Annotated in this window: 105 protein-coding genes, 1 pseudogene and 1 CRISPR repeat array (2 of these 107 running past the window's edge); of the genes and pseudogenes, 58 read left to right on the forward strand and 48 right to left on the reverse strand. The window is 34.8% G+C overall.

From position 1 onward, the window contains the following. Positions 1–604: the end of an aminomethyl-transferring glycine dehydrogenase subunit GcvPB gene (gene gcvPB, locus HCJ45_RS01045; protein WP_185348185.1), read on the forward strand. It extends 857 nt beyond the left edge of the window; 604 of the gene's 1461 nt are visible here — the last part of the coding sequence; its start codon lies beyond the left edge, outside the window; its stop codon occupies positions 602–604. Between the two features lie 44 nt (positions 605–648). Here gcvPB and HCJ45_RS01050 read toward each other — a convergent pair whose 3' ends face one another. The 3 genes from HCJ45_RS01050 to HCJ45_RS01060 all read right to left on the reverse strand — a co-directional run bounded on the left by HCJ45_RS01050 (position 649) and on the right by HCJ45_RS01060 (position 2341). Further along, a complete protein-coding gene (locus HCJ45_RS01050) occupies positions 649–1029 on the reverse strand; it encodes a rhodanese-like domain-containing protein (protein ID WP_185348187.1) in 381 nt (126 codons plus the stop codon). Positions 1030–1090: 61 nt separating this feature from the next. Next, positions 1091–1363, reverse strand: coding sequence for a hypothetical protein (locus HCJ45_RS01055; protein WP_185348189.1), 273 nt, complete (start codon positions 1361–1363; stop codon positions 1091–1093). A 12-nt stretch (positions 1364–1375) separates the two neighbouring features. Continuing rightward, positions 1376–2341 (reverse strand): DUF1385 domain-containing protein, encoded by a 966-nt coding sequence (locus HCJ45_RS01060; RefSeq protein ID WP_187123765.1) that lies wholly within the window; start codon positions 2339–2341, stop codon positions 1376–1378. Between the two features lie 179 nt (positions 2342–2520). On the opposite strand from HCJ45_RS01060, the gene HCJ45_RS01065 reads away from it, so the two are divergent. The 21 genes from HCJ45_RS01065 to HCJ45_RS01165 all read left to right on the forward strand — a co-directional run bounded on the left by HCJ45_RS01065 (position 2521) and on the right by HCJ45_RS01165 (position 23069). Continuing rightward, positions 2521–3582, forward strand: a complete 1062-nt coding sequence (locus tag HCJ45_RS01065; RefSeq protein WP_185348193.1) for a M24 family metallopeptidase — start codon at positions 2521–2523, stop codon at positions 3580–3582. 103 nt (positions 3583–3685) lie between these two features. Further along, the gene (efp, locus tag HCJ45_RS01070) at positions 3686–4243 is read left to right on the forward strand and encodes an elongation factor P (protein WP_187123766.1); all 558 of its coding nucleotides are present in this window, start codon (positions 3686–3688) and stop codon (positions 4241–4243) included. A gap of 161 nt (positions 4244–4404) precedes the next feature. After that, on the forward strand, positions 4405–4875 hold the full coding sequence (gene accB, locus HCJ45_RS01075) for an acetyl-CoA carboxylase biotin carboxyl carrier protein (RefSeq protein WP_187123767.1): 471 nt from the start codon (positions 4405–4407) through the stop codon (positions 4873–4875). Positions 4876–4888: 13 nt separating this feature from the next. Next, complete coding sequence (gene accC / locus HCJ45_RS01080; RefSeq protein WP_185348199.1) at positions 4889–6253, forward strand: acetyl-CoA carboxylase biotin carboxylase subunit; 1365 nt, start codon at positions 4889–4891, stop codon at positions 6251–6253. A 2-nt stretch (positions 6254–6255) separates the two neighbouring features. Further along, positions 6256–6663 (forward strand): Asp23/Gls24 family envelope stress response protein, encoded by a 408-nt coding sequence (locus HCJ45_RS01085; RefSeq protein ID WP_185348201.1) that lies wholly within the window; start codon positions 6256–6258, stop codon positions 6661–6663. A gap of 30 nt (positions 6664–6693) precedes the next feature. After that, entirely contained in the window at positions 6694–7080 is a 387-nt protein-coding gene (gene nusB, locus HCJ45_RS01090; protein WP_185348203.1) for a transcription antitermination factor NusB, read from the forward strand. A 93-nt stretch (positions 7081–7173) separates the two neighbouring features. Beyond that, positions 7174–8028 carry a bifunctional methylenetetrahydrofolate dehydrogenase/methenyltetrahydrofolate cyclohydrolase FolD gene (folD, locus tag HCJ45_RS01095; protein ID WP_185380891.1) on the forward strand — a complete coding sequence of 285 codons (855 nt, stop codon included), beginning with the start codon at positions 7174–7176 and terminating at the stop codon, positions 8026–8028. 18 nt (positions 8029–8046) lie between these two features. Further along, a complete protein-coding gene (xseA, locus tag HCJ45_RS01100) occupies positions 8047–9399 on the forward strand; it encodes an exodeoxyribonuclease VII large subunit (RefSeq protein ID WP_187123768.1) in 1353 nt (450 codons plus the stop codon). Beyond that, a complete protein-coding gene (locus HCJ45_RS01105) occupies positions 9389–9616 on the forward strand; it encodes an exodeoxyribonuclease VII small subunit (protein ID WP_187123769.1) in 228 nt (75 codons plus the stop codon). Before xseA ends, HCJ45_RS01105 begins: the two co-directional genes overlap by 11 nt. A gap of 2 nt (positions 9617–9618) precedes the next feature. After that, a complete protein-coding gene (locus HCJ45_RS01110) occupies positions 9619–10500 on the forward strand; it encodes a polyprenyl synthetase family protein (RefSeq protein WP_187123770.1) in 882 nt (293 codons plus the stop codon). A 198-nt stretch (positions 10501–10698) separates the two neighbouring features. Beyond that, positions 10699–10899, forward strand: a complete 201-nt coding sequence (locus HCJ45_RS01115; RefSeq protein WP_003719639.1) for a cold-shock protein — start codon at positions 10699–10701, stop codon at positions 10897–10899. A 170-nt stretch (positions 10900–11069) separates the two neighbouring features. Then, the gene (gene dxs, locus HCJ45_RS01120) at positions 11070–12947 is read left to right on the forward strand and encodes a 1-deoxy-D-xylulose-5-phosphate synthase (protein WP_187123771.1); all 1878 of its coding nucleotides are present in this window, start codon (positions 11070–11072) and stop codon (positions 12945–12947) included. Further along, positions 12944–13768, forward strand: coding sequence for a TlyA family RNA methyltransferase (locus HCJ45_RS01125; protein ID WP_187123772.1), 825 nt, complete (start codon positions 12944–12946; stop codon positions 13766–13768). Before dxs ends, HCJ45_RS01125 begins: the two co-directional genes overlap by 4 nt. A gap of 189 nt (positions 13769–13957) precedes the next feature. Next, positions 13958–14407 carry a transcriptional regulator AhrC/ArgR gene (gene ahrC, locus HCJ45_RS01130; RefSeq protein WP_187123773.1) on the forward strand — a complete coding sequence of 150 codons (450 nt, stop codon included), beginning with the start codon at positions 13958–13960 and terminating at the stop codon, positions 14405–14407. 22 nt (positions 14408–14429) lie between these two features. Continuing rightward, positions 14430–16121 carry a DNA repair protein RecN gene (recN, locus tag HCJ45_RS01135; protein ID WP_187123774.1) on the forward strand — a complete coding sequence of 564 codons (1692 nt, stop codon included), beginning with the start codon at positions 14430–14432 and terminating at the stop codon, positions 16119–16121. A 130-nt stretch (positions 16122–16251) separates the two neighbouring features. Beyond that, positions 16252–17118 (forward strand): phosphate acyltransferase, encoded by an 867-nt coding sequence (locus HCJ45_RS01140; protein ID WP_187123775.1) that lies wholly within the window; start codon positions 16252–16254, stop codon positions 17116–17118. A 136-nt stretch (positions 17119–17254) separates the two neighbouring features. Continuing rightward, on the forward strand, positions 17255–18322 hold the full coding sequence (gene buk / locus HCJ45_RS01145) for a butyrate kinase (RefSeq protein WP_187123776.1): 1068 nt from the start codon (positions 17255–17257) through the stop codon (positions 18320–18322). Positions 18323–18337: 15 nt separating this feature from the next. After that, positions 18338–19765: a dihydrolipoyl dehydrogenase gene (lpdA, locus tag HCJ45_RS01150; protein ID WP_187123777.1), complete on the forward strand. Its 1428-nt coding sequence runs from the start codon at positions 18338–18340 to the stop codon at positions 19763–19765. A 24-nt stretch (positions 19766–19789) separates the two neighbouring features. Next, positions 19790–20785, forward strand: coding sequence for a thiamine pyrophosphate-dependent dehydrogenase E1 component subunit alpha (locus HCJ45_RS01155; protein WP_185348225.1), 996 nt, complete (start codon positions 19790–19792; stop codon positions 20783–20785). Between the two features lie 16 nt (positions 20786–20801). Continuing rightward, positions 20802–21785: an alpha-ketoacid dehydrogenase subunit beta gene (locus HCJ45_RS01160; RefSeq protein WP_185348227.1), complete on the forward strand. Its 984-nt coding sequence runs from the start codon at positions 20802–20804 to the stop codon at positions 21783–21785. A gap of 30 nt (positions 21786–21815) precedes the next feature. After that, positions 21816–23069, forward strand: a complete 1254-nt coding sequence (locus tag HCJ45_RS01165; protein ID WP_187123778.1) for a 2-oxo acid dehydrogenase subunit E2 — start codon at positions 21816–21818, stop codon at positions 23067–23069. 158 nt (positions 23070–23227) lie between these two features. Here HCJ45_RS01165 and prli42 read toward each other — a convergent pair whose 3' ends face one another. Then, positions 23228–23323, reverse strand: coding sequence for a stressosome-associated protein Prli42 (gene prli42 / locus HCJ45_RS01170; protein WP_185348238.1), 96 nt, complete (start codon positions 23321–23323; stop codon positions 23228–23230). 115 nt (positions 23324–23438) lie between these two features. Here prli42 and HCJ45_RS01175 point away from each other — a divergent pair, with 115 nt between their 5' ends. Continuing rightward, positions 23439–24533 (forward strand): M20/M25/M40 family metallo-hydrolase, encoded by a 1095-nt coding sequence (locus HCJ45_RS01175; protein ID WP_187123779.1) that lies wholly within the window; start codon positions 23439–23441, stop codon positions 24531–24533. Between the two features lie 144 nt (positions 24534–24677). After that, positions 24678–26096 (forward strand): NADP-dependent phosphogluconate dehydrogenase, encoded by a 1419-nt coding sequence (gndA, locus tag HCJ45_RS01180; RefSeq protein ID WP_185348242.1) that lies wholly within the window; start codon positions 24678–24680, stop codon positions 26094–26096. Between the two features lie 61 nt (positions 26097–26157). On the opposite strand, the gene HCJ45_RS01185 is transcribed toward gndA, so the two are convergent. After that, entirely contained in the window at positions 26158–26790 is a 633-nt protein-coding gene (locus HCJ45_RS01185) for an NAD(P)-dependent oxidoreductase (protein ID WP_187123780.1), read from the reverse strand. 117 nt (positions 26791–26907) lie between these two features. On the opposite strand from HCJ45_RS01185, the pseudogene HCJ45_RS01190 reads away from it, so the two are divergent. From HCJ45_RS01190 to HCJ45_RS01200, 3 genes and pseudogenes are all read left to right on the forward strand, one after another. Beyond that, a pseudogene (locus HCJ45_RS01190) lies at positions 26908–27251 on the forward strand (winged helix-turn-helix transcriptional regulator). A gap of 198 nt (positions 27252–27449) precedes the next feature. Continuing rightward, positions 27450–28130: a response regulator transcription factor gene (locus HCJ45_RS01195; protein WP_003719652.1), complete on the forward strand. Its 681-nt coding sequence runs from the start codon at positions 27450–27452 to the stop codon at positions 28128–28130. Continuing rightward, positions 28127–29578, forward strand: coding sequence for a HAMP domain-containing sensor histidine kinase (locus tag HCJ45_RS01200; protein ID WP_187123781.1), 1452 nt, complete (start codon positions 28127–28129; stop codon positions 29576–29578). The genes HCJ45_RS01195 and HCJ45_RS01200 overlap by 4 nt, the downstream gene beginning before the upstream one ends. A gap of 116 nt (positions 29579–29694) precedes the next feature. On the opposite strand, the gene HCJ45_RS01205 is transcribed toward HCJ45_RS01200, so the two are convergent. From HCJ45_RS01205 to HCJ45_RS01215, 3 genes are all read right to left on the reverse strand, one after another. Continuing rightward, positions 29695–30522, reverse strand: coding sequence for a membrane protein insertase YidC (locus tag HCJ45_RS01205; RefSeq protein ID WP_185348252.1), 828 nt, complete (start codon positions 30520–30522; stop codon positions 29695–29697). Positions 30523–30558: 36 nt separating this feature from the next. Continuing rightward, positions 30559–30840, reverse strand: a complete 282-nt coding sequence (locus tag HCJ45_RS01210; RefSeq protein ID WP_185348254.1) for a hypothetical protein — start codon at positions 30838–30840, stop codon at positions 30559–30561. 84 nt (positions 30841–30924) lie between these two features. Further along, a complete protein-coding gene (locus HCJ45_RS01215) occupies positions 30925–31206 on the reverse strand; it encodes an acylphosphatase (RefSeq protein ID WP_185348256.1) in 282 nt (93 codons plus the stop codon). A 139-nt stretch (positions 31207–31345) separates the two neighbouring features. Here HCJ45_RS01215 and HCJ45_RS01220 point away from each other — a divergent pair, with 139 nt between their 5' ends. After that, complete coding sequence (locus tag HCJ45_RS01220; protein ID WP_187123782.1) at positions 31346–31693, forward strand: DUF1033 family protein; 348 nt, start codon at positions 31346–31348, stop codon at positions 31691–31693. 61 nt (positions 31694–31754) lie between these two features. Then, positions 31755–32831, forward strand: a complete 1077-nt coding sequence (gene fni / locus HCJ45_RS01225; RefSeq protein WP_187123783.1) for a type 2 isopentenyl-diphosphate Delta-isomerase — start codon at positions 31755–31757, stop codon at positions 32829–32831. Positions 32832–32920: 89 nt separating this feature from the next. On the opposite strand, the gene trhO is transcribed toward fni, so the two are convergent. Further along, positions 32921–33868: an oxygen-dependent tRNA uridine(34) hydroxylase TrhO gene (trhO, locus tag HCJ45_RS01230; protein WP_185380912.1), complete on the reverse strand. Its 948-nt coding sequence runs from the start codon at positions 33866–33868 to the stop codon at positions 32921–32923. Positions 33869–34116: 248 nt separating this feature from the next. Here trhO and HCJ45_RS01235 point away from each other — a divergent pair, with 248 nt between their 5' ends. After that, positions 34117–35043, forward strand: coding sequence for a YitT family protein (locus HCJ45_RS01235; RefSeq protein ID WP_187123784.1), 927 nt, complete (start codon positions 34117–34119; stop codon positions 35041–35043). A 146-nt stretch (positions 35044–35189) separates the two neighbouring features. Beyond that, positions 35190–37469, forward strand: coding sequence for a DNA translocase FtsK (locus HCJ45_RS01240; protein WP_187123785.1), 2280 nt, complete (start codon positions 35190–35192; stop codon positions 37467–37469). 77 nt (positions 37470–37546) lie between these two features. Here the strand turns inward: HCJ45_RS01240 and proG are convergent, their stop codons facing one another. Next, positions 37547–38386 carry a pyrroline-5-carboxylate reductase ProG gene (gene proG / locus HCJ45_RS01245; protein WP_187123786.1) on the reverse strand — a complete coding sequence of 280 codons (840 nt, stop codon included), beginning with the start codon at positions 38384–38386 and terminating at the stop codon, positions 37547–37549. Positions 38387–38738: 352 nt separating this feature from the next. On the opposite strand from proG, the gene HCJ45_RS01250 reads away from it, so the two are divergent. From HCJ45_RS01250 to pflA, 20 genes are all read left to right on the forward strand, one after another. Beyond that, a complete protein-coding gene (locus HCJ45_RS01250; RefSeq protein ID WP_185348268.1) occupies positions 38739–39812 on the forward strand; it encodes a BMP family lipoprotein in 1074 nt (357 codons plus the stop codon). A 427-nt stretch (positions 39813–40239) separates the two neighbouring features. After that, positions 40240–41781, forward strand: a complete 1542-nt coding sequence (locus HCJ45_RS01255; RefSeq protein ID WP_185348270.1) for an ABC transporter ATP-binding protein — start codon at positions 40240–40242, stop codon at positions 41779–41781. Then, on the forward strand, positions 41774–42826 hold the full coding sequence (locus HCJ45_RS01260; protein WP_187123787.1) for an ABC transporter permease: 1053 nt from the start codon (positions 41774–41776) through the stop codon (positions 42824–42826). The genes HCJ45_RS01255 and HCJ45_RS01260 overlap by 8 nt, the downstream gene beginning before the upstream one ends. Continuing rightward, entirely contained in the window at positions 42823–43773 is a 951-nt protein-coding gene (locus HCJ45_RS01265; RefSeq protein WP_185348274.1) for an ABC transporter permease, read from the forward strand. Before HCJ45_RS01260 ends, HCJ45_RS01265 begins: the two co-directional genes overlap by 4 nt. A 116-nt stretch (positions 43774–43889) precedes the next feature. Beyond that, the gene (gene yfmF, locus HCJ45_RS01270; protein ID WP_187123788.1) at positions 43890–45182 is read left to right on the forward strand and encodes an EF-P 5-aminopentanol modification-associated protein YfmF; all 1293 of its coding nucleotides are present in this window, start codon (positions 43890–43892) and stop codon (positions 45180–45182) included. Continuing rightward, the gene (gene yfmH / locus HCJ45_RS01275) at positions 45163–46446 is read left to right on the forward strand and encodes an EF-P 5-aminopentanol modification-associated protein YfmH (protein WP_187123789.1); all 1284 of its coding nucleotides are present in this window, start codon (positions 45163–45165) and stop codon (positions 46444–46446) included. Before yfmF ends, yfmH begins: the two co-directional genes overlap by 20 nt. A gap of 80 nt (positions 46447–46526) precedes the next feature. Next, positions 46527–47258, forward strand: a complete 732-nt coding sequence (gene ymfI / locus HCJ45_RS01280; protein WP_187123790.1) for an elongation factor P 5-aminopentanone reductase — start codon at positions 46527–46529, stop codon at positions 47256–47258. A gap of 49 nt (positions 47259–47307) precedes the next feature. Beyond that, positions 47308–48246: a helix-turn-helix domain-containing protein gene (locus HCJ45_RS01285; RefSeq protein WP_187123950.1), complete on the forward strand. Its 939-nt coding sequence runs from the start codon at positions 47308–47310 to the stop codon at positions 48244–48246. An 86-nt stretch (positions 48247–48332) separates the two neighbouring features. Then, entirely contained in the window at positions 48333–48911 is a 579-nt protein-coding gene (gene pgsA, locus HCJ45_RS01290; RefSeq protein WP_185380904.1) for a CDP-diacylglycerol--glycerol-3-phosphate 3-phosphatidyltransferase, read from the forward strand. Positions 48912–48976: 65 nt separating this feature from the next. After that, positions 48977–50224 (forward strand): competence/damage-inducible protein A, encoded by a 1248-nt coding sequence (locus HCJ45_RS01295; protein ID WP_185349147.1) that lies wholly within the window; start codon positions 48977–48979, stop codon positions 50222–50224. A 264-nt stretch (positions 50225–50488) separates the two neighbouring features. After that, positions 50489–51535, forward strand: coding sequence for a recombinase RecA (gene recA, locus HCJ45_RS01300; protein ID WP_185349148.1), 1047 nt, complete (start codon positions 50489–50491; stop codon positions 51533–51535). Between the two features lie 300 nt (positions 51536–51835). Continuing rightward, positions 51836–53398 (forward strand): ribonuclease Y, encoded by a 1563-nt coding sequence (rny, locus tag HCJ45_RS01305; RefSeq protein WP_185349149.1) that lies wholly within the window; start codon positions 51836–51838, stop codon positions 53396–53398. Positions 53399–53514: 116 nt separating this feature from the next. Beyond that, positions 53515–54012 carry a GNAT family N-acetyltransferase gene (locus HCJ45_RS01310; protein ID WP_187123791.1) on the forward strand — a complete coding sequence of 166 codons (498 nt, stop codon included), beginning with the start codon at positions 53515–53517 and terminating at the stop codon, positions 54010–54012. Between the two features lie 4 nt (positions 54013–54016). Further along, complete coding sequence (locus tag HCJ45_RS01315) at positions 54017–54820, forward strand: TIGR00282 family metallophosphoesterase (RefSeq protein ID WP_185380906.1); 804 nt, start codon at positions 54017–54019, stop codon at positions 54818–54820. Positions 54821–54836: 16 nt separating this feature from the next. After that, a complete protein-coding gene (locus HCJ45_RS01320; protein WP_185397667.1) occupies positions 54837–55199 on the forward strand; it encodes a YlbF/YmcA family competence regulator in 363 nt (120 codons plus the stop codon). 109 nt (positions 55200–55308) lie between these two features. Continuing rightward, complete coding sequence (gene mutS, locus HCJ45_RS01325; RefSeq protein WP_187123792.1) at positions 55309–57891, forward strand: DNA mismatch repair protein MutS; 2583 nt, start codon at positions 55309–55311, stop codon at positions 57889–57891. Positions 57892–57913: 22 nt separating this feature from the next. Further along, positions 57914–59725: a DNA mismatch repair endonuclease MutL gene (mutL, locus tag HCJ45_RS01330; RefSeq protein ID WP_187123793.1), complete on the forward strand. Its 1812-nt coding sequence runs from the start codon at positions 57914–57916 to the stop codon at positions 59723–59725. A gap of 17 nt (positions 59726–59742) precedes the next feature. After that, positions 59743–60291 (forward strand): glycerol-3-phosphate responsive antiterminator, encoded by a 549-nt coding sequence (locus HCJ45_RS01335; protein WP_187123794.1) that lies wholly within the window; start codon positions 59743–59745, stop codon positions 60289–60291. Positions 60292–60716: 425 nt separating this feature from the next. After that, positions 60717–62948: a formate C-acetyltransferase gene (gene pflB, locus HCJ45_RS01340; RefSeq protein ID WP_187123795.1), complete on the forward strand. Its 2232-nt coding sequence runs from the start codon at positions 60717–60719 to the stop codon at positions 62946–62948. A 78-nt stretch (positions 62949–63026) separates the two neighbouring features. Further along, a complete protein-coding gene (pflA, locus tag HCJ45_RS01345) occupies positions 63027–63773 on the forward strand; it encodes a pyruvate formate-lyase-activating protein (protein ID WP_003730627.1) in 747 nt (248 codons plus the stop codon). Between the two features lie 37 nt (positions 63774–63810). Here pflA and HCJ45_RS01350 read toward each other — a convergent pair whose 3' ends face one another. Continuing rightward, positions 63811–64341, reverse strand: coding sequence for a PadR family transcriptional regulator (locus HCJ45_RS01350; protein ID WP_187123796.1), 531 nt, complete (start codon positions 64339–64341; stop codon positions 63811–63813). 168 nt (positions 64342–64509) lie between these two features. Here HCJ45_RS01350 and mdrL point away from each other — a divergent pair, with 168 nt between their 5' ends. From mdrL to HCJ45_RS01365, 3 genes are all read left to right on the forward strand, one after another. Next, entirely contained in the window at positions 64510–65703 is a 1194-nt protein-coding gene (gene mdrL, locus HCJ45_RS01355; protein WP_187123797.1) for a multidrug efflux MFS transporter MdrL, read from the forward strand. Positions 65704–65837: 134 nt separating this feature from the next. Further along, on the forward strand, positions 65838–66398 hold the full coding sequence (locus HCJ45_RS01360) for a DUF2975 domain-containing protein (protein ID WP_187123951.1): 561 nt from the start codon (positions 65838–65840) through the stop codon (positions 66396–66398). Positions 66399–66414: 16 nt separating this feature from the next. Further along, positions 66415–66630 carry a helix-turn-helix domain-containing protein gene (locus tag HCJ45_RS01365; protein ID WP_003719691.1) on the forward strand — a complete coding sequence of 72 codons (216 nt, stop codon included), beginning with the start codon at positions 66415–66417 and terminating at the stop codon, positions 66628–66630. Between the two features lie 269 nt (positions 66631–66899). On the opposite strand, the gene HCJ45_RS01370 is transcribed toward HCJ45_RS01365, so the two are convergent. The 28 genes from HCJ45_RS01370 to HCJ45_RS01500 all read right to left on the reverse strand — a co-directional run bounded on the left by HCJ45_RS01370 (position 66900) and on the right by HCJ45_RS01500 (position 100640). After that, positions 66900–67160 (reverse strand): DNA-binding protein, encoded by a 261-nt coding sequence (locus tag HCJ45_RS01370; RefSeq protein ID WP_185397304.1) that lies wholly within the window; start codon positions 67158–67160, stop codon positions 66900–66902. Positions 67161–67212: 52 nt separating this feature from the next. Beyond that, the gene (locus HCJ45_RS01375; RefSeq protein ID WP_185397305.1) at positions 67213–68097 is read right to left on the reverse strand and encodes a tyrosine-type recombinase/integrase; all 885 of its coding nucleotides are present in this window, start codon (positions 68095–68097) and stop codon (positions 67213–67215) included. A gap of 293 nt (positions 68098–68390) precedes the next feature. Then, positions 68391–69269 carry a helix-turn-helix transcriptional regulator gene (locus tag HCJ45_RS01380; RefSeq protein WP_185397306.1) on the reverse strand — a complete coding sequence of 293 codons (879 nt, stop codon included), beginning with the start codon at positions 69267–69269 and terminating at the stop codon, positions 68391–68393. Positions 69270–69628: 359 nt separating this feature from the next. Continuing rightward, positions 69629–70018 carry a cystatin-like fold lipoprotein gene (locus HCJ45_RS01385; protein WP_222717873.1) on the reverse strand — a complete coding sequence of 130 codons (390 nt, stop codon included), beginning with the start codon at positions 70016–70018 and terminating at the stop codon, positions 69629–69631. Positions 70019–70068: 50 nt separating this feature from the next. After that, positions 70069–70545, reverse strand: coding sequence for a hypothetical protein (locus tag HCJ45_RS01390; protein ID WP_187123799.1), 477 nt, complete (start codon positions 70543–70545; stop codon positions 70069–70071). A 5-nt stretch (positions 70546–70550) separates the two neighbouring features. Continuing rightward, positions 70551–71513 carry a bifunctional lytic transglycosylase/C40 family peptidase gene (locus tag HCJ45_RS01395; RefSeq protein WP_425489869.1) on the reverse strand — a complete coding sequence of 321 codons (963 nt, stop codon included), beginning with the start codon at positions 71511–71513 and terminating at the stop codon, positions 70551–70553. Next, complete coding sequence (locus HCJ45_RS01400) at positions 71491–73476, reverse strand: CD3337/EF1877 family mobilome membrane protein (protein WP_187123800.1); 1986 nt, start codon at positions 73474–73476, stop codon at positions 71491–71493. The genes HCJ45_RS01395 and HCJ45_RS01400 overlap by 23 nt, the downstream gene beginning before the upstream one ends. 12 nt (positions 73477–73488) lie before the next feature. Next, complete coding sequence (locus HCJ45_RS01405) at positions 73489–75990, reverse strand: ATP-binding protein (RefSeq protein ID WP_187123801.1); 2502 nt, start codon at positions 75988–75990, stop codon at positions 73489–73491. Between the two features lie 4 nt (positions 75991–75994). Then, positions 75995–76390 (reverse strand): TcpE family conjugal transfer membrane protein, encoded by a 396-nt coding sequence (locus tag HCJ45_RS01410; protein ID WP_187123802.1) that lies wholly within the window; start codon positions 76388–76390, stop codon positions 75995–75997. Further along, positions 76390–76638 carry a hypothetical protein gene (locus HCJ45_RS01415; RefSeq protein ID WP_187123803.1) on the reverse strand — a complete coding sequence of 83 codons (249 nt, stop codon included), beginning with the start codon at positions 76636–76638 and terminating at the stop codon, positions 76390–76392. The genes HCJ45_RS01410 and HCJ45_RS01415 overlap by 1 nt, the downstream gene beginning before the upstream one ends. 13 nt (positions 76639–76651) lie before the next feature. Further along, a complete protein-coding gene (locus HCJ45_RS01420) occupies positions 76652–77704 on the reverse strand; it encodes a conjugal transfer protein (RefSeq protein WP_187123804.1) in 1053 nt (350 codons plus the stop codon). A 28-nt stretch (positions 77705–77732) separates the two neighbouring features. Further along, positions 77733–78032, reverse strand: coding sequence for a hypothetical protein (locus HCJ45_RS01425; RefSeq protein ID WP_187123805.1), 300 nt, complete (start codon positions 78030–78032; stop codon positions 77733–77735). Between the two features lie 181 nt (positions 78033–78213). Next, a complete protein-coding gene (locus HCJ45_RS01430; protein ID WP_185397311.1) occupies positions 78214–79296 on the reverse strand; it encodes a replication initiation factor domain-containing protein in 1083 nt (360 codons plus the stop codon). Continuing rightward, positions 79293–80708: an FtsK/SpoIIIE domain-containing protein gene (locus tag HCJ45_RS01435; RefSeq protein ID WP_185458973.1), complete on the reverse strand. Its 1416-nt coding sequence runs from the start codon at positions 80706–80708 to the stop codon at positions 79293–79295. The genes HCJ45_RS01430 and HCJ45_RS01435 overlap by 4 nt, the downstream gene beginning before the upstream one ends. Beyond that, positions 80705–80908, reverse strand: coding sequence for a hypothetical protein (locus HCJ45_RS01440; RefSeq protein WP_185397313.1), 204 nt, complete (start codon positions 80906–80908; stop codon positions 80705–80707). The genes HCJ45_RS01435 and HCJ45_RS01440 overlap by 4 nt, the downstream gene beginning before the upstream one ends. A 72-nt stretch (positions 80909–80980) precedes the next feature. After that, complete coding sequence (locus tag HCJ45_RS01445) at positions 80981–81370, reverse strand: hypothetical protein (protein WP_185397314.1); 390 nt, start codon at positions 81368–81370, stop codon at positions 80981–80983. Positions 81371–81393: 23 nt separating this feature from the next. Next, the gene (locus HCJ45_RS01450) at positions 81394–81669 is read right to left on the reverse strand and encodes a hypothetical protein (RefSeq protein WP_185458974.1); all 276 of its coding nucleotides are present in this window, start codon (positions 81667–81669) and stop codon (positions 81394–81396) included. Between the two features lie 36 nt (positions 81670–81705). Continuing rightward, a complete protein-coding gene (locus HCJ45_RS01455; RefSeq protein WP_185397316.1) occupies positions 81706–83610 on the reverse strand; it encodes an LPXTG cell wall anchor domain-containing protein in 1905 nt (634 codons plus the stop codon). Between the two features lie 135 nt (positions 83611–83745). Further along, positions 83746–85125 (reverse strand): toxin Cry1Ac domain D-VI-related protein, encoded by a 1380-nt coding sequence (locus tag HCJ45_RS01460; RefSeq protein WP_187123806.1) that lies wholly within the window; start codon positions 85123–85125, stop codon positions 83746–83748. 651 nt (positions 85126–85776) lie between these two features. Continuing rightward, entirely contained in the window at positions 85777–86241 is a 465-nt protein-coding gene (locus HCJ45_RS14860) for a hypothetical protein (protein WP_222717874.1), read from the reverse strand. 20 nt (positions 86242–86261) lie between these two features. After that, positions 86262–89117 carry a type VI-A CRISPR-associated RNA-guided ribonuclease Cas13a gene (gene cas13a, locus HCJ45_RS01465; protein ID WP_222717875.1) on the reverse strand — a complete coding sequence of 952 codons (2856 nt, stop codon included), beginning with the start codon at positions 89115–89117 and terminating at the stop codon, positions 86262–86264. Between the two features lie 109 nt (positions 89118–89226). Beyond that, a CRISPR array of direct repeats spans positions 89227–89589; the repeat unit is 36 nt; unit sequence GTTTTAGTCCTCTTTCATATAGAGGTAGTCTTTTAC. Positions 89590–89998: 409 nt separating this feature from the next. Then, positions 89999–90565 (reverse strand): LOG family protein, encoded by a 567-nt coding sequence (locus tag HCJ45_RS01470; protein ID WP_187123807.1) that lies wholly within the window; start codon positions 90563–90565, stop codon positions 89999–90001. Between the two features lie 6 nt (positions 90566–90571). After that, positions 90572–91300 carry an SMUG2 DNA glycosylase family protein gene (locus HCJ45_RS01475; RefSeq protein ID WP_187123808.1) on the reverse strand — a complete coding sequence of 243 codons (729 nt, stop codon included), beginning with the start codon at positions 91298–91300 and terminating at the stop codon, positions 90572–90574. A gap of 114 nt (positions 91301–91414) precedes the next feature. Further along, a complete protein-coding gene (locus HCJ45_RS01480; RefSeq protein WP_187123809.1) occupies positions 91415–93139 on the reverse strand; it encodes a class I mannose-6-phosphate isomerase in 1725 nt (574 codons plus the stop codon). A gap of 6 nt (positions 93140–93145) precedes the next feature. Then, positions 93146–94285, reverse strand: coding sequence for a glycerate kinase family protein (locus tag HCJ45_RS01485; RefSeq protein WP_187123810.1), 1140 nt, complete (start codon positions 94283–94285; stop codon positions 93146–93148). Then, on the reverse strand, positions 94282–95964 hold the full coding sequence (locus HCJ45_RS01490) for a sugar phosphorylase (protein ID WP_187123811.1): 1683 nt from the start codon (positions 95962–95964) through the stop codon (positions 94282–94284). Before HCJ45_RS01490 ends, HCJ45_RS01485 begins: the two co-directional genes overlap by 4 nt. 1 nt (position 95965) lies before the next feature. After that, on the reverse strand, positions 95966–98611 hold the full coding sequence (locus HCJ45_RS01495; protein ID WP_187123812.1) for a glycoside hydrolase family 38 N-terminal domain-containing protein: 2646 nt from the start codon (positions 98609–98611) through the stop codon (positions 95966–95968). 70 nt (positions 98612–98681) lie between these two features. Next, positions 98682–100640, reverse strand: a complete 1959-nt coding sequence (locus HCJ45_RS01500) for a fructose-specific PTS transporter subunit EIIC (protein WP_187123813.1) — start codon at positions 100638–100640, stop codon at positions 98682–98684. 154 nt (positions 100641–100794) lie between these two features. Between HCJ45_RS01500 and HCJ45_RS01505 the strand changes: the two genes are divergently transcribed. Next, positions 100795–101538, forward strand: coding sequence for a MurR/RpiR family transcriptional regulator (locus HCJ45_RS01505; RefSeq protein ID WP_187123814.1), 744 nt, complete (start codon positions 100795–100797; stop codon positions 101536–101538). 84 nt (positions 101539–101622) lie between these two features. Here the strand turns inward: HCJ45_RS01505 and HCJ45_RS01510 are convergent, their stop codons facing one another. Together HCJ45_RS01510 and HCJ45_RS01515 are read right to left on the reverse strand one after the other, a co-directional pair. Further along, complete coding sequence (locus tag HCJ45_RS01510) at positions 101623–102966, reverse strand: MucBP domain-containing protein (protein WP_187123815.1); 1344 nt, start codon at positions 102964–102966, stop codon at positions 101623–101625. A 235-nt stretch (positions 102967–103201) separates the two neighbouring features. Then, the gene (locus HCJ45_RS01515; protein WP_187123816.1) at positions 103202–104371 is read right to left on the reverse strand and encodes a thiolase family protein; all 1170 of its coding nucleotides are present in this window, start codon (positions 104369–104371) and stop codon (positions 103202–103204) included. Positions 104372–104525: 154 nt separating this feature from the next. On the opposite strand from HCJ45_RS01515, the gene HCJ45_RS01520 reads away from it, so the two are divergent. After that, on the forward strand, positions 104526–105692 hold the full coding sequence (locus tag HCJ45_RS01520; protein ID WP_187123817.1) for a hydroxymethylglutaryl-CoA synthase: 1167 nt from the start codon (positions 104526–104528) through the stop codon (positions 105690–105692). Positions 105693–105714: 22 nt separating this feature from the next. On the opposite strand, the gene HCJ45_RS01525 is transcribed toward HCJ45_RS01520, so the two are convergent. The 5 genes from HCJ45_RS01525 to murB all read right to left on the reverse strand — a co-directional run bounded on the left by HCJ45_RS01525 (position 105715) and on the right by murB (position 110937). Next, complete coding sequence (locus HCJ45_RS01525; protein ID WP_187123818.1) at positions 105715–106308, reverse strand: VanZ family protein; 594 nt, start codon at positions 106306–106308, stop codon at positions 105715–105717. A 69-nt stretch (positions 106309–106377) separates the two neighbouring features. Then, positions 106378–107622: an MFS transporter gene (locus HCJ45_RS01530; protein WP_187123819.1), complete on the reverse strand. Its 1245-nt coding sequence runs from the start codon at positions 107620–107622 to the stop codon at positions 106378–106380. A gap of 18 nt (positions 107623–107640) precedes the next feature. Beyond that, entirely contained in the window at positions 107641–108909 is a 1269-nt protein-coding gene (locus HCJ45_RS01535; protein ID WP_187123820.1) for an alkaline phosphatase family protein, read from the reverse strand. Positions 108910–108973: 64 nt separating this feature from the next. Continuing rightward, the gene (locus tag HCJ45_RS01540) at positions 108974–110011 is read right to left on the reverse strand and encodes an AI-2E family transporter (protein ID WP_187123821.1); all 1038 of its coding nucleotides are present in this window, start codon (positions 110009–110011) and stop codon (positions 108974–108976) included. Positions 110012–110040: 29 nt separating this feature from the next. Continuing rightward, entirely contained in the window at positions 110041–110937 is an 897-nt protein-coding gene (gene murB / locus HCJ45_RS01545) for a UDP-N-acetylmuramate dehydrogenase (RefSeq protein WP_187123822.1), read from the reverse strand. Between the two features lie 215 nt (positions 110938–111152). On the opposite strand from murB, the gene HCJ45_RS01550 reads away from it, so the two are divergent. Further along, complete coding sequence (locus HCJ45_RS01550; protein WP_185381157.1) at positions 111153–112139, forward strand: ABC transporter ATP-binding protein; 987 nt, start codon at positions 111153–111155, stop codon at positions 112137–112139. Beyond that, positions 112136–113650, forward strand: a complete 1515-nt coding sequence (locus HCJ45_RS01555) for an ABC transporter permease/substrate-binding protein (RefSeq protein ID WP_187123823.1) — start codon at positions 112136–112138, stop codon at positions 113648–113650. The genes HCJ45_RS01550 and HCJ45_RS01555 overlap by 4 nt, the downstream gene beginning before the upstream one ends. A gap of 46 nt (positions 113651–113696) precedes the next feature. On the opposite strand, the gene HCJ45_RS01560 is transcribed toward HCJ45_RS01555, so the two are convergent. Both HCJ45_RS01560 and HCJ45_RS01565 read right to left on the reverse strand, forming a co-directional pair. Next, on the reverse strand, positions 113697–114527 hold the full coding sequence (locus HCJ45_RS01560) for a hypothetical protein (protein WP_187123824.1): 831 nt from the start codon (positions 114525–114527) through the stop codon (positions 113697–113699). A 137-nt stretch (positions 114528–114664) separates the two neighbouring features. Then, a protein-coding gene (locus HCJ45_RS01565) for an Nramp family divalent metal transporter (RefSeq protein ID WP_187123825.1) crosses the window boundary here: on the reverse strand, positions 114665–115343 show its 3' portion. Its footprint extends 668 nt past the window's final position; 679 of the gene's 1347 nt are visible here — the last part of the coding sequence; its start codon lies beyond the right edge, outside the window; its stop codon occupies positions 114665–114667.

The raw sequence follows: 115343 nt of genomic DNA on the forward strand, positions 1-115343 counted from the left end.
ATCAGGACCAATTGGTGTGAAAAAGGATTTAATACCATTTTTACCAACGCCAGTACTTACTAAAAAAGAAGATATTTACACATTTGACTACAATTATCCGGAATCTATCGGTCGAGTGAAGCCTTATTATGGCAACTTTGGCATTAATGTTCGTGCTTATACTTACATTCGGACGATGGGACCAGATGGTTTAAAACAAGTTACAGAATATGCTGTGCTAAATGCTAATTATATGATGCGGAAATTACAACAGGCTTATGATTTGCCATTTGATCAAATTTGTAAGCATGAATTTGTTTTAAGTGGAAATAGACAGAAAAAGCTTGGGGTTCGTACAATTGATATTGCTAAACGTTTGTTAGATCATAATTTCCATCCGCCGACAGTTTACTTCCCACTGATTGTAGGAGAAGCAATTATGATTGAACCTACTGAAACGGAATCTAAAGAAACACTTGACTCATTTATTGATACAATGCTAAAAATAGCAAAAGAAGCAGAAGAAAATCCAGAAATCGTTCAAGAAGCACCACATAGCACCTATGTAAAACGTCTAGATGAAACGCGCGCTGCTAGAAAACCTGTGCTACGCTATCAAAAATAAGCAGAAAAAAGTCTTGCTGCAGTTATTGCGGCAAGACTTTTCTTTTATTTAGCTTTTGTTTTACCTTTCCATTTACGGTAGCCGCCTTTAAGCTGATAAACATCACGATAACCACGTTTGTAAAGCATGATTGCTGCGCGGTTGCTACGTTGAGCAGTTTGGCAATATAAGTAAACTGGTAAATCTTGGCGAATCTCCGTTGTACGATTTTTCATTTGTGTAACTGGAATATTTCTAGCGCCAAGAATATGGCCAGCATCGAATTCATTTGGCTCGCGAACATCAATTAATTGTGCTTTACGATAACCTTGTTTAAATTCTTCCTCTGTTAAAACTTTTACTGCTTTGCGGCGCATTACAAACTGGTAAATTTCATATGCTAAAAGAATAACCAGAATAATAATTGCTATAATCCAACTAATCAATTGTGTAAACCCCTTTCATCCTGAAAACTGCTTTTTATAAAGCATCCTTTTCTATTATAACTTATTTTTTGCCACCATCAATCACTTTAAAAGAAGATTTTCGTTTTTTCTTTGTTTTTTTCTTATTGTCATGTAAATTTTTGGATTGTTTTACTGCTTTTTGATAATTACTGTCAGTTTTTTTGTTGGATAGTAGTCGAAAAATCAAGGTGAAAATGATTGTTCCGATTAATATGGAGATGGCGAGGGCGAAAAAAGATTTAAATCCACCCATCAAAAGACCAATTCCAACTAGAATAAGTAAAAAAATCACTATTAGTGGATATTTTTTCAATCGAACCAACTCCTATTCTAAAAGTTCCAGATTATCAGGCTCCTCATTGTTTACTGGCGCTCCTTCTTTTTCAATACGTAATAATTCATTAAAAGAAGCAATTGCTACTTCTACTTGATCGTCAGCTGGTTCTTTAGTCGTTAGGAGTTGTAGCCATAAGCCAGGAACACCTAAATATTTTAACACTGGAATGTTTCGGCATTTATTGGTTAACTGCAAAACTTCAAATGCAACTCCGAGTACAACTGGAATCAATAAAATCCGGTCAACCACACGAAGCCAAAGTGGGTCGGTAGGAACCAGCAAATAAATAAACATCCCTACAATAACTGTAAATAAAATAAAACTACTACCACAACGATAATGTAATCTCGACTGCTTTTGCACATTTTCGACAGTTAAAGGTAAATTTTCTTCATAACAATTAATGACTTTATGCTCAGAACCATGATATTGAAAAACTCGCTTTATTATTGGAGTCTGAGAAACAGCAAAAATATAAGTCAATAGAAGAATTAATTTAAAAAAGCTTTCTAAAAAGACTTGTGCCGTATCACCAGGAACTATCGGACGAAATAATTCTGCTAAAAATACAGGGATAAGTGTCATAACGAATTTGGCGAATACAAATGATAAAATACCAATCACTGCAACACCTAGCCACATAGCAACTTTAGATTCTTTTTTTTCGATTTTTTCCTCTTCTTCTGGATTGTTTGGATCTTCATCATAGCGGTCGGTTGCAAATGCTAAATGTTTAGAGCCAATTGCGCTAGATTCAATTAAAGCAACGATACCACGTAAAAAAGGAATTTTCTTGAGACGTGTCACCCAAACCGGGCTATTTTTTTGCAAATAAAAATATTCTAATGAACCATCTAGGCGTCTAACAGCCGTTACTGTTTGTTTTTTACCACCAAACATTACCCCTTCAACAACTGCTTGTCCTCCATAAGATGGCATGTTTTGTTTACTCAAATTTTTCACCAGCCTATTCTTGTGTACTAATAAGTTATTTTACGCTAAAAACTGTTTTTCGTATAGCGGCAAACGCCTAAAAAAAGTTATTTTTTGTAAATTATGATAAAATAGTTTCAAACGTGTTGAAAAATACTTATTTTGCGCGCCTAAAATTTGAAAAAAGTGGAGGAATTATAATGTCTAAATTAACTAAAATTCAAGAAACACTTGGAAAAGAAAAAATGGAAGCGGTTCTTGTTACAAGTGAATATAATAGAAGGTACGTATCAGCTTTTACAGGAACGAGTGGTGTTGCTTTAATTTTACCTGAAAAAGCTTATTTTGTGACTGATTTCCGATATACAGAACAAGCGGCGAAACAAGCAGAAGGATATGAAATCGTGAAACACGAGGGACCGATTTTTGATACAGTGGAAGCATTATTATCCCAAAATGCAACTAAAACATTGCATTTTGAAGCTGATTATGTGACGGTTTCTGAATTTAAGCAAATGGAACGAACTTTTAATCGGGAATTAATTCCACTTACAGGTTTATTTGAAGAAATGCGTAAAGTGAAAACCGCGAGCGAATTAAAAGCAATTCGTACAGCTTGTGATATTGCGGATGCAGCTTTTGCTCATATTATTAAATTTATTAAACCAGGCATGGCAGAAATTGAAGTATCTAATGAGTTAGAATTCTTTATGAGACGTGCTGGTGCAACTTCCTCTTCTTTTGATACTATTGTCGCTTCTGGGGTTCGTTCGGCACTTCCACATGGTGTTGCTTCTGATAAAAAAATCGAAGTAGGCGATTTTGTCACAATGGATTATGGTTGTTATTATGATGGCTATTGTTCTGATATGACGAGAACAATTGCGGTTGGAGAACCCGCTGAAAAATTAAAAGAAATTTACCAAATTACACTGGATGCTCAATTAAAAGTAATTGATAGCTTGAAACCTGGTATGACGGGGATTGAAGCAGACGCAATTGCACGTGATTATATTAGTTCATTTGGTTATGGTGATGCATTTGGTCATTCATTAGGTCACGGTATCGGTTTAGAAATCCATGAAGGGCCTAATTTATCATTTAAAAGTCCTCAAAGACTAGAAGTAGGACATGTAGTGACAGATGAACCAGGTATTTATTTACCAGGAATTGGTGGCGTAAGAATTGAAGATGATTTATTAATTACTGCAACAGGTAACGAGATTTTAATCCATTCACCAAAAGAATTAATTATTTTATAAAAATTCCTTTGTAACTTTGTGTGTTTTGTGGTTAAATAAGGAAGAATGAGCAGGAATAGATGCTCCCCAAAAAAGATATTTTGCAAATTACAGGAGGAAAAACATGATTTCAGTAAATGACTTTAAAACAGGCTTAACAATAGAAGTAGATAATGGGATTTGGCGCGTGCTAGACTTCCAACACGTAAAACCTGGAAAAGGAGCAGCATTCGTACGTTCTAAATTACGTAATCTGCGTACTGGTGCGATTCAAGAAAAAACATTCCGCGGTGGAGAAAAAGTGGCTAAAGCACAAATTGATAACCGTAAAATGGCTTATTTATATGCAGACGGCTCTAATCACGTTTTTATGGATAATGAGTCTTATGAACAAATTGAACTTCCAGAAGAGCAAATTGCGCACGAACTTAAATTTTTAAAAGAGAATATGGAAATTAATATTATTATGTACCAAGGAGAAACAATTGGGATTGATTTACCAAACACAGTAGAATTAGTTGTTACTGCAACCGACCCTGGAATTAAAGGAGATACTTCTTCAGGTGGTTCTAAACCAGCTACACTGGAAACTGGACTTGTTGTGCAAGTACCATTTTTCGTGAATGAAGGAGACAAACTAGTTATTAATACAACCGAAGCAGCATATGTTTCTCGGGCGTAAGTAAAGATACATTTATTACAGCTGGAGTTAATTCTTCGGCTGTTTTTTCTGTTTGCCAGCGCTTCCTGTACCCCCATTAAATAAAAAGTATGGTACAATAAAAACAATGCGTGATTCATGCAATTTTATATTTTTAGTTATTATTAAGGAGTGTAAAAGAGATGTTATCAATAGATGAAATTAAACAGCTAATTGAGCTGATTGACGAATCAACCTTAGATGAATTTGAATTAGAAACAAAGGATAGTAAGATTATGCTTAAAAAGAACAAAGTAGTGGCAACTGCTGCAATTAGTGAAGCACCAGTCGCTCTTCCAACAGTTCAAGCTGCACCGGCTGTCGAGCAACAAGCAGCACCACAACAAGTAGAAACAAGCGTAACTGATACGAACCTAGAAGTAATTACTTCCCCAATGGTTGGGACTTTCTATGCGTCAGCGTCACCAGAAGATAGCAATTTTGTTAATGTTGGATCGAGAGTTTCCGCACAATCTGTTGTATGTATTGTAGAAGCAATGAAACTATTTAACGAAATCACTGCGGATGTTGATGGTGAAATTGCAGAAATCTTAGTTTCTAGTGGCGAGTTAGTTGAATTTGGACAACCGCTTTTCAAAGTTAGAAAAAAATAAGGGGTCGGAAAATATGATTAAAAAAGTACTGGTAGCGAACCGTGGAGAAATCGCTGTCCGTATCATTCGCGCTGCTAAAGAGCTTGGAGTGGAGACAGTTGCGATATATTCGGAAGCAGATAAAGAAGCGCTACATATTCAGCTAGCGGATGAAGCTTATTGTGTAGGTCCCGCGGCAACAAAAGATAGCTATTTAAATATGTCAAACATTATTAGTGTGGCAGTTTTAACAAATTGTGATGCTATTCATCCAGGTTATGGATTTTTAGCTGAAAATGCAGATTTTGCTGAGCTATGTGAAGATTGCAATATTACATTTATTGGTCCGAGCGCTGCTGCAATATCTCAAATGGGAACAAAAGACGTAGCTCGTGAAACAATGCGTAAAGCTGGTGTTCCAATTGTTCCCGGTTCACAAGGAATTGTAGCTAATGTTGAAGAAGGTAAAAAAATTGCTAAAAAAATCGGTTACCCTGTCATCATTAAAGCAACAGCTGGTGGTGGCGGTAAAGGTATACGTGTAGCGGAAAACGAAGAAAAATTAGTCTCTGGAATTCATACAACACAACAAGAAGCTGAAGCCGCATTTGGAGATCCGGGTGTTTATTTAGAAAAATATATTCAAGATTTTCGCCATGTTGAAATTCAAGTGCTTGCAGATAACCATGGTAATGTTATTCATTTAGGAGAACGTGATTGTAGTATTCAACGTCGCTTACAAAAGCTAATCGAAGAATCTCCGTCACCAGCAATTGATGAAAAAACTCGCCAAAAAATGGGGAAAGCAGCTGTCAAAGCAGCCAAAGCAGTGAATTATTCAGGAGCTGGAACGATTGAATTTATCTTTGACCATCATGAAAATAATTTTTACTTTATGGAAATGAATACACGTATCCAGGTAGAGCATCCTGTCACAGAACTTGTAACAGGAATTGATTTAGTAAAACAACAATTTTTAGTAGCAGCTAATGAGGAATTAAAAATTAAACAAACAGATGTAAAACTAACTGGTTGGGCAATGGAATGTCGGATTAATGCTGAAAACCCAGAAAAAAACTTTATGCCTGCACCAGGTGAAATTAAATTTTATCTTCCACCAGGTGGTTTAGGAGTTCGAATTGATTCGGCAGCTTATCCAAATTATAAAATTCCACCATTCTATGATTCGATGATTGCAAAAGTAATTTGTTATGCAGAAACTCGCGAAGAAGTAATTCAAAAGATGAAACGAGCATTGTCAGAATTTGCCATTGATGGTATTCCTTCAACAATCCCATTTCATTTACGTGTATTAGATAATGATGTATTTTTGTCAGGTGATTTTAATACAAAATTCTTGGAGCAAAATGATGTAATGAATCTTTCTAAGGAGGGCTAAAAATGGCTTATACAAAAGATTTACGTAAACAAAATGATGCACCACTTGGTAAAATCGAAATAGCACCTGAAGTGATTGGTGTCATTGCTGGGCTTGCCGCAAGTGAAATCGAAAATGTTGCTTATATGCAAGGTGGTTTTGCGACAGAAATGCGCGAAAAATTTAGTGGCGCTGTTAACTACCGAAAAGGCGTAAAAGTTGAATTAACCGAAGAAGGTATTCTCATTGAACTTTATTGTTCTGTTTTATTTGGCGCGACAATTCCACTCGTTGCTCAAAATATTCAAGATGTTGTTAGAGATACCATTTTCAATATGACTGGCTTAAATGTACTTGAAATCAACGTGCATATCGTTGGAGTGCAATTTGAAAAAACAGAAACACTTTCCTTCGATGATTTTGAACTATAAAATTCAAGGAAAAAAAGGAGCAGCTTTAACATGAAAAGAAGAGAAGCGCGCGAGAAAGCACTTCAAGCATTATTCCAAATTGAACTAAATGAAATGTCACTTGATCAAGCCATTAAAAATATCATGGAAGATGAGCAAGACGACTATATGGAGAAACTAGTCGAAGGAGTAATGGCGAATAAAGCTGAAATTGATGCTGTTATTGAGCCTAACCTAGACAATTGGCGTATGGATCGTTTAAGCAAAGTAGATTTATCTTTGCTTAGGCTTAGTGTCTATGAAATAAAATACTTGAGTGATGTGCCAAACCGAGTTAGTTTGAATGAATCCATCGAAATTGCAAAAATTTACAGCGATGAAAAATCAAGTAAATTTATTAACGGGGTACTTGCAAACATTGCGCCAGAAGATAAATAAACTTGATAGAGTGCGAGGAATTTCCTTGCACTCCCTTATTTCGCAATTTTTTAAGCTAAAACTTGGAAATGTAATTATAAGGGGGCAATAAACATGGGACAAATGATTGATGGCAAAAAGTTAGCAAAAGAAATTCAAGAAAACGTAACAAGTGAAGTAGCTGAACTTGCAAAAATCGGCAAGAAACCAGGTCTTGCAGTTGTGCTTGTAGGCGATAATCAAGCATCACGTACATATGTTAGAAATAAACAAAAACGCACAGAAGAAGCAGGAATGAAATCAGTTTTGATTGAACTTCCTGAAACAGTGTCAGAAGAAAGATTACTTGAAGTAGTGGAAGAACTAAATACGGATGACACAATCCATGGTATTTTAGTGCAATTACCACTACCAAAACATATCTCAGAAGAAAAAGTAATTGATACGATTAGTTATGATAAAGATGTTGACGGTTTCCATCCAGTGAACGTAGGCAATTTATTCATTGGAAAAGATTCATTTGTTCCCTGTACACCAGCTGGAATAGTTGAATTAATTAAATCAACTGGTACTCCAATCGAAGGAAAACGTGCAGTTGTCATTGGTAGAAGTAATATCGTCGGTAAACCAGTAGCACAATTATTACTAAATGAAAATGCGACCGTTACAATTGCACATAGCCGTACAAAAGACTTGCCCGAAGTTGCCAAAGAAGCCGATATTCTTGTAGTTGCAACTGGACTTGCTAAATTTGTAAAGAAAAATTATATTAAACCTGGCGCAGTTGTCATTGATGTTGGTATGGACCGCGATGAAAATAATAAACTATGTGGCGATGTTGATTTTAATGATGTAGTAGATGTTGCAGGTTTTATTACACCAGTCCCAGGCGGTGTTGGGCCAATGACTATTACCATGTTACTTGCTAACACATTAAAAGCAGCAAAACGCATTTGGAAAATGAATTGATTAATTGGATGTGAAATAATGGAACAAGACAAATATTTGACGGTAGCAGCCATAACCAAATACATTGAAAAAAAATTCGAGGTAGACCCGTATCTGAAACAAGTTTTTGTGCGCGGAGAAATCTCAAATTTAAAACAACCTGCAAGTGGTCATCTTTATTTTACTGTGAAAGATGAATTTGCGATGCTTCGTTCTGTCATGTTTCAAAAAGCAGTTCAAAAGATTGGTTTTGTACCAGAAGATGGTATGAATGTCCTTATCACTGGTCGAATTGGTGTGTTTACAAAAGCTGGGCGTTACCAATTTTATGCAGAACATATGGAACCAGATGGTGTTGGTGCGCTTTATATTCAATTAGAACAATTAAAATCACAATTAGAAAAGGAAGGACTTTTTGCAGAGACGCATAAAAAAGTGCTTCCTTCTTTCCCGTCCAAAGTAGCAGTAGTAACCTCAAAAACGGGTGCAGCAGTGCGGGATATTTTGACAACGATTCACCGTAGAATGCCTTCTGTGGAAGTAATTGTTTATCCAACGATTGTTCAAGGTGAAAAAGCTGCCCAAAAAATCGTTGAGAATATCGGACGAATTAATCAGCGAAATGATATTGACGTCATGATTATTGGGCGTGGTGGAGGGTCATTAGAAGAACTTTGGGCATTTAACGAGGAGCCAGTAGTACGCGCTGTTTATGATTCGGATGTCCCAGTAATATCTGCAGTAGGTCATGAAACCGACTTTGCTTTAAGTGATTTTTCTGCGGATGTTCGTGCGGCAACCCCAACAGCAGCAGCAGAATTAGCAGTTCCTGATTATCGAGACCTAGAAGAACGGCTAGCAGAACGAAAATATCGATTGCTCGCTGTAACTCGGCAATTACTCGAACGAAAAGAACGAAAACTCGAACAGCTTAAACAACATTTAATTCTAAATGGTCCTAAACACCAACTAGAGCAACAAATGGAACGCACTGATTATTTCTCTGAACGTTTACAAAATGCGTTTGCGAAACAATTGCTAATAAAACAAACAATATTTAATCGGTTAAATGATCAACTACACTATTATCATCCCGAAAAAGAAATAGCTTTGCAAAAAGAACAATTAATCCGGTATAAAACTGCACTCGATAAAGCAATGAAACAACAACTAAAAGAGAAACAACAATCTTTTGTTAGACAAGTAGAAGCACTGGAATATTTAAGTCCACTTGCTTTATTAAAACGCGGATTTGGTGTAACCTATAAAGAAAAAAAGCTAGTTAAATCAATAACGCAATTAGAAGTCGGCGATAATATTCAAGTGAAAATGCAAGGTGGACAAATAGATGCTTTAATTACTGCAAAGGAGGAAGAGGCAAGTGGCAACTAAAAAAAAGACTTTTGAAGAAGCAATTGCAGAATTAGAAACAATTGTTGAAGCACTAGAAAATGGTAGTGCTTCCTTAGAAGATTCCCTCGATATGTATCAAAAGGGAATCGAGTTAACTAAATTGTGTCAAGATAAATTACAAGTAGCAGAGAAGCGAATGGCAAAAGTAGTCACAGATGCAGGAGAAGAAATTCCTTTTGAAGCGGATGGTGAATAAATTTGCAAGATTTGACTCTTTTTCTAGAACATTATAAAAAAGTGATAGATGCTTCACTTTTTACAGAAATAAATAAACGCAATATAGAATCTAAATTAAAAGAAGCGATGTTATATTCCGTGCAGGCTGGCGGGAAACGTATTCGACCGATGCTTGTTTTTGCAACCCTGCAAGCATTAAATGTAGATCCAATGCGCGGTGTGAAAACTGCTACTGCGCTTGAAATGATTCACACCTATAGTTTAATTCATGACGATCTACCAGCAATGGACAATGATGATTATCGGCGCGGGAAAATGACAAATCATAAGGTATATGGTGATGCGACTGCTATCTTAGCAGGAGATGCCTTATTAACACTTGCTTTTTCTATTTTAGCGGAAGATGTAGATTTGTCTTTTGAAACAAGAATTGCTTTAATTCAGCAAATTAGCTTTAGTAGCGGAGCGGAGGGCATGGTTGGTGGACAGCAAGCGGATATAGAAGCGGAAAATAAACAAATTTCATTAGATGAATTAGCTTCAATTCATGCTAGAAAAACGGGGGAATTATTAATTTTTGCCGTTACTTCTGCTGCCGAAATTGCCGAAGCGACACCAGAACAAACCAAACGATTACATATTTTTGCCGAAAATATCGGAATTGGTTTTCAAATTAGCGATGATATTTTGGATGTAATTGGTGATGAAACAAAAATGGGTAAAAAGACAGGGGGAGATGCTTTTCTGAATAAAAGTACCTATCCCGGATTACTCACTTTAGATGGTGCTAAAAGGGCATTAAATGAGCATGTTTCTATAGCAAAGTCAGCGCTTTCAGGACACGATTTTAATGATGTTATTCTGCTTAAACTTGCTGATTTAATCGCGTTTAGAGAAAATTAATCATAATTATCTAGTAATTTCAAAAATTTTTCACAAGTATATATCAAATTGATTTGCTTTTCCTAAAATACCGTGTTATACTAATGTAAGATTATTTTTGTGGGTGAAAGATACGATTGTGAACAACTTTCCATCTCGTGCCGTTAAGCAAGAATAGTAAATAATTAGTGTGCATAACACACGAGGAGGAACATGAACATGGAACAAGGTACAGTAAAATGGTTTAACGCAGAAAAAGGATTTGGTTTTATCGAACGCGAAAACGGTGACGATGTATTCGTACATTTCAGCGCTATCCAAGGTGACGGATTCAAATCTTTAGACGAAGGTCAAGCAGTAACTTTCGACGTTGAAGAAGGCCAACGCGGACCTCAAGCAGCTAACGTTCAAAAAGCGTAATTCTATTTTTTGAATAAGAAAAAGCAAATCATTTCGGTGGTTTGCTTTTTTATTTGTCTAAAATTACTTTTCCTTGTTTGGTATAACATAAATTATTTGCTATAATAAGAACAATTAATTCAGTAAAAAGATTCGGTTTGCACGTATAGTAGTAAGCGATTCTTTGGAAAGTGAGTTGTTTTTATTTGGATCTTTTAAAAATAAAGGATCCTTCCTTTATGAAACAATTGGATATAAAAGAATTAGAAGCACTCGCAGCGGATATTCGCGCGTTTTTAATTACTTCTACATCAAAATCTGGTGGGCATATCGGTCCAAATCTCGGTGTTGTAGAACTGACGATTGCGATGCATTATACTTTCTCTAGTCCAAAAGATAAATTTATCTGGGATGTTGGACATCAGTCATATGTGCATAAAATTCTCACGGGAAGGGCAAATAAGTTTGAAACATTGCGACAACCTAATGGATTAGACGGTTTTCCAAAAAGAAAGGAATCCGTACATGATGTGTTTGAAACTGGTCATAGCTCGACTTCACTGTCAGCGGCGACAGGTATGGTTATTGCGAGAGATATAAAGCAACAAGATTATTATGTTATTCCTGTAATTGGAGATGGTGCGTTGACAGGCGGAATGGCACTTGAAGCACTCAATCATATAGGTGACATGGGAAAAGATATTATTGTTATTTTAAATGATAATGATATGTCGATTGCGCCAAATGTAGGTGCACTTCAAAATATCCTTGGTAAGTTAAGAACCTCAAAACATATAAAAAAAGAGTTAGATAAAATAATTCGAAATATGCCAGCCGGTGATGATATTAGAAATCGCTTGTCTAGAGAAGATACTTTTTTTGGACAATTAGGATTTACGTATCTGGGACCAATAGATGGACATGATTTGCGAGATATTATCACTTATTTAGAATTTGCCAAAAGTGTAAAAGGGCCTGTGTTGCTCCATGTCGTCACAAAAAAAGGAAAAGGATACAAACCGGCTGAATTAGATGAACGTGGAACCTGGCACGGTACAGGACCGTATAAAGTCGAAACAGGAAACTTTATTAAGCCAGTAGTGTCGGCACCTTCATGGAGTTCTATTATTAGTCAGGAGTTAATGCGTCTAGCAGCAGAAGATGAAAGAATTGTTGCAATTACGCCTGCCATGCCAGTTGGCTCCAAATTGGAAAAATTTGCAGCAGCGTTTCCTGAGCGTTTTTTTGATGTTGGTATAGCAGAGCAACATGCGACAACTATGTCAGCTGGATTAGCTACGCAAGGTATGAAACCATTTTTAGCGATTTATTCTACCTTTTTACAAAGAGCATATGATCAGGTAGTACATGATGTTTGTCGACAAAAATTAAATGTCGTATTTGGAATTGATCGTGCAGGACTTGTTGGTGCTGATGGGGAGACTCATCAAGGCATTTTTGATATTTCATTTTTGAGTAGCATTCCGAATATGGTGATTACCATGCCAAAAGACGAAGCAGAGGCTAAGCAATTGATGGATACTGCTTTTGCTTATGATGATGGTCCAATCGCGATACGTTATCCAAGAGGAAATGGACCTGGAGTGGAGCCGTATTTATCAACAGAAACAATACCATTTGGGAAATGGGAGATACTAATTCCGCCTGTAGATGCGGTTATTTTAACTTTTGGTCCAACTGTTCAATTGGCGCTTAATGCAGCTAAACAATTGGCGGCAACTGGAAAACAAATTGGTGTTATTAATGCTCGTTTCATCAAACCGCTAGATGAGGAATTGTTACGTAAAATAATAAAGCAAAACATCCCCATTTTGACGGTAGAAGAATCGCTATTAAAAGGCGGATTTGGTGCTAGTGTGTTAGAATTTATAGAAATGAATAATTATACCAATTTTATGTTACATCGGATTGGTTTGCCAGATACATTTATTAGTCATGGTTCTGTACAATTAATTCTTGAATCATATGGCATATCTGAATCTGGTATTGTATTAAAAATAAATGAAATGCTCGCACAAAGCGAGAAGTTAAGGGCGAAGAGACTATGACAATAAAAAAAGAGCGGGCAGATATTCTGCTAGTAGATCAAGGATTATTTGAAACAAGGGAAAAAGCGAAACGTGCGATTATGGCGGGAATTGTCTACCGAAAAGAAGAACGTGTTGATAAACCTGGTGAAAAAATCCCAGTGGATAGTGAACTTCAGGTTAAAGGAAAACAAATGCCATATGTCAGCCGTGGTGGACTTAAATTAGAAAAAGCATTAGATGTGTTTGATTTTGATGTAAAAGCTAAATTAATGCTTGATATTGGTGCCTCTACAGGTGGTTTTACTGATTGTGCACTCCAAAACGGTGCAAAACACTCGTATGCATTAGATGTTGGTTATAATCAGCTTGCATGGAAATTACGAAATAATGAACGCGTTACAGTCATGGAGCGCACTAATTTTCGACATGTTACCCCAGCAGATTTTACAGAAGGATTGGCAGATTTTGCAACGATTGATGTCTCGTTTATTTCTTTAAAATTGATTTTACCTGTACTTAGGACGGTTCTTGTAACTGGTGGTGACGTCATGACATTAATTAAACCGCAATTTGAAGCTGGCCGAGAACAAGTAGGAAAAAAGGGAATCATTCGTGATCCGGCAGTTCATCAATCAGTCGTGGAACATATTGTGCAATTTGCGATAGATAATGGTTATGATTTAATGGGGCTTGATTATTCACCAATTACAGGTGGAGAAGGCAATATCGAATTTATTGCTCATCTTAAATGGACAGGGGAAGAAACCGGAACAAACCATTTACCTTCTGATGCAATAACTAAACTCGTTTCTAAAGCTCATACAAAATTAGATAAATAATGTATACCGGAAAGCAGAAATGTTTTCCGGTTTTTACTTTTATTATGCGATTGTCACCATTTCATTATGTATTTTCAATGTATAAAATATTAAATGAATATTTCTTGCATAATTTTGCACTAATTCCGTGACTTTATGCGTTTTTTCGGATAAGATGTAAGTAGAAAATTATCGTGAGGTGAAAAAGGAATGAATAAAGGTCATCGTCATATTATTATTCGAGAATTGATTACATCTAATGAGATTGACACGCAAGAAGATTTAGTAGAACTTCTTTTAGAACGCGATGTTAAAGTCACCCAAGCAACTGTTTCCCGTGATATTAAAGAACTACATCTAGTCAAAGTTCCAACACAAACTGGTGGTTATAAGTATAGTCTGCCAGCCGATAATAGCTTTAATCCACATCAAAAATTAAAACGCGCATTAATTGATTGTTTTATTGGTATTGATACAGTACAATTTATGATTATTTTAAAAGTCATGCCAGGAAATGGAAATTCAGTTGGTGCGCTAATAGATAACTTAGACTGGCCAGAGAAAGCAGGAACACTTTGCGGAGATGATACTTGCTTGATTATTTGTCGCTCGGAAGAAAATGCCAAAACATTAACAAATCGTTTTATTGATATGCTTTAAAAATGGTTGGAGGTGAATAAGATTGCTTCAAGAAATGACAATTAAAAACTTTGCTATCATTGAATCACTTTCTTTACGTTTTCAGGAAGGAATGACGGTACTGACAGGGGAGACCGGCGCGGGTAAATCAATTATTATTGATGCGCTTGGTCTTCTTGTTGGCGGACGCGGATCAACCGATTTTATTCGTCATGGAGAGGAACGCCTAGAATTGCAAGGACTTTTTGCTCTGGCAGAAGATAATGCCGCCTGCCGAAATGCGCTCTTAGAAAATGGAATAGATGCAACAGATGATATGGTTGTATTGGAACGTAGCCTATTCCGGTCAGGTAAAAATAGCTGTCGAATTAATGGTAAGTTAGTTACGACTGTGCTACTTCGCCAAGTTGGTTCGAAATTAATTGATATTCATAGTCAACATGAGCACCAAGAATTAATGAATGAGGAGTTTCACTTATCCTTATTAGACCGTTTTGCTGCTGATAAAATTAAACCAGTTTTGACAAAATATCAAACTTATTTTAAAGAATACCAAACCATTTCCAAAGAATGGGAGAATTGGACAAAAAATGAACGGGAACTTGCCCAAAGACTTGATATGCTTCGTTTTCAACAGCAAGAAATTGAAAATGCTAATTTACAAGTGGGAGAAGAAGACCGTTTATTAGAACAAAAGAATATCTTGGCAAACTTTGAAAAATTAAACGAAAATTTGCAGGGAGCCTATACAGCCATTCAAGGTGAACCAGGTGGACTTGAATTTGTCGGAGAAGCGATGCGCCAGATGGATACAGCTGCTAGTATTCATACAGATTATAAGGCGGTTAGTGAGGCGATTTCTTCCAGTTACTATATGTTAGAAGATAGCATGAGTCAAATTAGACAAGCACTTGATCAACTAGAATTTCAGCCGGAAGAACTAAATCTAATAGAATCACGATTAAATGACCTAAATCAATTGAAACGTAAATACGGTAAAACAATTGAAGATATTATTCAATATGAACAAGAAATTAGTAGTGAAATGGAGAAATTAACGGATAGTGAATCTCATGTTGGTCATTTAGAATCTAAATTAGCAAGCATGAAAACAGAACTTACTAAACAAGCAAACACACTAACAGATATCCGTAAAAAAGCAGCAACAATACTTGAAAAACAAATAAAACAAGAATTAAATCAACTTTATATGGAAAAAGCGATTTTTAGTGTTCGATTTGAAACGGACAAAATGGAATTAACCGAGAATGGTCAAGATAGTATCGTTTTCTATATGTCTACCAATCCAGGGGAACCATTAAAACCTCTAGCAAAAATCGCTTCAGGTGGAGAATTATCTCGTATGATGTTAGCGCTTAAAACGATTTTCTCTAGACATCAAGGAATAACATCTATTATTTTTGATGAAGTTGATACAGGTGTAAGTGGTCGAGTTGGTCAAGCGATTGCAGAGAAAATATACGCAGTTTCAGTAGGGTCACAAGTTCTTTGTATTAGCCATTTACCACAAGTTGCAGCAATGGCAAACCACCATTATTATATTACTAAAAAAGTACAAAATAAACGAACAACTACTTCTGTTACAATTCTTGAAGGAAATAACAAAGTAGAAGAAATTAGCCGAATGATAGCCGGAATAGAAGTAACAGAATTAACCAAACAACATGCAAAAGAAATGATGGAACAAGCCGAAAAAGTAAAACAAACTTATTAAAAAAACAAAATTGCTTGCATATCGAATAGTTTTTGCTTAAAATGGATAAGGTAGAAATTATTACCTGGTCATAAAAACAACTACTAATTCTGAAATGCGGCTTTTTTGTGCGAAAAAGGAGTTATTTTTTATGACAAGTAAACGATTTTTTTCAGATGATGCAGAAACTAGTTCCTTTGTTTTTGCAATAGCAGGCGCTGATGATGAAATAGTTTTAGAAACAATTCGTTTAGCACTTGCTCAAAAATTAGGCAAATTCCTTTTATTTGGGAAAAACGAAGAGAAAGCTTTAACTGCACATGAAAGTGTCACTTGGATTCAAGCCGATACAGCAGATCAGGCAGCTCAAGGCGCTATTTTAGCCGTGAAAAATAAAGAGGCAGATATTCTAGTGAAAGGTTTTATTCCAACAGCAACTTTAATGCGTCATGTATTAAAAAAAGAAAACGGACTTAGAACAGGCGCTTTATTAAGTCAAATAGCTATTTTTGATATTCCTAATTATCATAAGCCGTTATTATTAACAGATTGTGCTATGAATGTTGCACCAAATACAGAAGAAAAAATCGCTATAACTGAAAATGCAGTAAATGCCGCAATTAAAATTGGTATTTCAAAGCCAAAAGTAGCCTTGCTTAGCGCAGTTGAAGAAGTTACCAATAAAATGCCTTCTACAATCGAAGCAAAAGAAGTAGTCAATCATTTTGGAAGTGAGCTAGAAATTGCTGGGCCGCTTGCGCTAGATGTAGCGATTTCTAAAGAAGCTGCTATTCATAAAGGGATTAAAAGTAGTACGGCTGGTGAAGCGGATATTTTAATTGCTCCCAATATTGAAACTGGAAATGTGCTTTATAAATCGCTAGTTTATTTTGCAGGAGCTAAGGTAGGGAGTGCTATCGTTGGAGCAAAAGTACCTATTGTTATCTCTTCCAGAAACGATACGCCAGAAAATAAACTCGTTTCGTTTATTCTAACTGTCCGAATGGTTGGAAAATAATGAAATAATGTGAATAGACGGACTTTAATATTCTGAATGCAAAGGCTTTTATATGATTGCAGCCTACGTGTTACAATAGTCTTTGGGAAAATGATAACTTACTGCATTTTTCACAATTAAATTTGGAGGAAATTAAATGTCTTTTGATGTTTTGACAATAAATCCCGGTTCGACTTCCACAAAACTCGCTGTATACCAAGGCGACAAACTTCTTTTTGAAGAAACAATCAGACACGGAATGCAAGAACTAGCCAATTTTAATAATGTACAAGATCAATTTGATTTTAGATGGCAATTGCTACAAAGAGTGATTGATTCGTTTGGGTATGATATAAACAAATTAGATGCTGTCGTTGGTCGTGGCGGCTTACTTCGACCAGTTGCTGGCGGTACCTATAAAGTGACTGATAAAATGTTAGCAGATTTACAAGAAAATAAATACGGAGAACATGCTTCCAATTTAGGCGCAATGCTTGCTAAGAAGTTAGCTGATAATCTCCAAATTCCAAGTTTTATTGTGGACCCTGTCGTAGTTGATGAAATGCAGCCGGTTGCAAGATTTTCGGGGAATGAGCTTATCACTAGGAAGAGTATTTTTCATGCGTTAAATCATAAAGCTGCTGGACGGAAAATTGCCAAACAGCTTGGTTCTGATTACGAAAAGATGAATTTTGTTATTGCACATCTTGGTGGTGGTATTTCTGTTGCTGCACACAAACAAGGTAAAGCAGTAGATGTCAATAATGCCTTAGATGGAGACGGGCCATTTAGTCCTGAACGTTCAGGCTCACTACCAATGAATGATTTTCTAGAAGCTTGTTTTAGTGGGAATTGGACTAAACGAGAATTACACGATTTCATTGTTGGTCGTGGTGGAATGATTTCTTATCTAGGTACAAATAGCATGTTAGAGATTGAAGCCAAAGTACATACGGGTAATGAAAAAGCTATAGATGCATTCCAGGCAATGGCTTATCAAGTTAGTAAAGAAATTGGAGCATGTTCAGTAGTTTTAGAAGGTAAGATTGATGCCATTATCCTAACTGGCGGACTTGCTAGAAGTGAACTTTTTACAAAGGAAATTACCAAACAAATTAACTGGATAGCTAAAGTGATTATAGAGCCGGGAGAAGATGAGTTGGAAGCCCTAAATAGTGGCGTACAAAGAGTACTTGCGGGTCTAGAAAAAGAAAAAGTATATTAATAAGGAGGAGATAATGTGGCAACAGAATATGATGTAGTTATTCTTGGCGGGGGAACTGGCGGTTACGTTGCAGCAATACAAGCCGCAAAAAATGGTCAAAAAGTCGCTGTCGTTGAAAAAGGAAAGGTTGGCGGGACATGTCTTCACCGTGGTTGTATTCCAACTAAAGCTTTATTACGTTCTGCAGAAGTCCTACAAACAGTAAAAAAAGCGAGTGAATTTGGTATTACAGTCGAAGGAAATGCTAATATTAACTTTTTACAAGCGCAAACAAGAAAACAAGCAATTGTAGATCAATTAGAAAAAGGAATTCATCAATTATTTAAGCAAGGAAAAATTGATTTATTTGTTGGAACAGGAACTATATTAGGCCCATCTATCTTTTCACCAACAGCTGGAACGGTATCTGTTGAATTTGGGGATGGTTCAGAGAATGAAATGCTAATTCCTAAAAACCTTATTATAGCCACTGGTTCCAAGCCACGTAGTCTCAAAGGTCTTACAATTGATGAAGAAAATGTGTTATCTTCTGACGGTGCCCTTAATTTAGAAACATTGCCTAAATCGATCATTATTGTTGGTGGTGGCGTAATCGGGATGGAATGGGCTTCCATGATGCATGATTTTGGTGTAGAAGTCACTGTTCTGGAATACGCTGATAGAATTTTACCAACGGAAGATAAAGAAGTAGCAAAAGAATTAGCGAGACTTTACAAAAAGAAAAAATTAACTATGCATACAGCTGCTGAAGTTCAAGCAACTAGCTATAAAAAAACTGATACAGGTGTCCAAATAAATGCAGTAATTAAAGGTGAGGAACAAACATTTACAGCAGACAAGATTCTTGTTTCTGTAGGGCGTTCTGCTAATACGGAAAATATCGGCTTACAAAATACTGATGTTACAACTGAAAATGGCTTTATTCAAGTTAATGACGCTTATCAAACAAAAGAAAGCCATATTTATGCAATTGGTGACTGCATCCCAACAATTCAACTTGCACATGTTGCGATGGAAGAAGGAACAATCGCAGCTAACCATATTGCTGGAAAATCGATTGAAAAACTAGATTACGATTTAGTTCCACGTTGTATTTATACATCAACAGAAATTGCAAGCGTTGGTATTACCGAAGAACAAGCCAAAGAACGTGGCTATAACATAAAAAAAGGCAAGTTTTTCTTCCGAGGTATCGGAAAAGCACTCGTTTACGGGGAGTCAGACGGTTTTATTAAAATCATTGCAGATAAAGATACGGACGATATTCTTGGTGTTAGCATGATTGGACCTCATGTAACCGATATGATTAGTGAAGCCGCACTCGCGCAAGTATTAAACGCAACCCCATGGGAAGTGGGAAATACGATTCACCCACACCCAACTTTATCAGAAAGTTTTAGAGAAGCTGCCCTTGCTGTGGATGGTAATGCAATTCATGGTTAATACAGCTTTAAAGGAGGAACAAAAATGACTTTAAAAGAAGCCGGTTTAACAGAAGATAAATTAGTAAAAATGTATAAAACAATGTTAATGGCAAGGAGACTTGATGAACGTATGTGGCTACTCAATCGTTCTGGGAAAATCCCTTTTACGATTTCTGGGCAAGGACAAGAAACAGCTCAAATCGGTGCTGCATTCGCCTTTGATTTAGAAAAAGATTATGCCTTACCATATTATCGTGATTTAGCAGTAGTTTTAGCTTTTGGTATGACAGCAAAAGATATAATGCTCTCTGCTTTTGCGAAAGCTGAGGATCCAAACTCGGGCGGTCGTCAAATGCCTGCTCACTTTGGTCAAAAAGCTAATCGTATTGTGACACAAAGTTCACCAGTAACCACACAGTTTCCACATGCTGCTGGTATTGGATTAGCAGCAAAAATGGCTAATGATCCAGTTGCAATCTATGCTTCCACTGGTGAAGGCTCCTCTAACCAAGGAGATTTTCATGAAGGAATCAACTTTGCATCTGTACATAAGTTGCCAGTTGTATTCGTTATCCATAATAATAAGTATGCTATCTCTGTTCCAGCTTCTAAACAATATGCCGCAGAAAAACTTTCGGACCGAGCAATTGGTTACGGAATTCCTGGTGAGCGAGTAGATGGAACAAATATGGGAGAAGTTTATGCAGCTTTTAAACGTGCAGCTGATCGAGCAAGAAATGGGGAAGGTCCTACGTTAATTGAGACAGTTTCCTATCGTTTTACACCACACTCCTCTGATGATGATGATAGTAGCTATCGTTCCAAATCAGAAGTCGCAGAAGCAAAAGAAAAAGACCCATTAAAGATTTTTGAAAAAGAGCTAGTTGATGAAGGTTATTTAACAGAAGAAAAAATTGCTGAAATCGAAAAAAGTGTTGCTAAAGAAGTTAATGAAGCAACCGATTATGCGGAAAATGCAGCATACGCAGAACCAGAATCATCCTTACTATATGTATACGATGAAGATGCGAATAGCTGATTAGGAGGGAATTTTAATGCCAGTCATTTCATATATTGATGCAATAACAATGGCGCTTAAAGAAGAAATGGAGCGCGATGATAAAGTATTTATTTTAGGGGAAGATGTAGGGAAAAAAGGCGGTGTATTTAAAGCAACTGCCGGTTTGTATGATGAATTTGGTGAAGATCGTGTTTTAGATACACCACTTGCAGAGTCAGCGATTGCTGGAGTTGGAATTGGTGCTGCAATGTATGGATATCGTCCAGTTGCCGAAATGCAGTTTGCTGATTTTATCATGCCAGCTGTGAATCAAATTATTTCTGAAGCCTCGAGAATTCGCTATCGTTCGAATAATGATTGGTCTTGTCCAATGGTCATTCGCGCTCCGTTTGGTGGTGGCGTTCACGGAGCACTTTACCACTCTCAATCGGTCGAAAAAGTATTCTTTGGACAACCAGGACTGAAAATTGTGGTTCCATCTTCTCCATATGATGCTAAAGGACTTTTAAAAGCAGCGATTCGCGATAATGATCCAGTGCTTTTCTTTGAACATAAACGTGCATATCGCTTACTTAAAGGGGAAGTACCAGAAACAGATTATATCGTTCCAATCGGTAAAGCCAACGTGGTTCGTGAAGGCGATGATATTACGGTGATAACATATGGTCTAGCTGTTCAATTTGCTCAACAAGCTGCTGAAAGACTTGCAAGTGAAGGTGTAGAAGCACATATTCTTGATTTGCGTACTATTTATCCATTAGATCAAGAAGCAATTATCGAAGCAACAAAGAAAACTGGAAAAGTCCTTCTTGTAACAGAAGACAATAAACAAGGTAGCATTATTAGCGAAGTAGCAGCAATTATCTCAGAACATTGCTTATTCGACTTAGATGCACCGATTGCAAGACTTGCTGGACCAGATACCCCAGCAATGCCTTTTGCTCCAACAATGGAAAAACATTTTATGATTAATCCAGACAAAGTTGCAGATGCAATGAAAGAATTAGCGGAATTTTAGACCCGTTTTAAATAAAAGGAGTGAAGACCCGTGGCAGTTGAAAAAATAACCATGCCCAAGTTAGGGGAAAGTGTAACAGAAGGAACCATTAGTTCATGGTTAGTCAAACCCGGTGATAAAGTAGAAAAATATGATGCTATTGCTGAAGTGTTAACTGACAAAGTAACCGCTGAAATTCCATCTTCATTTAGCGGTACCATTAAAGAGCTTTTGGCGGAAGAAGATACAACATTAGAAGTCGGCGAAGTGATTTGTACAATTGAAACAGCTGAAACTAGTAACGTGGAAGTGGAGACAAAAGAACAGACGCCTGACGAGACACCTAAAGAAACAAATGAATCAGCAAAACAAGTAACATTAGCGGAGGCACCAGCAAGCGGAAGATTTTCTCCTGCTGTACTACGAATCGCTGGTGAAAATAATATCGATTTAAATACCATTCAAGGAACAGGAAAAGGCGGCCGGATTACAAGAAAAGATTTGCTGCAAAGAATAGAAACCGGTTCAGCAGCTCCTAAACAAGAACAGCTGGAACAACCAACACGTGAACAAACAAAGACTCCTGAACCAGTTAGAACAGTAGCAGGAGACAAGGAAATTCCAATTAACGGCGTAAGAAAAGCAATTGCTAAACATATGAGTATTAGCAAACAAGAAATTCCGCATGCGTGGATGATGGTTGAAGTCGATGCAACTGGTCTTGTTCGCTACCGTAATTCTGTGAAAGATAGCTTTAAAAAAGAAGAAGGCTATTCATTAACTTACTTTGCTTTTTTCATCAAAGCAGTAGCACAAGCATTAAAAGAATTCCCACAACTTAATAGCACGTGGGCAGGAGATAAAATTATTGAGCATGGGAATATCAATATTTCTATAGCAGTTGCAGCCGGAGATTTACTCTATGTGCCGGTAATTAAAAATGCAGATGAAAAATCAATTAAAGGTATTGCTCGTGAAATTAGCGAACTTGCTTTAAAAGCTCGAAATGGAAAACTTACACAAGCGGATATGGAAGGTGGCACATTTACAGTTAATAGTACTGGTTCTTTTGGTTCCATACAATCTATGGGAATTATTAACCATCCACAAGCAGCTATTCTTCAAGTAGAGTCAATTGTTAAACGTCCAGTAATTATTGATGATATGATTGCTGTTCGTGACATGGTAAATCTATGTTTGTCCATTGATCATCGTATACTAGATGGATTACTTGCAGGCAAATTCTTACAAGCTATAAAAGCCGCAGTAGAAAAAATTTCAAAAGATAATACAGCGTTATATTAAATATGTTTTAATCTAGCTTTAGCGGGTATTGTTTAGTACATCTAGATCCATACCCCTAAACTCCCTAGATGTCTTGGGTAGTACTTTCGGGTGCTGCTCTTTTTTTGTAGAAAAAAGCAAAAAAAAATCTGAACCAAATTGGCTCAGACAGTAATCTCTTATAGAAACATTAATACCCCAGTTAAAACACTAGATAATACAATCGCGATCAACATTAAAATAACGACAACGCGAACTATTTTTTTATTAGTCATTGTGGAAGAAAACTCCTCTCATAAAGCTTTACTTAAATATATCTTACTGATAAATGAGAAGAATTTCAAGTAATTTTTGTATTTTTTATCCAAAAAGACCAAAGGGGAATAATTTATGGAAACGAATGTGAAAAAATATTTTATGGAACTTATTCAAATTCCGTCTATTTCTAGAAAAGAAGCAGCTATTTTAAGTTATATAGAAAGTCATTTAACTAATTTAGGCGTTTCATTTAGTTTAGATGAAAGTTATGGTCTAATTGCTCGAATTCCAGCAACTGCTGAAAATTTTCCAATCATTCTTTTTGGTAGCCATGTAGACACTCATCCAAGCGCAGAAAAACCAATTGTTCAAATTGATGAGGGTAAAATTAGGACGGAAAACGATGCTTCATTAGGTGCAGATGATAAAGCAGCAGTGGCGGCTATGTTAGCTGCGATAGATTATTTTGTTGCTGAAAAAACAGTACATGGTCCAATTGAATTTATTTTTACGACTAGAGAAGAACTTGGAATGGTTGGAATGAAATTATTTCCAGAAGAAAAAATCACAGCTACTTACGGCTATTGCTTAGATGCTCCAGGAAAAGTTGGTAGCTATCAAGCTAAAGCAAATACGTTAGTAGCAGTTAACTTTACAATTGCGAGCTCTGATATTACACAAATGTCACCAATTTCTGTTGCTAGAATGGCGCTTCATGCAACAAAACCCGGCCGCATTGACAAGGAAAATAAGTGGGAAATTCAGTCGTTCTCTGGAGGAATTAATGATAATAATCAGCAAGATGCGCAACTAGAAATTATATTTGATTCAAGTGCTAATTATTCCAAAGCATTAGGGCATATTCAAACAATAAAAGAACGCTTTAGTCAGATATGTGAGAAATACGGTGCCACATTGGCTCATGAAACAGCGCTGATTTATGAAGGTTTTCAAATTCAAAAAAAACACCCATTAATCAATATTCTTCAAAAAGCTACACAAAAACAAGGATTAAAAATGCAAGAAATAAGTCTAGAAGGCGGAACTGATGCAAATATTTTGAACGAAAAAGGGATTCCAACGATATTACTTTCTGCGGGATACGAGCAAGCGCACACGGAAGAGGAGTATGTGTTTGTAGAGCAATTAGAAGAGCTTACACATTTAGTCATAAATCTAGCAGAATCCGCAAAAAATGAAAAAATTTTACTTAGAAAGTTAAATTAATGAAAAAAAGTCAAATAATTCGGATTGATTCATTGTCCAAGAGGCAATTCTTTGATATAGTAAATAATGTTGATACTTTTATGTGTCATGTTGAAGTAAGACAGATTTTTCTGCCTTAATAAACCGGAAAGGAAGAAGTGCAAAATGGCAAAACAAGAAATAGGCGTTATAGGAATGGGCGTTATGGGTCGTAATTTAGCCCTAAATATCGAAAGCCGCGGTCATACAGTATCTATCTTTAACCGTTCTTCTGAAAAAACAAAAGCGGTAATGGAAGAAAATGCGGACAAAAAATTAGTACCAACTTATAGTTTAGAGGATTTTGTCGAATCTCTTGAAGTACCACGCCGTATTCTTATTATGGTAAAAGCTGGCGATGCTACAGATATGATGATTGAAGCAGTTAAACCTTTCTTAAATGAAGGAGATATTTTAATTGATGGCGGGAATGCATTCTTTAAAGACACGATTCGTCGTAATAAAGAATTAAGTGAAGAAGGATTTAATTTCATCGGAACTGGTGTATCAGGCGGAGAAGAAGGCGCATTAAAAGGACCTTCTATTATGCCGGGTGGACAACGCAAAGCATATGACCTTGTAGCTCCAATTTTACGTGAAATTGCTGCAGTAGCAGATGGCGAACCTTGTGTAACTTATATTGGTCCAGATGGTGCAGGACATTACGTTAAAATGGTGCATAATGGTATCGAATACGGTGATATGCAATTAATCGCAGAAGCCTACACAATTTTAAAAGAAATTGGTGGACTTAACCATGAGGAACTTGCAACTGTATTTGAAGAATGGAATAATGGCGAACTGGATAGCTATTTAATCGAGATCACTAAAAATATTCTAAAAGTAAAAGACGAAGAAACTGGTAAACCAATAGTGGATGTTATTTTGGACAAAGCCGGTCAAAAAGGTACTGGTAAATGGACTAGCCAAAGTGCACTTGATTTAGGTGTACCGCTTTCCTTAATTACCGAATCTGTATTTGCACGCTACATTTCTGCATTGAAAGAAGAACGTGTTTATGCAAGTACTGTTTTAAATGGTCCTTCTAATTACCAATTTGAAGGGGACAAAAAAGCTTTTGTGGAATCTGTTCGTCGCGCACTTTATTTCAGTAAAATTGCTTCTTATGCACAAGGTTTTGCTCAAATGAGAGCTGCAAGCGAAGAGAATAATTGGGATTTACAATACGGGGAAATTGCAAAAATCTTCCGCGCTGGCTGTATTATCCGTGCTCGCTTCTTACAAAAAATTACAGATGCTTATAACCAAGATAAAAATCTTAAAAACTTACTACTTGATCCTTATTTCAAAGATATTGCCCACAATTACCAAGGCGATCTTCGTACAGTCGTAGCAGAAGCAGTAAAAGCTGGAATTCCAGTGCCAACATTTACTGCAGCAATTAGCTATTACGATAGTTATCGTTCTGAGGTATTACCTGCAAATCTTATTCAAGCGCAACGTGATTATTTTGGAGCGCATACGTATGAAAGAATTGATAAACCAGGAATTTTCCATACAGAATGGCCAGAAGTAGACGAATAAGTTTTCAAAAAGAGACACTCCTACATAATGTGAGTGTCTCTTTTTTATTGGTATAGAATAGTTAAGTTCCTATAATTGGCATAGAGTAAATATATTTTTTGCTAGTAACTTGGTCAAGCATAAATACAGCAATATCCTCACGAGAGATACTCCATTTTAGCTTACTATCACCATAGCTCGTTTTTATATTTCCTTTATATGGCGAATTTTTAGGAGCGATAAATCTAACTATTGTCCATTCGACAGTAGACGCAGTAATTAATTTTGCAATAGAGAGCATTTCTGTTTTCGCCTGTTTTAATGCTATCCCAGCAATCAAGGAGGGGAATATCGTAGTAAATGATTTTTTATCTTTTTTAAATGGAATACTTGGGGTTCCCCAATCAATTAATCGTTTTATTCCGCATTCAACCATAGCTTGAAGCAATATTTTGTGACCATCTAATGAAACAGTTCCTACATATTTTTTCATTGGAATACCAACACACCATATCACCACATCACATCCACTAAGTGCCGCCTTTATTTTTAGATAATTAGTTAATTCTCCTGTATGAATTTCCAAATTAGGATGATGTATTGTTACTTTATCTGCATTGCGAACATAAGCATTTACGATAAATCCACGTTCCAAAGCATGCTGGACAACAAATTTACCGATACCACCAGTAGCACCAAAAATGGCTATTTTCATAATCAACCTCCAAATGATCGTCTTTACTTTTCAAAGTATAAAGAGTAAAATTTGTTTTCACAAGTACCTTATTTTTTAATAGGTACTATTAAAAATGATAGTAATGGAGGCTATTGCATGACAAATAGTAAAGAAAACACAAATATAATCTCATGCCCTGTCGCAGATGTTCAAAAAATTATTAATGGGAAATGGACAATAGTAATTATTTATTTTCTAAGTCAAAAAACCTTTCGTTTCGGTGAGCTAAGTCGAGAAATACCACAAATTACACAAGCTAATTTAACAAAAGAGCTACGTTTATTAGAAAATACGGATTGATTCATCGAGAAGTTTATCGAGAAGTACCTCCGAAAGTCGAATATTCTTTGACCGATATTGGAACGAAATTTCTGCCAATCATTGAAGCGCTGGAGGTATGGGCAGTGGAGTATCAGGAATATAAAAATGAATATTTATAAGTAAATTTTAAAGTGTCAGACGTTTATTTTCATTGGTGAGTGCTTTTTTTATGAGATTTCTATGAATAAATCATGGTAAAGTAGTAAAAAATGCAGGAAATATCCATTTATAGGCTGTTATTAGTTGTTTTTGAGTCAAAGTTCGTTACAATAGTAATAGGAATATAGTGTAATGACCGAAAGAGAGGGTTAGGCCAAATGAATAGAATATTAATTGTTGAAGATGAAAAAAATTTAGCCCGTTTTATTGAGTTAGAATTACAACATGAAAATTATGAAACAGCAGTCGCGAATGATGGACGAGCTGGACTTGAACTCGCATTAAACGAAGAATGGGATGCAATTTTGCTTGATTTAATGTTGCCGCATTTGAATGGCGTAGAAGTATGTCGTCGTGTTCGCCAAGTAAAACAAACACCAATTATTATGATAACTGCACGTGACTCTGTCATTGATCGTGTATCAGGACTTGATCACGGGGCAGATGATTATATTGTTAAGCCATTTGCAATTGAAGAGTTACTTGCTCGGCTACGTTCTCTATTACGTCGAGTTGAGAATGCGGAACAATCAGCTAAACAAACGACGCTTCAATACCGAAATCTTATTGTTGAAAAAGAAAATCGGATTGTAAAACGAGATGAAGAAATTATTGATTTAACAAAACGTGAATATGAACTTTTACTCACTCTAATGGAAAATGTCAATATCGTGCTAACTCGAGAAGTGCTACTGAATAAAGTTTGGGGTTATGAAACAGAAGTAGAAACAAATGTAGTGGATGTATATGTTCGTTATTTGCGAAATAAAATTGATCATCCTGACGAAGAAAGTTATATTCAAACTGTTCGTGGGACTGGGTATGTGATGCGTACATGACAACCAGCCCATTCTCCTTAAAAAGTCGCTCTTTGAAATTTAAATGGACTTTTGGAGCTAGTGCAGCCATTTTTCTAACTTTTTTCTTGTTTTCCTATGCGATTTACCAAGGAATTGGGCAAATGTTGCTTAATGAAGAAGAACCAGAAGTGAAAGAACTGCTGCTAGCAACCACGAGTACGCTAACCAATCAAGATCTAACCGACAATGAGGAAATCAAATATCTATTTAATAATGACAAAACGGTGAACCGAAAATTACAAGATCAAGTAATTAACTTGTATGATGAAGATGGTCATTTTATTAATAAATACTATTTTTCAAGAAATCAAGATATTACAAGCATTGATTTTTCGCAGTATTTTGTGAGTGGAACTGATAAATTCATTATGAATAAACCCACGATAGATGGGCAGAAGATGATGACTGCACAAATGCCGATTGTTGCAGATGACAACACGACGGTTATTGGATATGCACAGGTTGTTAATCCACTTACTTCTTATAATCGAATGATGGATCGATTACTTGTGACGATGATTCTTCTTGGTGCTGTGGCGCTATTTATTAGTGGAATGCTAGGTTACTTACTTGCACAAAACTTCTTAAACCCGCTAACAAAACTCGCTCGCTCAATGAATGATATTCGCAAAAATGGTTTCCAAAAACGTATTGAAACAAAAACTAACTCTCGAGATGAAATTGGAGAGTTGACGGTTGTTTTTAATGATATGATGACAAGAATTGAAACTAGTTTTGAACAACAAAAACAATTTGTGGAAGATGCATCACATGAGTTACGGACGCCTGTACAAATCATGGAAGGACATTTGAAACTTCTTACTCGTTGGGGAAAAGACGATCCAGAAGTGTTAGATGAATCATTAAATGCATCGTTAACAGAATTAGAGCGAATGAAAAAATTAGTACAAGAAATGCTTGATTTATCAAGGGCTGAACAAATTTCACAAACCAAAGAATTGCAAATAACAGATGTAAATGCAACGGTTGAACAAGTAAGACGTAATTTTGAAGTTATGTATGAAACTTTTACATTCAAACTAATTGAAGATGACACAGATTTACGTGCTCTTATTCAACATAATCACCTAGAACAAATTTTGATTATCATTATGGATAATGCAGTTAAGTATTCTGGTAATGGAACAGAAGTCGATATGCATTTATATAAGGAAAAAAATCAAATTCATATTGATGTTCGCGATTATGGGGAAGGTATTTCTCAGGAAGAAATTGATAAAATTTTTAATAGATTTTACCGGGTAGATAAAGCGAGAAGCCGTGAAAAAGGCGGTAATGGTTTAGGTCTTGCAATCGCTAAACAACTAGTTGAAGGGTACCTTGGAACAATTGGCGCGATTAGTGAGCCTGATAAAGGTACTACTATCAAAATCACCTTGCCGTATATTGAACCAAAATCAAAATAACACATACACGCCCATCTAAATTTTAGGTAGGCGTGTATTTTTGTCCATAAGCATATATTATCAATAGAAAATCCCCTGGAAAATATAATTTTATTTTCCAGGGGATTTTTTAACTATTATTTTTCTTTCTTTTGTTCTTCAACGATTTGTTCAAACTCTTTTTCTTCTTGTTCCATTATTTTAATTTCTGGGTGTTTATTCATATATAATTTTTTCGTTAATAATGTTTGTCCTGCTAAGAAAATACCACCGACCGCCCAGTATAGAGCAAGTGCAGATGGAGCGGAGAATGAAACAAATAAAATCATGATAGGTGACATTAAGCCAATTATTTTCATTTGTTTCTTTTGTTCAGGTGAGTACCCAATCATTGAAACGAAATATTGAGCCAAATATACCAACCCAGCAATAATTGCTAAAATCATATCTGGTGAACCTAGATTAAACCATAAGAACGTATGGCTGGCAATTTCTGAGGAGCCACGAATTGCATAATAGAAAGCCATCAATATAGGCATTTGTATTAGTAAAGGTAAACAGCCCATTTGCATTGGGTTAATATTATATTTAGAATAAACGGCCATCATTTCTTTTTGAATGGTTGCTTGTTCTTCTTTTGATGTTGCTCGTTTAAGTCGTGCTTGAATTTCGTCAATTTCTGGTTTAGCTACGGCCATTTTTGATTGCATACCCATTTGTGCTTTTGCTGTACGCAAGTTGAGAGGCATAATAAGCGCACGGATTAATAAAGTAGTTATAATAATCGCAACACCATAATTATCGCCAACAAAGGATGCAACAAACATAATAAAGCTTGTAAATGGTTGGATTAAATAGGTGCTAAAGAAACCATCCGTATTTTGAGAAGGGTCCAAACTACAACCTGTAAGTAGTAGTAATGCACCAAATAGTACGCTAATTAGAATAATATTTTTCTTTTTCAATGTTTCATTTTCCTCCTAAATGATAAAATAATAAGTTTATACGTTGGAAAATGAAAAACTGTCTTCATCATCGGTAATAGCGCTACATTTCATTGTGACTGCCAACCAATTGATAATAAAATTGGGAGAAGCTCGGTAAAAATGAGCTTTTAATGAAAGCTTACTTCGCTTTAAATAAATAGCGTCAGCGGGTAGCACCATTTTCGGTTTTAATAATGTAATAGCCGACCAATAACTAAAAATCGTCAACATTAATAAAAACGTTACCGTAAGTGAAATGAATTCTGGTTCCAGTAAAATCTGCAAAATGGAAATCATGCCACGCATTCGCTCCTTTCAAGGTTTAAGTACTCATTAACTATAATGCAAAAAGAGCTATAGTACAACCACTATTTTTTAAAATTAATAAATAATATCAAACGTTTTTCGTTCTTCTACTGGAGCGCCTTTATAAATATAAACATGCTCAATTCGACAACCAGGAGAAGGCCCTTTTTTAATAGCATCAATAAATTTATCTAAATTTTCTTCTTCTGCAATGGCATGAATTTCAACAGATCCATCATCTAGGTTTTTAACAGTTCCACTAATGTCATATTTATATGCAACATGTTTTGTCGTGTAACGAAAACCAACTCCTTGAACAAATCCAGTCACTCTTAAAATCGCTGTATTCCGAGCCATTATGCAACCAATCCTTTCTATTTTTCCTTATACTTAGTGTATCTTTTTTTCGAGCTACTTTCAAAAATTTGCATTTCAGTATTTCAAGCAGGCTTATGCTATAATAATAGTATTCTAATTAGTGTTGGGAGTTTTTATGATGGCAAAGTGGAATGTCTATCTAACCAAAGGGGAATATGAACCTTGGTGGTTTTTCGAGGAATGGGAAACATCTATTCAAGCAGATTATTCTTTTTCAGAAAAAGAGGAAGCACTGGCTAAATATCAAGAACTAGCAGAAGTGTTATTGCGTAATTATCCTAATCATCAAACAAAAAAAGATTGTCTACTTGCTGCTTGGAATGAAGAAGAAGTGGAATATTGTGAAGACTGCGAAGATGACATTCAAACCTTCCATGGTCTAATTTTATTTTTAGACGGGGAAGTATATCAACCAACTCTCGAAGAAAAAGAAACTATTTTCAAAACCGTACTGACATTTACTTGAGATGTATGTATTATCTCGTTGAAAAATATAGGAGAAATTAGTGATTTGTGGAGGACTAGAAATGCAAAAGAACGAGGACTTATTAAGAGAAAGGCGCAAAGATGAGCATGTTGCCCTTGGAGTAAAACAAAACGAACAACTTGGCAAATCTAGTTTAGATGATATTCAGCTGCTAGGAACCTCTATCCCGCGCTACAATGTGCGTGATATTGATTTAACAACAACGATTTGCGGGATGGATGTGGCGTTTCCTTTTTACATTAATGCGATGACTGGTGGGAGTCGCCATACTAAGAAAATCAATGCGGATCTTGCAGAAATTGCAAAAGAAGTAGGGATTCCGATGGCAGTTGGTTCACAATCTGCCGCATTAAAAAATAGCACGCTTATTGATACATATCAAGTTGTTCGGGATAACAATCCAAATGGAGTAATACTAGCAAATATAAGCCCAGAAGTGAAAATAGAAGATGGATTACGCGCGGTAGAGATGTTAACTGCTGATGCTCTCCAAATTCATATTAATCCAGCCCAAGAGTTAGTTATGCAAGAAGGGGACCGTTCTTTTAGTCACTGGTTAACAAGAATAGAAGAATATGTTAAGTTGTCGCCAGTGCCTATAATTGTTAAAGAAGTTGGTTTTGGGTTAACGCGTGAGACAGTTACATCTTTAGCAAATATTGGTGTTCAAACGGTCGATTTAGCTGGGAAGGGCGGGACAAACTTCGCCCAAATTGAAAATGATCGTCGACGTGACCAAGCATATGATTTTTTGCTTGATTGGGGTATTACTACTGGCCAAGCATTATTAGATATGCAACATACGGATGCGCCAGATATAGCCTTTCTTTCATCTGGGGGCATTAGGACACCAATGGATATCGTGAAATCTTTAGCACTTGGAGCAGACAGCGTTGGGATGGCAGGACAAGTTATTTATTCATTGAAAAAAAATGGTGTCGAACAAACTATTGCTAAATTGGAGTTATGGAAAGAACAATTACGAGGATTATTTGTTCTGGCAGATGCCCAAAATATTACTGAACTTAAAAAAACTTCATTGGTCGTGACAGGAGAACTTGCTACATGGGGAAATTTACGAGGAATTGATTTAAAACAATTAGCTAATAGAAAATAAAAACCAGCTTGCTAAGATATTTGCCCTTAAAGTTAGATTGTTTGGTCTAACTTTAAGAGGGCAATACAGCATGCTGGTTTTTAGTTTTGTTATTGAACTGTTTCGTTTAAAGCTTCTAGTCTTTCAGTAAAACTTTCTTTGGATAAATTTTTAGTATATAAATTTGCTGGATGAACACGGCATTCATTGGAACAGCTGTGTAAATATTTTTCTTCATTTTCGACAGAGGCAAGAATTTGTTTATTGCAATACGGATTAGCACAATTAATGTAGCGTTCACAAGGGGTACCATCAAAGTAATCTTTACCAACAATTGTCGGATTTACTTGGTTGATTGGAACGGCGATTCGCTCATCAAAAACATACATTTGCCCGTCCCAAAGTTCTCCTTGTGTTTCTTCGTTTTTTCCATAGGTAGCAATACCACCGTGAAGTTGGCTTACATCATCAAAGCCAGCTGTTTTTAGCCAACCAGAAAATTTCTCACAACGAATACCACCAGTGCAATAAGTCACAATTTTTTTATCGGCCAATTGATCACGATTTTCTTCAATCCAACTAGGTAATTCACGGAAATTTTGGATATCTGGTCGAACAGCTCCACGAAAATGACCAAGATCAAATTCATAATCATTTCTTGCATCTAAAATAACAGTGTCTTCTGCTAGCAGAGCTTCGCGAAATTCAGCTGGTTCTAAATAAGTTCCAGTTATTTCAAGCGGATTTACATCATTTTCTAAACTTAAACTAACAATTTCTGCTCTTGGTCGAACATGCATTTTTTTAAAGGCATGAGCGTCTGTCTCGTCAATTTTAAATACCATATCACGAAAACGTTCATCCTTTGCCATATAAGCCATATAGTTATTTGTTGCTTCCACAGTGCCAGAAACGGTGCCGTTAATCCCCTCAGTAGCCACCAATATCCGACCTTTTAATTCCATTTCTTTGCAAGCAGCTAAATGCTCTTTTGCAAAAGATTCTGGATCATCAATCGTTGTGTATTTGTAATATAACAACACTTGATAGTCACTCATAATTTTATCACCCTTCAAAATGTATTTCATGTGCGAGATTTTCTCCACAAGTTTGCGCATTAATACTATACTATAGCAAGATGGAGCCTGGCAAGTAGACGAACTGAAAAAATACTTCTTATTATTAACTATGTGTACAAGGACAAAACAGCTATGGTATACTTATTAAATATGAAGCAAAAATTTTGTTAATGGAAGCAAGTGTTGTTTTCATTGCCTAAAAATAAAGAATAAAGTAAGGATTGGGCGTGAGCTATGTGCAAATAAATGAATCGTTTTTGGAGGAACTAGCCTTAAAAAAAGTAAAACAAGAACGACGAAGAAGATTGAAATGGTTTGTTTATAAGTTTTTGATGATAACTTTTGGGGCAATTTTAATGGGTGTTGGCCTAGAACTTTTTCTTGTAAACAATCAGATATTAGATGGCGGTGTAGTTGGGATTTCCATTATTATTTCACAACTAACGCCTTTACCACTAGGTGTTTTAACATTTGTACTTAATATTCCATTTTTTATTATGGGTTACCGAAAAATCGGAAAAGTATTTGCGCTGTTTACTTTGTATGGTATTGCAGTCATGTCAATTGTAACGCTCTTGTTGCATGATATGGAGCCTGTGACAGACGATTTGCTACTTGCTACAGTATTTGGTGGAATGACGCTTGGACTTGGTGTTGGACTCGTAATCCGCAATGGTGGAGCCCTTGATGGAACAGAAATTATTTCCATCATTATTAATGGTAGAACCCCATTTTCGACTGGGCAAATTATTATGTTTATCAATATTGTTATTTTTATTATCGCAGGACTTGTTTTTAACTGGGACCGAGCGATGTATTCACTAATTACATACTTTTTAGCGTATAAAGTTATTGATATTGTTATTCAAGGTGTAGATGAATCGAAAAGTGCTTTTATTATTAGCCGTTATTATGAAGAAATTGGTGCAGAAATTATGGATCAGCTTGGAAAAGGTGTGACTTATTTGGATGCAACAGGAGGATATTCTGGCGATGTAAGAAAAGTAGTTTTCGTTATTGTCTCAAGATTTGAAGAAGTGAAGGTGAAAGCAATTCTAGATGAGATTGATCCAGAAGCTTTCTTAGCAGTTGGTGGTAGCATGTCAGAAGTTCGTGGTGGTAAGCTTATGAACACGAAAACACCCCATTTATAACAAAAAGAAACCATATTTCTCTTCAAAGGAGATTTGTGGTTTTTTTAAGGAAACATTTGTTTGGATAATAGGGCTTTAGTATGAACTATGAAATGGTTTGATATGCTATAATAGAACAAGCGAAAAAAGGAATAGGTGGGACTTAAATGGCGACACAAAAGAAAAAAACGACTGGACGTAAAAAAACATCTAGCCGTTCGAAAAAGAAAAAATCAGCATCATTACGCTCAGAAATAGTTGGTGTTATTTTAGTAGCGTTTGGAATAGTAGGGATTTTACAATTAGGTTTTATTGGTAGAGTATTTTTTGCCCTTTCTGAGATGTGGGTAGGTTTGTTAAGCTATGTCCTTTTAGCAGGATTTGTTATTCTTGGGGGCTATTTAGTAATAAAAAGACAACGACCACGTTTTTTTAGCAAGCGCCTAGTTGGAATTTATTTAATTATTTTAGGCTTTTTAACATATATACATATGTATTTTATTGTGCACACACTGGGAGCAGATAGTTCCGTCCTATTAGGAACATGGAAACTCCTTCTTGAGAATTTATTTAATCCTAATCAAGTAGGATTTGTTGGAGCCGGCATGTTAGGTGCAGCAATTACTTCAGTTACTTATTTTTTAGTAGATCGTTTAGGAACGAATATTATCGCAGTATTATTAATCGTTTATGGTTTCTCACTAGTTTCCGGAATATCAATACGCCAATTTTTTGCTAAAATAGCTGATTTTGTTCGCTATTTATTTTCAAAAGGAAAGGCAGCTACAGAAAAAGGTAAAGAAGTAAAAGCGAAACGTGATCAAAAGAAAGCAGAAAAAGCAGCAGAAGACGAAATAGAAGCGGAAGTAGTTGAAATAGAACCGGAAAAAGAAGAAAAACTACCACCAATTATTTCTAATTTCAGTTCTAAAGTAGAGCTAGTAAAAGATCCGCCAGAAGAAAGTGAAGAAACAGATACGAAAGATCCGGATTTAGTCCTTTTTGAACAAGAATCTTTTGAAAACGAAATTTACCAATTACCACCTGTAGATATTTTGGCGCCTGCGAAAGTAACAGACCAAAGTAAAGAGTATGACCAAATAAAAGTAAACGCCAAAAAACTGGAAGACACCTTCAGCAGTTTTGGTGTAAAAGCAAAGATTACGCAAGTTCATTTAGGGCCAGCTGTTACTAAATATGAGGTACAGCCTTCTGTTGGTGTTAAAGTAAGCAAAATAGTTTCATTAAGTGATGATATTGCCCTTGCTTTAGCTGCAAAAGATATTCGAATTGAAGCACCAATACCAGGAAAATCTGCTATCGGAATAGAAGTGGCGAATCAAAATGTCGCAATGGTTTCGTTACGTGAGGTTCTTGAAAATAATCCAAAAAACAATCCAGAAGAAAAACTGCAAATTGCTCTTGGTCGAGATATTTCCGGAGAAGCAATGATGGCGAGTTTAGATAAAATGCCTCATTTACTGGTCGCAGGAGCAACAGGAAGCGGGAAGTCTGTCTGTATTAATGGAATTATCACAAGCATTTTACTTCGCGCTAAACCTCATGAAGTAAAAATGATGATGATAGATCCAAAAATGGTGGAATTAAATGTTTACAATGGTATTCCGCATCTTCTTGCACCTGTAGTAACAAATCCTAAAAAAGCCGCACAAGCTCTTCAAAAAGTTGTTGCAGAAATGGAGCGCCGTTATGATTTATTCTCTCATACTGGGACTCGTAATATGCAAGGCTATAATGACCATGTGAAAAAACACAATGAATTAAACGAAGAAAAACAAGCAGAACTGCCATTTATTGTTGTTATTGTGGATGAATTGGCTGATTTAATGATGGTTGCCTCTAACGATGTAGAAGATGCGATTACAAGACTTGCACAAATGGCACGTGCAGCAGGAATTCATTTAATTATCGCAACTCAAAGACCATCCGTAGACGTAATAACTGGTGTCATTAAAGCCAATATTCCTTCAAGAATTGCATTTGCAGTATCAAGTTCGATTGACTCTAGAACTATTCTTGATATGGGCGGTGCAGAAAAATTACTTGGTCGTGGTGATATGTTACTGCTTCCTGTTGGGTCAAGCAAACCAACACGAATTCAAGGAGCCTTTTTATCTGATGCAGAAGTAGAAGATGTTGTTAATTATGTTATTTCGCAACAAAAAGCGCAGTATAACGAAGAAATGATTCCTGATGATATTCCTGAAGTAGAAGGAGAAGTGACGGATGAACTTTATCATGAAGCTGTAGAACTTGTTGTTGAAATGCAAACCGCTTCCGTCTCAATGTTACAAAGAAAATTCCGCATCGGCTATAATCGCGCTGCTCGATTAATTGATGAAATGGAGCAAAGAGGGGTAGTTGGTCCTCATGAAGGAAGTAAACCAAGACGAGTTAATGTAGAATCAAACCCAGAAAACGAATAAAAAAGAGGTTGCGCAGTAAAGAGCAGACCCCAAAAAATCTGATTTTTGGGGGGGGAACTCCAATGCGCAACCTCTTTTTAAGAAAGCAACTCTCTTTTTTGTTGTTCAATTTCTTGTTTGGTATTTGTGTGTTTATCTTGAGTGCGGTTTAAAAGTTCATCAAAAAAAGCTGGTAAATTGTTTTGACTAAGCTCGACACTTTCAGCAGTGATACCGTCTTTTGTTGCTACTTGATTAATGAGCCCACTAAAAGTAACATCTTCTTCTATTAATAGCTTGGATGTTCCAGCTAGTGCAAAATTAATCATTTGAAATACTTCCACATCAGATAAGCTGGATTTTCGTAATGCGGCTTCCATAAACTGTTCAAAAATAGCTGCAATAATTCCTGGCGAAGCACTTGTTAAATTACTGGCGATTTCAATATTTTCCTCGCGAATCGTCATAACATGCCCAAATAAGTCAAAAGTATCTTCTAGCCATTTACGATTTTCATTTGATACCATATTTGAATGAGTGATAAGTGTCGTTCCAATATCAACACGCATAGTAAGCGAAGGAATTAATTTGCTAATTTGTAAATCTGATGAAATAGCAAGAATATCATCAGTACTGACTCCAGCAGAAATCGAAATTATATGACGTTCTGATGTTAGAACTGCCGCACAATTTTTTATAAGTGGTAAAATTTCCATTGGTTGTTTGCAAATAAAACTATGTGCTGCTTTTGTAAAAACTTCTGCTTCATTTGCTGCTAATTCGGCTGTCGGATATTTATCATAAAACACCTGGAAATGTTTGTTTTCGGAACTAGAATAAATAATAATATCTTTTGGTGAGATGATCTTTGCTTCCACCATTTTTGTGGCAATTAAAGCTGCCATTCCTCCAAATTCGATAAAGCCAATTTTTGTCATTTTTTATCCCGCCTTTCTAGCATTATTTTATTATTATGAATGGAATAAAAAAGGAATGCAACTAAATTCGATTGCTTACTTTTTCACATTAAAGTGTTTATTTGTAAGGGTTTGCCAAAGTTTAATGATTTTGACAGGATGAAATTTTCTGAATTCATTTGCATTAAAAATATATGCACTTGGTTATTTATTTATTTTATTTTCCATGGTATATTAAGAAGAGTTGGAGAAGACGTTAAATGTTTTTGTGCGTTATCCAAAAAGGGATCTTACATAATTTAATACGCACCTGAATTGTTTGTTTTGACTGAGAGCTCTAACTAACATTTTATCTCTCGGGAGGGGTTTTAAGTTGAAAAAGCGTACATTTGCTTTAGCACTATCAATGATTATTGCTTCTAGTGTTTTTCTAGGTGCTTGTGGTTCAAGCAGCGACGATAAAAAAAGTAGCGGCGATAAAAGCAGTAAAGATTTTACAGTAGCAATGGTTACAGATACTGGTGGTGTAGATGACCGTTCATTTAACCAATCAGCATGGGAAGGCCTACAAAAATTTGGTAAAGCGAACGACATGGAAAAAGGTACAGATGGTTACAACTATCTGCAATCAGCATCTGAAGCAGACTATAAAACAAACTTAAACACTGCTGTTCGTAGCGACTATGATTTGATTTATGGAATTGGTTACAAACTAAAAGACGCAATTGAAGAAGTTTCTAAACAAAAACCTGATAATCAATTCGCTATTGTGGATGACACAATTGATGATCGTGATAATGTAGTAAGTATTGGCTTTAAAGATAACGATGGTTCTTACCTAGTTGGTGTTGTAGCCGGCTTAACAACAAAAACAAATAAAGTTGGGTTTGTTGGTGGGGTAAAAGGAGCAGTTATCGACCGTTTTGAAGCTGGTTTCACTGCTGGTGTTAAAGCAGTTAAACCGGATGCAGAAATTGATGTTCAATATGCAAATGATTTTGCAAAAGCTGACAAGGGGCAACAAATTGCTTCTTCCATGTACTCAAATGGCGTTGATGTAATTTTCCACGCTGCTGGTGGTACTGGTAATGGTGTGTTTGCAGAAGCGAAAAACTTAAAGAAAAAAGATCCTAGCCGTGCCGTTTGGGTAATCGGTGTTGACCGTGACCAATGGGATGAAGGAAAAGTGACAGCGAATGACGGTAAAGATTACAATGTAACTCTTACATCTGAAATCAAACGTGTTGATGTTGCTGTAGAAGACCTTGCAACTCGCACAAAAGCTGGAGATTTCCCTGGTGGAACTAAAATTGAATATGGTCTTGATAAGAATGCTGTAGGGCTTTCTGATCATCAAGATAATATTTCTAAAGATGTTTTAGCTAAAGTAGAAGAATACAAACAAAAAATCATTGATGGGGATATTAAAGTTCCTGAAAAACCTTGATTTATAGGTTTGAAAAACGAGTAGTACGAACATAGTAAAACCTTTTATGAAAGTCGGTAGTGAGTATGCCGACTTTCATAAAAAAATAACTTGTAAGCGTTTTAATATAATAGGTAAACCCTTTTACTAAAGAAAATAATCGGTATATTGGAATTTATGATTGCAATGCATGCCATTTAGAAATAAAATAAGGAGATGGCTTTTTTAATCACTTGAAAATGTATCAATTGCTTTAGTTACATAGAAGAAACTATTACTACCGTTTGACAACCTACAAAGCAACTAAGTGATAAGCCATTAATAACAAACGGATAAAAAACTCGGAACCTTCTTCGGGAGGAAGTACGGGGAGAGGCGGCGTCCTTCGAGAGAATCGCGCGAGTGGCTGTTTTTCCAGTTTGAACCAGACGACAAGGGGAGTGAAGAAGTGGACTTTGTTATTGAAATGTTAGGAATCAGGAAGGAATTCTCTGGATTTGTAGCAAATGATAACATTACCTTACAATTAAAGCAGGGCGAAATCCATGCTTTGTTAGGTGAGAATGGCGCAGGAAAATCTACGCTAATGAATGTCTTGTTTGGTCTATATGAACCAGATGGTGGCGAAATTCGTGTTCGTGGCACAAAAGAAAACATTAATAGCCCGAATAAAGCGAATGAACTCGGTATTGGTATGGTCCATCAGCATTTCATGTTAGTGGATAAGTTTACAGTTGCTGAGAACATTATTCTTGGAAAAGAGCCAAGCAAGCTGGGTGTTATCGAAAAGAAAAAAGCGATTGAGGAAATAAAAGAAATTTCCGATCGTTACGGTTTACGTGTAGATCCAAATGCTGTTGTGAGAGATATTTCTATCGGTATGCAACAACGTGTAGAGATTTTAAAAACACTTTATCGTGGTGCGGATATTTTGATTTTTGATGAACCAACCGCAGTTTTAACACCTCAAGAAATTAAAGAATTAATCCAAATTATGCGTTCACTCATTAAAGAAGGCAAATCCATTATTTTAATTACACATAAATTAAAAGAAATTATGGATGTTTGTGATCGAGTAACAGTTATCCGCCGTGGTAAAGGTATGGGTACTGTTAATGTTCCAGAAACTACACCACAAGATTTGGCTAATTTAATGGTTGGTCGTGAAGTAGTCTTTACAACAGAAAAAATCGAAGCACATCCTGGTAAAGATGTTTTAGAAGTAAAAGATTTAGTTGTAAAAGAGAGTCGCGGTGTGGAAAGTGTTCGCGGGCTTAATTTAACAGTGCGCGCTGGAGAAATCGTCGGAATTGCAGGTGTGGATGGTAACGGTCAAAGTGAACTGATTTCCGCAATTGCAGGCCTTTCTAAAGTAACAAGTGGCACTATCCTTTTAAACGGAGAACATATCGAAAATAAAAAACCGCGTAAAATCACTGAGGCGGGATTAGGGCATATCCCAGAAGATCGACATAAACATGGTCTAGTACTTGAAATGTCGCTTGGAGAAAATATCGCCCTACAAACTTATTACAAGAAACCAATTTCTAGCAAAGGATTCCTAAATCATAAAGCAATGTATGAATTTGCTCGTGAACTAATTAAAGAATATGATGTTCGTGCAAGTAGCGAATATGTTGCAGCAAAATCACTTTCTGGAGGGAATCAGCAAAAGGCGATTATTGCAAGAGAGATTCATCGTAATCCAGATTTCTTAATTGCGGCTCAACCAACACGAGGACTTGATGTTGGGGCAATTGAATTTATCCATCGACGTTTGATTGAACAACGTGATAATGGAAAAGCGGTATTACTTATGTCATTCGAGTTAGATGAAATTATGAATGTAAGTGATCGTATTGCAGTAATTTACGAAGGGAAAATTGTTGCTATTGTTGATCCAAAAGAAACAACCGAACAAGAACTAGGCTTAATGATGGCTGGTTCATCCAAACAAGAGGCGGAAACGGGGGAGAAAGAACATGTCTAAACGACTACAAGCATTAGTTATCCCAGTTACTGCCGTTATTCTCGGACTTATCTGTGGTGCGATTATCATGCTGATTTTTGGATATGATCCAATTGCTGGTTACTCAGCACTCGTTGAAGGTGTTATCGGAGAACCATTCTATATTGGTGAAACTATTCGTCAAGCCACCCCTTATATTTTAGTTGGTCTATCTGTTGCCGTGGCTTTTAAAGCAGGTCTTTTCAATATTGGGGCAGAAGGACAAATGTTAATGGGCTGGTTAGGTTCCGTTATAATTGCTTTAAATTTTGATGGTTTAACAAAATGGATTCATTTACCACTTGCGATTATCACTGGTATGGTTTTTGGTGCTATTTGGGCATTTATTCCAGGGATTTTGAAAGCGACTTTACGTGTAAATGAAGTTATTGTAACTATTATGCTTAACTATACAGCGCTTTATATTTTCAATTATGTTGTACAAAATTTACTTACAGATGGCTTAGATAAAACGGAGGCAATTCATGAATCTGCTTCTCTACAGTCTGAATTATTACAGTCATTGACCGATTATTCGTCTCTTCATTGGGGGATTTTAATTGCTGTAGGTTTTGCACTAATTATTTGGTTAATGTTAAATAAAACAACATTCGGTTATGAAATCGAAGCTGTTGGATTTAACGAAAATGCTTCACAATATGCTGGTATGAGTGTAAAGAAAACCATCGTATTTTCTATGGTTATCGCCGGAGCGCTCGCTGGTCTTGGTGGCGTGATGGAAGGACTTGGAACTTATGGAACGGCCTATGTATTAACTTCTTCTCCTGGAATAGGTTTTGATGGGATTGCCGTTGCTTTACTAGGCGGAAGTTCTCCAATCGGAATCGTTTTCTCAGCACTCTTGTTTGGTGCCTTAAAAGTAGGAGCATTAAATATGCCAGCAGTAGCAGGAGTTCCAAATGAATTAGTTAATGTTATTATCGCTCTGATTATCTTCTTTGTGGCATCCAGCTACATTATTCGCTGGGCGATGGCAAAATTTAAGAAGGGGGCGAAAGCAGAATGACAGCCATTTTAGCGACAATTGTTTCTAGTACACTGCTTATGGCAGGCCCACTAATTTTCACTGCACTCGGAGGTGTCTATTCTGAACGAGGCGGTGTAGTCAATATTGGATTAGAAGGTATGATGGTAATGGGAGCATTCTCTGCTATCGTATTTAACCTTACTTTCCAAGATACTTTCGGTGCCTTAACTCCTTGGATTTCACTTATTGCGGCAATGATTGTTGGGGGAATCTTCTCTTTAGTACATGCGGTTGCAACAATTAATTTCCGTGCCGATCATGTAATAAGTGGTGTGGCCATTAACTTTTTAGCAACAGGATTATCACTATTTCTTGTCAAAGTAATTTATGATAAAGGGCAAACAGATCAAATTAAATACTATTTTGGAAAGCCAGATATTCCAGTTTTGAGTGATATTCCGGTTATTGGTGATATTTTCTTTAAAAATATTCCAGTTATGAGTTATGTAGCTATTTTATTTGCTATTGTTTCTTGGTTTATTATTTACAAAACACGTTTTGGGCTTCGTCTTCGCTCTGTAGGGGAACATCCTCTTGCAGCAGATACAATGGGGATTAAAGTTCGATGGATGAGATATCAAGGTGTAATCATTTCAGGTATTCTAGGCGGACTTGGTGGTGCAGTTTATGCCCAATCATTTACACTTGATTTTGGGCATGCGACGATTTCAGGTCAAGGTTATATGGCACTCGCAGCAATGATTTTTGGTAAATGGAATCCACTTGGAGCGATGGGAGCGGCGATTTTCTTCGGTTTTGCCCAATGTTTGGCAATTACCGGCGGCTCATTACCGTTCTTTAAAGATATTCCAGATGTTTACTTGCAAATTGCGCCTTATGTATTAACTATTCTTGCGTTAGTTGGGTTTATCGGTAAATCCGAAGCACCAAAAGCTGATGGAGTAAATTACATCAAAGGAAAATAAAAAAGTTAACAGCCTAGTTTTTATTCTAGGCTGTTTTTTTATGCTAGAAAATTGTGTGTGGCAACAACTTAGGATACAATAGGAAAGTGAGATAATTGCTTGAAAGGAGCATAATAATGACAGACAAAATATTTCAAGAAAAAATTGGTCCGGTCGCATTAACAATCGTACCTACCGAAAAATATAAATCAAATAAAATTGTATTTAAATTTCGCGCTCCATTAGAAAGAGAGACAGTTACAAAACGTTCTTTACTCTCCATATTGTTAGAAACAAACAATAAAAAATATCCAACACAAACAGCTTTTAGAAAGCAATTAGCTAATTTATACGGTGCTAATTTTTATACAACCACTGCTAAAAAAGGAAACGAGCATGTATTAACCGTTATTTTTGATATGATTGATGGACAATACGTTTCTGATGGCAGCCATATTTTGGAAGATGCTTTTGCGTTTATTCATGAAGCGCTATTTTCTCCAAATGTGACAAATGGTGCTTTTGATAATGAAACACTTATAAGAGAAAAAGAAAACTTAAAAAGTAGTTTAGAGGGAATTTATGACGATAAAATTCGTTTTGCTTCTAAACGTTTAGTGGAAGAAATGTTTAAAACAGATGCCTATCGTTTTGGCTCAGCAGGTGTATTAGAAGATATAGATAACATTACAGCAGAAGATTTATACACTTATTATTTACAATTTATCGCAGAAGATGCAGTAGAAGTTTTTATTTGCGGAGATGTAACTACCGAACAAGTGACTCCTTTAATTGAAAAAATGGCTTTCTCTCCACGTGAAGAACGAAAAGGTGTATTTTATGCGAAAGAAGCACCACAAGAAGTGCAAATCATTCATGAAAAACAAGCAATTAATCAAGGGAAATTAGTTTTAGGCTATCAAACGGATACGCTGTTTGGTGACAGTGATTTTGTTGCTTTACAACTTGCGAATGGCTTACTTGGTGGCTTTGCTAATTCTAAAATATTTATCAATGTTCGTGAAAAAGCAAGTTTAGCTTATTATGCCTCAAGCCGAATCGATTCTTTCAAAGGATTTATGGTGATTTCAGCTGGAATTGATGAAGTCAACTATAAACAAGCGTTAGATATTATTCAAGAACAGCTAGTTGCTATGAAGCAAGGTGATTTTACAAGTGATGAATTAAACCAAACGAAAGAAATGCTAGTAAATCAATTATTAGAAACAAACGATCAAGCACAAGGCCTAATAGAACTTGTATATAATAATGTATTACGAGAAGCTGATTTAGACCTAGATACTTGGATTGCAAAAATAAAAACAACGACTAAAGAAGAAGTGGTTAGTGCGATTAACAAAATCAAACCAGATACCATCTATTTCTTAAGCAAGGGAGGAGAAGAACTTCATGGAAAAAATCACATTTGAGCAGGTAAAAGAAGCTGTATTTCATGAAAAAATGGCCAATGGTTTACAAGTTTATCTTCTTCCTAAAAAAGGTTTTAGTAAGACGTATGCTGTATTTACAACAAATTATGGTTCGATTGATAATAATTTTGCACCTATTGGGGAAACTGCATTTACAAAAGTACCAGATGGAATCGCTCATTTCTTAGAGCATAAAATGTTTGAAAAAGAAGATGGCGATGTATTTTTTAAATTTGGAGAAAAAGGAGCATTTACAAATGCCTTTACTTCATTTACAAAAACAGCTTATCTATTTTCAAGCACTTCACGTGTAGAAGAAAATTTAGAAACGCTCATTAATTTTGTACAAGAACCTTACTTTACTGAGGAAACTGTAGAAAAAGAAAAAGGAATTATCGGTCAAGAAATTAGAATGTATGATGACGATCCAGATTTTCGAGCTTATTTTGGTGTAATTGAAAACATGTATCATCAGCATCCTGTGAAAATTGATATTGCTGGTACGGTAGAATCAATTGCGGAAATCAATAAAGATTTACTTTATCTTTGCTATAATACTTTTTATCATCCAAGTAATATGGTATTATTTGTTGTTGGTAACTTAGAGCCAGAACAAATGATGGATCAAATTCGTGCTAATCAATCGAAAAAAACATTTCCAGAAGCAACACCTATTAAACGTCATTTCCCGGACGAACCTAAAACAGTTGCAGTAAAAGAACGCAAAATGAAGTTTCCAGTTCAAATTGCAAAAAATCTAGTTGGGATTAAAGAAGATATTGGCTCATTAGAAGGACAAGCTGCAATTAAACAAGAAATTATTGGTGATGTGGCACTTGAAATGCTATTTGGGACAACATCAGATACGTATTTAAAACTTTACAACGAAGGTATTATTGATGATACATTCGGTTATGATTACACACTTCAAGATAGTTTTTCATTTGTACTTGTTGGTGGCGATGCAAAAAATCCGGATGAACAAACGACCAAAATATTGGAAGCAATACGAGAAGCGGCAGAAAAAGGTTTACAAGAAGCAGATTTAGCACTTGTAAAACGGAAACGTATTGGTCAATTCTTACGCTCACTTAATTCACCAGAATTCATCGCTAATCAATTTAGCCAATATATTATGAAATCGGCTTCCTTATTCGATATTTTACCATTAATGGAAACGGTGACTTTAGAAGAGGTAGATGCATTTGTAAAAAATCTTTATGCGGAAGAACGAACTACTAACTTTCAATTGCTTCCAGAATAATAAAAATTTAGTATAAAAAATAGCAAATAATCGTTAGTCATGCTATTATAAAAGAAATAGACTGGAAAGGGTTGCCTTTTTTGGATAAAGAAATAAAATATGCTTTTGTAACAGGGGCTAGCGGAGGAATTGGTCAAGCGATTTGTTTATCTCTTGCAAGAGCTGGTTGGAACTTGTATATTCATTACCATCAAAATAAACAAGCTGTTGAGAATTTATTACCAGAGTTGCTCGCCCAAAACGTGGATGTAATATTGATTCAAGCAGATTTTGATGATGTAGCAAGTGTGGCAGAAATGGAAAAGCAAGTTTTTCAAGTAGATGCATTTATCCATGCAGCAGGAAACTCGCATTATGCTTTATTTCAGGATATGACAGATATAGATATAACTAAATTATGGAATATACACATGTTCGTTCCAATGCAATTAATCCGAACTTTTATCCCAAAACTAATGAAGAGTCATCAGGGGAGAATTGTGTTTATCAGTTCTATTTGGGGAGAAGTAGGAGCGGCGATGGAAGTAGCTTATTCGACTGTAAAAGGAGCACAAATAGCCTTTTGCCGTGCATTAAGCCAAGAACTTGGACCTTCTGGAATAACAGTTAACGCAGTGACACCTGGAGTTGTGCAAACCGAGATGATGGATTCTTTTTCCGTGGAAGAGCAAGCGTTACTTCGCTCGGAAATCCCATTTAAACGTTTTGCAGAACCAGAAGAAATTGCAGATACAGTAGAATTCATAACAAGTAAAAAAGCAAGCTATATCACTGGAGAAGTTTTGCGCATAAATGGCGGTTGGCTTATGTGAAATTAGCAAAAAGTGGAAATTTGATATTAGTAATGGTAGGTGTTTAATTTTGACAGAACTCGGTGATAAACTGAAACAAGCTAGACGTGAAAAAGGACTCAGTTTAGACGACTTACAACAAATAACGAAAATTCAAAAACGTTATTTAGTAGCGATTGAAGAAGGTAATTATGCAGTAATGCCTGGAAAATTTTATGCACGGGCATTTATAAAACAATATGCAGAAGCTGTTGGACTTGATAGTGCAACACTTTTTGATGAGTTTGAAAGTGAAGTTCCTGACACTCCGCAACAAGAAGTAGTTAATAATGAGCCATCACGAGTACAAAGTAAAAGAAATCCAATGCCTGCACAATCTGTAGGAAACCAAGTAAGCTCACGTAATCGTTTTTTTGATATTTTACCAAAAATATTAATTGCTCTATTCATTGTTTTTATTCTATTCATCGTCTGGTTTTTCTTGCTTAATAAACAAGATAACTCGACAGAAAAAGTAGAGACTGATACAAGCAACCCAACCGTGAAAGTGGAAGACTCAACAAAGAATGAAGACACAAGTAAGAAAAAAGACACCACAGATAAAGATACTTCAAAAGATACATCAACAAAAGATAAAGAAGCAACTGATAAATCAGAGGATGAATCTAAAGAAGTTGAAGTGACTAAAGGAGAAACATCTGGTAATGCAACAACTTACACAGTTAAAAATACAGATAAAATGACACTTTCTCTTAGCGCAACTGGTGATTCATGGATTGGTGTATCAGATGCAAGTGGCAATACAATTCAAAATGTCACATTATCTGAGCAAAATCCAACAGCTGAAATTGATTTAGGGACTAATAAAACAGTTACAGTTGTTATAGGGAATGCTACCGTAACCACTGTGAAAATCAATGATCAGCAACTTGAACTAGCGCCAACACTTGTTAAACAAGTATTAACAATTAATCTGGAGTCTAGTGATAGTAGTTCAGATGCAGAATAATCGATTTTATAAGGCGAAATCTAGTCATTAGATTTCGCCAACATTATTTATTACATACAGTTTGAATGGAAAAAGGAGAGGAAAAAATGAATTTACCAAATAAATTGACGGTTATCCGAATTTTTATGATACCAATTTTTGTTATTCTTTGTGTAGTTCCCTTTGATTGGGGAAGTGTCACATGGCTTGATTCCACCATTTCAGTTACTAGCTTAATAGCGACACTTATTTTTATCGTCGCAGCTCTTACAGATTGGTTTGACGGCTACTTAGCACGAAAATATAATTTGATTACTAACTTTGGTAAATTTGCAGATCCAATGGCTGATAAGCTTCTTGTGGCAGCGGCATTTATTATTCTAGTTGAAATGCATATTGCACCTTCTTGGGTAGTGATTTTAATTATAAGCCGAGAACTTGCTGTAACAGGTCTTCGTTTACTTTTGGTAGAAGGTGGAGAAGTACTTGCGGCTGGTCAACTTGGGAAAATTAAAACATTTACGCAAATGATTGCTATTCCATTAATGCTACTAAATAATTTCCCATTCGCTTGGACTGGCATTCGTGTAGATTTAATATTCTTATACGTTTGTGCATTCTTTGCAGTATGGTCTGGAATTGACTACTTTTATAAAAATCGTGGCGTATTTAAAGGCTCCATGTAATAAAGAAAAAAGCATACCATGTGTGCTTTTTTCTATACAAAAAAACATTAGGAGATGAAGAAAAAATGGCAAGTGCAGAAATTATTGCAGTTGGAACAGAGCTGCTATTAGGACAAATTGTTAATTCGAATGCTGCTTTTATTTCGCAAGAGTTAGCAGCGGACGGAATTTATGTATATCATCATACCGTTGTTGGAGATAATCCAGCGCGTTTAAAAGAAGTAATAAAAATTGCTGAAAATCGAAGCGATATTTTAATTTTTACTGGTGGACTTGGACCTACAGAAGATGATATAACGAAACAAATTTTAGCGGAACATTTACAGAAGAATTTAGTCACTGATGATTTTCATATGAATAAAATTACTGATTACTTTGCTTCAAGAAGTCGAATAATGACAGATAATAACAAATTGCAAGCAGTTATTATTGAGGGATCCATTGTTTTAAATAATGATTATGGCTTTGCAGCAGGAATGTTTTTACAAAATAATAGACATACATATATATTATTACCAGGTCCCCCATCTGAAATGAAACCAATGTTTACACACTATGCCAATCCGCTGCTTATAAAAGAAAATGGAGAAAAAAATGTTCTAGAATCGAAAATTTTGCGCTTTTTTGGGATAGGAGAATCTCAATTAGCAGCAGATTTAAATGATTTAATTGTAACGCAAGTAAACCCTACAATTGCCACTTATGCGGGTGACAATGAAGTAATCGTACGTATCACAGCTACTGCTAATACAAAGGAGGCAGCAACCAAGCTAGTAGATGAAACAGAACAAGAAATACTTCGTCGTGATGGTTCCTTCTTATATGGCTATGGCGAGGCTTCTTTACCAGAATTAGTGACGACACTACTGCTTGAGAAAAATATCACTATTTCTGCTGCGGAGAGTTTTACAGCAGGCTTATTCCAAGCAGAAATTGCTCGTTTTCCGGGTATTTCCAAAATTTTCAAAGGCGGAATGGTGACATATAGTGCAGAAACAAAACAATCCATTTTAGAAGTTTCTCAGCAAGTAATAACAGAAAAGGGTGTCGTTAGTCCAGAATGTGCTAAAGAGATGGCAGAGAATGTCAGACGCCTCTGCAATACTGATTTAGGCATTAGTTTTACAGGTGTTGCAGGGCCAGATAGTTTGGAAGAGCATCCAGCAGGAACAATTTGGATTGGCTTAAGTGTCAAAGGGCATGAGGTAGAAGCTTATCAGTTTGTTTATGGGCGAGATAGAAACCATAATCGACGTCGAGCTGTAAAACAAGGATTTCAATTGATTAAGCAATTTTTAGATGCAAATACTTGATTTTCTTTTAAAAGAAAATAGCGAAAATGGCTTTAAAAAGTAAAAAACATACGTAAAAAAGTATTAGACGAACGCTCGAAATCCCGCTATAATTAAGGAGAAAGTAGCCGGTACTTACACAAAATACGAATAAATGTTCGCTTTTTACTTGCTTATCACTCTAAAATACGTTATAGTAATTCTAGGAAAACATTCTGACTGTTTTTTTGAGAGAGAACTAAGTAGAAAAACAGCTATTAGAATATTTATGAAGGAGGCAACAACGTGAATGATCGTCAAGCGGCATTAGACCAAGCTTTAAAACAAATTGAAAAACAATTCGGTAAAGGTTCCATTATGAAATTAGGGGAACATTCAGACCAAAATATATCTACTATTTCTAGCGGTTCGTTAGCACTAGATATTGCTTTAGGAGTCGGTGGATATCCAAGAGGTCGTATAATTGAAGTATACGGACCTGAAAGTTCCGGTAAAACAACTGTTGCCCTGCACGCGATTGCAGAAGTGCAAGCTCAAGGCGGAACAGCTGCATTTATCGATGCGGAACATGCATTAGATCCAACATATGCAAAAAATCTAGGTGTCAATATTGATGAGCTACTATTATCACAACCTGATACAGGAGAACAAGCTCTAGAGATTGCCGAAGCTTTAGTTAGAAGTGGTGCAGTAGATATGTTAGTTATTGACTCTGTTGCTGCTCTTGTACCACGTGCTGAAATCGAAGGTGAGATGGGCGATGCGCATGTTGGCTTACAAGCACGTTTAATGTCACAAGCTTTGCGTAAACTTTCTGGCGCTATTAATAAATCAAAAACCATTGCGATTTTTATCAACCAAATTCGTGAAAAAGTAGGAGTTATGTTTGGTAATCCTGAAATTACACCAGGTGGCCGTGCACTTAAGTTTTACTCTACTGTTCGTTTAGAGGTAAGACGGGCGGAACAATTGAAACAAGGTACTGATGTAATGGGTAACAAAACAAAAATCAAAGTAGTAAAAAATAAAGTAGCGCCACCATTCCGTATTGCGGAAGTAGACATCATGTACGGGGAAGGTATTTCACGTGAAGGTGAACTCGTTGATATGGCTGCTGAAGTAGATGTTATTAATAAGAGTGGTTCATGGTATTCGTATAAAGAAGAACGTATTGGCCAAGGTCGTGAAAACGCCAAACAATATTTAAAAGAACATACAGATATTCGTGACGAAATCTCCAAACGTGTTCGTGAAGAGTATGAAATTGACGGAAGTAATAAAGAGGTTCTAGACGAAAGTGAAGAAACATTAAGCTTGCTAGATGATGAATAAATATTAGTAAATACATGCTAGGAAATCAACCTCCTAGCATGTATTTTTTATTATTTGAAAAAAACTGCGGAAAATAAGCTATCATTTCATTCCTTTTCTTGACATTGTATGCTTTGACCTATAAAATTAAGTTGTATATTTTATATTGCTGGGAGACAAGGGGGAAGTTTTTCCTTTGAAAATCAGCTTCAACTGAATGGGGAGATTATCACTCGGTTGTTGATGAAAAATACGCATGTGCCAGAATTCTGGCCACCGACATAACAATAACGAAAATTGAATAGCAAAGGAGGTGTAAGGATGACAATCGCAATCACGATCATCTCCAGTTTGCTTTTCTTAATCGTCGGTCTAGTTGTTGGTTCTCTAATTTTTAAATCTAGTACAGAGAAAAAACTGGCTGCTGCAAGGGGGACTGCGGAATTAATTGTAGAAGATGCAAAGAAAGAAGCAGAAACTACAAAAAAAGAAGCATTGCTTGAAGCGAAGGAAGAGAATCATAGGTTACGTACTGAAATCGAAAATGAACTTCGTGGGCGAAGAACAGAGACACAAAAAGCAGAAAATCGCTTATTGCAAAGGGAGGAAAACCTCGACCGTAAAGATACTTCTTTAAGTAAACGAGAAGCTACACTTGAAAGAAAAGAGGAGAGTATCAGTAAACGTCAACAACAAATTGAAGAGAAAGAAAGCAAACTTGCTGAGATGATTCAAACAGAGCAGACAGAACTTGAAAGAATTTCTGCCCTGAGTAAAGAAGAAGCGAAATCAATCATCCTTAACCAGGTAGAAGATGAATTAACACATGATACAGCAATCATGGTGAAAGAATCAGAAAACCGGGCAAAGGAAGAGTCGGATAAAAAAGCAAAGAATATTCTCTCACTAGCTATCCAGCGTTGTGCAGCTGATCATGTGGCGGAAACAACTGTATCTGTTGTTACCTTACCAAATGATGAGATGAAAGGACGAATTATCGGACGTGAAGGCCGTAATATCCGTACGCTTGAAACACTAACAGGAATTGATTTGATAATTGATGATACACCGGAAGCAGTAATACTTTCCGGATTTGATCCAATTCGACGAGAAATCGCTAGAATCGCCTTAGAAAAACTTGTTCAAGATGGAAGAATCCATCCAGCTCGTATTGAAGAAATGGTGGACAAAGCCCGTAAAGAGGTAGATGAACACATTCGCGAAGTTGGTGAACAAGCAACATTTGAAGTGGGAATTCATTCCATTCACCCTGATTTAATAAAAATTCTTGGCCGCTTGCGTTATCGTACTAGTTATGGTCAAAACGTTCTTAATCACTCACTTGAAGTTTCGAAACTTGCTGGAATTTTAGCTGGTGAGCTTGGAGAAGACGTTACGCTTGCTAAACGGGCCGGACTACTTCATGATATTGGGAAAGCAATTGACCATGAAATCGAAGGAAGTCATGTTGAAATCGGCGTGGAACTTGCTACTAAATACAAAGAAAATGATGTGGTTATCAATAGTATTGCTTCCCATCATGGTGATACAGAAGCTACTTCTGTTATCGCAGTATTGGTTGCAGCAGCAGATGCACTTTCTGCAGCAAGACCAGGAGCTCGTAGTGAAACGCTTGAAAACTATATCCGTCGTTTAGAAAAACTAGAAGAAATTTCTGAGTCTTATGACGGAGTAGAAAAATCTTATGCTATCCAAGCGGGACGTGAAGTACGTATTATCGTTGAGCCGGATGCCATCGATGATTTAGCTTCTTACCGACTTGCTCGTGACATAAGAAAACGAATTGAAGAGGAATTAGATTATCCTGGTCATATTAAAGTGACTGTTATTCGTGAAACAAGAGCAGTAGAATATGCTAAGTAAATAAGAATAGAGATACATTGCAAATTTATTTTGCGGTGTATCTTTTTTTAATCGGTTGCCTAGCATGAATAAGAACGGTATAATTAAAGGATAACAATAAAAGGGAGGCGGAGTTTTTGAGTGAGTGGAAAATTTTGCCGATGCTACGAGAGCACTATCCAGCAGTAGCAGCAATTCATCAAGAAGGTATAGATACAGGAAATGCTACTTTTCAAGAAAAAACACTAACCTTAGATGAATGGAACCAAAAATATTTAAATATATGTAGGTTGGTGGTTGTTTTAAATGGACAGGTAGTTGGCTGGGCAGCGTTACTCCCGTTTTCCAGTATGAATGCTTACAGGGGAGTTGCTGAGCTAAGTATATATATAGCAAAGAGCGCTCGAGGAAAAGGCATTGGAAAAGCATTAATGCAGGAAATAATTCAGACAAGTGAAGATAATGGTTTTTGGACACTCCAATCATTAATTTTCCCTGAAAATACAGCTAGTATCGCACTTCATCACACATTTGGTTTCCAAACATTATGCATCCATAAAAAATTAGGTGAAATGAATGGGACTTTTCGTGATGTTGCGCTATTAGAACGAAGAAGTAAGAGGAACGGAGAATAGAGAAATGAAATTATTATTTATCGGTGATGTTGTTGGCTCCATTGGTCGCGATGCTGTAACAGAATATTTACCACAATTAAAGAAAAAATATAAACCAACCATTACTGTTATTAACGGAGAAAATGCAGCAAGTGGTCGAGGTATTACAGAAAAAATTTATAAAGATTTTCTAGAACTTGGTGCAAATGCGGTCACTCTTGGAAACCACACTTGGGATAACCGAGATATTTTTGAATTTATTGATGATGCAAAATACCTCGTTCGTCCCGCAAACTTCCCAGATGATACAACGCCAGGAACAGGGATGGTTTTTGTAAAAAGTAATCAATACGAAATTGCAATTATCAATATGCAAGGTAGGACTTTTCTGGCAGACCTAGATGACCCTTTCCGTAAAATGGATAAATTAATCGAAGAAGCAAAACAACGAACAAATATTATTTTTGTTGACTTTCATGCTGAAACAACAAGTGAAAAAGAAGCGATGGGTTGGTATTTAGATGGTCGAGTGACTGCGGTAGTTGGAACACACACCCATGTACAAACATCCGATAACCGTATTCTTCCTGAAGGTACAGCTTATCTTACGGATACAGGGATGACTGGTCCATATGATGCGATACTTGGAATGGAAAAAGAGGCTGTTATCCGTCGTTTTAAAACAGCTCTGCCAACTAGATTTGAAGTGCCAAAAACTGGTCGTGCAGTTTTATCTGGCTGTCTAATTACACTAGATGAAGCGACTGGGAAAGCACAAAAAATTGATCGAATCCTTATCAATGAAGACCACCCATTTTCCTTTGATTAAGAATGGAGATGAAATAGTGACAGTTTCAAAAGAAGAAATAATGAAAAAAGCAACGGAACTTCGTGATGCATTAGAACAAACCGAGGAAGTATCTTTTTACCGGTTAGCAGAAGAACGAATTAATGCTAATTCCAAGGTGACTGCGAAAGTTTCTAAAATAAAAGCACTTCAAAAAGAAGTAGTTAACCTAGAACATTACCAAAAATTGGAAGCAATGAAACAAACTGAAAGCCAAATTGATTCTGTTCAGGCTGACATTGATTCGCTACCAATTGTAACAGAATTTAGACGTGCGCAAGAAGATGCTAACGACCTACTGCAATCCATTACTTCAGAGATAACTACAAAAGTAACAGATGAACTAGAAAAAGATAATTAGCCATTTAAAACTGCTGAAATACTGGCAGTTTTTTCTTTTTGGATTCGCAGAAAAATGATACTTTATGCTATAATGAAAGGATGAAAAAGAAGTAAGGGATGATGAGATAATGACAGAATATACACCAATGATTAAGCAATACTTGGAAATAAAAGATAAATATCAAGATGCTTTCTTATTTTTCCGTTTAGGAGATTTTTATGAAATGTTCTTTGAGGATGCGTTAAATGCTTCTCAAATTTTAGAAATTACACTAACTGGTCGTGAGGGTGGTACGAAAGAGAAAATCCCAATGTGTGGAGTTCCTTATCATTCGGCAAGCGGTTATATTGATACTTTGATTGAAAAAGGGTATAAAGTGGCAATTTGCGAACAAGTTGAAGATCCAAAAACGACAAAAGGGATGGTAAAACGGGAAGTTGTCCAGTTAATATCACCCGGAACAGTAATGGATGAACGAGGGCTTAAAGCAAAAGAAAATAATTATATCGCAGCACTTTATTGTTATGAAGGAAAAGAATATGGTTTTGCTTATTCTGATTTATCTACTGGGGAATTAAAATCAACTGTGATCGAAGCAAGTGAGGATCGCTTAATCAATGAACTAACCACGCTTTCAACAAGAGAATTAATTATCTCTGCTACTGAAAAAGAAGTGCTGACAGATGTAATGAAAGAACAGTTAGGTCTAACTTTTTCAATCCATGAAGAGGACACTATTCCAGCTGAAAATGAAAAGTTAGTCACTCGTCATATGTCGTTATCCGAAAAACGTGCAATTGGTAAATTACTACACTATTTAAAAGAAACACAAAAGCGCGATCTTGGTCATTTGCAGCAAGCGGTACATTATGAAACTAATAACTATATGAAAATGGATTATTATTCTAAGCGCAATTTAGAATTAGCTGCTTCTATCCGCGGAAAAGGTCGTCAAGGTACACTACTTTGGTTGCTAGATAACACGCAAACAGCAATGGGTGGCAGAATGTTAAAACAATGGATAGACCGACCGTTAATTGACCAAAATAAAATTATTGAACGCCAAAATGATGTTAGTGAACTTATAGCGCATTTTTTCGAGCGTTTAGAGTTAGTTGAAAACTTGAAAAATGTCTATGATTTAGAACGTCTTGCTGGACGAGTTGCTTACGGTAATGTTAATGCACGTGATTTAATCCAACTACGCAATTCGTTATATCAAATACCGCGAATTCGGGCAACACTTCTTTCTATGAATAGTCCTAGTTTAACCGAACTTGCTAATCGACTAGATCCTTGTGAGCAGCTAACAGAAAAATTAGAAGAAGCCATTATGGACTCAGCTCCTATCTCCATTCGTGAAGGTGGAATTATAAAGGATGGGTATAATAGTCAACTAGACACATATCGCGATGCAAGTAGAAACGGCAAAACCTGGATTGCGGAGTTAGAGCGTAAAGAACGAGAGCTAACAGGTATTAAAACGATGAAAGTAGGTTTTAATCGTGTCTTCGGTTATTATATTGAAGTAACTCGTGCGAATACGCATTTGCTTCCAGAAGGTCGCTATGAACGCAAGCAGACGTTAACTAATGCTGAACGATATATCACACCCGAATTAAAAGAAAAAGAAAAACTTATTCTAGATGCGGAAGAAAAAAGCATGGAATTAGAGTATCAATTATTTACAGAAGTTCGCGAAACTGTAAAAGACTATATCGAGCGTCTTCAAAAGTTAGCAAAATCTGTAAGTGAAATTGATTGTTTACAAAGTTTTGCTGATATTAGTGAGAAAAATCATTTTATCCGCCCAACTCTTAGTGAAGATGGTTCGCTCCATGTGAAGCAAGGACGCCATCCAGTTGTTGAAAAAGTAATGGGTGCGCAAAGCTATGTGGCTAATGATTGTGATTTAGATGAAAATAGAGAAATATTATTAATAACTGGACCAAACATGTCTGGTAAAAGTACGTATATGCGCCAAGTAGCCCTAACTGCAATTTGTGCACAAGTAGGTTGCTTTGTCCCTGCCGAAGAAGCAATTTTACCGATTTTTGATCAAATTTTTACAAGAATAGGTGCTGCAGATGACTTAATTGCAGGTCAAAGTACTTTTATGGTAGAAATGTTAGAAGCTAGAAACGCAATTGTTCATGCGACTAAAGATAGCTTAATATTATTTGATGAAATCGGCCGTGGAACTGCCACCTATGATGGAATGGCATTAGCTCAAGCAATTATTGAGTACATTCATGAAAATGTGCATGCAAAAACCCTATTTTCTACCCATTATCACGAATTAACCGACTTAGAAAAAGCATTACATAGCTTGCAAAATATTCATGTTAGTGCAGTAGAAGAAAATGGTAAAGTTGTGTTTCTCCATAAAATCAAAGAAGGTCCAGCAGATAAAAGTTATGGAATTCATGTTGCTGAATTAGCTGAATTACCAAAGTCTTTAATTCAACGTGCTAGCAAAATTCTTGAGCAACTTGAGAACGAAGATAAAAAAATTATTCCTACAAGTGAAAAACAACCAGAAATTATTCATGAAGAAGTGCAACTTTCGATGTTCCCAGTAGAACCGGAGAAGCATAAGTCTTCCAAAGAAGCTAAATTAATAAAAGAAATTGCCAACTTAAATATTATGCAAATGACACCAATGGATGCAATGAATAAACTATACGAGCTACAAAGTAAAACGCATTAAGAAAAGAAAGGCGGGTTCTAATATGGCTAAACATATCGTAGAGCTAACGGATGCTTTATCGAATAAAATAGCTGCTGGAGAAGTGGTAGAACGTCCTGCATCAGTAGTAAAAGAACTTGTAGAAAATGCGATTGATGCTGGTAGTACTGTGATTGATATTTTAGTGGAAGAAGCCGGATTAAATAAAATTACAATTATTGATAATGGTAGCGGGATTGAAGAAGAAGATGTTGCTACAGCATTCCTTCGTCACGCAACAAGCAAGATCAAGAATGAAGCGGATTTATTTCGAGTGCATACGCTAGGTTTTCGCGGGGAAGCGCTGCCGAGTATTGCTTCTGTATCTCATTTATCAATGGAAACATCCACTGGTGAAACAAAAGGAACAAGTATTTCACTCGAAGGCGGAAAAATAATTGAACAAAAAAGTGGGCATGCTAGAAAAGGAACGCAAATCGAGGTATCGCAACTATTTTTTAATACCCCAGCCCGTTTAAAATATCTTAAAAGCTTACCTACTGAGCTTGGAAACATCACTGATATCTTAAACCGTTTAGCTTTAGCGCATCCTGACATTAGTTTTCGCTTTTCACATAACGATAAATCTCTACTGCAAACGAATGGGAATGGCGATTTAAGACAAGTCATTGCAGCGATTTACGGGGTCTCTATTGCTCGGAAAACAATTCCTGTACATGCAGAGTCGCTTGATTTTAAAATAGCTGGTTATGCTGTATTGCCTGAAGTGAATCGTTCGAATCGTAATTATATTTCTACAATTATTAACGGGCGTTTTATTAAAAACTTTGCCTTAGTAAAAGCTATTCAAGAAGGGTACCATACACTTTTACCAATAGGTCGCTTTCCAATTATTGTTCTCCAAATTGAAATGGATCCAATTATTGTAGATGTAAACGTTCATCCAGCTAAGTTAGAAGTTCGTTTAAGTAAAGAAAAAGAGCTAGGTCAATTAATTAGTCAAATGATTAAACAAGCCTTTCATCAATTACAACTAATTCCAGATGGCGAAGTATCTAAAAAGCAGAAGGAATTACAAAAATCTGAGCAAATCCAGATGTCATTTGAAGAAAATGAACCAAAAGAAGCACCCAAAGAGTTATTTTCTAAACCAGCTATTCCTGAGTATGTTCCTTCAGACGACGATGTTCCAATCGAAACAGATTTTATTTTAGAAACCGCCCCAGTTTATAATTCTGAGGAACAAGAAACAGTAAATGAAATACCAAAAGAACGGATTCCAAAAATGTATCCAATTGGACAAATGCATGCAACCTATATTTTTGCTCAAAATGAAAATGGGTTATATATTATTGACCAACATGCGGCTCAAGAACGGATAAAATATGAGTTTTACCGGGAAAAAATAGGAGAAGTAAGTCGTGAACTTCAAGAACTGCTTGTACCCATCGTATTAGAGTTTTCAACAGATGAGTATGTGCGCTTAGAAGAGCAAAAAGAAAAACTGGAAGAAGTAGGTGTTTTTCTAGAAAGTTTTGGTCAAAATAGCTATATTATTCGTGCTCATCCAACCTGGTTTCCAAAAGATCAAGAAGAGGAGACGCTTCGAGAAATCATTGATGAAGCACTTACTTCTCCTAGTATTAGTATTCATAAGCTCCGGGAAGATACGGCAATTATGATGAGTTGTAAAAAATCAATTAAAGCAAACCATTACTTAACAACAAAAGATATGGAAGCTTTACTTGATACTTTAAGAGAAGCAAGTGATCCATTTACTTGTCCTCATGGTCGCCCAGTCATTATTCAGTACACAACCTATGAACTTGAAAAAATGTTTAAACGTGTAATGTAAAAGAGGAGGAACCAGAATTGGATTTACCATTTTCCGGTCAAACAATTATTCCAGCTGCACATAATCAAAAAGATATGGAAAAAATAATGGAATTAGATCGAACATATATGGTTATGCTAGAAACACATGTAGCTCAGTTAAAAGCATTAGTAAAATATGCTCAAGATAGTGGAAAAAAAGTATTGCTGCATGCTGACTTAGTTAATGGATTGAAAAACGACGATTATGCGATAGATTTTTTATGTAAAGAAATCCGTCCTGATGGTATCATTTCAACTAGAGCTAATGCAATTTTGAAAGCAAAACAACACAAAATGCTCGCAATTCAACGTTTATTTATGATTGATTCAAGTGCATACAATAAAGGAGTTACACTTATTCAAAAAGTACAACCAGATTGTATCGAACTTTTACCAGGGATAATTCCTGCACATGTGCAAAAAATGACAGAGAAATTGCATATCCCAGTAATTGCGGGCGGATTAATTGAAACGACTGACCAAATTAATCAAGTAATTACTAGCGGGGCAATTGCGGTAACAACATCTAATAAAGAATTATGGTAATAAAAAGCGGAGTAGCTGCATGAAACAGCACTCTGCTTTTTTTATGAAAAACAATGAAAACGCTATATAACTGGATAAACTATTGCTATTGCAAGTGTTAAGCGTTTTCTAACTGTTTTATAGAGCTTTAATAATTCATAACTGTACCATAACAGAACTATATGTTTTAAGTAGTACAGAAAATAATAGAAATTAAAATAAAACTAAAATAGGAATGATAACAATTTGGGTAAATCGCTTAATAAGGGGATTTTCATTAACTTTTAATCAAACCGACACAAAAAATTCATAAAATAAATTGAAAAAAATTGCATAAAACTGTAGCATTTTTTGCAGAATATGTTATGATAACAGTGTAGATTATTAATAAATTAGTTTGCTCATAAAAGCACGCTCGAAAACGAACAATAAATGGAGGTTATATGATGACTGAACAATGGTATGAATTCGCAGGTGGTAATTGGCAACAAGAAGTAGACGTACGTGACTTTATCTTAAAAAACTATCGCTTATACGATGGTGACGACTCTTTTCTAGTTGGCCCTACTGACGCAACAACAAAACTTTGGGATCAAGTAATGGACTTAACTAAACAAGAACGTGAAAATGGTGGAGTACTCGATATGGATACCAAAATCGTTTCAACCATTACTTCACATGACCCAGGTTACTTAAACAAAGATTTAGAAAAAGTAGTTGGTGTACAAACAGATGTACCATTTAAACGTGCTTTACAACCATTCGGCGGAATCCGTATGGCAGAAGTTGCAGCTGAATCTTATGGCTTTAAAGTAGATGAAGAAGTTAGCCATATTTTCTCTGAATATCGTAAAACACATAACCAAGGTGTATTCGATGCTTATACAGCTGAAATGCGCGCTGCTCGTAAATCTGGTGTAATTACAGGATTACCAGATGCTTATGGTCGTGGACGTATCATCGGTGACTATCGTCGTGTAGCACTTTATGGTGTAGACTTCTTAATTAAACAAAAGAAAAATGATTTAAACAATACAGGATTACGTACAATGAGCGATGATATTATTCGTCAACGTGAAGAATTGAATGAACAAATTCGCGCTTTAGGTGAATTAAAAGTTCTAGGAGAAAAACACGGTTTCGATCTTGGTCGTCCAGCAAAAACTGCTCAAGAAGCATTCCAATGGTTATATCTTGGTTACCTTGCAGCGATTAAAGAACAAAACGGTGCAGCAATGAGTTTAGGACGTACTTCTACATTCCTAGATATTTATGTAGAACGTGATTTACGTAATGGCTTAATTACAGAAGAAGAAGCACAAGAAATTGTGGATCACTTCATTATGAAATTACGTCTTGTAAAATTCGCTCGTACACCAGATTACAATGAATTATTCTCCGGAGATCCAACATGGGTTACTGAATCCATTGGTGGTATCACTGAGGAAGGCGTTCCTCTTGTAACGAAAAACTCATTCCGTTTCTTACACACTTTAGATAATTTAGGACCTGCTCCAGAACCTAACTTGACAGTACTATGGTCCACTCATTTACCATCAGGATTCAAGAAATTCTGTGCAAAAATGTCTATTAAAACATCTGCTATTCAATACGAAAATGATGATGTTATGCGCCCTAAATGGGGAGACGATTATGCAATCGCATGTTGTGTATCAGCAATGCGTGTTGGTAAACAAATGCAATTCTTTGGTGCTCGTGCTAACCTTGCTAAAACACTTCTTTATGCAATCAATGGTGGGGTTGATGAAAAATCAAAAGCACAAGTTGGACCAGCTTACCGTCCAATCGAAGGCGATGTACTTGATTACAAAGAAGTAATGGAAAAATATGATGCAATGATGGAATGGATTGCAGAACTTTACCTAAATACTTTAAATGTAATTCACTATATGCATGATAAATACGCTTATGAACGTATCGAAATGGCATTACATGATACAGAAGTGTTACGTACAATGGCTACTGGTATCGCTGGACTTTCTGTTGCAGCTGACTCCCTATCTGCTATTAAATACGCTACTGTTCGTCCAATTCGTGATGAAGATGGTATTGTCGTTGATTATGAAATCGAAGGCGACTATCCTAAATACGGAAATAATGATGATCGTGTTGATGAAATCGCAGTAGATCTTCTAAAAACATTTATGACAAAAGTAAGAAAACATAAAACTTACCGTGATTCAGTTCATACAACATCTGTTCTTACAATCACTTCTAATGTAGTTTATGGTAAGAAAACTGGTAATACACCAGATGGACGTCGTGCTGGAGAACCATTTGCACCAGGTGCGAACCCAATGCATGGCCGTGATACAAAAGGTGCTTTAGCTTCACTTTCATCTGTTGCTAAACTTCCTTATGAATATGGTCAAGATGGTATTTCTAACACATTCTCCATCGTGCCTAAAGCTTTAGGACGTGAAGATGAATCTCAAATCAATAACTTAGTAGCTATGCTTGATGGCTATTCCACTAAAATGGGACATCACTTAAATATTAACGTATTTAATCGTGATACTTTACTTGATGCGATGGACCACCCAGAAGAATATCCGCAATTAACTATCCGTGTTTCTGGATATGCGGTTAACTTCATTAAATTAACACGTGAACAACAATTAGATGTTATTCACCGTACAATGCACGAATCTATGTAATAAAAATCGGCGAGATGCTTTGACAAGGATTGCTCACCAGTAGCAATCCTTGTTATTTAGGAAAGGAAGAGGAGAATTATGACAGAGGTTTTAGGAAGAGTTCATTCAGTCGAAACAATGGGGACAGTTGATGGACCCGGTATTCGGTTTATTGTTTTTATGCAAGGGTGTTTACTTCGTTGCCAGTTTTGTCATAATCCTGATACTTGGAAAATCGGCACCGGTACAGAAAGATCTGCTCAAGATGTATTTAACGAAGCAATCAAATATAAAGAGTTTTGGGATGCATCTGGTGGCGGTGTTACAGTTAGTGGTGGTGAACCTTTGCTACAAGTCGATTTCCTAATTGAGTTTTTCACGCTATGTAAGGCAGCTGGTGTGCATACAACAATTGATTCTTGTGGTGGTTGCTTTACGCGAGACCCAGAATTTATTGAGAAATTAGATCGTTTAATGGAAGTTACTGATTTAATTTTACTTGATATTAAACAAATCAATCCAGAAAAACATTTAAAATTAACAACGAAATCTAATGCACCAATTATTGATTTTGCTCATTATCTTCGTGATAAAGAACAACCAATTTGGATTAGACATGTACTAATCCCTACGAAAACAGACGATCCGGAAGACTTAACGAAACTGCACGAATTTATTCAAACACTCCCAAATGTGAAACAAGTGGATGTGCTTCCATACCACACAATGGGTGTTTACAAATGGAAAGAAATGGGCATTCGTTATCCACTGGAAGGTATTGAAGCTCCGGAAGAAGAAGTAGTAGCATTAGCCAATAAAATTCTTGAAACAAGCAGTTATAAATAGAAAAAAACCGACGAACCATAAATTCGTCGGTTTTTTTCTATAAAATTTTATACATCTCGGTGCACCAATGTAGTTCTGTTTTAATCAATTCTAGTTTTCTAGCATAAACCTGATAGGACATGTTTTTTAGCTTGTCTTCGGAAGTACTTAAGTCAAATAGTGCGGCAAAATGAGCTAAAGTTTCTTCTATTAGAGCTAATTGTTCCTTCAAATAAACTTCTCTTTCTTGAATTAGTCCCTTTGTTCTTGTGTTATTTAACCAATTCAATTGCACTTTTGTTGTGAATTCATCTCTAGTAACTGGTATTTTAAGCGGTGTTTCAGACCAATGAAGAAGGGAGTCTAATCCAGACTGTGTAATTGTGTATACTTTTTTATCGGGTTTTTTATCTTGTGCTAGTTTATGGACGACTAAATATCCAGCTTTTTCTAATTTGGAAAGCGCAGGGTAGATTTGACTATGATGTGTATTTTGCATAATTCTTAAGCGATTGGCAAGCTCATAACCACTAGCTGCTTCACGGGCAATCATTTGTAATAAAGTATATTCTAATACATTTGGCGTCATATTTTTAACCTCTCTAAAATGCTCTTTAATCTTATTGTAAGCGAAATACAAAAATAAGTAAACTTTTTACATATGTAACAATATATATATGTAAATATTGACATTAGTATTTATCGAGCGTAATATAATAAGTGAGTTTTATTTAGAAAGGGAAGTGTAGTTTGTATTATGATGACGGAAAAAGAAATGAGTACAGGGAAATGGATTACTGCAGCAGCTAGTTTGCTGGCATTTATGGGGATTGGCGTAGTAGATCCATTACTTCCTTCCATCGCTGAAAGTATTGGTGCATCACATTCGCAAGTGGAAATGTTGTTTACAGCTTATATTTTTACGATGGCAATTATGATGATTCCAATTGGGATTGTTGCTGGAAAACTTGGAGATAAAAAATTAATTGTTATAGGACTATTTATTGTAACGATTTTTGCATTATTATGTGGTTTATCAGATACTATTGGGGCATTGTCGATTTTTCGAGCTGGCTGGGGCTTTGGTAATTCAATGTTTATGGCTACAGCAATGACGATGCTAATAGCTTTATCGGAAACACCGGGACATGCGATTGGTATTTACGAGGCTTCAATGGGTCTTGGAATGGCTTTTGGACCGCTTCTTGGTGGTATTCTTGGTAATATGTCATGGCGTTATCCGTTTTTCGCTACAGCTTGTTTAATTTTTATTGCATTTTTACTTATTTTATTTAAAGTGAAAGAACCTAAGAAGATTATCACTGAGCCAACAGAAAAGAAAGAACTGGCTATTAAGCAGATGTTGCATTTATTTAAATATCGACCATTTTTACAAATTGCTCTTAGTGGGATGTTTTACTATTATTGTTTCTTTACGATTTTAGCATATTCGCCACTAGTGCTTGGTTTATCAGCAATTCAAATAGGTTTTGTGTTTTTTGCGTGGGGGCTTTGTTTAGCACTCGGCTCTGCAAAAATATCTCATGCGTTAGAAGTGCGTTTTAATAGTAAACAGGTTCTAAAAGGTTCGTTACTAGCATGTGCAGTTATCTTAGCATTACTTGGATTTGTAGATAATACTGCAGTAGATATTACTTTAATTGTTATTTCTGGTTTGATTTTAGGTATTAATAACGCATTATTTACAACGACTGTCATGGAACATTCTCCTTATGCAAGAAGTGTCACAAGTGGGGCATATAACTTTGTTCGGTGGTTAGGAGCTGCTCTTGCACCACTTTGTTCTGGGTTATTAAGTGAAGCATTGGGAATGAAAATGCCATTTATTGTTGCAAGTGTCATTTGTTTAGCAGGTATGGGCTTATTATTTATTAAATTAAAACCAGCTCATTTTTCTTTACAGCAAGCAAGCTCTGTTAAAAGTGAATAAATAAATGAAGACTGAACTATAGTGTTCGGTCTTTTTTTATGATTAAAGATAAAAAATTAACGTTTAACATTAAAAAACAGTTGACAATTATTACTAATGCCAGATATAATTTAGAAAAAAGGGGAGAGATTACATTGAAACTAAAAAGATTACAAAAAATGAGTTATTTTCTTCATATTGCCCTTAAATTATTATCTATAAGCTCCATTATTATATTAGCATTGAGTGTAATGATGAAATTACGTAAAAATAATAGTAGTAATTTTAGTATAACTACGCCTAATGAAAATGTATTGACTGGTTTAAATTTTCAAACATCATTTTTCCCAGGCGTTGATACAGGTCAATATGATGAGACTGAGCAATGGATTATGTTAGGATTTGCTGTTTTATCAGTGTTACTACTAGCTTTGTTATTATGGGTTGCAAGTATAATTTTTAAGAGTTTGGCAGAGGAGTTTGCGCCTTTTAGTGATATCCAGGTGTCCAGATTACGACTAGTAGCACAATTACTTCTTATATATGCGTTAGTACCACAAATATTGTATTCTATATTCCATACAATATTAATACCAGGTTATAGCATTAGTTTATCCCTTGATATGTCATTTTTCTTTGCGATAATTTTCTATTGTTTAACTGAAATTTTTAGGTATGGTGCCGTATTACAAAAAGAATCTGATGAAACCTTATGAATGGAGCGAAAAATAAATGGCAATCATACTAAGGTTGGATCGAATTATGGCAGACCGCAAGATGTCTTTAAATCAATTATCTAAAGAAGTTGGTGTGGCCAATGTGAACTTATCAAAAATAAAGACTGGTAAAGTAAGCGCAATTCGATTTTCGACATTAAATGAAATATGTAAGGTATTGGAATGTCAGCCCGGTGATATTTTAGAATATGTAGATGATAATTCGTTATAAGCGTAAATGAGACGCATTTAAAAGCATTGAGTTAGGACTTAATGCTTTTAAAATTGCGTAAAGAGCTTGAAAAAGTGATATTTTGGTGGAATAGTGCTTCTTTACATAATTGGTATTACTTCCTATAATATATATTATGTAAACTAGGAAATATTTTTATTAGCAAGACGAAAGTCGTTCTCTCGCCTTGCTTTAACAATTCAATTTCTTTAAGTTCTTAACTGATAATATTATTTTAGCACTAACATTATCAGCAGTCAAGTCTTTTTTTATTTTTTTCTATTCGAACGAATTGTATCTAAAATAATTTTATATTTTTCAACATCTGGTCTAAAAAAAACATTTATTTTACGTGAACTACTCTTATTATAAGTAAACATAGGGATAACACGTTTTTCTTTTATCAATCTCGGCATATCACTTAAATACATTCCTAAAAATTCTGCAACTTCCTTTTGAGACATGGTATATTTTTCAAGTTCAGCAGAAATTTTTTGCTTTACAACATCATCATCATCCCAATAATACATATAATTATCAACCCTTATCCTATAAAATATACTATAGATAATTATATCATATTTATGATAATTTTTGTTCTCGTGGATGAAATAATTTTATTGTTTTTTTCTTTTGTTCAATTTGAACTTTTGTATATCTTTGTGTTGTTTGTATAGATGAATGACCAAGGAGTTCTTGAATATATCTTAAATCACATCCATTTTCTAACAGATGTGTAGCATATGAATGTCTTAATAGATGAGGATTCAGTTTTCGCCCTATTTTATTCCCTGTCGAAACTATTTGATGATAAACAAATTTTTTCGAAATTTGTCTTCCGGAATTAAAGTCAATAAAATAATAACTATGAGATTGATCAAAAAATTCCATGATTGCTTTTCTAACTCTAAAATACATATAGAATTGTTTATCTAACGACTTCGGATAAGGTACTATTCTTTCTTTATTTCCCTTCCCAGAAATTAAAATAAAACGATTTTCAAAATCAAAATTCAATACTTCTAAATTCACTAATTCAGAAAGCCTAATCCCCGTTGAATACAAAACGTCAAAAAACAACATTTCTAGTGAATTAATTTTATTCCCAAACTCATTATAAATATCTTCAATTTCTTTTTGGTACAAAACTTTAACATTTTTTTGAGGAGGTAATTTCATTTTTTCGGAATCAAAAAAATTATCTATCTCTAAATTAAATTCTGAAATAATATATTCATAAAATTTTTTTATGACGTTATTTTTTTTATATAGTGTTCTTTTTTCCACTTTTTTAATTTGTTTACTTAAATATCCTTCCTTTATTTCTTTAGTAACTAACACTGTTTTCGAAAAAACAAGAAATTCTCTAATTATACCAATATAATTTTCTATTGTAGACACTGCCAATCCTTTAGACAACAATTCATCATTGTATTTTTCAATATAATATTCAATTTCTAGCTCCATTCAAACTACCTCTTTCCCGTTAATTACAAATATGTTATTATACATATATATATGTATCCCAAAATACATATATCGACAGTGTATTATTTAATATTTTTCAATCCGATTAATAATACACTGTTTCTTTCATTAACCACCCATTAAAATAGCAGAAAACAGCACCGCAAATGCACAAACAGAACTCATAATTGTGTATCTTTTTTTCATTTTTTCACCTCCTTAATAATATAATAGCATAATAATATTATTAAATTTCATTTTGAACAATATACGACCAAAAAAACCTAGACAAGTTAGTCTAGGTTTAATTTTCCTCTGTACTCTTTCCAATCTTTTTTTATATCCTCTAATACATCAACATCTTTTATTACTTCAAAAAAATTTACACACTTATTATACAAATTATTCGCTTCTTCAATATCACCTACAAAAAGCTTGTATTCAGCAAATCTATATTCTCCAAGATACGCCGATATTAAATCGTTATTTTGATAAGCATACTCTATCCCTCTTATTAAATACTTTTCCACTAAATCCATTCTATCATAAGACTTCAAAAAAAGTGCAATGTTAAACATTAAAACAATTTTTAAACGGTTATAATTTATTAAATATTTATTTCTATCAATTTCAAGTAATATTTTTTCTCCCACTCTAATTAATGTATCTAAATCAAATATATAAATAATATTTGCAATAATTAAAACATCAAATTCAAACCAATAATCTTGTTTTTCAAGTCTTTTCCAAATAAAATCAACTTCTTTTTTTGCTAATTCAATATCATTAGTTTCAGAAAAAATCTTTAACCCAACCAAAATCGCACGTAACTCAAAAATCATTGAGTCATCTTCTCTTTGCAAATATTCTTCCATTTTTTTAATTAATTCATTAAGAGGGTCTTCATACACAGAAAGTTTCAAATTTCTAAATTCATAAAACAGCATTTCTTGTTCACTTACATTTCTATCTTTTTGATAATAAATTACCTCTGATAAAGTTACTCCCATTCTTTTACAAAAAATCATTATTTTTTCATATGAAGGATTCATTTTATTAGTCTCTATTTTTGTAATACTTGATCGAGTCAAATTTTCAGTTGCAATATCATTTTGTGTTAAACCTTTAATTTTTCTGATTTCAGATAAAGCTTCGCCAATCTTTTTTTTCATTTTTAATTCACCCTATTTAATTATATCAAAGAAAATAATTGAGTTTGTGTCTTTTCCTAATACATTTTATTACAAAATTACAAAAAAAAATAAAAATCATGTATAAAAGATACACTGACATATTTTTTGTATTTAATTCACCCCCCCTCGCCGTCGGGAACTCGGCAAACGTTTAGCAACCTTTGCAAACATTAGCGTGTAATGCGTACGCTTGTATCAACTCCTTAAATTCCTTCTCTTCGTTCAGTCAGACATTTACCGTTGACACTTCCTATCTAATTCTTCTTTTCATTCTGATTGACCTAACAAAAAAACCGCCTCTACTATCAGAGACGGTTCAATTATTTCAATATTTTTTCTTAATTATTATTCATTTCTACATAATCTGGTTCACGATTTATTATATAAGATTCATCACTTGAAGAAACTTTATTACCCTTCACTTCCGAATAACTATCTTCTAGACTAGAAACACCTTTTTCCCTTGGATACTGAATATATATATGTTCTCCATTATCATAAACTTTAAAATTACATTCTTTTCTTTTTAAATCTCTGTCGATTTCATCCACATAAGAAATAGCTTCATTTTCTTCTTTTAATACTAAATTAATTTGTTTATCATATGCATGATTCACAGTTTCTGTTTTTTCCTCTTTAACCACAACCTCAGTTTCACCACATCCAGTTAGTATCAGTAGAAACACTAACATAGTCATTAAGATTACATTTCTTTTTTTCATCACCATTTTCCTTTCTCTCTTTATCTACACCTCCATTATACATAAATGAACAAAAATTATAAAGTAGCTATGACTTTTATATCACTTATTTTTCCATTTTTATTAACTACCGTTCTTAAAATCATTTTATAAGAACTGGTTTGTCCATCATAAATAGACTCAATAACCAGCTCATTTAAATAAAATACTTTTTCTCCACGGACATTTTTATAACTTTGACAATCTTGCAGAACAGAAGAAACATTTGATTGTGCTACTCCCGATGGAAACGCTTCATCTAACGCCTCGGAAGTCAAATATTTTTTCGAATGTACTAATTTTTCTTTGCTATCATCAAATGTGAAAAAAGCTTGTAAAAAAGCTTGATTCACTTTTCTTGCTTTTTTATTTTCCTTATTTTTTGAGGTCATTTCTTTTTTTGAAGTATTAGTAACATCTGAACCAAAAACATCTAAATGAACAACATAGATAATACCAATCACACAAAAAGAAAAAGCCAAAATCACCTTAATTATTTGTTTTCCTTCTATCATTTATTTCAACCTCCTAACACACGACCAAATCCATAAAGGTGTTCTTTCCAATAACCGGATGTAATCGTGCTATATTCGACGCCAGAATCATTACTATTATACATTTTGCCATTTCCTAGATAAATTCCAACGTGTGTAATAGTTTTACCAGCATATGTTCCAGAAAAGAAAACTAAATCCCCAGCTACTGCTTCACTTTGTGTGATAACTTTAGAAGCATGATACTGCTCTTCTGCTGTACGAGGTAACATAATATTCGCTTGTTTATAAGTCCACTGAGTCAAACCAGAACAATCAAAACCAGTCGATGGTGTGCTACCTCCCCAGACGTATGGATTCCCTTGATATTTTAACGCTTCCTGCATAATAATTTTTAAATTTCCAGAAAATGAGTTTGTTCCACCGCCTAAATATCGCCGAACATGATTAACATATTCTGGGTCACCATAACTTTTCCATCCCATTTTAGCAGCCATGTAAACACTAAATTCCTTCGCCAGCGCAAGCGTATATTTTCCCCCTCTCCCATCTTGCACCCACAACGTGAATCCTCCACCAAAATTATATGATTGAAGTGCTAGATTTATATCTCCTTTCGCAGAAGCTAATACCGCTTTAAAATGCTTACAACCTGCTTCAATAGACGTTTCAGGGTCTGTAATCGAATTTGGAGGCAATCCTAAACTTTCACTACTCTGCATGACATCAGGTACACGCCCCCCACTTTCTTGCATCGTTAACGCCATCAATATATCAATATATTTTTCCAATCCATATTTTTTGGCATAAATTTCAAATAATGGACGATACCTTTCTACCTCCGCCGATAATTTTGCATTCGTTGTTTCAGTAGAATCCATATCAAAGGTAGAATCAGAAGAAGAATCATTACTAAACATAATTACCATCATGACCGGAATAGCGAGAAGAAGTACAAAAAGAACACTAGACCACTTCACTATTTTCAATTCGATCACCTGCACTTCTCAAATCAGCTACTTTTTCAATGTCTTCTTCTGATGAAATAGAAGTTTCTTCTACCTTATTCATTTCCTCTTCTCTCTCACTTTCTAGTTTTTGAGGAGTTCTTTCTATTTCATTAATAACTGGTTGAACCATTTCATCATTGGGATTTTTTATTTCTCTGTTTTCACTTTCTGGTTCCATTGTTTCTAATTGAGGAGTTCTTTCTACCGATTCTTTAGCTTCTTCTTCTCGATAATCATCTAAATAATAAATATCTTCTAGACTATTTTCTCCATCTTCTTCCAAATCTGCTTCTATTTGTTCGTCATCTGTCGAATATACTTCTTCTTGACCTTCCTGCTCAGTAGTCATTCCTTCTACTTTTTCACTATTCTCTTCTTCCTCAGTCAATTGGGCTTCTTGTTGAGTTCTTTCGTAAGAAGGAACCTCTCCTACAGAATCATTATCCTCTTCATTATTATCTGGTATATTCGGATTTTCCGGATTTTCTTCCAAAACACCTGTATTCAATGGTAATTTATTGGAAGGATATGAATTTTCCCACTCTGGCATATTCGACATATTCGAAAGCATTCGTTTATATTTTCGGGGGATTTTAGGCATAGTATTCCCCATTTGTACTTCTCCAGCTGAAAATAACGAAATGACTTCATTTCTATAAATGAACAAACAAATGATAATTAACGAAGTAGCCAACATATTCACTAAATATAAACCTAAATTAACCGGAGGAATTAATTTATCCATCAAAGTTACAATTAAGAAAATAGCTAATATAAACAAAGAAACTAATGCTTTCATTAAAAATAAAGCAACCATTTTCCCAAAAGTTTTAAAAAATGAATTCGAAAAACTGGGTAAAATACTAAGTATCGCTGTAATAGCTAAAACAATACTCAACAACATAGGTAACACAGAAAACAGCACATGTAAGAACGCAACAAGAATCAAAGGGATTCCTAATATAATCGTGAATAACAAAGAAATAAAAGCAATAGCCATTTGATAATCTACAGAGGAAGCCGACATATACGCATTATCTAATTTATTCACTTCATTATTGATAATTTTTTCTCTTTGCTTTTGTGCGCTCTCTGTTGACTTCAGCGACAATAAACTATCCACTCGTTTTTCATCTTTTTTGATAATACTTGCCTTATCCGGAGTACCATAATTCATCAGAAGATAAGGACGTTCCACCGTCAAATCAAAATAGAAATTACGCATAACAGCTAATGCCCCATCAAGCTCTTGTCCTTCTGGTATCTTTTCATCAGAATCAGCGGTAAATGTGGTACCAGCCTTCATCAACACGCCTTCCGTTTCTTCCGTCAAATGATTCACGACTTTTAAATAATACCCTGCATTCGAAAACCAAACAGTGACCAATCCCAAGACAAGAAATAAAGTCAATCCTCGTTTAATGGTTTCTGTTGCATTTTGTTTAAACGCAAAGATGAAAAATAAATGTACAGCCGCAATGACAACAAACATCACACCAAAGGTTGCAAAAAGATTTTGATACAATTTAGATGATATATTCGCAATCATATCCGCGATCTGATTAACCACATCTAACGAATAAAGTTTATCGATACAAGTATCCACCATTTCAGAAATAATCTTACTCAAGAAAAAGAAAAAGTTAGTTATCCCATTCATCGCAGAAATAGCTGGTTTAGATAACCAACCACTGTCATCTGAAACATTTGCACGATAATTTTCTAATGGATAATACTTACTATGCAACGCAATACCTGCTTTTTTAACAATCTTCTTTTTTACCGTCACATTTTTTTCTTTTTCCACTTCATCTTTCGACTTCACTGTTCCATCTTCATCAATAACCGTATTAATATCTGGTGTTACTTCCGCATGTACTGGCTGAAAAGGAACAAAACTAACCAAAAATACCAAACCAAAAATAAGTAAAAAACGTTTCAATCTTATCACCCCCTAAGCAAATGCTTTTTCTGCCATGGATGAATGCGTTTGGTCTACCGTTTTAAACGCTTCCGCCCATTCTTCAAACAAGCAATGTACTGAAATTTTACCTGTTCTTCCATATACATCTTTAAACAAACATTCGCCTTTTATCATATTGGCTAATAATTTTTCATTGGCATTTGCCTTCTCCTTGTCATATTCTAAATTCATGAATTTTAAAATGTCTTTCCGTTCATCCTTTTCATCAAAAGCGAAATTAACACCAAAGTTTCCAGAGTCTTGTTCTGTATTTACATCCCGAACCGATTGCGTAACAAGAATTAACGCATTGTTAAATGTTCGACCAATTCGACGCATAGACTGAATTAACTTCGCACCAATCTTAGAACACATCAACATCCACGCTTCATCAAAAACAATACATGTGTGTTTGTTCCTATCTCTCATACCAAACATACTACAGAATTTTGATAGAGCTATCATGATAGCCACCGCATTCTTTTCATTATTATTATACAAACGAGGGTCGGTATTTTTATCAGGTAAATCTAATCCTTTAATCCCTAAAATAGTCATTTTTTCTTCAATTTTTAATCCATCCGTATCACCACGAGAAAAAACTAATTGTAAAATGCTATGATGAATTTGTTCATATAATAATCTTCCAGCATTAGAAACCGTTTTTTCTTCATCCGCAATTAAACGCTCTATTACATGCATAAAACCAACTTTTTTCCCTGCCTCACGCTCCATTAAAACCTCATCAATCGAACGCAATAACACACGTTTTACATCATCTTTATCATCTAAATTATAAATCTGTTCAATAATCGCTTGTGCTGTATCTTTTGCCTCTACACCTTTTAGCATAATCAACGGGTCTAACACACCATGACTATTTTTATCATCTGCCTCTAAATCCACATAATGAAAAGATTTCAAATGCTTACAGAATAAAGGAAAATGTTTTTGATAATAAGGGTCATTAGCTACGCGCATAAACTGGTCTTTCGTTTCCGTTTTAGGGTCAATATATAATGTTTCAACCTCGAGCATAGAAAGAAACATCAACAACATTTTAATCAAAAAGGATTTTCCTTTTCCTGTTTGTCCAGTAATAGAAATATGAGGCGAATCGGTCATCGCTCCTTCTAACCCCTTGTTCGCAATAAAAGGGTGAAAGAAAACTAAATCACGACTAGAATGAATAGAACGCTTTAAATCCGTACTACTCGAAAGCCGATTAATTCGCCCTAAATAAAATCCTATATTATTTCCAAGTCGTTGCGAAATTTGAAACAAATTTTCACTTAATCCGGCACAAGTGGTCTGTTGAATCCAATGACGACCTTCTAATGATTGACCAGGTAAAAACTTATAAAACAACTGCAATTGGTCTGCACCTGGTTTTACTACGCTTATACGTGACCGAGCAAGCGTTCTTTCAACCGACTTCGCTCTAGCCTTGCATTCATCTTTCGTTTTACCAGTTACCACAATGGAAACCATCCAACTAATAAATTTTTTATTTTCTCCATTTATTTGATTTTCTAATCTGTTTAAAATATAACGGGACTTTTGAACAGAATCATCTACCGTGCCTTCTGTTTCTACCTTGTCATTTCCCATTTCTTTCATTTTTGTTTTCGTTCGCTGAGATTTTCTCAAAACAGCGTCTTTATTCCTAAATTTTGCTTTTACATTCACTTCTAACGGAAAAGGAAAAAATTGGGTTCGTTCAAATAAATGAGAAAACTGCATGTTAAAATCAAAATTATCCACCATCACATGAGTTAACCATCTTTCGCAATCCCCTGTTTGTAACTTTAAAAATCCGGGATGGGTAGGGTCAATTATCGAATCCGTCACCGCTTCTACCGAACGTTTTTTCGATTCCATTTCTACACTATGGTGCATGTCACGAATAAAATTATACCGATTAAGATAAACTAATTCGTCTTCTGTCACTCTCTGCCCTTTGACGGTTTGTATAAGTCGAAGTAAATCCTCTTCTATCTTTTTAAATCGATCAAAAAACGTATCTTCTACATCTCTTGTCATTTGAAATAACGATAAAAAAGTATCTGAAATAGAATCCAACGCATTTTTCAATTGACTCTTTGCAGAATCCATCGTTAATACGTTTTCTTTCAATTTCACCCCAACAATAAAATCACTACGAGTAATCGAATCTAAGGACTTATTCAACATCGAAACTGTTTCCTTCGCATAATACTGCCCTAATTTTTTTGTTTTAGGGTCAAAATCCTTTTCCAATTCTTCATTCATTTTTTCTAATTCTACCAATTTGGGTACCATGCGTAACTCAAAATCCTTATAATGCTCCAATTCAGCTAAGAATTGTTCAAAACGATTTTTTTGTGTTTCTTTTGCTTCTTTATTTGTAAAACTAACAAAGATAGGGGAAAGGCGATAATACGCCCAAATATCCCCTTTTTTTGTCAGAAGTAAATTTCCTTGTACTTGTTTAAATGGTGTTTCAAAAGCCATTCAATCACCTTCTTTCTTGTGTATGGACTTTATTTTCCATATACAACACTTTGACATCATTGGATAATCTCATCTTTGAAAATTTTATTTGAAAAAAATAAAGCATGTAATCCCATAAATAAAAAGCAATATTTTTACCATCGGGATTTAGTTTTAATAACCAACCAGATAAAAGAAATGGAGTTCCTATAAATACAACTAAATCTAGCCCACTAATCAAATCGCCCAAAGCAAAGATAGTATTTCTAAAAAGTAATTCCACTAAAAATAGAACCACAATAATAATGAATCGAGATAAGCGCATACCACCTAATGGTACAGGTATCTTTTTTGTTAATTTTCGAATGACATAAGGGTGTTCATACGCTAATTTGTAATTGTACACTTCTTTTTTTTCCATCAAACAACCATCTCCCAAACTGCTTTTATCCCATCAATAATTAAATCAGGGTTACCAATAGTTAGAAAAATAACCGCCGCAAAAATTAAAAAACCAATAAAAGCACCAATTTTCTGCCTTACTAAAAAGAAAATAGCCATGATTACTAAAACAATCGTAACCGCATTACCACCCTCTGTTTTCACATAATCTGTTAATTTTCCCAACGTTGGTAAAGCTGCACCTAAAATTAAATGTAAATTCCCCATTTTTCTATTCCTCCTAATTCAATGTATGTGTTAATTTCTGAACAAAATATTGTCCTTCTTTTTTCGTCAAAAATAACGTAAATGTTTGTGTATCTATCATGCTTGTTCCATTATCTTGAAAGTTAACTAAAACTTTGACAATGATTTCTTTTTTAGTTTTGTAAACTTTCAAATCGGTTAAATCTTGGAATGTTTTCAATCCTTCTAAACTTTCCGGTTCTTTCATAAGAAACGCCATATCTTGTACGGAATCAGTCGCATAATGTTCAAAAAAGCGTTTCGTAAATGCTTCCACCTGTTCACTCTCTTTTGCAGAAACAGAAGCGAAACCTTGTTCACTCGCTGAATCCATTATCTTATTGCCATTCGAAGTGTTTAAAGAGGGTATTTTTTCAAAATAAACATTTTCTACCACACAAAATTTATCTTTTACTTTTTTAACTGGAATGAAAATTAATGCTTTCACAGGTGTTTTTACTTCCTTCTGATACTTCTCTTGTACTTTTTTTGTCACTACTTTTTTTCCTTGTTTCGTTTTCACCTGTTTTTCTCTCGTCGCTTCTTCTGTTTTTATATTGTTATACGCAATTTGATACACCACAACATCATGTTCATTTTGTGTAAAGGAATCATAAAAAACATTACTTGTTAGCTCACGACCTTCTTCTACTTGAGAAATTTCATTTCCTAAAACTCCCGGTGCCATATAAGTACTTATCTTCTTGATATACTCCGTTTTGTCACCTTTAGGCATATTAATATAATTAGAAATAAAATCTTTCGCAAACAAATACATGGGTTCCGACGATTCATTGGATACCGTATTATCATTTTTCTCTTTCGTTACCTGCTGAACAAATTTCTCGGTATTTTGTTCCGCTTTCACTGCTTTTAAATAACCTAACACCCCTGAAATCGAAACAAAGAATATCACCAACCAGATAACGCGCTTTATCCAAACGCTATTTTTTTCTTTTTTTATCGTGCGTTTTTCTTTTTTTCGAAAACGAACATTTTTATAATCCTTCATCATAAATTGAAAAAAATCTTTTAATCGCTGTATCATGAGTTCCTTCCCTTCTAATTTTTATCTATTAAATCAATTCATGTGCTTTCAAAAAAGCGACTTGCTTTTTTACTTTCATCAAACAATAACGAATCGAAACTTTTTCTGCATACACTTTATAACGGATTAATTTTTCATTTAAATACTGCGCCTTGTAAAAGGTATAAACATACACACCATGTGAGGGTATATTTTTTCTATCTGGCATTTCTGCTTCTACAACTAGCACTGTATTTTTGCCCACATCACGCATATAAACCGCATTCGATACAAAAACTTGAAAACCCAATTTTCGCATTTCATTATTCAATGTATTTGCTACTAACATTTACTTTTCTTCCTTTCTATAATTTAGTGCTTTTTTAAGGTCAAAAGCTTCCCTCGCCGTCGGGAACTCGGCAAACGTTTAGCAACCTTTGCAAACATTAGCGTGTAGTGCGTACGCTCGTATCAACTCCTTAAATTCCTTCTCTTCGTTCAGTCAGACATTTACTGTTGACACTTCCTGTTTATCCCATCTTTTCTTTTAATTTTCCTGTAGCTAATTGATATTCTTGTTTATATTTAGCTAACATTTGTTGATGTTTTTTAGTAATTTTAGCGTTATCTATGACAGTTTGAATAATATCCTCCCCAAAATCTTCACGTAATTGTTCTGCAATCCACAAACTCGGAGCTACTGCATTTTGCAACCAAGAATAAAATGCCGGAAAATCTTTTTTCGCAGGATCTACACTTAACCGAATCTTATCTACATCTTTCATAAACTCCGCCCACGGCTCCCAAGTTGGGCAGCGCTCTTTTTTCTTATCTGTTCGCTTCGCTAAAAAACGGATTTTATCATTCAAAATCGGTAAAACAACAGACATCACATCTTTTTTCAATGCCAATTCAGAAGCAACTTGTAAAGCTTGATTTTGTCTGAATTTCAATTCATAACGATTCCATTCACCAAATTGTTCTATATCTGTATCATACTTATTCGCTCTCTCATAGTTCTTCTCATAAAATGTCATAAAAAACTCGCTTTGACGACTACCAAAATCAACTGTATCACCCCGACTTTCTCCATCTGAAAAATGAAAGGAACCATGTTTTTTTCCGATTTTCAATCGAGTTTGACAAAGTCCATTTTGAGCCAAATCTAACAAATCATTAATCTTAAAATACGTTTTTCTATCATCAATCGCTAAATCAATTCTCGTAAAATGAACATTATCGTTTATACAATCTCGAATAAAATCAAACCAAGTCCGTTTTTGATTTTTCAAAAACAATTCAAATTGCCGACAAGCTTGCCCAGCTAATAATATTTGGTAAAATGCTACTTCACCTTTATTTCGAGTGACTAACAAACGAATTTTATCGAAACATAGAAACGCAGAAGCTCCAAATATACCAGTTCCTTCATCTTCAATCATCAAATCAAAAGGAATTTGTAAAAGGTTCTCGCATATTTGTTCTGGTGTTTGCGATTTAACTGTAATCTGAATCCAATCAATGCACGCAGTCAGATACTCAGCTTCATTTTCTTTTATTTCTGGGTTAGATACCCACCTTTTAGTGTCGGTGGGTTTTATCGCTTCGCTCATTCTTCGTCTTCCTCCAATACTATTTCTTTGACTTTCACGCGAGGCATAGCCCCGCTTGCTAGCTCCGCTTCTCCGCTTTTGACTCCGTCAGGCGCCTCCTGCGCCCACGCTTCGTACGCTTTGCTAGCTAATCCGGCAATTTCCTTCCTGAAGTTATAATCATTTGGAACAAAAGGGCTATAAAAACTCCGCACTTCTGTGGTTACACCATCCATAAAACAATAACCTCGTCCTTTTTCGCCTTCAAAATTCACAAACGTTTTATCAACTCGACCAAACGCCATGTTATAACCATCACTCGACATTCTTCCTAAGGCAATCCGCAAACCTAACTGGTCACGAATATCCCCCGGCATAAAGCTAGCATCCGGTCTTTGCGTAGTTAAGATTAAAAAAAAGCCTGCTTCTCTCCCCATCAAAACAATTTGCCGTAAATAATAACCAAATTTTTCTTTATCTTCTTTTTTTACAAACCCTTGTTGTAAAGCTACAAATTCATCAATAATAACAAAAACTGGTTTCAATTTATAATATCTAAAATCCTCACCAGCTTTATAGTCCTCTCTAGATCGTATGGCATTAAATCTATTAATCATAGCTTCATACGTTTCACGCATATTTTTAATAATCTTATTTCCTTCAACAAAAACCCCTGGTAATATATCATTTAAACTAGCTAAAGCAGACCTTTTCACATCATATATAGACACCTTCGCCCCCATTTTTAATAAATTAATCAATATTGTAAACAAGAAAAATGTTTTTCCTCCTCCTGTTCCTCCAACAATTAAAGCATGTGGGGTCTTAGCAATATTCCAACAAAAATTCTTCATTAACTCGATTTGATAATTTTCCACAGAAGTATCAAGTATATTTACTCTGTCTTTTGAAATTCCTAATCGAACATCATAAATCAAGTAGCTATTTCTCAAGTATTTTTGTTGTAAATCACCTGAAAATATATCTTCTAAAGCACTTCCCCAACCTTTAAATTTTTCATGAAACTTCGAACCATCCAATAAGACAACAACTTCTACATTTCGTCGCCTTGCTTTTACATAAACTCGTGGATAATAGACAATTTTCTTTTTCATTCGTTTTTTCTGTCCCAGCAATGGCATAACCGTTACATTATCAACTAAAAAATAATGTCCTAAATAAAGCATATTGGCTATTCGTTGATATTTATGTAATTTAGAAAATACCAAAACAAACAAACCAGTAAAAACAAGCAATAGAAGTAAAATATTCCGTATAACAGAAGTAAACAAAACATTACTTGGAAATGAATAATATAAGACAAATGGCGCAATAATAGAGACAGATAAGCCAAACAAAACAGTATATATAATCAGATGGCGCATATACGGCTGTATTCGTATTCCTTTCCATGTGAAAAATTCTCGTATCATTCGACTACCTCACTAAACTCACCTAATACCATTTCTTTTTTGCAATGGACACAATTCACTTTCACACCTTTAGCTCCTTCAAAATAGAGATTATCAAGATTTACTTCTGTTTCATGAAACAGCATATCTTCATTACAATAAGGACAAGTAACATCTGCATATCCCAAAAACAAAATCATTTTATAATCCACTTTTTCCATAACATCTCACCTTCCTTTTTTAACACACAAAAGGCTATTGTTTTCTTACAATAGCCCTTAATTGTTGTTCACTTATTTAGTTGCTTTTGGTTTTTCTTCTATTTTTTCCCCATTTTCATCAGCTAAACGATCATTCGCATTGACTGGGACAATCTCAATACCTGTAAACCTATCCATCATCTTCGCACGAGTATTACCATTAAAACTTGTTGTTGTAGCATATGGTTCATAGGCTAAACCTACAACTTTTACCACTGCATAATTTTTAATATTTGGCACTTTATTTGTTTCTAATTTAATATCAATTGAGCCACCAACAACTGGAGCGCCAATATTACAAGTAACTGTTTCAATAACATCCGTTCTTTTTCCATCTTCAAATCCAAATTGTGGTTTTGCACCAATGAATCTTAATTCTCCTAAATTCGCTTGCACTTGTCCTTCTGTTAATTCAATTTTCATTTATACTTCCTCTTTTCATTTTTTTATTTGCTACAAAGTAGCATAGTTAATTTTATATTTTCCAGCTTTGCAAAATAACGGATTGCTTTTGACTGATTTACAAGAAACTCTGCATTCAATTTACGTAATAACAACACCTCCAAATGAGTCAAATTAAAACAACCATCTATATTAACTCTCAACTGTTTTGCAAGAGAAAAATATTCATCTAGTGCTTTTGTAAAATCTAATTTAGCACTATCACGAGGACAAAGCATATCTAGGTTGATAGAATTTAAATTGATCGCTGTTGTTGCCATGTCTTCACCCCCGTTCTTTTTTTATTTTACTTTTCTTTATTGATTTCCTTTCTTTTTATTTTTTCTCAACACAACCAAACCAATAGCAAGCAATGCAAAACCAGCAACAACCCACCAAATATTCATAGAATCCCCAGTTTTAACTAATTTACCTACTTTTTCTATTTTCTTTAGTGTTTTTGTATGGTTGACAACGATATTTTTTGTGTTTTCTGCTTTAATTTTTATTACTTGTCCATCTTGTTTAAGTGTAATACCTTCCTGTTTAAATTGACCTGTATAGTTTTTCGGGTTCTTCGTTTCCGTTAACGAATAAACTTTATTTGCTTTAATTTCAAAATTTGCTAATCCTTCCTTAGAAGTAACCGATACTTGTTTTTTTCCGGCATTATCCGTTAAAGTGAATTCAGCACCAGCTAATTTAGCCCCTGTTTTTTTGTCTACTTTGGTTACTTCTAGCAATCCTTTTTTAATTTCATTTTTTGCAGTAATTTTAAAGATTTGCCCATCGTTTGCAAGGGAAATATTTTCTTGTTTGAAAGAACCTTTATAGCCTTCCGGAAGTTTTGTTTCTTCTAAGGTATATGTTTTTCCACCTTCTAGTTGGAATTTGAACATGCCATCGTTAGTAGTTGTAACAACTTGTTTTTGTCCTTCATTATCAGTCAAAGTGAACTCTGCCCCTGCTAACGCTTTGTTCGTTTCCGAATCTACTTTTACTCCTTCAATGCTTCCACGTTTTAGTTTATTAACAAAATCCCCAGCATTCACGTTCACATGATTATAATCTATCGTGAAAGAATGTTTTTCGCCATTTAGCACATATCCATCAACCGTCCCAGTTTCTAACCAATAGTACTCACCAAATCCAAGATTAGAAACATTCCAAGAACCATCCTCAGCTGTAGTTACAGCTTTTACTAATTTATCATTCGCATTTCTTACTTCAATTTTTGCACCTTGTAATGGTTTTTTACTATCCGTAATTTTCACACCAGCAACAGAACCAGTAACTGCTTGAATATTTGTAGTAAAAGAAGCTGTTTTCTTTTCTTGAAAAGTATCTAAACCATACGTCGCAATATCTTGATGACCCTTTTGCCCAGTTAAACGAAACGCACTAGGATAAGCTTGTTCAAAATCTCCAGTCAAATCTATTTTTGTTCCTTGTAAAGTTTTTCCATTCAAATCATTTGCTGGAACAACTATAGTCAACTTAGAACCATTTTCAATCTCTTTTACTGGGTTTCCATTTTCATCTCCAATATAACTATTTGTTGTCGCACCTGTTAATTTAGCAGTTATAGTCCCAGAACCTTTTGCTGTAATTGTTACAGGTGTAGATACAAATTTATTATCTTTTAACGAAGTCTGCACCGTTGAATTAGATACTTTTAACTGATTATCAAATTCTGGCACAGATGGACTTCCAGCTTTTTTCGCTTCCGCAACCAACGCTTTAATTTTGTTAACTGTTTTATGAGAACCATCTGAATCAACATATAATTCACCAGCAGGATTAGTTAATGAAAAATCATTAGGTGATTTGATATTATGAATAGCCCCTTGAACAAGATATTCATCATACGCCTTATCACCAGTTAGGTTAGAATTTCCTTTGTAATAAGCATTTAATAAATAACTAGTCGCATTATCCAATTTTTCCGCTTGATTATAAGTTAATCCATCTGGACTGGGCAAATTAAAATTAATACAAAATACAACTTTATTTGCTGAATCCCTTAGTCTATCAATCATTCGCACAGCCGTTCCTGTATCCGGCCCATGTAAATAGGTAACATTTTTAGATACAATACTAACCTTTGTAGTACTTGCAGCTTCTGCTTTCATAGTTGCTGGTGTAACACTTAATACACTAGAAGCGATTATAAAAACAAGAAGTAGTACTTTAAAACTTTTTTTAGTTAATGTTTGGTTCATTTTTTTACCACCTTTTAGATTATTCATTGATTTTGAGTCAAACATTTTCTTACCATCACATCCCCCCTCTCAAATTTAAGCAACAAAAAAAGAGCAAATATTTTTCTATTTGCTCTTAATATGCTTTCTATTCTTTTAATAATTCAATAATTCTTGTTCACTATTTACATTGACAATATAGGCACCACTTCGAATTGTTTTCATTAGTTGTAACATAGTAGACCTTGGAACAGAAATACAACCTGCTGTTGCTCGTCCATTATCGACATGTAAGAAAATAGCGGAGCCACCTCCTACACCATGATTATAATTTAATGCCATTGCATATTCATATTGCGTTGGATAATCAGCTAAATGTTCATCCTTAGAACTTGAACTTGAACGTTCTTGCCAAGTATTGTATTGACTATCTTTTACATTAGAAATCCAATAAGAATTTTTAGTTATTTGTTTAAAGCCTAATTTTGTTCCGGGATTATGTGTTCCAAATGCAAAGCTTAGTCCATAAGCTCCCCGAGGTGTTCTACTAGCATACTCACTACCAGTACCGACCCCTTGACTGCCAACATGTCCATAAGTTGAAAGGCTTTGTTTCCATGTTCCATTGCTTTTCTCCCACAGTTTTACTTGTGCGCTACTTCCAGAAGCAACAACTGTAATAATTTGATTTGATCGTTGGGCTAAGCTCATTTTTGCAACAATAGGTTGATTGATAGCACTAGAATTACCTTTGTTACTTGAGTTCGAACCTGCAGTTTGTTTTCCACTTCCACTTACATTCCCCGAAGAATTAGTTTGGTTATTTGACGAAGAACTAGAAGCTGAACTTCCATCTTTTTGACTTGAACCATTTGAATTAGCTTTATTAGAAGAAGCATTATTTTCTTTTGTTTGTCCGTTGCTACTTGCTTCATTTGTTACGCTAGAAACTTTATTTTCTTCAGTTTTCTTAGCTGCTTTTTTAGTTTGTTCTTTTTTAGCTTCTTGTTCTTTTTGTGTTAATAATTTCCTGGCTAATGCTATATCTTTTTGTAAATTCTTTTTTGCAATTTCTTGAGGTGTTGCTTGTTGTGCTTTTTCTGCCTTATTAATTGAATCATTTGTTACATTCGTTGCTAATTCTTTTTTTGTATTGTCTTTAAATAATCCTAAAACTTGTTTTTGTGCTGATTGTACTTGACTAAATAATTTTTTTGCTTTTTCCAATTCAGCAGTTAATTTTTTTTGTATCGAATTTGATTTAATTTGTTTAATTTGTTTCTCTATATTTTCCACATCTTCTATTTTATATGTATCAGAAAGTTTATTTTGTTTTTCATCTGTAAACAAATTCTCAATACTAGAAGTTGTATTTGAAACAAGTGCTTCTTCCTTATCTTTTACCACTTTTTCTTTCTGTTCTTGTTTCTCTTCTGCTTTTACAGCTTCTTGATGTTTCACTAAAGATACAGAAACAAAAATAGTTAGTACTAAAAAACTACAAACAACTATCCAAATCGTTCTTTTCCCTTTCATTTCTTCCACTCCTTTTTGCCTATCTATAACTTATCTTACTAAATTATTTATAACATATAAAATATATTACATTATTAGTTTCGTTTAAGAGCAATACACTTATAGACAAATCAAGCTAAAACGCTTATAATAAAATTGTTGAAGTTTTATTTGAAGCGCGCTTGATTTATCTCAAGTGCGTTTTTTTATTTAGTTGTCAAAGAACAATCAGTAAAAAAAGTTAGCTCAACTAAGAACTAACTTTAAAGAAATTATTGTTTTATAAAAATTTGTCCAAGTTATATATTATGTAAACTAGAAAATTAAATACTTAATCAAGAGAAAACTGTTGCCCTCTCTTGATTTATAACATCGAAAATCTCATTTATTATTTTACATATATTGTGGTTAACTCAGGACTAGTAGAATTTGGTTTCAATATCCATCCTGTACGGCATTGGTACATTGTTTTTTTGGACAGACATCTATATCTTTGTTTGGATTTCTTCTTTCTTCACCTGAAATTGTTTCCTTCAATTTTATAAGTAAATATAATTTTACTGAGGCTACTTTCTTTGTGTTTTGCTAATATTTTGTTTAATAATTGGGTCTTTTCCAGCTTTCACTGAATCTATTGTTGCTTTCAATTAGACTTAATTAATGCTTTATAAATCACTTCATCGTCAATAAATTTCTTACCAGTTGACAGTATTCTTCGGAAACTTGATTGGAATAAACGGTGTTTTTATCACCCAAATGTTGTATTTTTTTAGGCTGTAGTTTCTCAATTTCTAGATGATGGTAGGTTTTATATAGCTGTTTAAATGTCACTTCCATTCCGTGGGAGTTCAAAATTTCTTTCAAAGACTTAGATACCGCATTTTTTAGTTTACGATCATAGGAAAGTACATCCCGGGCATCATCAAATAATTCTAAAATAGATTTCCCTAACTGTCCATTAAGATAATTAAAATGTGAAATTTTATTTCGTTTTCCTTTCGATTGCCCAACAAATACTTTCAAGTGCTTTAAGGTTGATTGTAATTGCTTAAGATCAGTTTGTAGCTGTATATTCTCGTTTTTAACTATATATTCTGGTCTAGAGGTATCTTGAATATTATATAACTCATGACACATATATTTTTTATTACAAAGCCCTATCCAACTTGCAACTCTATACTTAGATTGTTTTTTTCTAAAACGTAATTACTTAAAAACTGGAAATCACGATCAGCAATAGACATATATCCTGCTAATCTTGAAAGTAAATCAATAATTAGTTGATGGAGATGTCTTATTTGCGTTAATTCTACCTTTGCCTTAGTCCAGTGGTAGTTATTAATATCATTAATGACTCTTTGATAGTCTTTTCTCCATTTTGAGTCACGTGCTAACTTTGGTTCTTTTATCCATTGATTATGTAAATTTTCGCGATAATTCATTTTTTCGGTTACATCATATTCATGTAATTTTGCGATATCTTTAGCCACAACTTTATAATCATCTGACATGGAAAATAATTTCTTTAATATTGTTTCCGTACCATATTTTTTTACTAAATCGATACTTCGGTTAATGACTGGTGTTTGTCCATCTTCTTGTGTATAAGGCAATGAGTGAAGCAATTCATCGGAAACATATAAGGACATGCTTTTTTTCCAAGCTTCTTTATCATCAAAAAGTTCTTTCCAATCATTGCACCCTTTTTCGCCATTTAAAAGCGCTAAACCAATTACTTCTCTTGCTTTGGTAAATGTGTTTATTTCTTCGGTGGACTCCAAAGAATTACTAAATTTTATCATTTCATTACGTAATTCACTTAGTTGTTTAGCATCTAATAATTTACACATAAGCCAAAATGCAATATAAGAATCATCCATTTCCGTATGAAAAGGAACTTCTAAATTATCACTTTCTGACTCTGTATTTTCGGTTGGATGGCAAATAAATGTTAATCTATTCTTTTCTATAAAAGAGTTGAAAGCTTTAATAAATATTTGATTTATAAATTTTTCGAAATGGTTAATTTGTTCCTTTTCTTCTTGTTTTTTTTGATAGAGCATTAGTTGACTTTGAATGTAACTCATATATTCTGAGGGCTTTTCATCTTTATCCATATCTCGAATATCTTGAAATGCCTTGGCGTAACCTTTTTGTGCTTTGTTTAATTTTAAAATATAATCTACACTTGACTTAAATAAACCGTTATTGGTAGTGAATTTTGGTAAGAATACTTGATAATAAACCATTTTAAATAATGAATATTGAGACTGAAACGCCTCCGAATGAAAGGCTCTTTTGTTATAGATGTTTAATTCAAGGTTATAATCCTGTTGTGTTCCATCTTGATTCTGATAATCAAAGCCTTTTAAATAAACTCGTTTAAAACTAGGTGCAAATGGAACTGCAGAAGTCAATAAGGACCATTCGAAATTAGGAATTGTAAATACTTGTTTAAGCTGGTCATTGGAATAGTAATCTAAAATATTGCTACTTTTCAATTTTTCTTTGATTAATTTTGGAACCATAGCTATTTCTGTATTAAAGAAATCTTTAAATAAGGTATCTTGATAATAAAATTCAGTTTTCTCCCAATCCTTAAATGTAGGTTTGTTAAAAATATTTTTCCAACTATGCTCCTTAAAATGAATTATTTCATTTCTTATTGGTTCGATGGCTCCCCTCATCCCCCATGCAACTAATTTAATATTATCCGCAGTTATTTCTTGAGAAAAGAACTGCGACCATTGACGAATGAATTTTTTTTCAGTTATATTTTTAAAACTATTTTTAAAAGTATTTATTCCTAAAATATCGTTTTCACAAACAGGATCGACCATATTTCTTAAATTATTAGAAGCAAATAAACAAGCATTGATAAACTTTAAAGCAAATGCTTCCCCCATTTTAATTTTTTGTAAGATATCTGAGTCAACTGTCGATTCAATCTCATAAGAAGCTAATTTTCCTTCTTGGAGAATGCGTTGAACTATTTTATTTTTCAACCGGTGCTCTATTCTATTTTGGATGAATTCTACTTCTAAATTGCTAATATCCTGAGCTTTGCTTTGTGTTTTCTTAATAGGAAAATAGGTTTCAAGATGTTTTCTTATTTCTATATTAAATTGATTCAGTTCGGAATCTTCCTTCAATTTTCCAATTATTTGTCTTTCGTGGTCTTGGAGAGTGGACTTAAGTTTATAGTTTATCTCTTTATCATTTTTCTTGGCTGATTTTAAAGTAGTTTTTAAAGCAGTAGTTAATTTTTTAAGTTGGTACTTTTCGCTTAGTAATTGAATATTAAAAGGTTGCTCTTTTATTAAGATTTCGTTCATGTATTTAGCCATTAGTTTGCCACTTCTTGATTTTGTAGATTGAATGCTATTGTTACGAATGGATTTTTTTATTAGCTTCGTTCGCGATGAAATATAATTTTCAGCCCAATTAATATAGACTTCCATGTCTTTAGCCATTAGTTTGCCACTTCTTGATTTTGTAGATTGAATGCTATTGTTACGAATGGATTTTTTTATTAGCTTCGTTCGCGATGAAATATAATTTTCAGCCCAATTAATATAGACTTCCATGTCTTTGCTAAAAGATTCCCAGCAAATAAATGTTCCTTGTTGTTTTTGTAAGCTTTCTTCTAACAATTGTGAGAGATTTATTTCTATTCTGTATTCTTCACTTTTGACAGGAGTATTTTCCTGAAAATAATATAAACTTTTTTTGAAACGATGATTGAAGGAATCTGTGATATTAAGTTCAGTGACATTCGAAACTTTGATTTTTTCCTGTTTATTTTTTTGTAATAATCCATGAAATAATTTTTTCATTTGCTCCGGATGACGAATAGTTTTGTTTACCACACTTGTGTAAAAAGAACTTTTTTTGCGATGCATAATTTGTTCAGTATTATCCTGCTTTTCACTTCCATAAACTAACCGTCCCCCGTATTTATCCCTAGACATTAGCACTTTTTTTCTATTAATCTCTACTTTGGTAATTCTCATAGTTTTCACCTCAATGATTTTTTGTTCTCTCTCCTATTGTACATATAATCACAAAAAAATAAAACACCTAAATGATGGATAAGTGTTATTAGACTTATCCACATTAGACGTTTTAGTCCTCTTTCATATAGAGGTAGTCTTTTACAATTATATCAATGACCAAAAGATGGTAGGTTTTAGTCCTCTTTCATATAGAGGTAGTCTTTTACCGTTAAAGTAAAAGTAAATGATTTTGACGGGTTTTAGTCCTCTTTCATATAGAGGTAGTCTTTTACTCGAATTAATTTTATGCGTTTAAGTGGGGAGTTTTAGTCCTCTTTCATATAGAGGTAGTCTTTTACAAAAAATAGAAAGCTTGTTGCATTAACTAGTTTTAGTCCTCTTTCATATAGAGGTAGTCTTTTACACGAAAGTAGTTGAAGCGATGGGCGGCGTAGTTTTAGTCCTCTTTCATATAGAGGTGATATGTCTCTTACTTCAATAATAGTAATTAAAGTAAAAAATGTAAAGCGTTTAATAGAATAGTTTGAGGTTTGCGTGAGAATACATTGTTTTCCGGATACTCTATATCGCTTTAGAGCCATTTTCCATTATGTGAATTTAGGATTTTAAAAAAAGAAATATTTGTCTCCACTCAGTTGTCCTCTTGTTTATTAGACTTTTTAGATAGATACTTATGATATAAAAACCAATTGAATATTGTACCTAAGAACAAAAGTATTCCTGCAATCCATTTAAAGTTATGATTTAGATATGCATATGAAAAATACAGGGCGATAATTATTAGAATAATCATTCCGAAAAATAAATGAATGAAGCTTTTTTCAAGACAATCATCTCCTTTTATGCTTTTTATGTAATATAACATAGAGTAACTTGCATTAAACTGAATATTTTCGAACTTCAGCTGGGACGTAATCAGTTATAAACTGGTTGATTTCTTCTAATGAATTTGAAAATAAGGTTTTATCTCTATCGGCTTGCGTGAGAAAACCGTTTTTTACCATGCTGTCATATAAGTCTTTTAAAGGATCATAAAAACCATTTTCGTTAAATAGAATGCAAGAATTGGGGTTTTGACCGATTCTCGACCAGGAAATCATTTCGGTAATTTCTTCTAGCGTACCAGGTCCTCCAGGTAGTGCGATACAAACATCTCCTAGATCAAGCATTTTTTGTTTTCGTTCTGCCATTGTATGAACAGAATACATCTTGGTTAAATGCATATGTGCTAATTCTCGGTCCATTAAAAATCTAGGCATTACGCCAATTACTTCTCCTTCTCCCTTAATTACAGTATCAGCAATTACGCTCATCAGTCCAACTTTTCCTCCGCCGTATACTAGTGTATGTTTTTGCGCGGTAATCCATTCACCTAACATTTTCGCAGCTTGTTCATAAGCTGGATCATTTCCTTTGCTTGCTCCACAGTAGACAATGATATTCAAATAAGTTCATCCTTTCATATAGTCTTCATTTTTTAATAATGCATTTAAATATTTCTCCATATATTTATCTTTATGTTGTGAATTGTATTGTGTGATAAAACGAGGATGTTCTAATGGAATAATAGTATGGAAAAACTGATATTGCTCATTTAATTTTGATAAAAAAGCATAATTTTCGCCACTTCCAATACAATAACATATAGAGGTATCAATACCAAAATTTATTTGGCTACGTATGGATTCGATGATAAATGGTAATAAAATGGCTTGGATTTTTTTGTTTTCATAGTAATTACAATTGACTTCTTTTCCGTTTGCATTTATTTTTGCTATACCTAGTGGGCAGACAAAATTCATATAGAAATCTGAATAAAATTGCTGACAACCGCCATATTCATTAATAACATCATATAAAAAGCCTGACGAAGACTTATTTATGTGAAATTTATCTATAAAAATACCAGTTTCGTTTTGGAGATGTTTAGCGTCTTCAAATGGTACACCTGTTACCGCGGATCCTTGGCGTGCGGGTGAGCTTCCAAGTATTAGGCGACGAGGCTTGGTGTCATTATAATATTTTTGGTAAAATGCGGTCGTTATTTCCTTTACTTGGTCTTTTTGGTTACCGTTATATGGATTGATTAATTTAAATCCAGCTGGTAATGCTAGTGTATTAAGTGAAAGCGTTTTGTTAAATTGAAGTATTTGTTTAGCAAATGTCTGGCTTTCCTTCATGTCATACAATCCCCTCGATGTTGTAATTTAAGCTATTATCATATAAATCTTAACATATATTTTGCATGAATAAAAAATAAGTAAAACCTCGATTGCAGGCTTTACTTATTTAGGTTAATTTTTTACAAATGCTTGAATAATCGCATGTTTTTTAGTTGGATTTATAGCATGTACACGATATGTTTTGACTTGTTCAGGGACAATGAATGTTTCTCCGTAATGAACAATAAAGGGGTGGAAGGAATTATCTAAGGACTCAATTTGTGCTGTCTCCCCTTCGACTAGATTTAACATATTAACGCTGCCATTTGTATTTAAGATAATTGAATCGTTGAACCAGTGACGCTCGGTTTGGATGAACTCTAATTCATGGAGACCTGTTTGCTCGGATGTGATTTTGGAATCTTTATACAATATTTTTGTTTGGTTTATCAAATTATTTTGGACCCAGTTGGTATCTCGTTCCATTTGGATATTTGCTGCTCCGTGATCGATATGAAGTGGCCGCGGCAAGCCATCTAAACCAACACGTTCCCAGTCCCAAAGTTTAAAAGTAAAGATATATGGTGTGGCGCTTATTTCTAGAACGACGGTATCTGGACCGCCACAGTGAATAGTACCAGCTGGGATGGAGATATGATCATGTTTTTTTACTGGGAAGACATTAATATGCTTTTCATCGGGAAATCTAAAGTGACCTTGTTCTGCTTTTTTTAAATCTGCCAGAAGCGCTTCTTTCGTTGTATCTGATTTTACGCCAAGATAAATAGTGGAGTTCTTTCCTGCCTCTAAAATATAATAACTTTCATCTTGCGTATAATGAATTCCAAACTTTTCTTGGGCATATTCAACGAGTGGATGTACTTGCAAGCTTAAATTTCCGCCGCCAACTGTATCAAGGTAGTCAAAACGAATCGGAAATTCTTTTCCAAAACGACTATGCACTTTTGGTCCTAATAGCTCATTTGGAAATTGATGTACAATATTGATTGCTGGAACTTCCACTTTTACATTATCAAAGCTTAAAATAATACTGCTTTCTTCTGGTATACCGTCAAAAGCCCAGCCATAGTTGGCGACATTTTGGTCTAATTGGAAGTTTTCTTTCATCCACTGGCCGCCCCAAACACTTGAATCAAAGTAAGGAACAAGGCGGAAAGGTTGTTCCGTAAACTGTTTTAAACCAGTGCGATAAGCTGCAGCTGAAATCATTTTAGGTTGATTTTTATTATTAGTGTCTAAAATGAAATCTGTCGCTTTGTAAAGTTGATTTTTTAAACGATCTGCCATACGCCACTCAAAAAAATAACCACGTTTAAATTTGCGAAGTGCATCTTCACTTGGGTTATTCGTTTTCCAATTTGTTAGGTTCTCGTATCTAAAACGGCGCTGAATTTCCCAACGTGTGAGATCCGCATAGACAATAATATCTGGATCCGTAATAAGTGTGGCCCCTGTTCCATAGATAACAATAAGTCCTGGTGTTTCATTTATTTGTTTTTTTAATTTATAAACTTTTTCTGGGTCTAAAAATTCATTGAATACATAATTCGACATAATGCCGAAGACGCGATCTTCAGTTATTGTTCGCTGTATCATTTCTTGGACTTCTTGAGTAGTTATCATTGCATCATCTGCTAAAATGATTTTTTGGGGATTTAAAAGAGATATAAGATTGGTTTTAATTTCTTCTATATTTACTCCTGGATAACATTCAATGGCAATAATTTTAGAAGTCGAACTTTTTTCTTTAAGTACTTTTGCTATATCTGCATAATTATCCCAACCAGTCTCAGATGATTTTATTTTTATTTCAGGTTTTAAGTCGTATTTAGCCATTCAAAGCTACTCCTTTTTAAAAAGTGATGTTAAATTAGCGATGTTTTCTGCTGTTCTTGCTAAATTGTCGTTTGTTTCACAAAAAATAGTCGCGGAATCTGTTAGTTCGGGAATGATTGGGAATACTGCATCTATACCATTTTGATAAGCAAGCGAATTTTCAATACGTGTACTACCAACAATTGCTAAAACAAATGCATCTGCTTTTTTAGCTTCTGAGGCTACTCGAACAGGTATTTTTCCCATCACTGATTGCGCATCCATTTTTCCTTCTCCAATAATAACTAAATCTGCATTAGCTAATTGCTGCTTTAACCCAGTAAGTTGGATAACAAGGTCTGCTCCACTTATTATTTCTGCATTTAGAATAGCGGTCAGTCCTGCTGCAATACCTCCTGCTGCCCCGCTTCCCTTCATTAGAGAAACTTTTTTAGCAGCAAATGCATCTAACTTTTCTCCGTAATTGGTCATTGCTTGTTCGAGTTCGATAAGCATCTCCGGGGTTGCCCCTTTTTGCCTACCAAATGTGAATGTTGCCCCCTTCTCTCCCAATAATGGATTGGATACATCACTAGCAATTTCGAAGGAAACTTGTTTTAAGCGTGGATCTAGTTGTGAAACATCTAAATGGTCGAGGTTGGTTAAATGAATTCCCCCTTGCTCGATGCTGTTGTTATTTTTATTAAGAAGTTGAACCCCTAGTGCTTGTAATAATCCTGCTCCACCGTCATTTGTGCCGCTACCTCCAAGTCCAATAATAATCTTATGGATGTTTTGATCTAAGGCAGCGAGTATAAGTTCACCAACACCAAATGAGCTTGCAAGTGCAGGATTTCGTTTATCAGTAGCAATTAAATCTAGGCCAATGGCGCGCGCTGATTCAATCACTGCAGTTTTTTGATCTTTTAAAATACCATAGGAAGCAAGTATTTTCTTTCCATCTAACCGTGTAATTTCTGTTTGATATAACTCCACCTCACAACTTTCTTTTAAAACGTCTAAGAGCCCTTCGCCACCATCTGAAACTGGTGATAAATAAATCGTGTCAGTTGGTCGCGCTTTTTGCCAGCCGGTTTTTATTGCCTTTGCAACTTGCATGGCACTAGCACTTTCTTTAAAAGCATCTGGAGCAATGACAATGTTCATTTATGCCCTTCTTTCAACCAAATCACTTCATAAGGAAACAATGTTATCTCTCCTTCGATAGTTTGATTATTTAATAGGTTTTTTCCTGCGCAAGGTAGCTGTTTGGTAGTTTTTTTACAAGAGACATTAACGATTCCATAGATACACTCATCACTAGATTCACGTTTTAATGCAAAAATATCCGCTCCTAAATCTATTATTTCCTGCTTAGCAAATGGTGAAAAGGCTTGGTGGTTACGACGAATGCGGATTAGTTTTTTTAAAGAAGAAAAGATTTTGTTGCGATATGGATTTGATTTTAGTTCAGTGTATAGTTGATTTATTTCCAACTTTTCTCGATTAATACGGCGGTTTATTCCCGTAGACACTAGTCCGTTATAGTCATTTTTAGAGCCAACCAATGAATGGTAATAAATTGCCGGCACACCTTGTAACATAAGTAAAATGGCATGGGCTGCAACCATTTTTTGTGTAATAAGCGCTTCTGTTATATCTTCTGTTTTATTTTTTAATGCCTCACTGTAATTAATATTTAATTCGTACACGGATTGCGTACCATCAGGATTATCTTTATAGGACACTTGTCCGCCATTTTCTTTCGTTTTTTCCACTAAAAAACCAATTTCTGCTTCTGATAAAATACCTGTAGCAGGACGCATTCCAATGCCATCGTGACTAGCTAGGAAATTGAAATAGGTGGCTGTGTCTGATATAGGAGAGATACTACTCGCCCATTTAGAAAGTTTTTTAGAGTTATGGGTTGTCATTGTATGCAAAACGAGTGGTGGTAGTGGAAATTGGTAAACCATATTCGCTTCATTTTCACCATTTCCAAAGTAACGAATGTTTTCTTCGTGTGGGACGTTTGTTTCAGTAATAATCTGTAAATTAGGATAAAGTTCATCAATTAAAATACGCCAAAGTGAAATAATTTCATGCGTTTCTTTCAAATGCATACAAGTTGTTCCTGATTCTTTCCACAAAAAACCAATCGCATCTAATCTAATGCTTGTTGCGCCTTTTTCGGCATATAAAAGAAGGACATTTGTTAGAGCAATAAGACAATCAATCTCTTTCACATTTAAATCTAATTGATCCTCACTAAAAGTGGTCCACAGTTCTTTGCCATTTTCGTATTGATGAAAAAGTGGCGACGTTCTCGGGCGAACAACATTTCGATAGTCAAAATGAACATCTTTTTCAATGAAAAAATTTGTAAATGGTGCTTCTTGTTTTATATAACTTTGGAACCAACTACTTGATTTAGAAATATGATTAGCGACAAAATCAAGCATGACACGAAAATCTTTTGACAAATGTTGCACATCTTTCCAATCACCTAATGATGAATCAATCGCAGTATAATCTGTCACTGAAAAACCATCATCTGATGTATAAGGGAAAACTGGTAATAAATGCACGTCTGTAATGACATCGGACGTCTCTTTTATTAAAAATTCATGCAATGTCTGTAGTGGTGCTTTTCCGGTTTCGTAAAAGCTATCGCCATACGTAATAAGATAAATATTTTGCTCAGAAATGGTTGCTATTGCCTTTTGAGGGATTTCTTTGTAAGCATTTATACAATGAAGCATTTTTTCTAGATAGTCCGGTTGATATTTTTCTTGATAAATTAATTGCAACTTTTCTTCTATTTTCTCTGTAAAAGTTGTTTGCATATTACTTTTCCTCCAATAATAGTGTGACAAATCCTTTTTGTGGAAGACTTATGCTATTATTTGTAATTGGTGTTAGTTTTTCTTCTGCCAGTGAAACTAGCCAGCTATCCGCTCCAAGTGATGTTTTAAATGAAAGTATTTCATCTTTTTCAGTTGGATTGAATAAACGGATGATAATGCCGTTACTCTCCCAAGCGTTTTTACAGGTACTCATAAAGATGGCGGGATTATTTATTTCGAATAAGGAAGTTTGATTTGGCAATTCTTTTACCGGATAATCAATTTCAAATCGTTCTAACCGTTCTTCAAAGGTGTTGAGAGTTTGTAACTGGTAACTTTCGATATGACCTTCAAACTGATTGGATTTTTCAAATAGATCCCGTTCATTTAAAGCTTCGTCTTGCGTGTAAATAGCATATTCGAATACCATTTCCTCTAGCATTTGTCCATCAGGGGTTGGAACGACTTTATTGTTAATGCCTGATGCCCTACCTGGTCGCCACATTAAATCATCTTTTCCGAGCAAACCATTACTTCTAAAAAGAGTTAGAGCAATTTCATCTGTCTCAGGTAAGATTTCATACTCTTTCATACCGCGGACAAGAAGTGCAAAGGTTTTAGCTGCTTCTGAAACAGCTATAATATTTTCGAGTGGATAAATTGGTACGGGTGCTTCTACAAAGCCTTCCTCACGCCAATTAGCTAAGTAAGGGTTCGTTGTACTTCGCTTCAGTAAACTATAACCTTGATCCGCATAAGAATGTTGTGGGTTAGTTATTTGTGTTTTTACTAGTGTGCGAATACGGTGGTCACAAACTTGATTGTTTATTATATGGCGTACTCGAGCAAATGCTTCTCCATGAATCAATTCAATTTCTGTCAGAATATCTAAAATTTTTGTCCGTTTTTTAGTTATTCGTTCTTCTAAATTACTAGGAATCGTCATGGAATGTTTTAGCTGCATTTTACTAAATAACTGATTTTTTTCTACTGTTAATAGTTCACATGTTTCCATATAAATAGTTTCATCATTTGGTAATGGTGAGAAATCGAATGAATCACCTGCATCTGCTACATTTTCAAAGCGAATAAAATTTGGTATTTCTGTTTTGGTTTTTTTATTGATTAGATTCAGTTTGCCATTTTGAAAATGAATCGCTATATTTTCGTTCTCAATGGATTGATCAGAAATAACCACGAGTTCATCTGCATTCTTAGCAGTAACATGTATCTCTACTGTCATGTACCCTAGTGCGGGAAGTATCCGTTCTTCTAAAAGCAGCTCTGTACGGTAATAGGCTGGAATGGTCACTTCTTTTTCTCCTGCCGCAGTTACGATTATTTTTCGCCCACCATCAAGTTGTTCTTGTTTAAGGATGCTATAAGGCCAGTTTTCTCCATTTGAAACTAGTTCAAATGATTTTTCAGCTGTAAAGACGACTAATTTTACGGCTTGTTTCGTTTTTCGTGGATTAGTATTGAAAACAAGTGCAATATTACTGTTTTCTTGTTTTTGGCTAACAGCGTGTGCAATTTGTTTTTTCAAAAGATTAATTAAGTCATCAGTCATTCGAAGCGCGCTAGTAAGACGGACGACAATATCGTGGTTGGCATCATCTGAGTTGGAAGCGCCAATTCCATTATGGGCATGACTATCAAACAATTTTTTCCAAATAATATCGAGCCATGGTTGTGGGTATTCTAGCCCAGCATTTTTTGCAATAACGGCTAAAGGCTCTAAAATATGAATAATTCTATTTTCAACTAAATAGTTAAGCCGTTTTATGTCATAACGTTCTGAACGACAAGTATTATGGATACGAGACTTCTGACAAGCAATTAACTCCCCGCTTATTTCATTAGGGAAATTTGATTCCCAGGCCTCATCCATAAAGCTTTCATAATCAGATAAGACAAAGTGGTAGCCTAAATTCATTTCGTTTAGTTCGGCAATAATTTCAGGGAAGTTTTTACGAGCTAACACCTGATCTCCTCCTGCTGGCAAAAGAAGCACATCTGTATGCTCATTCATAGCTGCTAGTTTATCTAAAATCGGCAATAACCTAGTTGCTACGTATTCTTTGTCGCTACTTAAAAATTTTCCAGGGCCATAACCAAAGAAAATATTATTAGTTGGAATAGATTGTTGATTAGGAGAAAGCCAATGAAAATGTAAGTCTTTTTGAACTTGATTGTTATATACACCGCGCTGGAAAATGCTATGCGTCATATTAAATGATTTATATATAGCTGGTAAGTAAGCATGTTGACCGAAAATATCTGGTGAATAACCAATCCGCATACTATGACCAAATGCTTCCCCCATTTTGTACCCATATAGCAGGTTTCGAATAACTGCTTCTGTTTTTACAAGTAACGAGTCTGTCTGTGTATACCAAGGTCCAACAAAAAGTTTTCTTTGCTGGATTAATTTCTCAACTCGAGCTTTATTTTCAGGCCGAATTTCTAAATAGCGTTCAATAATTGACATCTGTCCATCAAATGAATAACTTGAAAAAGATTCTTTTGTTTCTAGTAAATGTAATAAATAATCCATATTTTCAACCAATAAGATATGGGAATCTTCCATGGTGAAATACCATTCATGATCCCAGTGGGAATGCGCAACCACATGTACTTTTTTCATTATTTAACAACCTCTCAATTCAATTGACAGATGCAATGAAATATACAATTACATCTGTCAAAATTTCTACTTATTTTGTTTTATTTTCTTTGCGTTTAATTAAACCATAGCGAACAAAAATATTAGCAAATGTAATAAATCCGATACCAACAATCAGTCCAATTGCATACGCCCAAAAATTCTCTACTAATGGCCAACCCCAAATTGCTGGGAGTGGCAACCATTGAACAGCACCGAGTAAAACAGCAGTAACTGCCCCTAATGAAGCGCCTATCATGTTAATGGGGATGGTAATTAATGGATTTTGAAGCATAAAGGGAATGGCACCTTCCCCTATCGCTATAAATCCTAGAAAAATCGAGGTTGTACCAGCGACACGTAAGTTCTCATCAAACACACGACGTCTAACTACATATTTATCTAAAACAGTTGCGAGTCCAATACCAATTGGTGGAATAACGATAGCTAAAACACGAGCAGTTAGCGGGAAAATATTATCTGCTGCAAGTCCGATGGCAATTGCTCCGGCAGCTTTATTTACTGGACCACCTAAGTCAAATGCAGTTAAGCAAGCGATAATGGTAGAAAGCACTACTGCGCTCGAATCTTTATTTTGAATGATTAAATTTTGTAACCAGAGATTTATTTGACCAAACACTGGATCAACAAAGTAAAAATTCAGTAAGAAAATGATCAGTACGGTAATCCCGGGAATAATAAACATCGGTTTCATTGCTTGTAAATTTTTATGAAGATGAATTTTTTCATTTAAGAATTTTGCTGTAAATCCAGCTACTGTGGCTAAGATAAGAACTCCAAAGAACCCAGATGGAATTCCGCCTTCTGTACCCCAGAAAGTATAGTGCAATCCACCAGCAAATGCACCGGCAATAAACCCAGGTGCAAGACCAGGACGATCCGCAATCGAATAGGCTAAAAATGCCCCAAATACAGGATAAATAAATTTCATTATCATATTTCCGTATAAACCAAGATAATGGAAAATCACGATTAGCTCATTGGAGTTTTTAGCAAATTCTGGGTTGGCAATTACTTTTTGAAGTCCAAATGCTGCAGCACCAAGTTGAGCAATACCAATCATTAAACCTCCTGCGACAATGACAGGTAACATATAGGAAATACCAGTTAGAACGCCTCGATAGATTTGTTGGAAAAAGCTGCTCTTCCCTTCATCATCATGAACAGAACTATCACCTTCTTCTTTTACGTATCCATCTGGTTTTGTTAGAACTGTTTCAATCATTTCTTTCCCACTACGTAATGGTTCGGCTACTCTTCTTTGGATGTATGGAAGTCCTTTAAAGCGATGTTTATCTTTAGCGGTTATATCTGTTGCAAAGATAACTGCTTCAGCTCCCTTAAGCTTTTCTGAGGTTATACGATCTTCTATTCCATTGGCACCTTGTTTTTCTACCAGTACTTGAATCCCCAGTTCTTTACCTGCTTTTTCAAGAGCTTCAGCAGCCATGTAAGTATGTGCAATACCAGCAGCACAAGCAGTTACAGCGACAATTTTTCTTGTATAAGTATTATTTTCTGTACTAGCAGTTTTTTCTGTATCTAAGGTAGTTAAAATTTCGGATACACTTTTTGCTTGAATGATATTAGTAATAAATTCATTATCAAGTAAACGCTTACTTAATGCTGCTAAAAGTTCTAAGTGTGTAGAACCAGCTTCTACTTCTGGAATTGCTAGTAAAAAAATATATTTCACTTGATTTGTCGGGTCAATGCTTTTCCAATCTGCAATTGGTTGGTTTAATCTAGCGAATGCAAAGCCAGCTTTTTTTACTGAGTTTGATTTACCATGAGGAATAGCAAATCCTTTTTCTAAACCTGTTTCAGAAATGGATTCACGATCTAAAACGGCTTTTTTAAACTCATGAACATTGGTAATTACGTCTTGTTTATATAATGCATCTATTAAACCATCAAAAACAGCTTCTTTTGTACGCCAATCTTGGTCTAAAAATATGAGTTCTTCAGATGTAATACTACTTAAATTCAATGCTATCATCTCCCTTAAAATAAGTTGCTCACCTAGGTTACCTTAGTTATACCATAATTATTTTTTTCAAATGTACGAAATGCGTATATTTGTACGACATTGTATTAAAATCCGTATTTATGTATACTAAACATATTATTGAGGGGGGATTTAAATGGCATTAAATACTTTATATAATCTTTTTGCAAAAGAAATTGAACTTTTAAGCCTCGCAGAAAAACAGGTATTCTTTTATATAGATAATCATGTTACGAATATTAAGCAACTAACACTTGTTTCGCTTGCTGAAGAAACAAATGTTAGCACTACTACTGTGATTCGTATGTGTCATAAATTAAAACTCTCAGGATTTTCTGAACTTAAATTTCTACTAAATTCGACCAAAAAAGAACCAAAACAAAATCCAAAAGACTTCACACTTACCTTCCTAAATAATGTCCAATTAGGAATACAACAGCTTCCTAGAGAGCAAATTGAACAATTGGCAACACGCATTTTACATGCACCTAAAATTTATATTGCTTGTCTTGGTATGACGAAAATTTTAGGCGAATATTTTTCGAAAAATCTAGTTACGTCCAAGAAAAATGTTGTCTTTACATATGATTCTTTTATTATTGATATTCTCCCGCAAATTGTGGAAAGAGATGATTTGGTTATTATTATTTCAGAGAGTGGTAATACAGCAAGTACCTTATCGCTTGCTGAACATTTGAAGTATAACTTATCGAATGTTGTTGCACTTGTAAATAATCCTAATGCGCAAATCGCTCAATATGTGGAAACACTCATTTGTGCATCAAGTGAATTGTTTGATGAGAATTTATTTAAACATCATCATGCGCCTTTATTAGTTGCGATAGATTTAATTCTTAATTATTTTGAGCAACTTAAATGAAAGTTCGCTTTTTATTTTAGAATCCCTTCTTTGTTAAAAAAAATAAGTCTTAATCGCCGTGACGACTAAGACTTATTTTAAAAATTATTTTGCTTTTTTTCGAGAAATAAAGAAATATCCTGTGCCGAGTATTAATAAAGAGCCAATAATTAAAGGAAATTTACTGTTAGAATCTCCGGTCGCTGGAAGAGAAGATTCTGCTTTTGTTATGCTTTGCTTTGTTGTCTGAACTGGTTTTTCAGCTATTCTTTTTGTTATGCTTTGCTTGGTTGCCTGAATTGCTTTTTCAGTTATTCTTTTTGTTTGTTCTTCTGGTTTTAAAGTATTATTTGGTGCTGCGGCGGGTGTTAGTTGTTTATCTTTATCAGGTGTGGTAGTGGTTGAATCTTCATTCTTCGTGTAGAGATAATTTACGACCTGTATGTCAGTAGTAAATGTTCCGTTTTTATTGGCTGGTAGTTTTGTTAGTGTGTATCCTGTAAATGTTTTTGTTTCTGTTTCAAAAGTTTCTCCTAAACTACCTGTTAAAATGATTGGCTTGGTTAATTCTTTACCTTCTGTGTCTTTATAATTTACAGTGACAGCTTGCGCAACATTTGGTGCTGCTGTTTTTGTATATTTATAGATGACTGTTTGTGCATCGTTTGTAAAGGTACCAGACTGGTTTTCTGGAGTTTCATTAAGTTCATAACCATCAATTATTTTTGCTTCTGATTGATACTGCTCTCCTAATTCACCAGAAAGTGTTTCTGTCTCTGCAATTTCTTGATTGGTTGTTTTATCAATATACTGAACTGTGATGTTTTCTCCTTGAGCTGGAATTTTTTCATATAGATAATTCACTTCTATTACATCCGTGTTAGTTGTAAAAGTTCCAGTAGCATTTGCTGGGGTTGTTTTCAACTGATAACCTTGAATTGCTTTTGGCGAAGTGGTATAGCTTTCTCCAAGTTTTCCTGTTAATGTTTCAGAATTAACTAATGGTTGATTGGCTTCATCAAGATAATTCACTTGAATCTTTGCTTTTTCTATTGGTGTAAATGGACCTGCCATTTTGTATGATTCTTGCCCAGGATAAGCAATTGGATCCAACACATTCCCTGTAATAGCAAAATAATTTAGTGTATCCCCTGCTTCTAGTGTTTTAGGCAATTTTAAACGGAAATAAGTGTCATTTTCAACAGTATAATCGAATATATTGTATTGTCGATTGTTTAAAAAAACAAATGCGCCATTACCTGGATAATGCATCGGTATTTCTTGTTGAAGTGTTCCTGTTATATAATCATCACCAATATAAAGTTGATCCACCTCTGGAGCTGGAATATTTAATATTAATGGTTCTGCTTTGGCAGAAAAAGGAACAAATGTCATGCTAATAACGAAAACTAATAAGCATAACGATATAAATTGTTTCATCTTCTTCATCAATGTCCTCCTATTTTCTCTGAATAGACTATAATTTTAGCATCAAATAAATTTGATGTTGAGATAAATAGGTGTTTTTCTTAATTTTTATATGAAAAAGTTCACAAAAAAGACATAAAAATCCATAAAAAACATGATGATTATTGCAATAATATCTTGACATTCTCGCCTAAATATTATTGGGGACAAATATATGATTTACAATTATATCGGTTATCTTTTTATAAAGTTCAGGTTATCCTCTTTCAACAACCATCGCAATCCCTATTCCGCCACCGATACATAGGGAAGCAATTCCTGTTTCTTTGTTTTCTTGTTTTAATTCATTTAGTAGTGAAACAACAATACGTGCACCAGAAGCGCCAATTGGATGACCTAATGCAATTGCGCCACCATAAATATTTAATTTGTTTTCTGGAATTTTTAAATCTCTTGCAACAGCAACTGATTGAGAAGCAAAAGCCTCATTTAGATGGAATAAGTCAATTTCATCTATGGAATAGCCACCTTTTGTTAAAGCTTCATTTACAGCATAATATGGTGCATATCCCATAATAGCAGGATCAACACCAACTTCTGATGTGACTTTAATTGTCGCTAAATAAGGAATGTTTTCTGCTATGGCTTTTTCTTTAGACATTAAAATAATAGCAGAAGCACCATCATTAATACCAGATGCATTCCCTGCTGTTACAGTTCCAGCTTCTTTAAAAGCGCTTTTCAGTGTAGCAAGCTTCTCTAGAGTTGAGTTAGCACGAATCGTTTCATCCTTACTGAAAAAAGAGCCATCTGCTAATTGTACTGGAATAATTTCATCTTCAAACAGGTTTTTTGCTTGGGCTTTCGCGGCTTTCATTTGCGAATTATGTGCGAAGGCATCTTGTTCTTCACGGGATACTGCGAATTTTTCTGCAACATTTTCTGCAGTAATTCCCATATGGTAGTCACCAAAAACGTCTGTTAAACCATCTATTATCATGCTGTTTTTTAGATTTTTAGGATTGAATTCTTCTTCTACTAATTCTGGTTGAAGCAGTAATGGTGCTTGGGACATATTTTCGGTTCCTCCTACCACAACAATTTCTGCTTCTCCTAGCTGAATGGCTTGTTTACCAAACATAATGGATTTTAGACCAGATCCACAAACTTCATTAATGGTTACACCTGGTACTTGATAAGGAATCCCTGCATTAATAGCAATTTGTCGTGCTACATTTTGACCAAGACCTGATTGTAATACATTACCAAATATAACTTGATCTACTTTTTCAGGTGCAATGTTGGTTCTTTCTAGTAGGCCTTTTACAACGGTTGTTCCTAGTTCTACTGCATTTACATCTTTTAAACTTCCACCAAATTTTCCGATTGGTGTTCGAGCGGCATCTATTATAACTACTTCGTTCATAGCAAACTCCTTTAAATGTAATAATGTATTAGTTATTATATCATGAAACTTGCTAAAAACTCACTAGATTAAGCCCGATGTATTGTATTTTCCTTCTTTTTCTACTAAAATTAAAGTACTTACAAATAAAATATAAAGGACTTGAGACGAACATATGAAAATTGGAATTGATAAGATAGGTTTTTATACTCCGGCGTTTTATGTGGATATGGTAGAACTTGCTGAAGCGAGAAATATTGATCCAAATAAATTTACGATTGGAATTGGTCAAGATAAAATGGCTTTTGCTCCGATCACCCAAGACTCCGTTACAATGGGAGCAAATGCAGCAAGACAAATTTTAGATGAAGCTGATTTGAAAGCGATTGATATGGTTATTTTAGCAACAGAATCGGGAATTGATGAATCAAAAGCTGGAGCGGTTTATATTCATCGTTTACTTGGTATTCAACCTTTCTCACGTGCGATTGAAATAAAAGAAGCTTGTTATGGGGCAACTGCTGGGATTAATTTAGCGAAAGATTATGTAGCAAAAAACCCTGAGAGTAAAGTATTAGTTATTGGTTCTGATATTGCTCGTTACGGCCTTTCTACAGCTGGTGAAGCAACACAAGGTGCTGGAGCAGTTGCTATGGTTATTTCCGCTAATCCACGCTGTATTGCGCTCCAAGATGATAATGTGTTTTATACAGAGGATATTATGGATTTCTGGCGCCCTGTCTATTCTGAATATGCATGTGTTGAAGGAAAATATTCCACAGAACAGTATATTCATTTCTTTGATACAATTTGGACGAGATATACAGAAAAATTCAATCAAAAATTGGAAGATTTTGCAGCTATTTGCTTTCATTTACCTTATACGAAAATGGGCAAAAAAGCGTTAGATTTAATTATTGAAACAGCACCACCTGCAGTACAAGAAAAATTATTGGAAAACTATCGACTAAGCACTTTATATAGCCGGAACATCGGTAATATTTATACCGGTTCTTTATATTTAAGCTTTATCTCGCTATTAGACCATCAAAATAACTTACAAGAAAATGATAAAATTGGTTTCTTTAGTTATGGCTCAGGCGCAGTTGGCGAGTTTTTCCATGGGGTACTACAACCAGGTTTTAAAAAATATCTTCAAACACAGACACATGAGGAATTATTAAATAACCGCTCTAAATTAGCGATTACCGAATATGAAACTAAATTTAAACAACAATTACCAAAAGATGGCTCAACACTTGAAATCGATCCATCAAGCGACCCAGCTGAAATAATGTTAACTGGAATTCAAGAGCACAGACGACAATATGTAAGAAAATAACAGAAAAACCGACGAAGCTAAATTAGCTAGTCGGTTTTATTTTGTAGTTTTTTCTTATATTCAAAAAACGAATAAGCATATATCCAAGCATAATACCAGAAACATTTAAAAATACATCCCCAGTATCAAAGTAACCTACATGCAAAATATATTGAGCGCCCTCTATCGCAAAAATCATCATCATGGCGTAAAGTATTGCTTTGATAAATCCTACTTTTTTTAATAAGAAGCCAATTGGAATAAAGGCTAGCACATTCCCAATAATAATTACACGTAAATTTCCTGATAAAAAAGTATCGATAAAACCAAAAGTATCACTAGAAAACCCTTGCGTATTCGAGGCTTTACCAAACAATAAACAAAGGAGAATGCCAAAATAAATCATATAGCAAAGGACAAGTAACGCTTTATTAATTTTCCAATTTATTAATTGAACAGTAACAAAATAAAGTAACAAAGCTGTGATGCCAACTGTAATATAGCCCATATGACTAACTGAGGCCATGACATGCTTTAAGTAAAAGTAGAGCCATCCCTGGAACCAGGAAAAATACATTGCCACTGCTGCAAAAACAGACATAATTGGTAGAATTAGAATAATAAAGTATCTTTTCATCCTGGCTTCCTCCTTTTCAAAAGTTACATTTAGAATAACATTTGAATATAAGGACTTTCTTAAAAGGAATTAAAGATTTTCTAAGTTTTTCTCTTTGACAAAAAGAAATAAAATTCCACCAACTAGAAAAAGAACGATTAAACTTGCTACACCATACTGCGTTTTCCCTGTGATTTGTGCAATAGCTCCCATTAACGCAGGACCAATTATAGCAGAAAATTTTCCGAAAATATTATAAAAACCATAAAATTCATTAGAACGCTTTTTAGGAATAATTTTTCCGAAAAAAGATCTGCTAAGTGCTTGAATCCCTCCTTGAGACGTTCCAACCAACATAGCTAAAATCCAAAAGTCCAATGCAGTTTTCATAAAGATGGCATAAATACAAATAATGATATAAACAAAAATAGCTGTGAAAATAAGTGGTTTTGCACTAAAACGTTTCGCTAAAAAACCATATAACAAAGTAAATGGAAAAGCTACTAGTTGCGTCATTAATAAAATAAGAATTAAAGTTGTTTGTGATATCCCTAAATCAATCCCATAAGATGTTGCCATTCGAAAAATAGTGTCCACCCCATCAATATAAAAGAAATAAGCAATTAAAAAGAGGACAATATTCTGATGCTCACGAATATGACGAATAGTGTGAAAAAGTCTTTTAAAACTTGTTTTAACAGGATTTTTCACTGCTGGAATATAGTGGATTTGCTGGACATTTTTCCACATTGGGATGGAGAAGAATAGCCACCAAAGCGCTGTTAGGACAAAACCAATGTTAACAAGAGCTACATCACTAATTGGCAAAATACCAGTTGCTTGAAAAATAATAAAAATGATAAAAGGAATACAGCTGCCAAGGTAACCAAATGCATAGCCTGCAGAAGATACTTTATCCATGCGCGCATTCGTTGTAACATCAATTAAAAAAGCATCATAAAAAATATTCGCCCCCGAAAAACCAATAAGTGATAAAACATAAAAACCTAGTAACAATAGCCAAGCATCTGTCGGGATAAAAATTAATAAAAAAGTAAAAGCAATCCCAATAGCTGTAAAAACACCAAAAAAACGTTTCTTGAAAAATTGGTAATCCGCAATGGTACCTAAAATCGGGGCTAGTAATGAAATAAGCAACGTGCCGATGGAGTTAGCATACCCCCAATATGCTGTTGATGTGGTGTCTGCAATACCTGCATTCGCCGCAACTCCTTTAAAATAAATAGGCAAAATTGCCGTTGTAATCATAATCGAATAGGCCGAATTTGCCCAATCTTGAAAAATCCAACTTTTTTCTTCTTTTGTATACGCCACTTAGATTTCTCCCCTTTTTTATTCGAATATATCACTTAGTATCTTGCCTGCTGTAGTTGGGAATTGTAACCCAAGTATTTTGGCAAATGTAGGTGCTTCATCAACTAATCTTGCATTAGCTATTTTCATTCCAGCTTTCATACCTGGACCGCTGAAGAGTATAGTTGTATTGTAATTCGTTTTTTCAGGAGAATAACCATGAACAGCTCTATAATAACCAGGTTTTCCAAGCTTTTCTTCCGTCACCTCTTCAATTAATGGACCATATAAATCATCCGTAAAATAGTAACCAACTTGCCCTTCCAACATTAGTGCGGCATTTGGATCTGCCCCTAAATGACAAATTTCTTCATGGGAAATAATGTTTTCAATTCCCTTTACTTCTTGAAGAACCTGGATAATTTCTGGAATTAGTTTTTCATTATTGGTGTAAATATAACAAGAACCATCACAACTTTTTGCATAGACTTGCCATTCCGTGATTTTATTATCGACCGATTGACTCCATCCTTTTTCCGCAAAAAGAAGGTTTAAGCGAATCGCATGGGTAACATCTATCTGATAATGATCTCCAAGAACAGCAAAAACGGTATTTTCATAAATCCCTGCTTCTTTGGTGGCTTGAATAATTTGTCCGAGTCGGTTATCGTGACGTTTTAAAGCTTCTTTTGCTTCTACAGAATGAACCCCATGTGCATGACGCATACTATCCATATCAACTAAATGAGCTAAAAGTAAATTAGGTTTTTTGGTTTTTATTGTATCAACCACTCCAGCTGTTAAAAAATCATCTAGTGCAGGTTGATTAATACCATTTCTCAGATTTCCAAATTTCCGCTCCATATCAATTAAAAAAAGCGGAGAGCTACTATTTAAAGAAACCATCATCTGAGTTAACCAAAAGCGATTTGGGAAAATTTCAGCAATGTTATAATCAATTCCACTCTTTGCTGCTACAGGCCATAAAAATGCCGCTGTTGTCATTTGTTTTTCTTTCGCTAACTCATATAAAGTAGGTACTTGAATTGCTTTTTTATACCAATACCAATCAGGCGAGTCTTTTTCTGGCTGGATTTTCGTATTATTTACGATACCATGTGTTTTTGGATAGTGTCCCGTTATAATAGATGTGTGTGCTGGGTATGTAAGAGATGGATAAATGGTTGTTACTTCTTCAATATGTGTCCCATTTTGAATTAATTCGTGTAACACAGGCAATTCACTCGTATCTTTTAAATCAAGTGAGCCTAAAGCATCTAATGAAATAATAAACAGATGTTTTGTCACAATGTTTCTCCCCTTTCAAAAAAACAGGGGTTTTCCAACAAATATGGAAGAACCCCCGTACGAATTAAGTATGACTGATGGTGTCTTTTGGCTGTTCTATTTCTTCTTGCCCTGTTACACCTAAAACATCTAAGAAGAACATAACGACTGGTATACCAACGATTAAACCCCAGATTCCAAAGAAATGCTCTCCGAAAATCAAGATTATAAATGTATAAAATACTGGTAAATTAGTTTTTGCTGACATTAATTTTGGATTTAGTACATAAGATTCTAAAGCATGAATAATAACTACAACGATTAAAATGTAGAAAATGTATTCTACGCCACCGATTGAGTAGCCAATAATGGTTAATGGCACAAGAGAAATAATAACCCCTGCAACTGGAATTAGACCAAGTAAGAAGACCATAATTGATAACGTCATTAATTGCGGGAAACCAAGAATCCAAAGCGCAATAGTTGTTAAGACTGCATTGACTAGGGCAATAATAAATTGAGCTTCAATCACCTTTCCAAAAGTCCCAACAAATTTTGCTCCGAAAAACTTCACTTCATCGTAAATAAAGCCAATTTTACTTGTGGAAAACTGATTTGTGAAAGAAATTAAGTGATCTTTTCCTAGCGAGAAAAATAGACTTAACATTAAAGCAATAAAAACGTTCATAAGGACAGTTCCAACATTAGTTAAATACGTTAAAATAATTGATACGCCCTGCTCTGTGTATTTCATAATATCAAATTGATTTGCTAAACTAACAATGTAATTAATAAAGTCATTATTGCTTTCAGTAGTAAAGAAACTATTAACAAATTTGACTAATTGATTTACTTGATCCCCTAAAACTGGAATATATTTAACAAATACAAACACAATAACAACAGCAATGAGAGCATATAGTAATAAAACAATAATCTGTCGATAAATCGAGATTCTCCGTAGAATAAAGTTCTCTAAACGAGTAATCAAGAAAGAGAATATAAATGTTAATAAAATAATGTTCATTTGACTCCGGAGTAGATATAAAACAAAGGCGATTAAAAGAAACACTCCAACACGCTTGACACTCTTATTTTGTAAAAAAGAACTCAGCTCTTTCAAAAATGTATTACCTCCTATTTTCGATCTGGCTACTTATCTTCGCCAATAATTTTAACTTCAGTTTCAAGTTCAACATCCCATTTTTCGCGAACGGTTTTTTGAACATAAGCTATTAGGTTCATATAATCTGTCGCAGTTGCTCCACCGATATTAACAATAAAGCCAGCGTGTTTTAGTGAAACCTGTGCGCCACCTATAATATGACCTTGTAATCCACTATCTTGAATTAATTTCCCAGCAAAATGACCGGGCGGACGTTTAAAGACACTACCACAAGAAGGATATTCTAACGGTTGTTTAGCCTCTCTTGCAGCTGTAAGTTCATCCATTTTAACTTGAATAGTATTTTTATCTTCTAATTGCAGGGAAAAAGTAGCATCTAAAACGATATAATTTTTTTCAGCAATTGTACTAAAACGATAGGCAGCTTTTAATTCAGAGCGCTTCAATTTCTTTAGTTTACCAGAGGGAGTTAATACAGTAGCAGCTTCTAAACAATCGCTAATTTCACCACCATACGCGCCAGCATTCATATGTAATGCTCCACCAATCGACCCAGGAATTCCACAAGCAAATTCCAGTCCACTTAAACTTTCATCTAAGGCAAACTTTGCCGTATCAATTAATTTGGCTCCACTCATCGCGATAATTTGCGTATTTTTTCTTTCTATTGATTGTAGTAAGTCAAGATGCACGATTACGCCACGAATTCCACCATCTTTTATGATTAAGTTTGAGCCATTTCCAAGGATGGTTAAAGGAATCTTTTTTTGGTGACAATAAGATACAATTTCTTGTGTTTCTTCTATTGTTTTTGGCATCACAAATATATCGGCATTTCCACCTGTTTTCGTATACGTATATTTAGATAATGGCTCATTTAATTTAATCGCTATATGCGGAAATTCTGTTTGGATATTGTTCATTATTTATTTCAAACCTTTCATGGATGTAGTTTTAAAAATCACTGCTTCTATTTTATCATGGAACCACTTTTTTACAAAGAATTCCAGAGATTTTTATTAGATTAGGAATAATTTAAATAAATTTAGGGTAATTGGAGGGTATGTTCTTGTACTTTAAAAGTAAAAACGTTATAATGTAGAACATATATTCTACTAACAAAGAAAGGGATGAAAAAATGATTCGTTTTGATCGTGTGTCTAAAAATTATAATAATGATAAAACTGCGGTGAAAAATGTGACACTTGACATAAAAGATGGTGAATTTTTCGTTTTCATCGGACCAAGTGGTTGTGGGAAAACAACGACACTCAAAATGATTAACCGATTGATTCCATTAACAACCGGAACGATCTATATTAATGAAAAAAGAATTAGTGATTATGATATTCATGAACTTCGCTGGGATATTGGTTATGTCTTACAACAAATTGCCCTTTTTCCCCATATGACAATTGAGGAAAATATTGCCATCGTTCCAGAATTAAAAAAATGGGATAAGGACAAAATTCATGATCGGATTACTGAACTGTTAGAGAGCGTTGGCCTTGATCCAGAGACCTATCGACACCGCAAACCTGCTGAACTTTCAGGCGGAGAGCAACAGCGTGTTGGTGTTGTCCGTGCGCTCGCAGCTGATCCGGAAATTATTTTAATGGATGAACCTTTTAGTGCGCTAGACCCAATTTCAAGACAACGACTACAACAAGATATTTCGGCACTTCAAAAGAAAATCAAAAAAACGATTGTCTTTGTTACGCATGATATGCAAGAAGCACTTGCTCTCGGTGACCGAATTTGTGTAATGCAAGATGGAGAAATCGTCCAAGTTGCAACCCCACAAGAAATTCTTAAAAATCCAGAAAATGATTTTGTGAAAGATTTCTTAGCATCTGGACATGTGTTTAAAACGCCTGTTTTAGAAGGTAGTTTTATAGTAAACGATTTAGTGGAAGCAGATTTATACCACAATTATCAAACAAGTGATGGCACGCTAAGTATTTCTTTAAAAGAACCTGTTGAGACTTTAATACGTCGTGTGGCAGAGGAAGAGTCTATCCCTGTTCTAGATGAAGCATCTGGCAATTTTGTAGGCACGATTACAAATAAACATGTCATGCAATTTTTAGCTCGCCACATAGAAAGTTCAGGTGAATTAGTATGAATACATTATTAGATACTTTTGCTGTTCGTAAAGATGAACTTTTCACTGCTTTGGTGCAACATATCCAAATTTCGTTTGTTTCGCTTTTTATTGCAGTGTTAATTGCTTTACCTCTTGGTATTTATTTAACTAGGCATAAGCGACTTGCTGAACCAATTATTCAAGTAGCTGCAATTTTCCAAACGATTCCTTCACTGGCATTACTAGGTTTATTAATACCGCTGGTTGGTATTGGTATTGTTCCAGCGATTATTGCGCTAGTTATTTACGCCCTACTTCCTATTTTAAGGAATACATATACGGGAATTAAAGAAGTTGACCCAGCGCTTGTAGAAGCTTCACGTGCTATGGGAATGAATAAATGGAAAAGATTATATAAAGTACAACTTCCTCTAGCAATGCCAGTTATTATGGCAGGTATTCGTACTGCGATGGTGCTTATTATTGGAACAGCTACTCTCGCCGCATTAATTGGTGCAGGTGGCTTGGGGGATTTAATCTTACTTGGGATTGATCGTAATGATAATAGTTTAATCTTACTAGGTGCCATTCCAGCTGCATTACTAGCCATTTTATTTGACTTTTTATTACGTTTCCTCGAAAAAGCATCATTTAGAAGTACTATAATTACAATCTCTGCTGGGATTTTACTAACAGCAGCAATTATTGTTGTCCCTTACCTAACTTCTGATAAAAAAGAAATTACTATTGCTGGTAAATTAGGTGCTGAACCAGAAATTTTGATTAATATGTATAAAATTGTGATTGAAGATGAGACTGATTTAAAAGTGAAAGTTAAGCCCAATCTGGGGAAAACTAGTTTTGTATTTAATGCTTTAAAATCTGGAGACATTGATATTTATCCGGAATTCACTGGTACAGTTTTGGAAACTTTCTTAAAAGAAGATGCTAAAACACATAATCCGGAGCAAGTCTATGAACAAGCACGTGACGGCTTAGCGAAAGATTTTGATATGACTTATCTAAAACCAATGAAATATAATAATACTTATGCTTTAGCTGTCTCCCCTGAGTTTGCTAAGGAGCATAAATTAGAAAAAATATCTGATTTAGGGCCAGTAACGGATCAAGTAAAAGCTGGTTTCACATTAGAATTTAAAGATCGTTCGGACGGATATAAAGGTATTCAAGAGAAATATGGTCTTACTTTTCCTAATTTGAAAACAATGGAACCTAAATTACGCTATAATGCCATTAAATCAGATGATATTAATTTAATTGATGCGTACTCAACCGATAGTGAATTAGCGCAATATAAATTAAAAGTACTAGAAGATGATCAGCAGCTCTTCCCTCCTTATCAAGGTGCGCCACTGTTGTTAACAGAAACACTTAATGAGTATCCAGAGCTTAGAAAACCATTAAACAAACTTGCTGGTAAAATTACAGACGACCAAATGAGAAAAATGAATTATGAAGTCAATGTAAATGGAAAATCAGCTTATACTGTTGCGAAAGAATTTTTACAAGAACAAGGATTAATAAAATAAAAAAAGAAGCTTAGCGGAAATGAGAAATTTTCGCTTAGCTTCTTTTTTATTGTCGGATTAAATTTTTGACTTTGTTGATATTAGGTTTGTAGAAACGACAATGTGTTTCAAATTCTTTATTAAATTCAGCAGCAAGTTGAGTTAATGATTGTTCATGATCAAGCATCAAACCTTCTTCTAAGAGCGGTTTAAGTGAAATAATTTGGTCGAAAACAAGACCTGCATTCGTGTCACTTAAGACAGAGATAATCTTGCTTAAGGCTTTTTGTTTTTCAGGAGGCAATGCTTTTTGATGAAGATGGAACCATTTCGCTAATTGCTTCCGGTTTTTTCGAGTAGCCTCTAGATAGATAGTTTGAGCATATGCAGCTTTAGCAAATGAAATAGATAAATTTTCAGCAGATATCCAGTCTTCCTCCAATATCTCGCCTTGCATTTTTATTTTTTCATTGAGCAAAGTTATATCTTCTTGGTAAATATCCATTTTTCGTTGTTGTTGTTTGTATATTTCCATTGCTAAATTAAGTTCGTCAACGGTTGCTTGCAGTGGTTCTCCAAAAATGGTATTATCATTTAAAATTAATTGGGTTTGTTCGATTTTTTCTGCAATGACGCTATCACGTTCTTTAATAACATGCGCGCGTTTTCCTAAGTATTCAAAATAAAAGTTGTATTTTTGGATGCGATTAACTACTGCTTCTGCTTCTTTTATTGTTGTCGGTTCTTCGTTTGCGTTTAAAACAGTTACACCAGCCACTTTACTTAATTTTGTATAAATAACAACTGAGAAGATTTCTCCGTCCAAATTAATTGTGTACGGTAGTTTATGTTGCTGTTCTAAAAGTCGTTTATGTTGTTTTAATAATTTATCCGTCATCTTTAATCAACACCTTTACTACGCCATTAGTATTATATAATTTAATTATATAGCATAAAGATGAAAATTTCGAGGGAAAGAAATGAGAAATTATTTTTTAATAGTTTACATAATATAATTATTGTCTTCTTTCCTCGTTATAAAGACGTTAAAGTATAAAATAATAAGTAGATATTTAAGATGGCGATAAAAATTGCTACTGCCCAAGAAATAATTTTTAACCAAGGTGGATTAACAAATTCGCCCATTTTCTTTTTATCACTAGTAAACATGACAAGTGGAATTACGGCAAAAGATAATTGCATAGAAAGAATAACTTGACTAAAAATTAAAAGTTCGTTAATACCATTTGCTCCATAAAGTGCAGTGATGATAACGGCTGGAATAATTGCGAGAACACGTGTTAATAAACGTCTTACTACTGGTTTTAAACGAATATTTAAAAAACCTTCCATAACAATTTGACCAGCTAATGTACCAGTTAAGGTTGAGTTTTGTCCAGAAGCAAGTAAAGCAACCGCAAAAATAGTACTTGCAATACTACTTCCAAGTGTAGGATTTAATAATTTATAGGCATCTTCAATTCCTGCAACACTGTTTTGACCAGTTGTGTAAAATGCAGCAGCAGCTAAAATTAAAATAGAAGCATTGATTAATAAAGCGATAGTTAAAGAAAAAGTAGAATCTATAAATGAAAAACGAATCGCTTCCTTCTTCCCTTCTTTTGTTCTATCATACTGTCTTGTTTGCACGATGGATGAATGTAAATATAAATTATGTGGCATCACAGTAGCACCTAAAATACCAAGTGCAATA

It is taken from the genome of Listeria immobilis, from assembly GCF_014322845.1.
Taxonomy (GTDB): domain Bacteria; phylum Bacillota; class Bacilli; order Lactobacillales; family Listeriaceae; genus Listeria; species Listeria immobilis.

What these genes read in the sequence shown, in the direction of transcription:
- trhO (WP_185380912.1), bottom strand. Translation starts at nt 33,868, where the DNA reads ATGAGTGACTATCAAGTGTTGTTATATTACAAATACACAACGATTGAT.
- HCJ45_RS01160 (WP_185348227.1), top strand. Translation starts at nt 20,802, where the DNA reads ATGCCAGTCATTTCATATATTGATGCAATAACAATGGCGCTTAAAGAA.
- accB (WP_187123767.1), top strand. Translation starts at nt 4,405, where the DNA reads ATGTTATCAATAGATGAAATTAAACAGCTAATTGAGCTGATTGACGAA.
- HCJ45_RS01430 (WP_185397311.1), bottom strand. Translation starts at nt 79,296, where the DNA reads ATGAGCGAAGCGATAAAACCCACCGACACTAAAAGGTGGGTATCTAAC.
- proG (WP_187123786.1), bottom strand. Translation starts at nt 38,386, where the DNA reads ATGACAAAAATTGGCTTTATCGAATTTGGAGGAATGGCAGCTTTAATT.
- HCJ45_RS01085 (WP_185348201.1), top strand. Translation starts at nt 6,256, where the DNA reads ATGGCTTATACAAAAGATTTACGTAAACAAAATGATGCACCACTTGGT.
- HCJ45_RS01550 (WP_185381157.1), top strand. Translation starts at nt 111,153, where the DNA reads ATGATTCGTTTTGATCGTGTGTCTAAAAATTATAATAATGATAAAACT.
- cas13a (WP_222717875.1), bottom strand. Translation starts at nt 89,117, where the DNA reads ATGAGAATTACCAAAGTAGAGATTAATAGAAAAAAAGTGCTAATGTCT.
- HCJ45_RS01525 (WP_187123818.1), bottom strand. Translation starts at nt 106,308, where the DNA reads ATGAAAAGATACTTTATTATTCTAATTCTACCAATTATGTCTGTTTTT.
- HCJ45_RS01560 (WP_187123824.1), bottom strand. Translation starts at nt 114,527, where the DNA reads ATGACGGATAAATTATTAAAACAACATAAACGACTTTTAGAACAGCAA.
- mutL (WP_187123793.1), top strand. Translation starts at nt 57,914, where the DNA reads ATGGCTAAACATATCGTAGAGCTAACGGATGCTTTATCGAATAAAATA.
- buk (WP_187123776.1), top strand. Translation starts at nt 17,255, where the DNA reads ATGTCTTTTGATGTTTTGACAATAAATCCCGGTTCGACTTCCACAAAA.
- HCJ45_RS01460 (WP_187123806.1), bottom strand. Translation starts at nt 85,125, where the DNA reads ATGAAAGGGAAAAGAACGATTTGGATAGTTGTTTGTAGTTTTTTAGTA.
- HCJ45_RS01485 (WP_187123810.1), bottom strand. Translation starts at nt 94,285, where the DNA reads ATGAACATTGTCATTGCTCCAGATGCTTTTAAAGAAAGTGCTAGTGCC.
- HCJ45_RS01115 (WP_003719639.1), top strand. Translation starts at nt 10,699, where the DNA reads ATGGAACAAGGTACAGTAAAATGGTTTAACGCAGAAAAAGGATTTGGT.
- HCJ45_RS01405 (WP_187123801.1), bottom strand. Translation starts at nt 75,990, where the DNA reads ATGGCTTTTGAAACACCATTTAAACAAGTACAAGGAAATTTACTTCTG.
- HCJ45_RS01210 (WP_185348254.1), bottom strand. Translation starts at nt 30,840, where the DNA reads ATGATTTCCATTTTGCAGATTTTACTGGAACCAGAATTCATTTCACTT.
- gndA (WP_185348242.1), top strand. Translation starts at nt 24,678, where the DNA reads ATGGCAAAACAAGAAATAGGCGTTATAGGAATGGGCGTTATGGGTCGT.
- rny (WP_185349149.1), top strand. Translation starts at nt 51,836, where the DNA reads ATGACAATCGCAATCACGATCATCTCCAGTTTGCTTTTCTTAATCGTC.
- folD (WP_185380891.1), top strand. Translation starts at nt 7,174, where the DNA reads ATGGGACAAATGATTGATGGCAAAAAGTTAGCAAAAGAAATTCAAGAA.
- HCJ45_RS01410 (WP_187123802.1), bottom strand. Translation starts at nt 76,390, where the DNA reads ATGGAAAAAAAAGAAGTGTACAATTACAAATTAGCGTATGAACACCCT.
- murB (WP_187123822.1), bottom strand. Translation starts at nt 110,937, where the DNA reads ATGAACAATATCCAAACAGAATTTCCGCATATAGCGATTAAATTAAAT.
- HCJ45_RS01370 (WP_185397304.1), bottom strand. Translation starts at nt 67,160, where the DNA reads ATGTATTATTGGGATGATGATGATGTTGTAAAGCAAAAAATTTCTGCT.
- HCJ45_RS01390 (WP_187123799.1), bottom strand. Translation starts at nt 70,545, where the DNA reads ATGATAGAAGGAAAACAAATAATTAAGGTGATTTTGGCTTTTTCTTTT.
- mutS (WP_187123792.1), top strand. Translation starts at nt 55,309, where the DNA reads ATGACAGAATATACACCAATGATTAAGCAATACTTGGAAATAAAAGAT.
- HCJ45_RS01490 (WP_187123811.1), bottom strand. Translation starts at nt 95,964, where the DNA reads ATGCAAACAACTTTTACAGAGAAAATAGAAGAAAAGTTGCAATTAATT.
- HCJ45_RS01380 (WP_185397306.1), bottom strand. Translation starts at nt 69,269, where the DNA reads ATGAAAAAAAAGATTGGCGAAGCTTTATCTGAAATCAGAAAAATTAAA.
- HCJ45_RS01195 (WP_003719652.1), top strand. Translation starts at nt 27,450, where the DNA reads ATGAATAGAATATTAATTGTTGAAGATGAAAAAAATTTAGCCCGTTTT.
- HCJ45_RS01240 (WP_187123785.1), top strand. Translation starts at nt 35,190, where the DNA reads ATGGCGACACAAAAGAAAAAAACGACTGGACGTAAAAAAACATCTAGC.
- HCJ45_RS01315 (WP_185380906.1), top strand. Translation starts at nt 54,017, where the DNA reads ATGAAATTATTATTTATCGGTGATGTTGTTGGCTCCATTGGTCGCGAT.
- yfmH (WP_187123789.1), top strand. Translation starts at nt 45,163, where the DNA reads ATGGAAAAAATCACATTTGAGCAGGTAAAAGAAGCTGTATTTCATGAA.
- HCJ45_RS14860 (WP_222717874.1), bottom strand. Translation starts at nt 86,241, where the DNA reads ATGTGTCATGAGTTATATAATATTCAAGATACCTCTAGACCAGAATAT.
- HCJ45_RS01440 (WP_185397313.1), bottom strand. Translation starts at nt 80,908, where the DNA reads ATGGAAAAAGTGGATTATAAAATGATTTTGTTTTTGGGATATGCAGAT.
- HCJ45_RS01295 (WP_185349147.1), top strand. Translation starts at nt 48,977, where the DNA reads ATGGCAAGTGCAGAAATTATTGCAGTTGGAACAGAGCTGCTATTAGGA.
- HCJ45_RS01475 (WP_187123808.1), bottom strand. Translation starts at nt 91,300, where the DNA reads ATGAAGGAAAGCCAGACATTTGCTAAACAAATACTTCAATTTAACAAA.
- HCJ45_RS01200 (WP_187123781.1), top strand. Translation starts at nt 28,127, where the DNA reads ATGACAACCAGCCCATTCTCCTTAAAAAGTCGCTCTTTGAAATTTAAA.
- HCJ45_RS01215 (WP_185348256.1), bottom strand. Translation starts at nt 31,206, where the DNA reads ATGGCTCGGAATACAGCGATTTTAAGAGTGACTGGATTTGTTCAAGGA.
- efp (WP_187123766.1), top strand. Translation starts at nt 3,686, where the DNA reads ATGATTTCAGTAAATGACTTTAAAACAGGCTTAACAATAGAAGTAGAT.
- HCJ45_RS01435 (WP_185458973.1), bottom strand. Translation starts at nt 80,708, where the DNA reads ATGATACGAGAATTTTTCACATGGAAAGGAATACGAATACAGCCGTAT.
- accC (WP_185348199.1), top strand. Translation starts at nt 4,889, where the DNA reads ATGATTAAAAAAGTACTGGTAGCGAACCGTGGAGAAATCGCTGTCCGT.
- nusB (WP_185348203.1), top strand. Translation starts at nt 6,694, where the DNA reads ATGAAAAGAAGAGAAGCGCGCGAGAAAGCACTTCAAGCATTATTCCAA.
- HCJ45_RS01375 (WP_185397305.1), bottom strand. Translation starts at nt 68,097, where the DNA reads ATGGAGCTAGAAATTGAATATTATATTGAAAAATACAATGATGAATTG.
- HCJ45_RS01125 (WP_187123772.1), top strand. Translation starts at nt 12,944, where the DNA reads ATGACAATAAAAAAAGAGCGGGCAGATATTCTGCTAGTAGATCAAGGA.
- HCJ45_RS01260 (WP_187123787.1), top strand. Translation starts at nt 41,774, where the DNA reads ATGTCTAAACGACTACAAGCATTAGTTATCCCAGTTACTGCCGTTATT.
- HCJ45_RS01265 (WP_185348274.1), top strand. Translation starts at nt 42,823, where the DNA reads ATGACAGCCATTTTAGCGACAATTGTTTCTAGTACACTGCTTATGGCA.
- HCJ45_RS01515 (WP_187123816.1), bottom strand. Translation starts at nt 104,371, where the DNA reads ATGAACGAAGTAGTTATAATAGATGCCGCTCGAACACCAATCGGAAAA.
- HCJ45_RS01175 (WP_187123779.1), top strand. Translation starts at nt 23,439, where the DNA reads ATGGAAACGAATGTGAAAAAATATTTTATGGAACTTATTCAAATTCCG.
- HCJ45_RS01445 (WP_185397314.1), bottom strand. Translation starts at nt 81,370, where the DNA reads ATGAAAATTGAATTAACAGAAGGACAAGTGCAAGCGAATTTAGGAGAA.
- ahrC (WP_187123773.1), top strand. Translation starts at nt 13,958, where the DNA reads ATGAATAAAGGTCATCGTCATATTATTATTCGAGAATTGATTACATCT.
- pgsA (WP_185380904.1), top strand. Translation starts at nt 48,333, where the DNA reads ATGAATTTACCAAATAAATTGACGGTTATCCGAATTTTTATGATACCA.
- HCJ45_RS01480 (WP_187123809.1), bottom strand. Translation starts at nt 93,139, where the DNA reads ATGGCTAAATACGACTTAAAACCTGAAATAAAAATAAAATCATCTGAG.
- HCJ45_RS01425 (WP_187123805.1), bottom strand. Translation starts at nt 78,032, where the DNA reads ATGTTAGTAGCAAATACATTGAATAATGAAATGCGAAAATTGGGTTTT.
- HCJ45_RS01140 (WP_187123775.1), top strand. Translation starts at nt 16,252, where the DNA reads ATGACAAGTAAACGATTTTTTTCAGATGATGCAGAAACTAGTTCCTTT.
- HCJ45_RS01510 (WP_187123815.1), bottom strand. Translation starts at nt 102,966, where the DNA reads ATGAAGAAGATGAAACAATTTATATCGTTATGCTTATTAGTTTTCGTT.
- HCJ45_RS01420 (WP_187123804.1), bottom strand. Translation starts at nt 77,704, where the DNA reads ATGATACAGCGATTAAAAGATTTTTTTCAATTTATGATGAAGGATTAT.
- HCJ45_RS01220 (WP_187123782.1), top strand. Translation starts at nt 31,346, where the DNA reads ATGGCAAAGTGGAATGTCTATCTAACCAAAGGGGAATATGAACCTTGG.
- yfmF (WP_187123788.1), top strand. Translation starts at nt 43,890, where the DNA reads ATGACAGACAAAATATTTCAAGAAAAAATTGGTCCGGTCGCATTAACA.
- HCJ45_RS01455 (WP_185397316.1), bottom strand. Translation starts at nt 83,610, where the DNA reads ATGAACCAAACATTAACTAAAAAAAGTTTTAAAGTACTACTTCTTGTT.
- HCJ45_RS01450 (WP_185458974.1), bottom strand. Translation starts at nt 81,669, where the DNA reads ATGGCAACAACAGCGATCAATTTAAATTCTATCAACCTAGATATGCTT.
- HCJ45_RS01495 (WP_187123812.1), bottom strand. Translation starts at nt 98,611, where the DNA reads ATGAAAAAAGTACATGTGGTTGCGCATTCCCACTGGGATCATGAATGG.
- HCJ45_RS01505 (WP_187123814.1), top strand. Translation starts at nt 100,795, where the DNA reads ATGGCATTAAATACTTTATATAATCTTTTTGCAAAAGAAATTGAACTT.
- HCJ45_RS01065 (WP_185348193.1), top strand. Translation starts at nt 2,521, where the DNA reads ATGTCTAAATTAACTAAAATTCAAGAAACACTTGGAAAAGAAAAAATG.
- HCJ45_RS01155 (WP_185348225.1), top strand. Translation starts at nt 19,790, where the DNA reads ATGACTTTAAAAGAAGCCGGTTTAACAGAAGATAAATTAGTAAAAATG.
- HCJ45_RS01350 (WP_187123796.1), bottom strand. Translation starts at nt 64,341, where the DNA reads ATGACGCCAAATGTATTAGAATATACTTTATTACAAATGATTGCCCGT.
- pflA (WP_003730627.1), top strand. Translation starts at nt 63,027, where the DNA reads ATGACAGAGGTTTTAGGAAGAGTTCATTCAGTCGAAACAATGGGGACA.
- mdrL (WP_187123797.1), top strand. Translation starts at nt 64,510, where the DNA reads ATGATGACGGAAAAAGAAATGAGTACAGGGAAATGGATTACTGCAGCA.
- pflB (WP_187123795.1), top strand. Translation starts at nt 60,717, where the DNA reads ATGACTGAACAATGGTATGAATTCGCAGGTGGTAATTGGCAACAAGAA.
- HCJ45_RS01520 (WP_187123817.1), top strand. Translation starts at nt 104,526, where the DNA reads ATGAAAATTGGAATTGATAAGATAGGTTTTTATACTCCGGCGTTTTAT.
- prli42 (WP_185348238.1), bottom strand. Translation starts at nt 23,323, where the DNA reads ATGACTAATAAAAAAATAGTTCGCGTTGTCGTTATTTTAATGTTGATC.
- fni (WP_187123783.1), top strand. Translation starts at nt 31,755, where the DNA reads ATGCAAAAGAACGAGGACTTATTAAGAGAAAGGCGCAAAGATGAGCAT.
- HCJ45_RS01555 (WP_187123823.1), top strand. Translation starts at nt 112,136, where the DNA reads ATGAATACATTATTAGATACTTTTGCTGTTCGTAAAGATGAACTTTTC.
- HCJ45_RS01385 (WP_222717873.1), bottom strand. Translation starts at nt 70,018, where the DNA reads ATGGTGATGAAAAAAAGAAATGTAATCTTAATGACTATGTTAGTGTTT.
- HCJ45_RS01415 (WP_187123803.1), bottom strand. Translation starts at nt 76,638, where the DNA reads ATGGGGAATTTACATTTAATTTTAGGTGCAGCTTTACCAACGTTGGGA.
- xseA (WP_187123768.1), top strand. Translation starts at nt 8,047, where the DNA reads ATGGAACAAGACAAATATTTGACGGTAGCAGCCATAACCAAATACATT.
- HCJ45_RS01185 (WP_187123780.1), bottom strand. Translation starts at nt 26,790, where the DNA reads ATGAAAATAGCCATTTTTGGTGCTACTGGTGGTATCGGTAAATTTGTT.
- HCJ45_RS01365 (WP_003719691.1), top strand. Translation starts at nt 66,415, where the DNA reads ATGGCAATCATACTAAGGTTGGATCGAATTATGGCAGACCGCAAGATG.